Source organism: Kitasatospora sp. GAS1066B, assembly GCF_041262605.1.
In the GTDB taxonomy this organism is placed as follows: Bacteria; Actinomycetota; Actinomycetes; order Streptomycetales; family Streptomycetaceae; genus Kitasatospora.
Genome location: NZ_JBGCCO010000006.1, coordinates 1 through 115343 on the forward strand (window position 1 = coordinate 1; position 115343 = coordinate 115343).

The 115343-nt window shown below is 71.7% G+C and carries 92 protein-coding genes, 5 tRNA genes and 2 rRNA genes (1 of these 99 running past the window's edge); 76 read left to right on the forward strand and 23 right to left on the reverse strand.

Going from position 1 to position 115343, the window contains the following annotated elements:
* The 7 genes from ABH937_RS07880 to ABH937_RS07910 all read left to right on the forward strand — a co-directional run.
* Positions 1-93 (forward strand): 23S ribosomal RNA (locus ABH937_RS07880); the annotation flags it as partial.
* A gap of 83 nt (positions 94-176) precedes the next feature.
* Positions 177-293 (forward strand): 5S ribosomal RNA (gene rrf, locus ABH937_RS07885).
* Positions 294-486: 193 nt separating this feature from the next.
* Entirely contained in the window at positions 487-1152 is a 666-nt protein-coding gene (locus ABH937_RS07890; protein ID WP_280690441.1) for an ABC transporter ATP-binding protein, read from the forward strand.
* 204 nt (positions 1153-1356) lie between these two features.
* Positions 1357-3996 carry a sensor histidine kinase KdpD gene (locus tag ABH937_RS07895; RefSeq protein WP_280690427.1) on the forward strand — a complete coding sequence of 880 codons (2640 nt, stop codon included), beginning with the start codon at positions 1357-1359 and terminating at the stop codon, positions 3994-3996.
* Entirely contained in the window at positions 3993-4673 is a 681-nt protein-coding gene (locus ABH937_RS07900) for a response regulator (RefSeq protein WP_280690426.1), read from the forward strand. The genes ABH937_RS07895 and ABH937_RS07900 overlap by 4 nt, the downstream gene beginning before the upstream one ends.
* 54 nt (positions 4674-4727) lie before the next feature.
* The gene (locus tag ABH937_RS07905; RefSeq protein WP_280690425.1) at positions 4728-5135 is read left to right on the forward strand and encodes an OB-fold nucleic acid binding domain-containing protein; all 408 of its coding nucleotides are present in this window, start codon (positions 4728-4730) and stop codon (positions 5133-5135) included.
* Positions 5132-5893: a DUF3159 domain-containing protein gene (locus ABH937_RS07910; protein ID WP_370217689.1), complete on the forward strand. Its 762-nt coding sequence runs from the start codon at positions 5132-5134 to the stop codon at positions 5891-5893. Before ABH937_RS07905 ends, ABH937_RS07910 begins: the two co-directional genes overlap by 4 nt.
* Positions 5894-5967: 74 nt before the next feature.
* Here ABH937_RS07910 and ABH937_RS07915 read toward each other — a convergent pair whose 3' ends face one another.
* Both ABH937_RS07915 and ABH937_RS07920 read right to left on the reverse strand, forming a co-directional pair.
* A complete protein-coding gene (locus ABH937_RS07915; RefSeq protein ID WP_280690423.1) occupies positions 5968-6621 on the reverse strand; it encodes a TrkA family potassium uptake protein in 654 nt (217 codons plus the stop codon).
* A complete protein-coding gene (locus tag ABH937_RS07920) occupies positions 6621-7286 on the reverse strand; it encodes a TrkA family potassium uptake protein (RefSeq protein ID WP_280690422.1) in 666 nt (221 codons plus the stop codon). Before ABH937_RS07920 ends, ABH937_RS07915 begins: the two co-directional genes overlap by 1 nt.
* A 715-nt stretch (positions 7287-8001) precedes the next feature.
* Here ABH937_RS07920 and ABH937_RS07925 point away from each other — a divergent pair.
* The gene (locus ABH937_RS07925; RefSeq protein WP_280690440.1) at positions 8002-9348 is read left to right on the forward strand and encodes a class I SAM-dependent RNA methyltransferase; all 1347 of its coding nucleotides are present in this window, start codon (positions 8002-8004) and stop codon (positions 9346-9348) included.
* Between the two features lie 31 nt (positions 9349-9379).
* On the opposite strand, the gene ABH937_RS07930 is transcribed toward ABH937_RS07925, so the two are convergent.
* Entirely contained in the window at positions 9380-9964 is a 585-nt protein-coding gene (locus tag ABH937_RS07930) for an HdeD family acid-resistance protein (RefSeq protein WP_280690421.1), read from the reverse strand.
* Positions 9965-10265: 301 nt separating this feature from the next.
* Between ABH937_RS07930 and ABH937_RS07935 the strand changes: the two genes are divergently transcribed.
* The 7 genes from ABH937_RS07935 (at position 10266) to ABH937_RS07965 (ending at position 16103) form a co-directional block, all read left to right on the forward strand.
* On the forward strand, positions 10266-11012 hold the full coding sequence (locus ABH937_RS07935; RefSeq protein ID WP_370217691.1) for a (2Fe-2S)-binding protein: 747 nt from the start codon (positions 10266-10268) through the stop codon (positions 11010-11012).
* Between the two features lie 100 nt (positions 11013-11112).
* A complete protein-coding gene (locus ABH937_RS07940) occupies positions 11113-11358 on the forward strand; it encodes a toxin-antitoxin system HicB family antitoxin (protein WP_280690419.1) in 246 nt (81 codons plus the stop codon).
* The gene (locus tag ABH937_RS07945) at positions 11355-11786 is read left to right on the forward strand and encodes a fic family toxin-antitoxin system, toxin component (RefSeq protein ID WP_280690418.1); all 432 of its coding nucleotides are present in this window, start codon (positions 11355-11357) and stop codon (positions 11784-11786) included. The genes ABH937_RS07940 and ABH937_RS07945 overlap by 4 nt, the downstream gene beginning before the upstream one ends.
* A 40-nt stretch (positions 11787-11826) precedes the next feature.
* On the forward strand, positions 11827-12684 hold the full coding sequence (locus ABH937_RS07950) for a putative RNA methyltransferase (RefSeq protein WP_280690417.1): 858 nt from the start codon (positions 11827-11829) through the stop codon (positions 12682-12684).
* 147 nt (positions 12685-12831) lie between these two features.
* Positions 12832-14169, forward strand: coding sequence for an ATP-binding protein (locus tag ABH937_RS07955; RefSeq protein ID WP_280690416.1), 1338 nt, complete (start codon positions 12832-12834; stop codon positions 14167-14169).
* Between the two features lie 164 nt (positions 14170-14333).
* Entirely contained in the window at positions 14334-14663 is a 330-nt protein-coding gene (locus ABH937_RS07960) for a nucleotide pyrophosphohydrolase (RefSeq protein ID WP_280690439.1), read from the forward strand.
* Between the two features lie 159 nt (positions 14664-14822).
* A complete protein-coding gene (locus ABH937_RS07965) occupies positions 14823-16103 on the forward strand; it encodes a DUF6099 family protein (protein WP_370217693.1) in 1281 nt (426 codons plus the stop codon).
* A 191-nt stretch (positions 16104-16294) separates the two neighbouring features.
* On the opposite strand, the gene dapD is transcribed toward ABH937_RS07965, so the two are convergent.
* Complete coding sequence (gene dapD / locus ABH937_RS07970; RefSeq protein WP_370146334.1) at positions 16295-17287, reverse strand: 2,3,4,5-tetrahydropyridine-2,6-dicarboxylate N-succinyltransferase; 993 nt, start codon at positions 17285-17287, stop codon at positions 16295-16297.
* A gap of 147 nt (positions 17288-17434) precedes the next feature.
* Here dapD and ABH937_RS07975 point away from each other — a divergent pair, with 147 nt between their 5' ends.
* The 3 genes from ABH937_RS07975 to argF all read left to right on the forward strand — a co-directional run bounded on the left by ABH937_RS07975 (position 17435) and on the right by argF (position 23071).
* Positions 17435-19093: a 3' terminal RNA ribose 2'-O-methyltransferase Hen1 gene (locus tag ABH937_RS07975; protein ID WP_370217695.1), complete on the forward strand. Its 1659-nt coding sequence runs from the start codon at positions 17435-17437 to the stop codon at positions 19091-19093.
* A complete protein-coding gene (locus ABH937_RS07980; protein ID WP_370217696.1) occupies positions 19090-21843 on the forward strand; it encodes a polynucleotide kinase-phosphatase in 2754 nt (917 codons plus the stop codon). The genes ABH937_RS07975 and ABH937_RS07980 overlap by 4 nt, the downstream gene beginning before the upstream one ends.
* A 226-nt stretch (positions 21844-22069) precedes the next feature.
* A complete protein-coding gene (argF, locus tag ABH937_RS07985; RefSeq protein ID WP_280690411.1) occupies positions 22070-23071 on the forward strand; it encodes an ornithine carbamoyltransferase in 1002 nt (333 codons plus the stop codon).
* 89 nt (positions 23072-23160) lie between these two features.
* Here argF and ABH937_RS07990 read toward each other — a convergent pair whose 3' ends face one another.
* Positions 23161-23571, reverse strand: coding sequence for a type II toxin-antitoxin system VapC family toxin (locus ABH937_RS07990; RefSeq protein WP_280690410.1), 411 nt, complete (start codon positions 23569-23571; stop codon positions 23161-23163).
* Between the two features lie 318 nt (positions 23572-23889).
* On the opposite strand from ABH937_RS07990, the gene acnA reads away from it, so the two are divergent.
* From acnA to ABH937_RS08015, 5 genes are all read left to right on the forward strand, one after another.
* Positions 23890-26535 (forward strand): aconitate hydratase AcnA, encoded by a 2646-nt coding sequence (gene acnA, locus ABH937_RS07995; protein WP_370217697.1) that lies wholly within the window; start codon positions 23890-23892, stop codon positions 26533-26535.
* 101 nt (positions 26536-26636) lie between these two features.
* Positions 26637-27293: a maleylpyruvate isomerase family mycothiol-dependent enzyme gene (locus ABH937_RS08000; RefSeq protein ID WP_370217698.1), complete on the forward strand. Its 657-nt coding sequence runs from the start codon at positions 26637-26639 to the stop codon at positions 27291-27293.
* A gap of 521 nt (positions 27294-27814) precedes the next feature.
* Complete coding sequence (gene ngcE / locus ABH937_RS08005) at positions 27815-29203, forward strand: N-acetylglucosamine/diacetylchitobiose ABC transporter substrate-binding protein (RefSeq protein WP_370217699.1); 1389 nt, start codon at positions 27815-27817, stop codon at positions 29201-29203.
* A 164-nt stretch (positions 29204-29367) separates the two neighbouring features.
* On the forward strand, positions 29368-30300 hold the full coding sequence (locus ABH937_RS08010) for a carbohydrate ABC transporter permease (protein WP_370217700.1): 933 nt from the start codon (positions 29368-29370) through the stop codon (positions 30298-30300).
* Positions 30301-30311: 11 nt separating this feature from the next.
* Positions 30312-31262: a carbohydrate ABC transporter permease gene (locus tag ABH937_RS08015; RefSeq protein ID WP_280690405.1), complete on the forward strand. Its 951-nt coding sequence runs from the start codon at positions 30312-30314 to the stop codon at positions 31260-31262.
* Between the two features lie 76 nt (positions 31263-31338).
* Here ABH937_RS08015 and pepN read toward each other — a convergent pair whose 3' ends face one another.
* Positions 31339-34035 (reverse strand): aminopeptidase N, encoded by a 2697-nt coding sequence (pepN, locus tag ABH937_RS08020; RefSeq protein ID WP_280690404.1) that lies wholly within the window; start codon positions 34033-34035, stop codon positions 31339-31341.
* Between the two features lie 160 nt (positions 34036-34195).
* Positions 34196-35599: an amino acid permease gene (locus tag ABH937_RS08025; protein ID WP_370146336.1), complete on the reverse strand. Its 1404-nt coding sequence runs from the start codon at positions 35597-35599 to the stop codon at positions 34196-34198.
* Positions 35600-35800: 201 nt separating this feature from the next.
* Here ABH937_RS08025 and ABH937_RS08030 point away from each other — a divergent pair, with 201 nt between their 5' ends.
* The gene (locus ABH937_RS08030) at positions 35801-36289 is read left to right on the forward strand and encodes a ribose-5-phosphate isomerase (protein WP_280690403.1); all 489 of its coding nucleotides are present in this window, start codon (positions 35801-35803) and stop codon (positions 36287-36289) included.
* A 27-nt stretch (positions 36290-36316) separates the two neighbouring features.
* Here ABH937_RS08030 and ABH937_RS08035 read toward each other — a convergent pair whose 3' ends face one another.
* On the reverse strand, positions 36317-37615 hold the full coding sequence (locus ABH937_RS08035) for a GNAT family N-acetyltransferase (protein WP_370217701.1): 1299 nt from the start codon (positions 37613-37615) through the stop codon (positions 36317-36319).
* 255 nt (positions 37616-37870) lie between these two features.
* Between ABH937_RS08035 and ABH937_RS08040 the strand changes: the two genes are divergently transcribed.
* Both ABH937_RS08040 and ABH937_RS08045 read left to right on the forward strand, forming a co-directional pair.
* Complete coding sequence (locus ABH937_RS08040; protein ID WP_280690401.1) at positions 37871-39103, forward strand: PP2C family protein-serine/threonine phosphatase; 1233 nt, start codon at positions 37871-37873, stop codon at positions 39101-39103.
* 347 nt (positions 39104-39450) lie between these two features.
* Complete coding sequence (locus ABH937_RS08045; protein ID WP_280690400.1) at positions 39451-39645, forward strand: hypothetical protein; 195 nt, start codon at positions 39451-39453, stop codon at positions 39643-39645.
* 39 nt (positions 39646-39684) lie between these two features.
* Here ABH937_RS08045 and ABH937_RS08050 read toward each other — a convergent pair whose 3' ends face one another.
* Entirely contained in the window at positions 39685-40494 is an 810-nt protein-coding gene (locus ABH937_RS08050) for a DUF6348 family protein (protein WP_370217702.1), read from the reverse strand.
* 88 nt (positions 40495-40582) lie between these two features.
* Positions 40583-40653 (reverse strand) — tRNA-Gly (locus ABH937_RS08055).
* Positions 40654-40796: 143 nt separating this feature from the next.
* On the opposite strand from ABH937_RS08055, the gene ABH937_RS08060 reads away from it, so the two are divergent.
* From ABH937_RS08060 to clpX, 5 genes are all read left to right on the forward strand, one after another.
* Positions 40797-40873 (forward strand) — tRNA-Pro (locus tag ABH937_RS08060).
* A gap of 244 nt (positions 40874-41117) precedes the next feature.
* Positions 41118-42515: a trigger factor gene (tig, locus tag ABH937_RS08065; RefSeq protein ID WP_280690398.1), complete on the forward strand. Its 1398-nt coding sequence runs from the start codon at positions 41118-41120 to the stop codon at positions 42513-42515.
* Between the two features lie 304 nt (positions 42516-42819).
* Positions 42820-43443: an ATP-dependent Clp protease proteolytic subunit gene (locus ABH937_RS08070; protein ID WP_370146357.1), complete on the forward strand. Its 624-nt coding sequence runs from the start codon at positions 42820-42822 to the stop codon at positions 43441-43443.
* Positions 43444-43499: 56 nt separating this feature from the next.
* Entirely contained in the window at positions 43500-44159 is a 660-nt protein-coding gene (locus ABH937_RS08075) for an ATP-dependent Clp protease proteolytic subunit (protein WP_280690397.1), read from the forward strand.
* A gap of 261 nt (positions 44160-44420) precedes the next feature.
* Positions 44421-45704 carry an ATP-dependent Clp protease ATP-binding subunit ClpX gene (gene clpX, locus ABH937_RS08080; RefSeq protein WP_266297768.1) on the forward strand — a complete coding sequence of 428 codons (1284 nt, stop codon included), beginning with the start codon at positions 44421-44423 and terminating at the stop codon, positions 45702-45704.
* Between the two features lie 68 nt (positions 45705-45772).
* Here the strand turns inward: clpX and ABH937_RS08085 are convergent, their stop codons facing one another.
* Positions 45773-46594, reverse strand: coding sequence for a hypothetical protein (locus tag ABH937_RS08085; RefSeq protein ID WP_370217703.1), 822 nt, complete (start codon positions 46592-46594; stop codon positions 45773-45775).
* Between the two features lie 35 nt (positions 46595-46629).
* Positions 46630-47538 carry a hypothetical protein gene (locus tag ABH937_RS08090; RefSeq protein ID WP_370217704.1) on the reverse strand — a complete coding sequence of 303 codons (909 nt, stop codon included), beginning with the start codon at positions 47536-47538 and terminating at the stop codon, positions 46630-46632.
* 64 nt (positions 47539-47602) lie between these two features.
* On the opposite strand from ABH937_RS08090, the gene ABH937_RS08095 reads away from it, so the two are divergent.
* The 10 genes from ABH937_RS08095 (at position 47603) to rodA (ending at position 59769) form a co-directional block, all read left to right on the forward strand.
* Positions 47603-50242, forward strand: coding sequence for a valine--tRNA ligase (locus tag ABH937_RS08095; protein ID WP_370217705.1), 2640 nt, complete (start codon positions 47603-47605; stop codon positions 50240-50242).
* A 252-nt stretch (positions 50243-50494) separates the two neighbouring features.
* On the forward strand, positions 50495-51001 hold the full coding sequence (locus tag ABH937_RS08100) for a hypothetical protein (protein WP_280690393.1): 507 nt from the start codon (positions 50495-50497) through the stop codon (positions 50999-51001).
* A gap of 81 nt (positions 51002-51082) precedes the next feature.
* Entirely contained in the window at positions 51083-52486 is a 1404-nt protein-coding gene (locus tag ABH937_RS08105) for a folylpolyglutamate synthase/dihydrofolate synthase family protein (RefSeq protein WP_280690392.1), read from the forward strand.
* 2 nt (positions 52487-52488) lie between these two features.
* Positions 52489-52830 (forward strand): DUF4233 domain-containing protein, encoded by a 342-nt coding sequence (locus ABH937_RS08110; RefSeq protein ID WP_280690391.1) that lies wholly within the window; start codon positions 52489-52491, stop codon positions 52828-52830.
* A gap of 83 nt (positions 52831-52913) precedes the next feature.
* Complete coding sequence (ndk, locus tag ABH937_RS08115; RefSeq protein WP_280690390.1) at positions 52914-53327, forward strand: nucleoside-diphosphate kinase; 414 nt, start codon at positions 52914-52916, stop codon at positions 53325-53327.
* 322 nt (positions 53328-53649) lie between these two features.
* Positions 53650-54675, forward strand: a complete 1026-nt coding sequence (locus tag ABH937_RS08120; protein ID WP_280690436.1) for a rod shape-determining protein — start codon at positions 53650-53652, stop codon at positions 54673-54675.
* Positions 54676-54722: 47 nt separating this feature from the next.
* A complete protein-coding gene (gene mreC / locus ABH937_RS08125; protein WP_280690389.1) occupies positions 54723-55700 on the forward strand; it encodes a rod shape-determining protein MreC in 978 nt (325 codons plus the stop codon).
* Between the two features lie 4 nt (positions 55701-55704).
* Positions 55705-56322 (forward strand): rod shape-determining protein MreD, encoded by a 618-nt coding sequence (gene mreD / locus ABH937_RS08130; RefSeq protein ID WP_280690388.1) that lies wholly within the window; start codon positions 55705-55707, stop codon positions 56320-56322.
* Positions 56323-56356: 34 nt separating this feature from the next.
* Positions 56357-58567: a penicillin-binding protein 2 gene (gene mrdA / locus ABH937_RS08135; protein ID WP_280690387.1), complete on the forward strand. Its 2211-nt coding sequence runs from the start codon at positions 56357-56359 to the stop codon at positions 58565-58567.
* On the forward strand, positions 58564-59769 hold the full coding sequence (gene rodA / locus ABH937_RS08140) for a rod shape-determining protein RodA (protein WP_280690386.1): 1206 nt from the start codon (positions 58564-58566) through the stop codon (positions 59767-59769). The genes mrdA and rodA overlap by 4 nt, the downstream gene beginning before the upstream one ends.
* A 6-nt stretch (positions 59770-59775) precedes the next feature.
* Here the strand turns inward: rodA and ABH937_RS08145 are convergent, their stop codons facing one another.
* Positions 59776-60909: a M14 family zinc carboxypeptidase gene (locus ABH937_RS08145; RefSeq protein WP_370217706.1), complete on the reverse strand. Its 1134-nt coding sequence runs from the start codon at positions 60907-60909 to the stop codon at positions 59776-59778.
* Between the two features lie 139 nt (positions 60910-61048).
* Between ABH937_RS08145 and ABH937_RS08150 the strand changes: the two genes are divergently transcribed.
* The 13 genes from ABH937_RS08150 to ABH937_RS08210 all read left to right on the forward strand — a co-directional run bounded on the left by ABH937_RS08150 (position 61049) and on the right by ABH937_RS08210 (position 75920).
* On the forward strand, positions 61049-62974 hold the full coding sequence (locus tag ABH937_RS08150) for a TIGR03960 family B12-binding radical SAM protein (RefSeq protein ID WP_280690384.1): 1926 nt from the start codon (positions 61049-61051) through the stop codon (positions 62972-62974).
* 135 nt (positions 62975-63109) lie between these two features.
* On the forward strand, positions 63110-63358 hold the full coding sequence (locus ABH937_RS08155; RefSeq protein ID WP_370217707.1) for a type II toxin-antitoxin system VapB family antitoxin: 249 nt from the start codon (positions 63110-63112) through the stop codon (positions 63356-63358).
* A 23-nt stretch (positions 63359-63381) separates the two neighbouring features.
* A complete protein-coding gene (locus tag ABH937_RS08160) occupies positions 63382-63759 on the forward strand; it encodes a PIN domain-containing protein (protein ID WP_370146339.1) in 378 nt (125 codons plus the stop codon).
* Positions 63760-63920: 161 nt separating this feature from the next.
* Entirely contained in the window at positions 63921-64724 is an 804-nt protein-coding gene (locus ABH937_RS08165; RefSeq protein WP_280690381.1) for a TIGR03936 family radical SAM-associated protein, read from the forward strand.
* A gap of 342 nt (positions 64725-65066) precedes the next feature.
* Positions 65067-68498, forward strand: coding sequence for a ribonuclease E/G (locus ABH937_RS08170; RefSeq protein ID WP_370217708.1), 3432 nt, complete (start codon positions 65067-65069; stop codon positions 68496-68498).
* A 278-nt stretch (positions 68499-68776) separates the two neighbouring features.
* Positions 68777-69091: a 50S ribosomal protein L21 gene (gene rplU, locus ABH937_RS08175; RefSeq protein WP_280690379.1), complete on the forward strand. Its 315-nt coding sequence runs from the start codon at positions 68777-68779 to the stop codon at positions 69089-69091.
* A 16-nt stretch (positions 69092-69107) separates the two neighbouring features.
* A complete protein-coding gene (gene rpmA, locus ABH937_RS08180) occupies positions 69108-69365 on the forward strand; it encodes a 50S ribosomal protein L27 (RefSeq protein WP_030058248.1) in 258 nt (85 codons plus the stop codon).
* A 115-nt stretch (positions 69366-69480) separates the two neighbouring features.
* Positions 69481-70959: a GTPase ObgE gene (gene obgE, locus ABH937_RS08185; RefSeq protein WP_280690378.1), complete on the forward strand. Its 1479-nt coding sequence runs from the start codon at positions 69481-69483 to the stop codon at positions 70957-70959.
* An 88-nt stretch (positions 70960-71047) separates the two neighbouring features.
* Positions 71048-72202, forward strand: a complete 1155-nt coding sequence (gene proB / locus ABH937_RS08190; RefSeq protein WP_280690377.1) for a glutamate 5-kinase — start codon at positions 71048-71050, stop codon at positions 72200-72202.
* Positions 72203-72213: 11 nt separating this feature from the next.
* Positions 72214-72738 (forward strand): hypothetical protein, encoded by a 525-nt coding sequence (locus tag ABH937_RS08195; RefSeq protein ID WP_370217709.1) that lies wholly within the window; start codon positions 72214-72216, stop codon positions 72736-72738.
* A 66-nt stretch (positions 72739-72804) separates the two neighbouring features.
* Complete coding sequence (locus tag ABH937_RS08200; protein ID WP_370217710.1) at positions 72805-74097, forward strand: glutamate-5-semialdehyde dehydrogenase; 1293 nt, start codon at positions 72805-72807, stop codon at positions 74095-74097.
* 73 nt (positions 74098-74170) lie between these two features.
* Positions 74171-74758, forward strand: coding sequence for a hypothetical protein (locus ABH937_RS08205; RefSeq protein ID WP_280690375.1), 588 nt, complete (start codon positions 74171-74173; stop codon positions 74756-74758).
* An 88-nt stretch (positions 74759-74846) separates the two neighbouring features.
* The gene (locus ABH937_RS08210) at positions 74847-75920 is read left to right on the forward strand and encodes a hypothetical protein (RefSeq protein ID WP_370217711.1); all 1074 of its coding nucleotides are present in this window, start codon (positions 74847-74849) and stop codon (positions 75918-75920) included.
* Positions 75921-75991: 71 nt separating this feature from the next.
* Here ABH937_RS08210 and ABH937_RS08215 read toward each other — a convergent pair whose 3' ends face one another.
* Positions 75992-77065 (reverse strand): M48 family metallopeptidase, encoded by a 1074-nt coding sequence (locus ABH937_RS08215; RefSeq protein ID WP_280690373.1) that lies wholly within the window; start codon positions 77063-77065, stop codon positions 75992-75994.
* Between the two features lie 218 nt (positions 77066-77283).
* Between ABH937_RS08215 and ABH937_RS08220 the strand changes: the two genes are divergently transcribed.
* From ABH937_RS08220 to ABH937_RS08255, 8 genes are all read left to right on the forward strand, one after another.
* Entirely contained in the window at positions 77284-77427 is a 144-nt protein-coding gene (locus ABH937_RS08220) for a hypothetical protein (protein ID WP_280690372.1), read from the forward strand.
* 137 nt (positions 77428-77564) lie between these two features.
* On the forward strand, positions 77565-77711 hold the full coding sequence (locus tag ABH937_RS08225; RefSeq protein WP_266297835.1) for a hypothetical protein: 147 nt from the start codon (positions 77565-77567) through the stop codon (positions 77709-77711).
* Between the two features lie 180 nt (positions 77712-77891).
* Positions 77892-78515 (forward strand): nicotinate-nucleotide adenylyltransferase, encoded by a 624-nt coding sequence (nadD, locus tag ABH937_RS08230; protein ID WP_280690371.1) that lies wholly within the window; start codon positions 77892-77894, stop codon positions 78513-78515.
* Between the two features lie 26 nt (positions 78516-78541).
* Positions 78542-80296, forward strand: a complete 1755-nt coding sequence (locus ABH937_RS08235) for an LCP family protein (protein WP_370217712.1) — start codon at positions 78542-78544, stop codon at positions 80294-80296.
* A 106-nt stretch (positions 80297-80402) separates the two neighbouring features.
* Positions 80403-80846 carry a ribosome silencing factor gene (gene rsfS, locus ABH937_RS08240; protein ID WP_280690369.1) on the forward strand — a complete coding sequence of 148 codons (444 nt, stop codon included), beginning with the start codon at positions 80403-80405 and terminating at the stop codon, positions 80844-80846.
* Positions 80843-81490 (forward strand): histidine phosphatase family protein, encoded by a 648-nt coding sequence (locus ABH937_RS08245; RefSeq protein WP_280690434.1) that lies wholly within the window; start codon positions 80843-80845, stop codon positions 81488-81490. The genes rsfS and ABH937_RS08245 overlap by 4 nt, the downstream gene beginning before the upstream one ends.
* 116 nt (positions 81491-81606) lie before the next feature.
* Positions 81607-81679, forward strand: a tRNA-Ala gene (locus ABH937_RS08250).
* 37 nt (positions 81680-81716) lie between these two features.
* A tRNA-Ala gene (locus tag ABH937_RS08255) sits at positions 81717-81789 on the forward strand.
* Positions 81790-81841: 52 nt separating this feature from the next.
* On the opposite strand, the gene ABH937_RS08260 is transcribed toward ABH937_RS08255, so the two are convergent.
* Positions 81842-82756 carry a helix-turn-helix transcriptional regulator gene (locus ABH937_RS08260; protein ID WP_370217713.1) on the reverse strand — a complete coding sequence of 305 codons (915 nt, stop codon included), beginning with the start codon at positions 82754-82756 and terminating at the stop codon, positions 81842-81844.
* A 102-nt stretch (positions 82757-82858) separates the two neighbouring features.
* Between ABH937_RS08260 and ABH937_RS08265 the strand changes: the two genes are divergently transcribed.
* Together ABH937_RS08265 and ABH937_RS08270 are read left to right on the forward strand one after the other, a co-directional pair.
* Positions 82859-84337: an MFS transporter gene (locus tag ABH937_RS08265; RefSeq protein WP_370217714.1), complete on the forward strand. Its 1479-nt coding sequence runs from the start codon at positions 82859-82861 to the stop codon at positions 84335-84337.
* A 138-nt stretch (positions 84338-84475) separates the two neighbouring features.
* Positions 84476-84548 (forward strand) — tRNA-Ala (locus tag ABH937_RS08270).
* 126 nt (positions 84549-84674) lie between these two features.
* On the opposite strand, the gene ABH937_RS08275 is transcribed toward ABH937_RS08270, so the two are convergent.
* Positions 84675-85961, reverse strand: coding sequence for an MFS transporter (locus ABH937_RS08275; RefSeq protein ID WP_280690366.1), 1287 nt, complete (start codon positions 85959-85961; stop codon positions 84675-84677).
* Between the two features lie 213 nt (positions 85962-86174).
* On the opposite strand from ABH937_RS08275, the gene ABH937_RS08280 reads away from it, so the two are divergent.
* The 6 genes from ABH937_RS08280 to holA all read left to right on the forward strand — a co-directional run bounded on the left by ABH937_RS08280 (position 86175) and on the right by holA (position 98251).
* Complete coding sequence (locus ABH937_RS08280) at positions 86175-87503, forward strand: hypothetical protein (RefSeq protein ID WP_370217715.1); 1329 nt, start codon at positions 86175-86177, stop codon at positions 87501-87503.
* 256 nt (positions 87504-87759) lie between these two features.
* Positions 87760-90660 carry a leucine--tRNA ligase gene (gene leuS / locus ABH937_RS08285; protein ID WP_280690364.1) on the forward strand — a complete coding sequence of 967 codons (2901 nt, stop codon included), beginning with the start codon at positions 87760-87762 and terminating at the stop codon, positions 90658-90660.
* 252 nt (positions 90661-90912) lie between these two features.
* The gene (locus ABH937_RS08290) at positions 90913-91695 is read left to right on the forward strand and encodes a hypothetical protein (RefSeq protein ID WP_280690363.1); all 783 of its coding nucleotides are present in this window, start codon (positions 90913-90915) and stop codon (positions 91693-91695) included.
* A gap of 57 nt (positions 91696-91752) precedes the next feature.
* The gene (locus ABH937_RS08295; RefSeq protein WP_280690362.1) at positions 91753-92604 is read left to right on the forward strand and encodes a DegV family protein; all 852 of its coding nucleotides are present in this window, start codon (positions 91753-91755) and stop codon (positions 92602-92604) included.
* A gap of 468 nt (positions 92605-93072) precedes the next feature.
* A complete protein-coding gene (locus tag ABH937_RS08300; RefSeq protein ID WP_370217716.1) occupies positions 93073-94032 on the forward strand; it encodes a helix-hairpin-helix domain-containing protein in 960 nt (319 codons plus the stop codon).
* A 34-nt stretch (positions 94033-94066) separates the two neighbouring features.
* Positions 94067-98251 (forward strand): DNA polymerase III subunit delta, encoded by a 4185-nt coding sequence (holA, locus tag ABH937_RS08305; RefSeq protein ID WP_370217718.1) that lies wholly within the window; start codon positions 94067-94069, stop codon positions 98249-98251.
* 94 nt (positions 98252-98345) lie between these two features.
* Here holA and ABH937_RS08310 read toward each other — a convergent pair whose 3' ends face one another.
* A complete protein-coding gene (locus ABH937_RS08310; protein ID WP_370217719.1) occupies positions 98346-99137 on the reverse strand; it encodes a hypothetical protein in 792 nt (263 codons plus the stop codon).
* Between the two features lie 410 nt (positions 99138-99547).
* Positions 99548-99814 carry a 30S ribosomal protein S20 gene (gene rpsT, locus ABH937_RS08315; RefSeq protein ID WP_280690358.1) on the reverse strand — a complete coding sequence of 89 codons (267 nt, stop codon included), beginning with the start codon at positions 99812-99814 and terminating at the stop codon, positions 99548-99550.
* Positions 99815-100070: 256 nt separating this feature from the next.
* On the opposite strand from rpsT, the gene lepA reads away from it, so the two are divergent.
* The gene (gene lepA, locus ABH937_RS08320) at positions 100071-101942 is read left to right on the forward strand and encodes a translation elongation factor 4 (RefSeq protein WP_280690357.1); all 1872 of its coding nucleotides are present in this window, start codon (positions 100071-100073) and stop codon (positions 101940-101942) included.
* Positions 101943-102018: 76 nt separating this feature from the next.
* Here lepA and ABH937_RS08325 read toward each other — a convergent pair whose 3' ends face one another.
* Positions 102019-103902 (reverse strand): ABC transporter ATP-binding protein, encoded by a 1884-nt coding sequence (locus ABH937_RS08325; protein WP_370217859.1) that lies wholly within the window; start codon positions 103900-103902, stop codon positions 102019-102021.
* A 137-nt stretch (positions 103903-104039) separates the two neighbouring features.
* Positions 104040-105773 (reverse strand): ABC transporter ATP-binding protein, encoded by a 1734-nt coding sequence (locus tag ABH937_RS08330; protein WP_370217720.1) that lies wholly within the window; start codon positions 105771-105773, stop codon positions 104040-104042.
* Positions 105774-106154: 381 nt separating this feature from the next.
* On the opposite strand from ABH937_RS08330, the gene ABH937_RS08335 reads away from it, so the two are divergent.
* Both ABH937_RS08335 and hemW read left to right on the forward strand, forming a co-directional pair.
* A complete protein-coding gene (locus ABH937_RS08335; RefSeq protein ID WP_370217721.1) occupies positions 106155-108068 on the forward strand; it encodes a long-chain fatty acid--CoA ligase in 1914 nt (637 codons plus the stop codon).
* A 57-nt stretch (positions 108069-108125) separates the two neighbouring features.
* The gene (gene hemW, locus ABH937_RS08340; RefSeq protein ID WP_370217722.1) at positions 108126-109355 is read left to right on the forward strand and encodes a radical SAM family heme chaperone HemW; all 1230 of its coding nucleotides are present in this window, start codon (positions 108126-108128) and stop codon (positions 109353-109355) included.
* Between the two features lie 19 nt (positions 109356-109374).
* On the opposite strand, the gene ABH937_RS08345 is transcribed toward hemW, so the two are convergent.
* The 3 genes from ABH937_RS08345 to htpX all read right to left on the reverse strand — a co-directional run bounded on the left by ABH937_RS08345 (position 109375) and on the right by htpX (position 111838).
* The gene (locus ABH937_RS08345; RefSeq protein WP_370217723.1) at positions 109375-110205 is read right to left on the reverse strand and encodes a DUF3097 domain-containing protein; all 831 of its coding nucleotides are present in this window, start codon (positions 110203-110205) and stop codon (positions 109375-109377) included.
* 74 nt (positions 110206-110279) lie between these two features.
* Positions 110280-110864, reverse strand: a complete 585-nt coding sequence (locus ABH937_RS08350; protein WP_280690352.1) for a hypothetical protein — start codon at positions 110862-110864, stop codon at positions 110280-110282.
* 44 nt (positions 110865-110908) lie between these two features.
* Positions 110909-111838: a zinc metalloprotease HtpX gene (gene htpX, locus ABH937_RS08355; RefSeq protein WP_370217724.1), complete on the reverse strand. Its 930-nt coding sequence runs from the start codon at positions 111836-111838 to the stop codon at positions 110909-110911.
* A 357-nt stretch (positions 111839-112195) separates the two neighbouring features.
* On the opposite strand from htpX, the gene hrcA reads away from it, so the two are divergent.
* From hrcA to ABH937_RS08370, 3 genes are all read left to right on the forward strand, one after another.
* The gene (hrcA, locus tag ABH937_RS08360; protein ID WP_370146345.1) at positions 112196-113380 is read left to right on the forward strand and encodes a heat-inducible transcriptional repressor HrcA; all 1185 of its coding nucleotides are present in this window, start codon (positions 112196-112198) and stop codon (positions 113378-113380) included.
* A gap of 75 nt (positions 113381-113455) precedes the next feature.
* A complete protein-coding gene (gene dnaJ, locus ABH937_RS08365) occupies positions 113456-114592 on the forward strand; it encodes a molecular chaperone DnaJ (RefSeq protein ID WP_370217725.1) in 1137 nt (378 codons plus the stop codon).
* 78 nt (positions 114593-114670) lie between these two features.
* On the forward strand, positions 114671-115343 hold the 5' portion of the coding sequence (locus tag ABH937_RS08370) for a 16S rRNA (uracil(1498)-N(3))-methyltransferase (RefSeq protein ID WP_280690349.1). The gene runs 77 nt beyond the window's last position; only the first 673 of its 750 coding nucleotides appear in the window; it begins with the start codon at positions 114671-114673; its stop codon lies off the right edge, out of view.

Consider the following 115343-nt stretch of genomic DNA (forward strand, 5'->3'; position numbering starts at 1 on the left):
GGCTCCCAGTAGACGACTGGGTTGATAGGCCGGATGTGGAAGCCTCGTAAGGGGTGGAGCTGACCGGTACTAATAGGCCGAGGGCTTGTCCTCAGTTGCTCGCGTCCACTGTGTTGTTCTGAAACAACGACCCCGTTCCTGGCCAGGGACGGTGCGGTCGATGTGTTTCATAGTGTTTCGGTGGTCATAGCGTGAGGGAAACGCCCGGTTACATTCCGAACCCGGAAGCTAAGCCTCATAGCGCCGATGGTACTGCAGGGGGGACCCTGTGGGAGAGTAGGACGCCGCCGAACAATTCTTCTAGAGAAGCCCTCTTCCTTCGGGAAGGGGGCTTCTCTGCGTTCAGCACCTTCACCGAGCGCCCGGCTCGCGTTACCGTACTCCCCACTGGCCGTTAGGAATCACGCAGGGCAACCGGGGGGATCCACAGTGAGCGAGCAGCAGCAGAGCATCGGCAGCAGCACCTCGACCAGCACACTCGCGCCGATGGTCGAGGTGGCGGACGTATGGCGCAGCTTCGGCAGCGGGGCGACAGCCGTCCACGCCCTGCGCGGGGTGTCGTTCACAGCCCGGCGTGGCGAGCTGACCGCGCTCCGCGGCCGCTCCGGGTCCGGCAAGACGACGCTGCTCAACCTGGTCGGCGGTCTGGACGCGCCGACCTCGGGGCAGATCACGCTGGACGGCGCGGATCTGGCCGCGCTGGACGAGGCGGGACGCCTGGCGCTGCGGCGCGAGCGGATCGGGTTCGTCTTCCAGTCCTTCGGGTTGATCCCGATCCTCAGCGCGGCCGAGAACGTCGGGGTCCCGATGCGCCTGCGCAAGGTACCCAGCGCTCAGCGCGAGGAGCGGGTGGCGACCCTGCTCGCCCTGGTGGGTCTGACCGACCATGCCGAGCAGCGGCCCGCCGAACTGTCCGGCGGTCAGCAACAGCGGGTCGCGATCGCCCGGGCGCTGGCGAACGAGCCGGCCCTGATCATCGCGGACGAGCCGACCGGTCAGCTCGACTCGGAGACCGGGCACTCGGTGATGGAGCTGCTGCGCGCGGTGGTGCGCAGTGAGGGCGTGACCGTGCTGGTGGCCACCCACGACCCGCAGCTGATGGAGCTGGCCGACCGCGTGGTGGAGCTCAGGGACGGTCACATCGTGGAGTGACGGCGGCACCGAGGAGTGACCGCGGGCGACTGCGGCCGAGTGAGAACGCCTGGTCAGAGGCCCGGAAATTCCGTCAAGATGGCGCTAAATCTGCCTTGTGATCAGCCCGATCGAAGGTGAGAGTCCGCTCACCCCGTAGTCTCGTCTGCGCGAACAGGTGTCCGGGGGTGGTCCCCGGGACGGGCTCGATCAAGAATGGGACGCATGGCACGCGGAAGGCTGCGGATCTACCTCGGGGCGGCCCCCGGGGTGGGGAAGACGTACGCGATGCTCTGCGAGGCGCACCGGCGGCTGGGGCGCGGCACGGATGTGGTGGTCGGTTTCGTCGAGCATCACAACCGCTCGAACACCGCCGATCTGTTGCACGGCCTGGAGGCGGTGCCGCGCCGGGTGATGGAGCATCGGGGCGCGGAGTTCACCGAACTGGACCTGGACGCCCTGCTGGCCCGCCGGCCGCAGGTCGCGCTGGTCGACGAGCTGGCCCACACCAACGTGCCGGGCTGCCGCAACGCCAAGCGCTGGCAGGACGTCGAGGAGCTGCTGGCGGCCGGCATCGACGTGATCTCCACCGTCAACATCCAGCACCTGGAGTCGCTGGGCGACGTGGTCGAGGGCATCACGGGCGTGCGCCAGCGCGAGACGGTACCGGACGAGGTGGTCCGCCGAGCCGACCAGATCGAGCTGGTCGACATGTCGCCCCAGGCGCTGCGCCGCCGACTCGCGCACGGCAACGTCTACGCGCCGGAGAAGATCGACGCCGCGCTCTCCAACTACTTCCGCCCCGGCAACCTGACCGCGTTGCGCGAGCTGGCTCTGCTCTGGACCGCCGACCGGGTCGACGAGTACCTGCAGACCTACCGTGCCGAGCAGGGCATAGACAGCACCTGGCAGGCCCGCGAGCGGATCGTGGTCGGCCTGACCGGTGGTCCCGAGGGGGCCACGCTGATCCGCCGGGCAGCCCGGATCGCCGCCAAGGGCTCGGGCAGCGAGCTGCTCGCGGTGCACATCTCGCGCTCGGACGGCCTCACGAACGGCGGCTCCCCGCAGGCCCTGATCGAACAGCGGGCGCTGGTGGAGAGCCTGGGGGGCAGCTTCCACACCGTGCTCGGCGACGAGCCGGCCCAAGCGCTGCTGGACTTCGCGCGGGGTGTGAACGCGACCCAGATCGTCCTCGGCTCCAGCCGCCGCAAGGCCTGGGAGTACATCTACGGCCCGGGCGTCGGCTCCACGGTGGCCCGCGACTCGGCCGACATCGACGTGCACATCGTCACCCACGAGCACGTGGCGCACGGCCGTCGTCGTCGACTGCCGATCCGCAAGATCACCGACCTGGGGCGGCCGCGGGCGATCGCCGGCTGGCTGATCGGCGTGGGCGTACCGCCGCTGCTCGCGCTGCTGCTCACCCAGCTGAACGACACCGCGGTACCCACCGACATGCTGCTCTTCTTCTCGGTGACGATCTGCGCGGCCCTGGTCGGCGGTCTGCTCCCGGCGATCGCCTCGGCGCTGGTCGGTTCCACCGCGCTGAACTACTACTTCACGCCACCGATCCACAAGCTGACCATCTCGGATCCGCAGAACATCCTGGCGGTGGCGATCTTCACGGCGGTCGGCATCGCGGTGGCCACCTTGGTCGATGTGGCCGCCCGGCGTACCCATGAGGCGGCCCGCAGCCAGACCGAGGCGCAGACGTTGAGCGCGCTGGCCGGCACGGTGCTGCGGGCGCCCACCGGCGAGGGCCTGGCCGCGCTGCTGGAGCAGGTCAGGGAGACCTTCGGGCAGGACGCGGTGGCGCTGCTGGAGCGCGCCGACGAGCACGCGCCGTGGTCCTGCACCGCTTCCGCGGGCGACAACCCGCCGACCCGCCCGGATGACGGGGACGTCGACGTGCCGGTGGGCGAGCACCTGGCGCTGGTGCTCAGCGGCCGGGTCCTGCCCGCCGCCGACCGCAGACTGCTCGGCGCCTTCGCCGCCCAGGCCTCGGTCCTGCTGGAACGCCGTCGGCTGGCCAAGGAGGCCGCCGCGGCCCGTCGCCAGGCCGAGGGCAATCGGATCCGCACGGCGCTGCTGGCCGCCGTCTCGCATGACCTGCGCACCCCGCTGGCCGGGATCAAGGCCAATGTCACCTCGTTGCGGGCCGACGACGTCCAGTGGAGCGAGGCCGACGAGCAGGAGCTGCTCGCGGGCATCGAGGCGGGCGCCGACCGGCTCGATCATCTGATCAACAACTTGCTGGACATGAGCCGCCTGCAGACCGGCACTGTCACCCCGCTGATCCGCGCGGTGGACCTGGACGAGGTGGTGCCGTACGCGCTCGGCGGCGTCCCGCTGGAGTCGGTGCGCCTGGACATTCCGGAGTACCTGCCGATGGTCCCGGCCGACGCCGGGCTGCTGGAGCGGGCGCTGGCCAACCTGATCGAGAACGCCGTCAAGTACAGCCCGCCGGACGTGAAGGTGCTGGTCAAGGCGGATGCGCTGGAGGCTGCGGCCGGTGCGGGCCGGGTCGAACTGCGGGTGGTCGACCGCGGGCCCGGGGTCCCCGAGGAGGCCAAGGAGAAGATCTTCGCGCCGTTCCAGCGCTACGGCGACGCGCCGCGCGGCGCGGGGGTCGGGCTCGGCCTCGCGGTGGCGCGCGGCTTCGTCGAGGCGATGGGCGGCACCATCAGGGCCGAGGACACCCCGAGCGGCGGCCTGACCATGGTGGTCTCGCTGCCCGCGGTCGACCACCCGCCCGAAGCGGACACCGCCGCCGTCGAGCCGGCCACGGCCCTCGCGCCGGCGCCCACCGCCGATTCCTCCCTGCCCACGGCTTCTCAGGCCCCCCGAAAGACGGAGCTCGCATGACCCGGGTCCTCGTCGTGGACGACGAACCACAGATCGTCCGCGCCCTGGTGATCAACCTCAAGGCCCGTAAGTACGAGGTCGACGCCGCACACGACGGCGCCAGCGCCCTGGAGCTGGCCGCCGCCCGCCACCCCGACGTGGTGGTGCTCGACCTCGGCCTGCCCGACATGGACGGCGTCGAGGTGATCAAGGGTCTGCGCGGCTGGACCCGGGTTCCGATCATCGTGCTGTCGGCCCGGCACGCCTCGGACGAGAAGGTCGAGGCGCTGGACGCCGGCGCCGACGACTACGTGACCAAGCCGTTCGGCATGGACGAGCTGCTGGCCCGGATGCGCGCGGCGGTCCGCCGGGCGGAGCCGGTGGCCGGCGAGGACGACTCGCTGGTGACCACCGACGCGTTCACCGTCGACCTGGCGGCGAAGAAGGTCAACCGGGACGGCGTCGACATCCGCCTCACTCCCACCGAGTGGCACCTGCTGGAGGTGCTGGTGCGCAACGCGGGCCGACTGGTCAGCCAGACCCAGCTGCTGCAGGAGGTGTGGGGCCCGGCGTACCGCACCGAGACCAACTACCTGCGGGTCTACCTGGCCCAGCTGCGCCGCAAGCTGGAGGTGGACCCCTCGCACCCGCGCCACTTCATCACCGAGGCGGGCATGGGGTACCGCTTCGAACCGTGAAGGCGACACCGCCGTTCACCCCGCCGACGGGGTTGTAGCCGGTAGCCTTTCCGCATGAGTGGTAACAGCAGCGACCAGCCTCAGGGCCGGCTGCGCCGGATGTTCACCCGGCTCACCTCCAGCCCCGAGGAGCTCCAGGCCGAGGAGCTGCGCCAGGATGCCGCGGTCTCCGGCTGCACACCGATCGCCCAGGCGAGCGACCGCGAAGTGGTGACCGTCTCCGGCACCCTGCGCACCGTGACGCTCCGTCCCAGGGCGGGCGTGCCGGCGCTGGAGGCCGAGCTCTTCGACGGGACGGACGCGCTGGACGTGGTCTGGCTGGGCCGCCGCTCGATCGCGGGCATAGAGCCGGGCCGCCGGCTGACCGCCTGCGGCCGGGTCAGCCACGCACGCGGACGTCGCGTGCTCTTCAACCCTCGCTACGAGCTGCGTCCAGTGGGACATGGGAGCGAACACCAGTGACCAATCCGCCCGGCGGCGAGCACGCCGCCCCGCACACACTGATCACTGACAACCAGCAGTCCGAACCCGAGGAGTCCGCCGCGGCCACCGAGGAGTCCGCCGAGGAGGCCGCGGCCCGGGACGAGGCCGCCCGCAAGGAGGCGGCCGACTCGATCATCCAGGCGTTCGGCGGCGTCCGCGGCATGATCGACATGACCCTGCCGGGTCTGGTCTTCATCGTCACCTACAACCTCACGCACCAGGTGTCCACCGCCGCGTGGGGGGCGCTCGCGCTGAGCGCGGTCTTCGTGGTGGTCCGGCTGCTGCGCCGGGAGACCATCCAGCACGCGTTCAGCGGCGTCTTCGGAGTGGCGATCGGCGCGTGGATCTCGATGCACACCGGGAAGGCGCAGGACTTCTACCTGCCCGGTCTGCTCTGGAACGTCGGCTACGCGCTGGCGCTGGCCGTCTCCGCGCTGGTCCGCTGGCCGCTGATCGGCCTGACGCTGGGCCCGGTCACCGGTGAGATGTTCACCTGGCGCACCCAGAACCCCGGCCGCCTGGCCGCCTACACCAAGGCCACCTGGGCCTGGGTGGTGATCATGGGCATCAAGCCGGTGATCCTCTTCCCGCTCTACTTCACCGGCAACGTCAACCTGCTGGGCTGGCTCAAGGTCGCGCTCGGCATCCCGCCGATGCTGCTGGCGATGTACGTGACCTGGCGGATCCTGCTCACCGCTCCGGCGCCGATCAAGGCGGAGCAGCCCGAAGAGGACTGACTCCGGCACCGACAGGGCCCGCCTCCCAGCATCGGGAGGCGGGCCCTGTCGTCTGTCGCGCGGGCGGACGGGGATCAGGAGAGCAACTGCTCCAGCTCCTCCTCGCGCTCCTGCGCGGCCACGAAGAGCAGCTCGTCGCCGCCCTCCAGGGTGTCGTCCCGGCTCGGCACCAGGACCCGGCCCTCGCGGATGATCGTCACCAGCGCGGTGTCGGTGGGCCAGCTGACGTCCCCGACCCGGGTGCCGACCAGCGTGGTGTCCTCGGCCAGGGTCAGCTCGACCAGGTTGGCGTTGCCCTGGCTGAAGCGCATCAGCCGGACCAGGTCGCCGACGCTCACCGCCTCCTCGACCAGCGCCGACATCAGGCGCGGGGTGGAGACGGCCACGTCCACGCCCCAGGACTCGTTGAAGAGCCACTCGTTCTTCGGGTTGTTCACCCGGGCGACCACCCGCGGCACCCCGTACTCGGTCTTCGCCAGCAGCGAGACCACCAGGTTGACCTTGTCGTCGCCGGTCGCCGCGATCACCACGTGGCAGTGCTGCAGCGCCGCCTCGTCCAGCGAGGTGATCTCGCAGGCGTCGGCCAGCAGCCACTCCGCCATCGGGACCCGCTCCACCGAGATGGCGTTCGGGTTCTTGTCCACGAGGAGCACCTCGTGGCCGTTCTCCAGCAGCTCGCCGGCGATGGACCGCCCGACCGCGCCCGCTCCCGCAATCGCTACCCGCATCAGTGACCCTCCTCCGGGCCCTTGGCGAACGCGGCCTCGACCGTCGCCTGATCCGCCCGGCGCAGCATCACCTGCACCAGATCGCCTTCCTGCACCACCATCTGCGGGTTGGGCAGCACGCCCTCGCCGAGCCGGGTGACGAACGCCACCCGGGCGCCGGAGGCCTCCTCCAGCTCGCCGACCCGGTGACCGACCCAGGACGGGGCGAAGGCCACCTCGGCGAGCTGGACGGTGCCGCTCGGGTCCTGCCAGAGCGGCTCGGCGCCGCTCGGCAGCAGCCGGCGCAGCATCTGGTCGGCGGTCCACCGGACGGTGGCGACCGTCGGGATGCCCAGCCGCTGGTAGACCTCGGCGCGACGGGGGTCGTAGATCCGGGCCACGACGTGCTCGACGCCGAAGTTCTCCCGAGCCACCCGGGCCGCGATGATGTTCGAGTTGTCGCCGCTGCTGACGGCCGCGAAGGCACCGGCCTCCTCGATACCGGCCTCGCGCAGCGTGTCCTGGTCGAAACCGACGCCGGTCACCCGGCGGCCGTTGAACCCGGCGCCGAGGCGGCGGAAGGCGGTCGGGTCCTGGTCGACCACGGCCACCGAGTGTCCCTGCTTCTCCAGGGCTCTGGCCAGCGCGGAGCCCACGCGTCCACAACCCATGATGACGATGTGCACGGTGTTCTTACCTCACCCGGTCCGTTGGGGTCCTGACCTGTGCAAACACCGCTCATCATCCTTCCGTGCCCGTTGGCCGGGGCGACTGGGTGCCACTCCCGCAGCTCGGGGGGCGGCCTGGCAACCGGAGTGTTGCCCGCAAGTTCATCATCCGACACGCTATCCGGTTCATCGGACCGGACGCGGCGGGCGGCGGAGTGAAGCCGGTCAGGCGCGGCGATCAGGGGCGGCGCACGGTACCGTCGGGTTCCGTCGAGAAGCCTGGTCCGGTCGAGCAACTCGATGTCGTGCCGAATCCCGCCGAGCCCAGCAAGGACACCGCTTCGTGAGTCGCAACACCCCGCCCCGCTCTTCGGGCAAGTCAGGATCGTCCCGCTCGGGGGCGCAGTCCGGGAAGGCCGGCAAGTCCGGGAAGGCCGGGAAGTCCGGGCAGCCGGGCAAGCCCGGCCAGGTGGCCCGGCCGCGCTGGGGCGCCAAGCAGGCCCGCCCGGCCGCCACCGACCGCGACGGCTTCACCGCGCAGACCGCGCCGCTGGCCCCGGCCGAGCAGCGCGCCGAGCAGCCGGGACCGGCACCGGTCGGCGGCGTCCGGCCCGGCGCCGCGAAGCAGGTCAAGGGCGCGGCCAAGGCCAAGGACACCGCCAAGGCCAAGGACCCGGCGAAGCCCGCCAAGGCCCCGCGCCCGGCTCGTGCGCCGCGCCCCGCCAAGCCGCAGGTGCCCAAGGGCCCCGGTGGCGAGCCGCTGGTCGGTGAGCGCTACGAGGTCGAGATCGGCGAGGTCGCGCACGGCGGCGGGCACTGCGTGGCCCGGCACGAGGGCCGGGTGCTCTTCGTGCGGCACGCGCTGCCCGGCGAGCGGGTGATCGCCCAGGTCACCGAGGGCACCACCAAGTCGCGCTTCCTGCGCGCCGACGCCGTCGAGATCCTGACCCCCGCCAAGGACCGGATCGAGGCGCCCTGCCCGTTCGCCGGTCCCGGCAAGTGCGGCGGCTGCGACTGGCAGCACGTCAGCCCGGGCGGCCAGCGCAAGCTCAAGGGGCAGGTGCTGACCGAGCAGCTGGCCAAGCTGGCCGGCCTCACCCCGGCCGAGGCGGGTTGGGACGGCAGCGTCGAGCCGGTCGGCGGCAAGCTGCCGGCCGGTCAGGTGCCCGCCTGGCGCACCCGGGTCCAGTACACCGTGGACCAGGAGAGCGGCCAGGTCGGCCTGCGCAAGCACCGCTCGCACGAGGTCCAGCTGATCGACCGCTGCCTGATCGCGGCCGACGAGGTGACCGAACTGGGCATCGAGTCCCGGGACTGGACCGGCCTGGCCTCGGTCGAGGCGATCGCCTCCAGCGGCTCCTCGGACCGCCAGCTGATCCTTCGTCCGCTGCCGGGCGAGCAGCTGCCGCTGGTCGAGCTGGACAAGCCGGTGTCGATCTCCCGGATCGACGAGCAGGAGCTGTTCCACCGGGTGCACGGGCGGACCTTCGTCCGCGAGCGGGCGGCCGGGCGGACCTGGCGGGTCAGCAACGGCGGCTTCTGGCAGATCCACCCGGAGGCGCCCGAGACCCTGGTGAACGCGGTGCTGGAGGGCCTCGACCCGCAGTGGGGCGAGAACGCGCTGGACCTGTACTGCGGGGTGGGCCTCTTCGCCGGCGCGCTGGCCGACCGGGTCGGCGAGGACGGCGCGGTGCTGGGCATCGAGTCGGCCAAGCAGGCGGTGCTGGACGCCCGGCACAACCTGGCCGAGCTGGAGAACGTCCGGATCGAGTGCGACAAGGTCGAGACCCTGCTGCCGCGCACCGGGATCACCTCCACCGACCTGATCGTGCTGGACCCGCCGCGGGCCGGGGCCGGCCGCGAGACCGTGCGGCACCTGGCCGGCCTGGCCGCCCGCCGGATCGCCTACGTGGCCTGCGACCCCGCCGCGCTCGCCCGTGACCTGGCCTTCTTCCGTGAGGGCGGCTACCGCGTGGTCTCGCTGCGGGCCTTCGACCTGTTCCCGATGACCCACCACTTCGAGTGCGTGGCGATCCTGGAGCCGGTGGCTCAGGAGCAGCCGGCCGACCCCTGGTCGTAGCGGCCCGCCGCTCGTCGAAGCGGCTGGGCGGTCAAACGCCGCCCAGCCGCTTCGACGCGTGCCGCAGCCGCAGCGCGGCGATCGCCTCGACCAGGCCGACGGCGAGCAGCCAGCAGCCCGCGACCACCGTGAGCACCGTGACCGACTTGATCGGCCAGCTGATCAGCACGATCCCGGCCGCGACGTTGACCAGCCCGAGGAAGACCAGCCAGCCGCGTACCGGGGTCCCCGGATCATGGGCGGCCGCGACCACCTGGGTGATCCCGCGGAACAGCCACCCGATGCCGATCCACAGCCCCAGCAGCAGGATCGACTCCAGGGTGCCGCGGAAGCAGAACAGCCCGAGCACGATCGACAGCGCCCCGCTGATGAACGCCATCACCCGCAGTGCCGTGCTGCCGTGCGTACCGAACGCCGAGACCAGCTGAACCAGCCCGCTGACCAGCAGGAACAGCCCGAAGAGCACCCCGATGACGATCAGCGTCGCGTGTGGCCAGGCGAGCACCAGCACCCCGAGCACCGCCGCGGCGATCCCCGCCGCGAGCAGCGCCTGCCAGGCGGCGCGGGCCAGCGGCTGAAAGGGATCGGGGAGGGAATCGTTGGGAGAGAAAGTCATACTCCTACCCTCCGAGCGGCCCCGGCCGCCCGCGACCCGGGTCGCGCGAAGGGGGCGTCGGGCGTCCCTCGCGGGAGCCGCTCGGCGGGACGGGGAGGATTGACGGCTCCAGCATGGTCGCGCCACTGTGATCGAACCGCCCCCGGCGGTCCGTGAGTCAGGTAGGACGCCCTCACCGCTGGGACGCACGGTCCCTTGAAGGAGGCTCAACTGTGAGCAGTCTGTCCAGCCGAGGGGTCGGAGCGGTATGACCGAGCCGGAACGCCGGTCGGACCCGACGCGACCGGAACCGAGGGCCACGGTGCCGGACAGGATCACGGCCCTCGGGCCGTTCTTCGCCTTCGAGACCCACGGGCCGATCCCGGCCGCAGAGCCCTGGCGGAGCATGGCCGAACTGCTGGACGATCCTTCGGTGTTGGGCGGCCGGGTGGCCGCCGTGCGCGGCTATCTGGCGGCTGGCGGCGGACAGTCCGCCGAGGCGGTCGAGCTGCGGGTGGCAGCCTCGGTGACCCAGCTGGGTCTGGCCTCGCGCCTGCTCTCTCCGTCGTTCGCCGTGGCGGTGCTGGCCGGTGCGGTGCTCCCGTACGGTCTGCGGGAGCTCAGGTGGCAGCCGACACCCGGCGGGACATTCCCGCTGTCGCTGCCCGACCGTACGCCCGTACCGGTGGCCGACCCGGTCGAACGCGCGGTCCGGCTCGGCAAGGAACTGTTTGACGGACCGATCCGCGAGCTGGTCGAGGCCACCCGGGCATACTCGGTCTCGCCGCACATCCTCTGGGGCAACGTCGCCTCGGCCGTCAACGGCGCGGCGTCGGCCATCACCCGCACGACGCCTGCACTGGCGGGACCGGCGCGTGCGTTCGCAGGTTTGCTGCTGGACCAGCCGCCGCTGCGCGGCACCAGCACAACGGCGGGTGCCTATGGCGGGTTCCGCCGCCGCAGCTGCTGCCTCATCTACCGGGCCGCCCCGGATCGCGCGGGCGCTCTCTGCGGGGACTGCGTCCTCGCACCATCCGTCAGGGCTCACGACCGCTCCGGACGGACCTGAGTCGCCTCCACCGGTCCTTCCCGCCGTGCGACAGGGGGCGTGCGACTGGGCCCCGCACGCGCCCTTGTGGTGCTAGCAAGTGCGCGCTAGCTTCGAGTGCATGGGTAAGAAGCAGCTCAACGTGCGGGTGGACGTCACCACCGCCGAGATGGCCCGCGAGCGGGCGGAGCAGCAGGGGATCAGCATGAACCAGTACATCGAGCGGCTCGTCCAGCAGGACATGGGCGAGGCCGGGCTGCGTTTCGTCGATGCGGCGGCCCAGTTCATGAAGGAGTACGAGAGCGAGTTCCTCGCCGAGTTCGGCGAGCGGGTGCCGGCCGACGAGCGCCAGGGCGGACGTCGTTGAAACTGGAGGTCGACCTCTCCTGGCTGCTCATGACCGCCGAGCAGTACACGCCCGGAGACCCGCAGGTGACCGACTACGGCTCGCTGCTCGCGGCCGTCGCGCGCCACCACGCGGAGATCTTCGACATCGCCGTCTACCCCGAGCCGCAGGACCGGGCCGCCGCCCTGATGCACCAGCTGATCCGGGTCCCGGCCCTGGAGCGCACCAACGAACTCTTCGCCACCGCCGTCGCCTATGCCTACCTGGTGGCCAGCGGCTGCAACGTCGCCACCACCGCACGCGAGGTCCGCAGCCTGGCCCGCGCGATCCGGGAGGGCAAGCTGGGCGTGGACGGGGTGGCCGAACGGCTGAACGGCTGGGTGGTCGACGAGGCGGAGGGCGAGGGCGTCGCGGGCGACGACGGGGAGGACGACTCCGACGCGGAATGAGCCGCGCCGGGCCTGGTCGGAGCGCGGTTAGGGTGGGGCGGTGCTCCGGGACATCGAGCGGTACCTGACCTGCCCCCACTGCGCCCGCGGCCTCGCGTTCGAGGCGACCGGGCGCGCCCTGCGCTGCCCCGGCGGCCACTCCTTCGACCTCGCCAAGCAGGGCTACGTCAGCCTGCTGCCCGGTGACGCGCACACCGGTACCGGTGACACACCCGAGATGGTGGCCGCTCGCGCCGACTTCCTCGCCGCCGGGCACTACCACCCGATCGCCGCGGCGCTCGCCGAGGCGGCGGGCAACGCGAGCGGCGCCGATGGTCTGGTGGTGGACCTCGGGGCCGGCACCGGCTACTACCTGGCCCAGGTCCTCGACGCGTTGCCCGGCGCGGTGGGCGCGGCGCTGGACATCTCCAAGTTCGCGCTGCGCCGGGCGGCCAAGGCACACCCGAGGGCGGGTGCCGTGGTCTGCGACGCCTGGCGCCCGTTGCCGCTCGCCGACGGCTGCGCCGAACTGCTGCTCAACGTCTTCGCGCCCCGCAACGGCGCCGAGATCCACCGGGTGCTGCGGCCCGGCGGCAGCCTGTTGCTGGTCTCGCCCACCTCACGTCACCTGCGCGAACTGGTCGACGCGCTGGGCCTGCTCTCGGTCGACGAGGAGAAGGAGCGGCGGATCGACGAGAAGCTCAGCCCCTGGCTCAGCCCGGTCGCGGCGCGTGAGGTGGAGTTCGAGTTGCGGCTGTCCCACCAGGACGCGGCGGCCGTGGTGGGCATGGGCCCGAACGCCTGGCACACCGACCGGGCCCGGATCGCGGACGCGCTCGCGGCGTTGCCCGAGCCGGTGGCGGTCACCGGGTCGGTGCGGGTCGCGGTGTACCAGCGGGCGGCGCGGCCGGGCGGCTGATCCGCATCACGGTGTTCCGAATCCCGGTGCGAGGCGTCGGCCTGGCCGACTTCCGCATCCGATCTGACTCCCCGTTGGGATGAATCGCCGAGCGCAGGCACGTTTCTGCCGCCGAGGAACTGACCGGCCGTCAGTAGCGTCGGCTCGGTGACCAGCTCTGCGACCAGCGAAGTCGTTCCACGCCCCTCCGCAGCCGCGCCGGCCCTGCCCGGCGCCGAGACCCGCCCGGCGCACCGGCCGACCGTCGAGGAGCTGCGCCTCACGTCGTTCAAGTCCTATCGCCGCGCCAGTCTTTCGCTCTCCCCGCTCACCGTGCTGCACGGCCCCTCGGGGGTCGGCAAGTCGAACGCGCTGGACGCCCTCGCCGTGCTCTCCCGGCTTGCCATCGGCGAGGAGATCGGGCCGTCGCTGGACGGCATCGGGGGCGCGACCGGCCCGCTGGCGGCCCCGGTGCGCGGCGGGCTGGTGGGCTGCGTCCCGCACGGGCGCAACGCGATCATCCTGGGCTGCACGGTCCGTTCCGGCGCCGGTCCGATCCGGCTGGAGCTGGTGATCCGCACCGACGGGCGGGTCCGGGTGGCCCGCGAGTGGCTCGCCTGCGCCGGGCAGACGCTGGTGGAGACCGGCGAGCAGGACGTCGCGGGCGGCCGGGTCAACGTCAGCTGGCACAACGACACCCGGCAGGGCGACATCCGGGCACCGTTCCCCAGCGGCAGCCTGATCACCACGCAGATCCCGCTGCGGGTGGCCGGCTCCTCGCCGGGCGAGCGCAAGGTGCTGGACGCCACCGAGCAGCTGCTCACCGCACTGCGCGAGGTCTTCCCGGTGCATCCGGTGCCGGCGCTGATGCGCGGCTGGGTGGGGCCCGACCCGCAGGCCCGGTTGCTGCCCACCGCGGCCAACGTCTCCGCGGTGCTGGCCCGTCTGCAGGGCGAGTGCTCCCGCCGCTACGGCCGCCTGCTCAGGGCGGTGCAGGCCGCGGCGCCGCACCCGTTGCTGGGCCTGGACGTCGCGCGGCGCGGCACGCAGGCCCAGGAGCGTCTGATCGCGGTCTTCGATGAGGGGGTGCTGGGGCGCACCGGAGCGGACCAGGCCTCGGACGGGATGCTGCGGCTGCTGGCGTTCGCCGCCGTGCTGCTGACCGGGGCCGGGGTGTTGGACGTCGACCCGGCTGTCGAAGTGCCCTGGGCCCGTCGCCAGTTGACCGTGCTCGCCGAGGACCTGGGTGCGGGCCTCGGCGCCGAGCAGACCGCCTCGCTGCTTCGGCTGGCCAGGGAGATGTGCGACAAGGAGCACCTGCGGCTGCTGGCCGCGGTGCAGGAGCCTGCTGCCGCCCAACAGGTGGACGGGATCGAGCTGGTGGAGTGCCGGCGGGATCCGATGAGCGGGCACAGCGTGCTGACGCCGGCGGCCCGGGTGCCGGCCCAGCACGTGGTGGGCGCGGCGACGGGCGGGCCGGGCGATGCGGTAGACCTGGCAGAGTGACCGAGAACGCAGCTCCACGCCCCGCGGACCAGCCGCACCAGCCCAGCCGCTCCGCCCGGCCGGACCAGCCCAGCCGCTCCGCCCGGCCGGACCAGCCCAGCCGCTCCGCCCGGCCGGACCAGCCCGACCGACCTGACCGGTTCGACCAGCACGAGCGGGCTGCCGTGCCGCCCACGCTCGGCGAACTCGCGGGGCGGTTGAGCGACTTCGCCGCCGCGCGCCGTTGGCAGCCGTTCCACACCCCGAAGAACCTCGCGGCGGCGCTCACCGTCGAGGCGGGCGAGTTGCTGGAGATCTTCCAGTGGCTGACCCCGGAGCAGGCCGCCGCGGTGATGGACGATCCGAAGAGCGCGCACCGGGTGCGCGACGAGGTGGCGGACGTGCTCGCGTACCTGCTGCAGTTCTGCACGGCGGTCGGGGTCGATCCGCTGGTGGCGTTGGACGAGAAGATCGATCGGAACGAGCTGCGGTTCCCGGCGGCGCCCCGGGAGTGAGCCGTTCGAGGGAACGCGACTGTCCACAGCCCCGGGGTTGTCCACAGATTCCCGGCTGCTCGCCGCGCGGGCCGGGAACCCGGCGCACCCTCTACTTCTGACGGACCGTTCAGCGGAACGGTCCGAGGCCCCGTCAGGAGTGAAGGGCAGGACGTCGTCATGGACGCACTGCGTTTGATCAAGACCACCCGCCACGCGCTCGCCGAGGCCCGCACGGTGGCGGACGTGCTCTCCGAGGCCTGGCAGTCGGCCTCGCTCACCGCGGTGCTGGCCGAGCGCCTGAGCGGCCACCCGGCCGAGGAGGTGGCCACGGTCGCCCGGCTGCTCGCCCGGGCCGGCGGCCACGCCGTGGGGTTGCTGGAGGCGGTGGCCGACCCGCCGGACGGTGGTGACCGGGCGACGTTCGGGCGGGCCGACCGGCTGACTCGGATCGGCGAGCTCGGGCCGGTGCTGGAGCAGCTGCGGCTGCTGTTCGCCGAGGTCGCCGAGGCACTGGTCGCCATCGCCGACTCCACCGACTCGGCGGCCCAGGGCGTCTACTGGCTCGCCATCGACGGGCTCGACGCGAGCGGGGAGTGCCGTGCGCTGGTGATCGAGCTGCTCCGGACCTTGCGCCGCCGCGCCGTCGTCGAGCCGTTGGAAGAACTGGACGCCGACTCGGCCGACGGCGGCCCGCCGCGTGGTGAGAGGTGGGAGGCGAGCTGGGGCTCGGCCAGGTGGGGTGGGCCGCCCGGGCCGGCGTCGTGGTCGGCGGGTGGGCGGACCGGCGGGCCGCCGAGCCGGGTGCCGGGCCCGGCGAATTTCGACGAGCCGATGGAGGAGGCGACGGCAGCGGAGGATCCCGCAGCCGCGGAGTCGGTGGCTGCCGCGCCGGCCGAGGGAGAGTCCGCCGACAGTGATCCCGCTGACGGTGATCCCGCCGAGGGCTGTCACGCCGGCGTGGCGCGAGGGCGGGAGGCCGATCCTGCCGGGGACGAGCTGCGGTTGGTGATCACCCTCACCCCGCCGCCCGGGCAGGGCTACCAGCCGACGGCGCCGGTCCCGGTCTCGGTGGCGCCGGAGCGGTCCGCTGCCCGCCGGGCACCGGAAGCCTCCAGCTCATCGCAGAGCTCCCCGTCGGTCAGCTCCACGCCCGACGCCGAACCACGGGCTGGGCCGAGCTCGGCACCCAGCCCGGCGAGGTCGGCCAGGTCCGCGTTGACCGAGGCGAGCAGCTCCTGCAGTTGGTCCAGCAGACTCCTGGCCGGGTGCTGCGGCGGTGCGACGGGCGCCTCGTACCTGGGCTCGGACATGAAGGCGGACCCTCCAGCTCGGGACTGCGATGTGGTGCGGCGGGTGGGGGCGCGTGACCCCATCACCCCAACGACCCAACGCTCCGCCCGGTCACCGCGCACCACCCGATGCGGTCCACCTGCCTCCGTGTCTCAGCCCCCCGGGTGACCTGGGCTTGCTCCACCTCGGCCCACTGCCCTATGCGCCCGCGCCGCTCGGACCAGCCACGCTGCGCGCGCTGTCCACGCTGCTCGCGCCACCCGCACGACAGCGGGCCCCGACCGGTGCTGGGGAGCACGGCGGGGGCCCGCTGCGGCTCAGGCCATCAGGACACCGGAGCGCCTCGACCTGAGAGGAGGTCAGTTGTGCGCGTGCAGATCGGCGTTCAAGCCACCCCACGAACCGGAACGGGCGATCACCTCGACTGCGCCGGACTGCGAGTTCCGACGGAAGAGCAGGTTGTCCTGACCGGAGAGCTCGACCGCCTTGGCGACCGTGCCGTCCGGCAGGGTGACCCGGGTGCCGGCGGTCACGTAGAGGCCGGCCTCGACCACGCAGTCGCTGCCCAGCGAGATGCCGATGCCCGCGTTGGCGCCCAGCAGGCAGCGCTCGCCCACCGAGATGGTCTGCTTGCCGCCGCCGGACAGGGTTCCCATGATCGAGGAGCCGCCGCCGATGTCGCTGTGGTCGCCGACCACCACACCGGCGCTGATCCGGCCCTCCACCATGGAGGTGCCCAGCGTGCCCGCGTTGAAGTTCACGAAGCCCTCGTGCATCACCGTGGTGCCGGCGGCCAGGTGAGCGCCCAGCCGGACCCGGTCGGCATGCGCGATCCGCACGCCGCTCGGCGCGACGTAGTCGGTCATCCGCGGGAACTTGTCGATCCCGTAGACGGCCAGCTGGCCGCCCTCGGCGCGCACCGCGAGCCGGGCCTGCTCGACCAGCTCCACCGGAACGGGGCCGATGCTGGTCCAGGCCACGTTCGCCAGCAGGCCGAACATGCCGTCGAGGTTCTGCCCGTGCGGCTGGACCAGGCGGTGGCTCAGCAGGTGCAGGCGCAGGTAGATGTCGTGGGCGTCCAGCGGCTTCTCGTCGAGCGAGCCGATCACGGTTCGCACGGCGACGACCTCGACACCGCGCCGGGCGTCGGTCCGCAGCGCGGCGGCCGCACCGGCGCCGAGCTCGGCTTCGGCCTGCTCGGCGGTCAGCCGGACGGTGCCGGTGGGGCCCGGCTCGTCGGTCAGCACGGGGGCGGGGAACCAGGTGTCGAGAACGGTGCCGTCGGCGGCGATGGTCGCCAGACCGGCGGCGATGGCACCACGGGCGGGAGCGGAGGTCGTTTCAGCAGTCACATCGTGCACGGTAACCAATTCCGGCCAGGCCTGCCGAAGCGGCCCATGCAGCGGACAGGTGTGGCGACCTGCCTGCCACGCACGGACAGCCCCGGCCGCGACAAAACCACGTGCTTCGGGCACCGGACGACCGGAATACTCGAGCAGGTGTTCATTTCGATCTCCACCACCGGAACTGCCGAGCACCCGGCCACCGACCTGGGCTACCTGCTGCACAAGCACCCTGGGAAGGCACAGCGCTTCAGCACGTCACACGGCGATGCCCACGTCTTCTATCCCGAGGCGAGCGAGCAGCGGTGCACAGCCGCGCTGTTGCTCGACGTCGACCCGATCTCGCTGGTCCGGCGTGGCCGGGGCAAGGGACGGTCCGGCTCCCCGAGCGCGACCACGGGCGCCGCCGCACTCTCCCAGTACGTCAACGACCGACCGTACGCGGCCTCCTCACTGCTCGCGGTGGCGCTGCGCACGGTGTTCCGGACGGCGATGAAGGGCGTCTGCGAGCAGCGGCCGGGACTGGCCGAGCAGGCGCGGACGCTGACCGTGCGGCTGCCTGCGGTCGCCGTGGGCGGCGGCGAGAGTCACCGGCCCGACCCGGCGTCGGAGGCGCCGTCGCTGGTCAACCGGCTCTTCGAGCCGCTCGGCTGGGAGGTCACCAGCTCGGCGATCCCGCTGGACGAGACCTTTCCGGCCTGGGGCGACTCGCGATACCAGCGCCTGGAGCTCACCGGCACCCTGCTGCTGTCCGACGCGCTCCAGCAGCTCTACGTGCTGCTGCCGGTGCTGGACGGTGCCAAGCACTACTGGGTGGCGCCGGACGAGGTCGACAAGTTGCTCGACGCGGGGGAGGGATGGCTCGCGAACCACCCCGAGCGTGCCCTGATCACCCGCCGCTACCTGCACCGCCGCTGGTCGCTGGCGAACGAGGCGCTGCGCCGCCTGGAGCTGGCCCGGCTCGCCGAGGCCGATGACAGCGAGGCCGAGGAGCTGGACAACGCCGTCACTCTGGAGCCGGACAGCGGGACGCCGGGGCTGCCGGAGACCGCCGAAGCGATCCCACCGATCGCACCGACCGAGGCAACCGCAGCTGCACAGGTACCGCAGCCACCGCAGGATCCCGAGCCGCAGGACCCCGAGTCGCTGGAGGCCGATGCTGCCAAGCCAGTCCCGCTCGCGCGGCAGCGCCGTGAGGCGATCGTCGGGCTGCTGGCCGAGGTGGGCGCCGCCCGGGTGCTCGACCTCGGCTGCGGCCAGGGGGAGTTGGTCGGTGCGCTGCTCAAGGAGAAGCGGATCACCGAGGTCCTCGGCGTCGACGTCTCCTCCAGCGCGCTGGCGGCGGCCGCCCGCAAGCTGAGGCTGGAGCGGCTGTCGGAGCGTCAGGCGGCTCGGGTGCGGCTGGTGCAGGGGGCGCTGACCTACACCGACGCCCGGCTCAAGGGCTACGACGCGGCGGTGCTCTGCGAGGTGATCGAGCATCTGGACCTGCCCAGGCTCCCGGCGCTCGAGCACGCGGTCTTCGGTGCCGCGCGCCCGGCGACCGTGATCGTCACCACGCCCAACGTCGAGTACAACGTGCGGTGGGAGACCCTCCCGGCGGGTCACCACCGGCACGCCGACCACCGCTTCGAGTGGGACCGGGCCGAGTTCCGCTCCTGGGCCGAGCTGGTGGCGGCGAACTACGGGTACACCGTCGCCTTCCGCCCGGTGGGCCAGGACGACCCGCAGGTCGGCCCGCCCACCCAGCTCGCCCTGTTCCGCCGCGGTGTCGAACCCGCCGGCGCCACCCCCGAGAGGAGTGCATCCCGATGACCGACCAGACACCGCACACCCCGACGGACCCGCACACCCCGACGGACCCGCACACCCCGACGGACCCGCACACCCCGACGGACCCGCACACCCCGACGGACCCGCACACCCCGACGGAGCCGGATGCTTCCGCGCCCCGGCGGCTGCCGGTCACCGACCTCTCCCTCGTGGTGCTGGTCGGCATCAGCGGCTCGGGCAAGTCCAGCTTCGCCCGCCGGCACTTCGCGCCCACCCAGGTGATCTCGTCGGACTACTGCCGCGGCCTGATCTCGGACGACGAGAACGACCAGTCGGCCTCCGCCGACGCCTTCGAGCTGCTCCACTACATCGTCGGCAAGCGACTGGCGGCCGGGCGGCTCACCGTGGTCGACGCGACCAATGTGCAGCCCGCCGCGCGCAAGCAGCTGGTCGCGCTCGCCCGGGCGCACGACGTGCTGCCGATCGCGATCGTGCTGGACGTCCCGCCAGGGGTCTGCGCCGAGCGCAACCGCAGCCGACCCGATCGCGCGTTCGGCGCGCATGTGATCCCGCGTCAGCACCGCGAGCTGCGCCGTTCGCTGAACGGCCTGGAGCGTGAGGGTTTCCGCAAGGTCCACCACCTGCGCGGGGTGGCCGAGGTGGCGGCCGCCGAGATCGTCCTGGAGAAGCGCTGGAACGACCTGCGCGAGCGCACCGGTCCGTTCGACCTCGTCGGCGACATCCACGGCTGCCGGGCCGAGCTGGAGACCCTGCTCACCCGCCTCGGCTATCAGCTCACCCGTGACGACCAGGGCCGCCCGGTGGACGCCGCGCACCCCGCGGGCCGCACCGCGGTCTTCGTCGGTGACCTGGTCGACCGCGGCCCGGACACCCCGGGCGTGCTGCGCCTGGTGATGGGCATGGTCGCGGCCGGGCACGCGCTCTGCGTGCCCGGCAACCACGAGAACAAGCTGGGACGCGCGCTGAGCGGCCGTCAGGTCACCGTCGCGCACGGCCTGCGGGAGTCGCTGGACCAGCTGGCCGCCGAGCCGGAGGAGTTCCGCACCGAGGTCCGGGCCTTCATGCGCGACCTGGTCAGCCACTACCTGCTGGACGGCGGCGACCTGGTGGTCTGCCACGCCGGCCTGCCGGAGCGGTACCACGGCCGCAACTCCGGCCGGGTGCGCTCGCACGCCCTGTACGGGGACACCACCGGCGAGACCGACGAGTTCGGGTTGCCGGTCCGCTACCCGTGGGCCGAGGAGTACCGGGGCAAGGCGCTGGTGGTCTACGGCCACACGCCGGTGCCGGTGGCGAGCTTCCTCAACAACACCATCTGCCTGGACACCGGCTGCGTCTTCGGCGGCAGCCTGACCGCGCTGCGCTACCCGGAGCGCGAGCTGGTCAGCGTCCCGGCCGAGCGGGAGTGGTACGCGCCGGTGCGTCCGATGATCAGCGATGCCCCGGGTGCCAGGGAGGGCCGCCCGTTGGACCTCGCCGATGTGGCCGGGCGCCGGGTGGTGGAGACCTCGCTGGCCGGCCGGGTCTCGGTCCGCGAGGAGAACGCGGCCGCCGCACTGGAGGTGATGAGCCGCTTCGCGCTCGACCCGCGGCTGCTCGCCTACCTGCCGCCGACCATGGCCCCGAGCGCCACCTCCCGGCGCGAGGGCTACCTGGAGCACCCCGAGGAGGCCTTCTTCGCCTACCGCGCCGACGGCGTACGGCAGGTGATCTGCGAGGAGAAGCACATGGGCTCGCGAGCCGTGCTGCTGGTGGCGCGTGATCCGCAGGCGCTGGAGCAGCGGTTCGGCCTGGCCGGTCCCGGCGCCGTCTGGACCAGGACGGGGCGCGCCTTCCTCGGTGACCAGGAGCTGACCGAGGCACTGCTCACACGGGTGCGGGTCGCTGCCGAGCGTGCCGGGCTCTTCGCCGAGTTGGCCACCGACTGGCTGCTGCTGGACGCCGAGTTGCTGCCCTGGTCGCTCAAGGCGCTGGAGCTGCTGCGCCGTCAGTACGCGGCGGTGGGGGCGGCGGCCCGCTCCGCGCTGCCCGAGGTGCTCGCGGCGCTGGAGCAGGCGGCCGCCCGGGGGATCGACGGCCTGACCGAGCTGACCGAACGGCACCGCCGCCGAGCGGTCGACGCCGAGGCGTTCAGTGCGGCCTACCGTCGCTACTGCTGGCCCACCGAGGGGCTGAACGGGGTCCGGCTGGCGCCGTTCCAGCTGCTGGCCGCCGAGGGCGCCAACCTCGCGGTGCGTCCGCACGACGAACACCTCGCCTGGCTCGACCGCCTGGTCGCGGCCGACGAGGAGTGGGTCAAGGAGGCCGTGGCGGTGGGCGTCGAGCCGGGTGCGCAGCAGCAGCCGGAGCCACTGCTGCGGGCCACCGGGCGTCTGCTGGTCGACACCGAGGACGAGGCCTCGATCGCCGCCGGCATCGCCTGGTGGGAGGAGCTGACCGAGGCCGGCGGTGAGGGCATGGTGGTCAAGCCGCTCGCTTCGCTGGTGCGGGGCGCACCGGGGGAGGGGCGGCCCGGTGGGCTGGTGCAGCCGGGGCTGAAGGTCCGCGGCCGGGAGTACCTGCGGTTGATCTACGGCCCCGACTACACCGAGCACCTCGGTGCGCTGCGTCAGCGTTCGCTCGGCCACAAGCGCTCGCTCGCGCTGCGCGAGTACGCGCTGGGCCTGGAGGCACTGGACCGGCTGGCGGGCGGGGAGCCGCTCTGGCGGGTGCACGAGCCGGTGTTCGCCGTGCTGGCGCTGGAGTCGGAGCCGGTGGACCCGCGCCTGTAGCGGCCGGCGGCGAGCCGGCGGACTGTCCGGCGGGGGAGCCGGCGGGCTGGCAGGTGGCAGTCCGGCGCGACGGTGCGGTCACTCCAGGGTGACCGCGCCCGGCCACCCTGGAGTGACCAGGGTGGCCGGCACCGGCAGCCCGATGTATAGAAATTCATGTCCTCGTATACTATTGCCTGGCCTCTCTTCGTTGTCCCCTGTCCCCGTCCCACCCAGGAGCCCGGCCATGGCTTTGAACCTCAGGAATCGGCACTTCCTCAAGGAGCTCGACTTCACGGCTCAGGAGTTCCACTTCCTGATCGACCTCGCCGCCCAGCTCAAGGCCGCCAAGTACGCGGGTACCGAGCAGCCCCGGTTGCGCGGCAAGAACATCGCGCTGATCTTCGAGAAGACCTCGACCCGGACCCGCTGCGCTTTCGAGGTGGCCGCCGCCGACCAGGGCGCCAACGCCATCTACCTGGACCCGGCCGGTTCGCAGATCGGTCACAAGGAGTCGGTCAAGGACACCGCCCGGGTGCTCGGCCGGATGTTCGACGGCATCCAGTACCGGGGGCACGGCCAGGCGCTGATCGAGGAGTTGGCGGCGCACGCCGGGGTGCCGGTCTGGAACGGGCTGACCGATGAGTGGCACCCCACCCAGATGCTGGCCGACGTGCTCACCATCCAGGAGCACTGCCGCAAGCCGCTGACCGAGGTGACCCTCGCCTACCTCGGCGATGCCCGCTCCAACATGGGCAACTCGTTGCTGGTCACCGGTGCGCTGCTCGGCATGGACATCCGGATCGTCGCCCCTGAGCAACTGTGGCCGGCCGAGGAGGTCCGCAAGGCCGCCGAACAGCTCGCGGCCGCAAGCGGCGCCCGGATCACCCTCACCGAGGAGGTTGCCGCGGGCGTTGCCGACGCCGACTTCCTCTACACCGATGTCTGGGTGTCGATGGGGGAGCCCAAGGAGGCCTGGGCCGAGCGGATCGAGCTGCTGAAGCCCTATCAGGTCTCGATGGACACCGTGCGGGCCACCGGCAATCCGCGGGTCAAGTTCCTGCACTGCCTGCCGGCGTTCCACGACCTGGGCACCAAGCTCGGCCGGCAGCTGTTCGAGGCCACCGGCATGGCCGAGTTGGAGTGCACCGACGAGCTCTTCGAGTCGACGCACTCCATCGTCTTCGACCAGGCCGAGAACCGGTTGCACTCGATCAAGGCCGTGCTGGTCGCCACCCTCGGCAGCTGAGCCGCACCCCGCACCCCGCACCCCCGCACCCCGCACCCCGCGCCCGCAGCGGCGCTGAGGCGGGGCCGCTGCTGCCCTGCGGCCCCGCCTCAGCGGTTCGCGGCCCCGTGGATCCCGCGGATCTCGCACCGTGGCCCGCTGGCCCGGGCGAGCCGCAGGTCGGCGGTGACCAGTGGCGCATCGAGCAGCTCGGCCACCGCCACGTAGGCGGCGTCGTCGGGGGTCAGATTGTCCTTCAACTCCCAGACGCGGCCGAGCAACGGGGCCAGCTCCATCTTGCGGAACGCGATCCGGGGCAGCTCGGCCGCCACCGCCGCGACCTGCTCGGCGGTGTTCTCCTTGGCGAGGTAGCGGCCCCGGAGCGACTGCATCACCTCGATCAACAGGTGTTCGGGCGCGGCCCACTCCGGGTCGGCCGCGAGCGCGGCCCGGGCCGCCACTCCACGCTCGCCCTGGTCCGCCAGTGCGAGTACGAGTGCGGAGGCATCGACGACGATCATGCCCCCACGCTAGCGACCCGGAACCGGCCGGAATCCATCGACCCGGGCCGGTACTCGACCGCCGGCACGCGGCCGGCATGCGGCCGGACCGCGGCCGGAGCGCGGCGGCGGCCGGGCGGGCGCGCCGCAGGCTGCCTGAGGTCACTCTGCGTCTGCCCATGCACTATGGTTTATCTCGACATCGAGATAACTCCGCGCTAGGGTTTATCTTGATGTCAAGATAAATGCCGAGAGGCGATCCCGGGCTTCAGCGTGTGGTCCACTCGAGCCCCCACCCGAGCCCTAGTAGCCGCACGAAGCACCTAGAAGGAGTCAGTCGTGTCCGCGAACAGCTTCGACGCCCGCAGCTCGCTGCAGGTGGGCGACGAGTCGTACGAGATCTTCAAGCTCTCCGCCGTCGAGGGTTCCGAGCGGCTGCCGTACAGCCTCAAGGTGCTGCTGGAGAACCTGCTGCGCACCGAGGACGGCGCGAACATCACCGCCGACCACATCCGCGCCCTCGGCAACTGGGACCAGAACGCCCAGCCGAGCGAGGAGATCCAGTTCACGCCGGCCCGCGTGATCATGCAGGACTTCACCGGCGTGCCCTGCGTGGTGGACCTCGCCACCATGCGTGAGGCCGTCAAGGAGCTGGGCGGCGACCCGGCCAAGATCAACCCGCTGGCCCCGGCCGAGCTGGTCATCGACCACTCGGTGATCGCCGACAAGTTCGGCACCAAGGACGCCTTCACCCAGAACGTCGAGATCGAGTACGGCCGCAACAAGGAGCGCTACCAGTTCCTGCGCTGGGGCCAGACCGCGTTCGACGAGTTCAAGGTCGTCCCGCCGGGCACCGGCATCGTGCACCAGGTGAACATCGAGCACCTGGCCCGCACCATCATGGTCCGCGGCGGCCAGGCCTACCCCGACACCTGCGTCGGCACCGACTCGCACACCACCATGGTCAACGGCCTGGGCGTGCTGGGCTGGGGCGTCGGCGGCATCGAGGCCGAGGCGGCCATGCTCGGCCAGCCGGTCTCCATGCTGATCCCGCGCGTGGTCGGCTTCAAGCTCAACGGCCAGCTGCCGGCCGGCGCCACCGCCACCGACCTGGTGCTCACCATCACCGAGATGCTGCGCAAGCACGGTGTGGTCGGCAAGTTCGTCGAGTTCTACGGCGCCGGCGTCACCGCGATCCCGCTGGCCAACCGCGCCACCATCGGCAACATGTCGCCGGAGTTCGGCTCGACCTGCGCGATCTTCCCGATCGACGACGAGACCCTGCACTACCTGCGCCTGACCGGCCGCAGCGAGCAGCAGCTCGCCCTGGTCGAGGCGTACGCCAAGGAGCAGGGCCTGTGGCACGACCCGTCCGTCGAGCCGGTCTACTCCGAGTACCTGGAGCTGGACCTCGCCACCGTCGTGCCGTCGATCGCCGGCCCGAAGCGCCCGCAGGACCGCGTGGTCCTCGCCGAGGCCGCCGCCAAGTTCGCCGAGGCGCTGCCCTCCTACGCCGCCGAGGCCTCGAAGCCGACCGCCGTCACCGCTCCTGACGGTTCGTCGTACGAGATCGACAACGGCGCGGTCGTGATCGCCTCGATCACCTCCTGCACCAACACCTCCAACCCCTCCGTCATGCTGGGCGCCGCCCTGCTGGCGAAGAAGGCCGTGGAGAAGGGCCTGCACGTCAAGCCCTGGGTCAAGACCACCCTGGCCCCCGGGTCCAAGGTCGTCATGGACTACTACGAGAAGGCCGGCCTGCTCCCCTACATGGAGAAGCTGGGCTTCAACCTGGTCGGCTACGGCTGCGTCACCTGCATCGGCAACTCGGGCCCGCTGCCCGAGGAGGTCTCCGCCGCGGTCAACGAGGCCGACCTCGCCGTGGTGTCGGTGCTCTCCGGCAACCGCAACTTCGAGGGCCGGATCAACCCGGACGTCAAGATGAACTACCTGGCCTCCCCGCCGCTGGTGGTCGCCTACGCCCTGGCCGGCAACATGAACGTCGACATCACCCGCGCCGCCCTGGGCCAGGACGCCGACGGCAACGACGTCTTCCTCGCCGACATCTGGCCGTCGGAGCTGGAGGTGGCCGAGGTGGTCGCCAGCTCGATCGACCAGGACATGTTCACCAAGGACTACGCCGACGTCTTCGCCGGTGACCACCGCTGGCAGTCGCTGCCGATCCCGACCGGCAACACCTTCGAGTGGGACGCCGAGTCCACCTACGTCCGCAAGCCCCCGTACTTCGAGGGCATGGCCAAGACCCCGAGCCCGGTGAACGACATCGCCGGTGCCCGCGTGCTGGCCAAGCTGGGCGACTCGGTCACCACCGACCACATCTCCCCGGCCGGCAACATCAAGGCCGGTACGCCCGCCGCCCAGTACCTCACCGAGCACGGCGTGGAGAAGCGGGACTTCAACTCGTACGGCTCGCGCCGTGGCAACCACGAGGTGATGATCCGCGGCACCTTCGCCAACATCCGCCTGCGCAACCAGATCGCGCCGGGCACCGAGGGCGGCTACACCCGCGACTTCACCCAGGCCGACGCGCCAGTGGCGTTCATCTACGACGCCTCGCAGAACTACCAGGCCGCCGGCACCCCGCTGGTCGTCCTGGCGGGCAAGGAGTACGGCTCCGGCTCGTCGCGCGACTGGGCGGCCAAGGGCACCGCGCTGCTGGGCGTCAAGGCCGTCATCGCCGAGTCCTACGAGCGCATCCACCGCTCGAACCTGATCGGCATGGGCGTGCTGCCGCTGCAGTTCCCCGAGGGCCAGAACGCCGACTCGCTGGGCCTGACCGGCGAGGAGACCTTCGCCCTCACCGGCGTGACCGAGCTGAACGAGGGTCGCACCCCGAAGACCGTCAAGGTCACCGCGGGTGGCATCACGTTCGACGCGGTGGTGCGCATCGACACCCCCGGCGAGGCGGACTACTACCGCAACGGCGGCATCCTGCAGTACGTGCTGCGCAGCCTGATCGGCTGATCGAGCACAGCGGCTGACAGTAGCCGGTGACACACGGGCCGCGCTCCTCCTGTGGAGGGGTGCGGCCCGTGCTGTTCCGGAAACCGTGCTATTCCAGAAACATGGCGACGCGATCCGATCCCTCCGAGACCTGGGCGCTGATCCACGCCGAGCGGCGCGCGCTGCTCGCCGACGTGCAGCAGCTGACCCCCGAGCAGTGGGTCGTCTTCTCGCTCTGTGCGGGACGCACGGTCCGTGACACCCTGGCGCACCTGGCCGCCACCGCCCGGATGACGCCCCCGGCGTTCTTCGCCAAGCTGGCCCGCGCCCGTTTCCGGTTCGACGTGATGACCGACCGCGAGATCCATGAGCTGACCCGGGGCCGCCCGGCGACCACGGTGAACGCCTTCGCCGCGCAGATCGACTCGACCGACCACCCGCCGGGCCCGGTGGAGAGCTGGCTGGGCGAGACCGTGGTGCACGCGGAGGACATCCGGCGCCCGCTCGGCATCGCGCACGAGTACCCCCAGGAGGCGCTGATCCGCTGCGCCGACTTCTACCGCGGCACCAACCTGCTGATCGGCGGCAAGAAGCGGATCGCCGGGCTTCAGCTGACCGCGACCGACGCCGCCTGGTCGGCCGGCGAGCCGGCTGAGGGCAACGGGGTCAGCGGCCCGCTGCTTGACCTGCTGCTGGTGATCGCCGGGCGCCGGGCGGGCCTGGCCGAGCTGACCGGCCCTGGAGTGGCCACCCTGGCCGAGCGGCTGCCCGCGCACTGACCGCGGACCCGGACCCGGACGCGGACCCGGACGCGGACCCGGACCCGGACCCGCAATCACCGCATGCCCCCATGCCTTCATGCCTTCATGCCCACTTCTGCTCGAAGCTGCTCATTTCTATGGCCAAGTGATCAGGATCGCGCTAGGGTCTCGACGCAAAGGGCATCCGAGGCGGCAGCCGAGCGGAGTCCGGCAAATATGCAGGTTCCCTGAACATTGCACATGCTGCACCGCCGGCAACGCTTTGAGTGCTCCGGACCGCTTGCGACGGGGAGACTATTGCCGCCGAGTGAACAGAGGACTATACCTTTTCGCATCGACAAAACCCTGTCCTGACCAGCGCCTTGGTCTTGACGAAAAGCCAAAGTGCTTGGGGGACAGGCAAATTGACGATCCACCAGAGCTGTTCGCCTGGTCGTCCGTCGAGCCGTTGCTCAGTCACCCGCCCCGGCAACCAGCCTGCCCGGGAGCGGAGTTCACCGCATCGTGGCACCACCTGACAGCGAGGGGTCAGCACACACATGGGCTCTGCAACCGAATACAACCGCCGCGACATCTTCAAGCGCGCCGCCGCCCTGACCGTGATGGCGGCGGCCGGCGGCCCCCTGGTCGCGGCCTGTGCCGCCTCCGGCGGCAGCGGTAGCGGCGGCAGCGCGCCGACCACCGGCTCCGCCGACAACCCTTTCGGGGTGAAGTCGAGCGACCCGCTCGACGTCGTGATCTTCGACGGCGGCTACGGCGCCGACTACGCCAAGCCCATCGAGGACATCTACAAGCGGAGTTACACCGGCTCCACGATCAGCCAGCTGGCCACCCAGGACATCAGCGGCAAGCTCCAGCCGCGCTTCAACGCGGGCAACCCGCCGGACGTCATCGACGACTCGGGCGCCCAGCAGATGAAGATCGACGTGCTGCAGAAGGCCGGCCAGCTGACCGACCTGACCGTGCTGCTCGACGCGCCCTACCGCGACGACCCGTCCAAGAAGATCCGCGACGTGCTGCTGCCGGGCACCATCGACCAGGGCACCATCGCCGGCAAGATGTACTCGCTCAACTACGTCTACACCGTCTACGGCCTCTGGTACTCCAACAAGCTCTTCACGGAGAAGGGTTGGACCCCGCCCAAGACCTGGGACGACTTCGTCTCGCTCAGCGCCACGATCAAGCAGGCCGGCATCGCCCCCTTCTGCCACCAGGGCAAGTACCCGTACTACGCCAACTTCATGATCATGGGGATGATCGCCAAGCAGGGCGGCCCCGACCTGGTGGCCCGGATCGACGCGCTGGACCCGGCCGCCTGGGACGACCCGGCCGTGCTCGCGGGGATCAGCGCCTTCTACGAGATCATGCAGAAGGACTACCTGCTGCCCGGCACCAACGGCATGACCCACACCGAGTCGCAGACCGCCTGGTGCCAGGGCAAGGCCGCCTTCATCCCGTGCGGCTCCTGGCTCGAGAACGAGATGATCAAGATCACCCCGGCCGACTTCGACATGGCCTTCCTGCCGTTCCCCGTGCTGGCCGGCGCCAAGATGCCGCAGAACGCGGTGCAGGCCGGCGCCGGCGAGCCGTTCGTCGTGCCGACGAAGGCCAGGAACCAGGCGGGCGGCCTGGAGTTCCTGCGGGTCATGCTGACCAAGGAGGCTTCCGGCAAGTTCGCCTCGACCGCCAACTCGCTGACCGTGCTCAAGGACGGGGTCGATCCCAGCGTGCCGCTCAAGCCGGGCACCAAGTCCTCGGCGGCGGCGGTCACCGCGGCGGGTGCCGCCACCTTCAACTACACCTACCGCGACCTGCAGACCGCCTACGACCTGGCGCTGCAGAACGCCACCAACGAGCTGGTCAACAGCCGGATGACCCCGCAGCAGTGGGTGGCGGCAGGCAAGGCCGCCACCAGCTCGAAGGTCTGAGCGGCGGTCAGCTCAGTGGAGGGACACCGGGGCCCGCTCACGGGCCCCGGTGCTCCTGGCGTGTTCGGGCGACACCTTCAGGCGGCACCTTCGGGTGCCACCCTCGGGCGACACCGCGGTACCAAGCCTGTCGGACACAGGCTGTGGCGGACAGGAGCAGGCGCATGCGTCACCGCAAGTACCCCTTCATCGTGGGGTTCCTCATCATCCCGGTCGTGCTCTACCTGGTGCTGGTCATCTGGCCGTACCTGCAGACCTTCGGCTACTCCCTGACCGACTGGTCCGGGGCCTCGCAGACGATGCACTTCGTCGGGCTGCGGAACTACACCCAGCTCTTCGGCGACAGCGTCTTCCGTACCGCGCTGCTGCACAACCTGCTGCTGCTGGTGCTGCTGCCGATCGCCACCATCCTGCTGGCGCTGTTCTTCGCCTTCATGCTCAACGTCGGCGGCCGGGGCGGCACCGGCGGTGTGCAGGGGGTGCGCGGCGCGGGGTTCTACAAGGTGATCTTCTTCTTCCCGCAGGTGCTCTCGGTGGCCATCCTGTCGGTGCTCTTCCAGGCGGTCTACCGCACCGACCAGGGCGGGCTGCTCAACGGCGTGCTGGTCAAGCTGGGTCTGGAGAACGCGAACCACCCCTGGCAGTGGCTGGCCGATCCGAACCTCGCCCTCTGGTGCGTGATGGGCGTGCTGGTCTGGTCGGGCGTCGGCTTCTACCTGGTGCTCTTCTCGGCCGCGATGCAGTCCATCCCGAAGGACATCTACGAGGCCGCGCTGCTGGACGGGGCCAAGCGCACCCAGACCTTCTTCACGATCACCCTGCCGCTGCTCTGGGAGACGGTGCAGACCGCCTGGGTCTACCTGGCGATCGCCGCGATGGACGCCTTCGCCCTGGTCTCCACCATGACCCAGGGCGCCTACTACGGCGGCGGGCCCAACTACCACTCCGAGGTCATGTCGACCTACCTGATGCGCAACTTCATCACCTTCGGCAAGGCGGGCTACGCCTGCGCCATGGGCGTGGTGATCTTCTTCATCACGCTGATCCTGTCCGTCGTCTCGCTGCGGGTCACCCGGCGCGAGCGGATCGAGTACTGAGCGGGGCCGTGATGACCACCAACGCCGACCTGACCACCGAGGTCCCCGCGCCGCGCGACCACCCCGCGCCGGCCCGCAAGCCCGCCAGGGAGCAGCGGTTCGCCGACGGGGGAGGGGTGCTCAACGTCTTCTCGCACGGCTTCCTGGCGCTCTGGGCAGTGATGATCATCGGCCCGCTGGTCTGGATCGTGCTCGGCTCCTTCAAGACCGACGCGCAGATCGGCGGCAGCGCCTGGGCCTGGCCCGCGCACTGGGGCTTCAGCGCCTTCAGCTACGCCTGGCACCAGGGGATCGCCCACTACTTCGCCAACACCCTGATCGTGCTGGTCGGTTCGGTCACCCTGACGATGCTGCTCGGTTCGATGGCGGCCTACGTGCTGGCCCGCTACGCGTTCCCCGGCAACCGGATCATCTACTTCTTCTTCGTGGCCGGCGCGATGTTCCCGGTCTACCTGGCGCTGGTGCCGCTCTTCTTCATGGTGAAGAACCTCGGGCAGATCTCCCCGCTGCTGGGCCTGAACAGCTACCTGGGCCTGATCCTGGTGTACGTCGCCTACTCGCTGCCGTTCACCGTCTTCTTCATGTACTCCTTCTTCCGCTCGCTGCCCACCGCCGTGCACGAGGCGGCGATGATCGACGGTTGCTCGCACACCCGGGCGTTCTTCCAGGTCATGGTGCCGATGGCGAAGTCCGGGCTGATCAGCGTCGGCATCTTCAACGTGCTCGGGCAGTGGAACCAGTACCTGCTGCCGGTCACCCTGATGCAGCAGCAGCACGGCGGGGACCCGGACCACTCGGTGCTGACCCAGGGCCTGATCAACCTGGCGCAGCAGTCCGGTTACGCGAGCAACTTCCCGGCGCTGTTCGCCGGGATGACCATCGCCATGCTGCCGGTGCTGGTGGTCTACCTCTCCTTCCAGCGCCAGGTGCAGGCCGGCCTCACTTCGGCCACCCTCAAGTAGCGCCGGACACGCTGCGGCCCGCCCCGGTGCACCCGGGGCGGGCCGCGTCATGGTCGGCTGGGCACCAGGCCGGGCGTCAGGCCCGGTCGGCCGCCTGCGCCCGCAGCGCGCGGGCCAGCTCGTCGCGGCACTCCAGGACCAGCCGGCGCAGCGCCGGCGCGGCCTGCCGGTGCCCGTCCAGCCAGGCGTCGGCGGCGGCCAGCGTCGCCTGGTCGGTCTGCAGCCGCGGGAAGAAGCCGCTGACGAAGCGGATCGCGATCTCGATGCTCCGCTCGGCCCAGATACGCTCCAGCAGCTCGAAGTAGCGCGCGGTGTACGGCGCGGTCAGCTCCCGCTGTCCGGCCTGGGCGAAGCCCGCGGTCTGCGCGCCGACCATCGCGTTGGGCAGCGAGTCGTCGTCCACCACGGCCGACCAGGCAGCCGCCTTGGCCTCGGCGGTGGGCCGGGCGGCCAGTGCCTGGGTGGCCTTCTGGTTGCCGCTGGCGGTGTGGTCCCGCTTCAGCTCGGCATCCAGCTGCTCGACGGTCGCCTGCCCGGCGGCGGCCAGCGCGATCCAGAACGACCAGCGCAGGTCCTGGTCCACCTCCAGACCGTCGATCCGGGCGGTGCCGGCCAGCAGCTCCGCCAGCAACCCGAGTTCTGTGATTCGCTCGCTCGCCTCCGGGCCCTCGGACCCGGTGTCGACGTTCCTCGCTCCGGCACTCCCTCGTTCCTCGGTCGCTTGTCGCTCGTCGCTTTCGACACCGGCGGGCTCTTCGGCTCGGAGCGGGTCCTGATCCGCCGTCTGGGCCAGGAAGCGGGCCCAGGCCAGCTGGTGGTCGCTGCCCGGCGCCGCCGCGCGCAGTTCGCGCAGTGCGCAGGAGGCCAGCAGCGCGGCCCCCTCGGCCCGGTAGCCGGGGTCGACGAACAGGTCCAGCGCGGCCAAGGCCTGGCTGTGCAGGGTCTGCAGCACGCCGATGTCCGACTCCTGGCCGGCGAAGCGCAGCACCAGGTCCAGGTAGTCGCGGGCCGGCAGCAGGGCGTCCCGGGTCAGGTTCCAGCAGGCCGACCAGACCAGCGCCCGGGCCAGGGTGTCCTCGATGGAGCCGAGCGAGCCGCGCAGGGTGGCCAGCGACTCCTCGTCGAAGCGGATCTTGCAGTACGTCAGGTCGTCGTCGTTGACCAGCACCAGCGCCGGGCGCGGCCGGCCGGCCAGCTCCTGGACCACGGTGCGGGCGCCGGTGACGTCCAGCTCGACCCGCGCGGTGCGCAGCAGCGAGCCGTCCGGCTCGCGGTCGTAGAGGCCGATCGCGATCCGGTGCGGGCGCAGGGTGTCGCCGTCCTGCAGGACCGCGAGTTCGGTGATCCGGCCCTCGGCGTCCACGGTCAGCTGCGGGGTGAGCGCGTTGACGCCGGCGGTCTGCAGCCAGGCCTTGGACCAGTCGGCCATCGCCTGCTCGCCGCGCCCGGAGGTGACGGCCAGCACCTCCAGCAGGTCGCCGAGCACGGTGTTGCCGAAGGCGTGCGCCTTGAAGTAGCGGCGGGCGCCCTCGAAGAAGGCGTCCCGGCCCGCGTAGGCGACCAGCTGCTTGAGCACCGAGGCGCCCTTGGCGTAGGTGATGCCGTCGAAGTTGAGCTTGGCGTCCTCGACGTCGCGGATGTCCGCGGTGATCGGGTGGGTGGTCGGGTACTGGTCCTGCCGGTAGGCCCAGGCCTTGCGCTGGTTGGCGAAAGTCACCCAGGCGGCCTGGTACTTGGTCGCCTCGCGCTGCGCGAACGCGCCCATGAAGTCGGCGAACGACTCCTTGAGCCACAGGTCGTCCCACCACTTCATGGTGACCAGGTCGCCGAACCACATGTGCGCCATCTCGTGCAGGATGACGTTGGCCCGGGCCTCGTACGCGGCCTCGGTGACCTTCGAGCGGAAGACGTACTCCTCGCGGAAGGTGACGCAGCCCGGGTTCTCCATCGCGCCGATGTTGTACTCCGGCACGAAGCACTGGTCGTACTTGCCGAACGGGTACGGGTAGTCGAACTCGTCGTGGAAGAAGTCCAGGCCCTGCTTGGTGACCTCGAAGATCTCGTCGGCGTCGAAGTACGGGGCCAGCGACTTGCGGCAGGTGGCCGCGAGCGGGATCTCCAGCGTGCTGCCGTCGGGCAGTTCACGGCTCCAGTGGTCGCGTGCCACGTGGTACGGGCCGGCCACCACGGCGGTCAGGTAGGTGGAGATCGGCTGGGTGGCCAGGAAGCGCCAGGTCTTCGCCGCGCCGTCCTGTTCGACGCTCTCCTCGGCCTCGTTGGCGTAGACGTCCCAGGCGGCGGGCGCGGTCACGGTGAACCGGTAGGGCGCCTTGAGGTCCGGCTGTTCGAAGTTGGCGAACACCCGGCGGGCCTCGGCCGGTTCGTAGTGGGTGTAGAGGTAGGTCTCACCGTCCGCCGGGTCGGTGAACCGGTGCAGCCCCTCGCCGGTCCGGCTGTAGGCGCAGTCGGCGTCGACCACCAGGACGTTCTCGACGGCCAGTTCGGGCAGCGCGACCCTGGTCCCGTCGAAGGTGGTGGCCGGGTCCAGCTGGCGGCCGTTCAGGGTGACGGCCCGCACGCTCGGCGCCAGCAGGTCGGCGAAGCTCGCGGAGCCGGGCTCGGTGCAGCGGAAGCGGATGGTGGTGACGGAGCGGAAGGTCGCGTTCGAGGCGTCCGGAGCGCCGGTGACGTCGAGGTGGACCTCGTAGCCGTCCACGCTGAGGATGCCGGCGCGCGCCTGCGCTTCGTCCCGGCTGAGGTTTTTGCCCGGCACTGCGGTACTCCTTTGTCCGGCTCGCACGGTGCTGTGCAGGTGTCGGGGCAGGTCCTGCCCCGGGGCGCATCCTTTCACGCGCACCCCGGGACGTACCGGGCAACCTGGCTGCGCGCCGCTTACCGACCGACCGGCCTACCGCCCGCCCCGCCCGCCCCGCTCAGCCGCGCGCCGCCACCCGCCGCTGGCGCCAGTAGCCGGCGGCGCTCAGCGCGGCGACCAGCACACCGGCCGCGTAGAGCTGGTCGCGGTCGCCGGGCGTGGTGGTCATCAGGGCCAGCACGCCGACCACGGCCGCGAGCGCGACCCAGGTCAGGTACGGGAAGGCCCACATCCGCACGGTCAGCAGCTCGGGCGCCTCCCGCTCCAGCCGGCGGCGCATCCGCAGCTGGGCCACCGCGATGAAGAGCCAGACCACCAGGATCGCCACGCCCGTGGTGTTCATCAGCCAGCTGAACACGGTGTCCGGCCACCAGTAGCCGGCCAGCACGGCGGCGAAGCCGAAGCCGCAGGAGGCCAGCACCGCCAGGCGCGGCACGCCGCCGCTCACCTTCGCCAGCGCGCGCGGTCCCTGGCCCCGGGAGACCAGCGAGAAGGCCATCCGGGAGGAGCCGTAGATGTTCGCGTTCATCGCGCTCAGCAGCGCGATCAGCACCACGGCCCGCATCACCTGGGCGGCGCCGGGCACGTGCAGGAACTGAAGCACCGTCACATACGGGCCGAGCTTGACCACATCGGGATCGTTCCAGGGCACCAGGGTGACCACCAGGGCCATCGAGCCGATGTAGAAGACGGCGATCCGCCAGACCGCCGTGCGCACCGCGTTGGCCACGTTGCGGCGCGGGTCGTCGGACTCGGCGGCGGCGATGGTGACCGTCTCCAGCCCGCCGTAGGCGAAGACCGAGGCGAGCAGGCCGGTGATCAGGCCGCTGGTGCCGTGCGGCAGGAAGCCGCCGTGCCCGGTCAGGTTGGCCGTACCGGGCGCGCTGCCCAGCACGCCGGTGACGCCCAGCACGCCCAGCACCAGGAAGGCCACGATCGCGGTGATCTTGATGGCGGCGAACCAGAACTCGAACTCGCCGAAGTTCTTCACCGCGGTCAGGTTGCTGGCGCAGAAGAAGGCCATGAAGACGCCGACCCAGGCCCAGCCGGGCACCCCGGGGAGCCAGGAGTTCATGATCGAGCCGGCCGCGGTGGCCTCGGCGGCCACTCCGCAGCAGAGCATCACCCAGTACATCCAGCCCGCGGTGACCCCGGCCCACGGGCCGATCTCCCGCTCGGCGTGCACCGAGAAGGAGCCGGAGGCGGGGTGCGCGGCGGACATCTCGCCGAGCATCCGCATGATCAGCATGACCAGCAGGCCGGAGAGCGTGAAGGCGAGGATCACCCCGGGGCCGGCGGCGGCGATGCCCGCGCCGGAGCCGACGAAGAGGCCGGCCCCGATGACTCCGCCGAGCGCGATCATCGAGAGGTGACGCTGCTTCAGACCATGAGTGAGCTGCGGGCCGGCGGTGGCCGTCGCCTCGGGGTCGGCGCTGGGCGCCGACGGGGCGGTGGTGGTCATCGGGGTGATCCAGACGTTCGGTGAGCGGACGATCCGTCTCACTATCCGGGGGTGGCGACCGGGCGCCAAGCAGCCGGCCGCTGGGCTCACCATCCGGAACGGGCCATGACCGAACGTAATGGTCCGTGTGCGGTGCCGCCGATGTGACGTGGTGCCCGCCCTTCGACGATGAGCGCCGACCCGCGTGCCACACTTCTCCCCATGCGCGTGTATCTGGGTTCCGACCATGCCGGATTCGAACTGAAGAACCACCTCGTCGAGTGGCTCAAGGAGGCCGGCCACGAGCCGATCGACTGCGGCCCGCACGTCTACGACGCGGTGGACGACTACCCGCCGTTCTGCCTGCGCGCCGCCGAGCGCACCGCGGCCGACCCCGAGGCGCTGGGCGTCGTGATCGGCGGCTCGGGCAACGGCGAGCAGATCGCCGCCAACAAGGTCAAGGGCGTGCGCGCCGTGCTGGCCTGGAGCGAGCAGACCGCCGCGCTGGGCCGCGAGCACAACAACGCCAACGTGATCAGCGTCGGCGGGCGGATGCACACCCAGGAGGAGGCGACCAAGTTCGTCGAGATCTTCCTCAACACCCCGTACAGCAACGAGGAGCGGCACACCCGCCGGATCGAGATGCTGACGGCCTACGAGATCACCGGCGAGCTCCCGCCGATCCCGGCCCACCACCCGCAGCAGGGCTGACCCACACCCCGGCCGCCGCACGGGCCTTCAGAACTCGTGCGGCAGCCAGGGCGCCACATCCCAGGCGAAGGCGTGCGAGGCCGCCGCCAGCGCGCCGGGGCGCAGCTCGCCGACCAGCCCGGCCCGGGCCAGCGCGGCCAGCGTGGCGCCGCCGAGATAGGCCGAGCCCAGCTCCCGCACCGAGAGCGCCAGATCGGCCGGCGCGTCGGAGGGCTCGCAGGCCGCGGCGGTGGCCGGACCCGCGCTGTGCAGGTGCCAGCGCCCGGTGTTCCACGGGCAGAACTCGTCCGTCACCTCCAGCACCACGTCCACCGGCGCCGCGTAGCGCCGTGAGCGCAGCGCGTCGCCCACCTCCACCAGCCGCACGAAGAGCGAGTCGGCGAGCTGCGGGCAGAGCCGGCGCGGGTCCGAGACCAGGTGCAGCAGCGGATCGTCCGCCGGCAGGTTCTCCGCCACCACCGTGTCGGTCAGGTCCAGGTCCAGCAGGTACGCCCAGAGCGCCGCGTGCGCCCCGGGCTCGGCGGCCGTCACCTCGCGCACCCGCACCTCGCCCGCCGCGCCGCCCTGCAGCCACTCCACCTTGGTCGAGTAGCGCGCGTAGCCGAGCAGTTCGCCGTCCCGACGGTCCTCGGCCAGCACGCACTGCAGTCCGGTCTGCCCCTGCCGCTCGGCGGGCGGGTCGAGCAGCGCCAGCCGGTCCCAGCCGGGCCGGCGAGCCAGCATCCCCGGGCGCAGCGGCACCTGGCGGGCGTACAGCCGCTCGCAGGCCGCCGCGGCCCGCGCCGGGTCGACCAGCCGCAGCCGGATCCGCTCCTGGTCCGCCAGCAGCCGGGCCGGCCGGTCCAGCCGCACCCGGGGCCGGGCGATCCGCACCGCGAGCTTCCAGCTGCCCAGTCCGTAGCCGTACCGGCCGTAGATGGCCGGCTCGGAGGCCTCCAGCACCGCAAGCGACTCGCCGCGCTCGTGGATCTCGTCCAGCTGATGGCGCATCAGCGCGGTGAGCACCCCGCGCCGGCGGTGGGTGGGCGCCACGCCGACCATGGTCACCGCGGCGGTGGGCAGCACCGCGCCGCCCGGCACCGCCATCCGGAACGAGTGGGCGGCGGCCGAGCCGACCGGCACCGCGTCCTCCCAGACCCCGAGCGCGCGGTCCACCTCGGTCAGGGCGCGCCACAGCGCCCGGCGCTCGGGCGACTCCACCTCGCCGAAGGCCACCTCCAGCGCGTCGTACCAGGCGTCCCAGTCGGCCGCCGCGAGCGGCCGCAGGCTGAGTGCCTCCTGGGGCGCGTCGTCGGACGCGCCCTGGGGGCCGGCAGGCTGTGTCATATGCCACAGCTATCACTCGGGCCGCTCGCGGGCGAGCCGGTCGCGGGCCGACCCGCGCGGCGGAGGGCTCGGACACCGGCGCACGCTGCGATGACGCGCCCCTCGCCGCTTCCCGGCGCGGCTGAGGCGAGCCCCCGGTGAGCCCCCGGTGACCCCCGCGCGGCCCGCGCCGCCCGGCCGAAATCGAGCGTCCGCGCGGACTGCCGGTGAACGCCCGTCGACGCGGGACGTCCCCGCTGGATAAGGTCGGGCCCCATGGCTGGCAGCACGCCGGGCACACCGCCCCAGACGAGTGCGACGGGGACCACGGCGAAAGCGGCCGCGGATCCCCTCACGGCCCGGTTGCGCAAGCGCCTCTACCGGGCCCGGCGGACCCTGCGCCGGACCGGGGTGGACTACTTCCGCGGCGACGCCGCCGACTGGCTCGCCTTCGCGGTGCTGCTCCTGCTGGTCCCGCTACTGGTCGCGCTCAACGTCGCGATCCCCGCCTGGGTCCCGCCGACCGCCCTGGTGCTGCCGATCCTGGTGGGCTCGCTGCTGCTGCGCCCGGTCTCGCTGGTGCTGCTCTACGCGACCGCCGCGCTGGGCCTGTCCACCGAGTCGGTGATCCACACCGGCGAGCGGGCGGCCAGCAGCCGGCCCGAGGAGTACGTCTTCGGCGTCACCCCGGGGGCCGCCCTGGTGGTCGGCGCGGTCGGGGTGGCCGGACTGTTGCTGGCCCAGTTCCGCAGCCGGGTCGGGGTGCCCTGGCGCGGCGGCGGCTCGATGCTCTTCGACCTGCGCGAGCGGCTGAAGGTGCAGAGCCGGCTGCCGAAGCTGCCGGACGGCTGGCACGCCGACATGGCGCTGCGTCCGGCGGGCGGGCAGTCCTTCTCCGGCGACTTCGTGGTCGCGGCCCGCACCGGGCCCGGGCGCCGGATGCTGGAAGTCGTGCTGGCCGACGTCTCGGGCAAGGGGATGGACGCCGGCTCGCGGGCGCTGCTGCTCTCCGGTGCCTTCGGCGGGCTGCTCGGCTCGCTCTCGCCGCACGAGTTCCTCCCCGCCGCCAACGGCTACCTGCTGCGCCAGGACTGGGAGGAGGGCTTCGCCAGCGCGGTGCAGCTCGCCCTGGACCTGGACACCGGGGAGTACGAGCTGCTCTCGGCCGGCCATCTGCCCGGCATGCAGCGGCTGGCGGGCGCGGGGCGCTGGGAGGTCAAGGAGTCCACCGAGGGCCCGCTGCTCGGCCTGTACGACGGCGCCAAGTTCGAGGGGGTGCGCGGCCGGCTGGGCCCCGGGGACGTGCTGCTGCTCTGCACCGACGGCATGGTCGAGGCGCCCGGGCGGGACCTCTCCGAGGGCATGGACCGGCTGATGGGCGAGGCCGACCGCCTGGTGGCCGGCGCCCAACTCGGCAGCGACAGCGCGGGCGCGGCGGTGCGGCTGATCGAGACGGTGGCCAAGGACATCAACGACGACCGGGCCGTGCTGCTGCTCTGGCGAACCTAGAACAGGCCTTGATCGTCGCTGTCAACGATCAACGGTGATCTTCGGCCAAATCCGGTTGCCCTGTCCGGCGGTCGATCGGTAGACGAACGGCCCAGCTGGGCGCCCCTGCCGACGTTCCGTCAACTTCCGTGGGCTATCGTCTCGTCCGGCGGAAACTCGTCTCACATCGCAGGATGTTCGGCACGGGTCAGCGGCAAGTCCTTTACGCAGTCGGCACGGTCGACCACACTGAGTCGGGGCGGGACTGGCCGGATCTCGGGGGGCACGGGGGTGGCGGCGGGTTGCGCCTTTGGACCGTCGGACAGGCCGTGGTCCGTACCGCCACGACAATGAGGAAGTGAGTCCGGGTGGCACTCTCCGTCTCCGCGCTGGTCCTGTTCGGCATCATTCTCATCATCTTCATCCGCAACAAGCAGATCAAGATCCCGCACGCCATCCTGGCCGCACTCTTCGGCTTCATGCTGAACCAGTCGACCGCGGCGAAGCCGATCCAGGACTTCCTGAGCACGATGGCCAAGACGCTGTCCAACATCGGCCAGTAGGAACATCGGCCGGTAGGTCCGGCGCGGATCCGGCCGGGCTCACTGCCCGGCGCGTCTGGTCCGCCACCAGCGTCCGATCGCCTCGCGCCGCCGTGCCATCGTGCCGGCGGCGGCCGGGTCGTGCGCCGGTGGGTATGCCAGCGGCAACGGCGGTTCGGTCTCCGCCGCGCGCACCGCCGCCAGTCCGGGCCGGTCCGCCGCCAGCAGCACGAACAGCCGCGCCCAGCAGAACCGTTCGCCGCGCGGCCAGTCCAGGCTGCCCAGCGCCTGGGAGGCGGCCTGCGCCACCGTGCCGTTCACCCGGACCTCGGCCACCTCGTCGCCCGCCCGGCCGCCGAGGAAGAGCTTCACGCCGTTCAGCCGAGGGTCCGTCAACTCCGGTGCCAGCGCGGGGGCCAGTTCGGCCATCAGCTCGCGCCCGCCCAACCAGGTGGAGAGCCGGGCGCTCTGGAAGCCGAAGACGGTGGCCGGGCCCTGCACCGCCTGCCAGCCGGGCAGCGCTGGCAGCCGCAGGTGGTCGCCGTGCCGGCCCTCGCGTTCCAGGAACTCCACCACCGCGGCCGCCGTGGTGCCGGCCCACATCCGCACCGCGCTGTCGAGCTTCTCCTCCTCGGTGGTGCCCAGGCCCGCGGTGCAGTCCCAGAGCACCGGTGCCTCGGCGCTGCCCAGGGTCAGCACGAAGCCGAGGTCGACATGGCCACCGTCCGGCCCGGGATGGTCGCGCACGGCCACCGCGGTGCTGCCCGGGCCCCGCACCACGGCCCCGTCGACGGTGAACTCCCGTCCATAACGCGCCATTTCGCGCACCACACCGCGTTGGATGACCGCCAGCCGCTGCTCGGGGTCCACCCGCCCTCCTCCTGTGTCGTACCCGGGCATGCCACACCCGGGCATGCCAAAGGCCCCGGCTCGGAAAAGCCGGGGCCTTTGGGGACAGAGCGGGCGACGAGAATCGAACTCGCGTGACTAGTTTGGAAGACTAGGGCTCTACCATTGAGCTACGCCCGCACAGGCGTCCGCGCCCGGCTGATTCGGCCGGACTGGACGGGGATCAGCGTACCTGGTCGGGCGACCGGCGCGCACGCGCCTGCCAACTCCTGAATATCGGCGAGCCGGACGGGCCCGGCGTGTACGCTTCCTCTCGCAAAGTGCGGGGTGTGGCGCAGTTTGGTAGCGCGTCCGCTTTGGGAGCGGAAGGCCGTCGGTTCGAATCCGGTCACCCCGACCATCACCATCACAGCCAGTGGCCACGGCCATCGGCGAGGTGGCTTTGTGGTACCCGGTAGGATGGGCCGCTGGCGGAAGAGCCACCGCCCATTCCCCGGCAGTCGGGGACCGGGCCGCTCGCCGTCCACCCCACACGGGAGATGCCGCACCAGGTGGCTCATCACCCGTCTGCCCGGCCCAAGGCCCGCGAGGGACTCGGTGCGCAGGCAGACCAGCCGACCGCAAGCCCCATAGGAGACCAAACCGTGAAGAGCGCCGTCGAGACTCTGAACCCGACCCGGGTTCGACTCACCGTCGAGGTGCCCTTCGAGGAGCTCAAGCCCAGCCTCGACGCGGCGTACAAGAAGATCAACCAGCAGGTCACGGTTCCCGGTTTCCGCAAGGGCAAGATTCCGGCCCGGGTCATCGACCAGCGCTTCGGCCGTGCCGCGGTCCTCGAGGAGGCCGTGAACGACGCCCTGCCGCGCTTCTACACGCAGGCGGTCGACGAGGGCAAGATCGAGGTCCTCGGCCAGCCCGACATCACCGACATCAAGGGTGTGGAGGACCTCGCCGCCAGCGGCCTGACCTTCACCGCCGAGGTGGACGTCCGCCCGGAGATCACCCTGCCGGAGTTCTCCGAGATCTCCGTCGAGGTCGACCCGATCGAGGTCACCGACGAGGACATCGAGAAGTCGCTGGAGCAGCTGCGCGAGCGCTTCGCCTCCGTCAAGGACGTCGAGCGCGCCGCCGCCGAGGGCGACATCGTGGTCGTCGACCTGGAGGCCAAGGTCGACGGTGAGGTCCCCGAGGACGGCACCGCCACCGGCGTGAGCTACGAGATCGGCTCCGGCCGCCTGCTGGACGGCATCGACGAGGCCGTCGTCGGCCTGTCCGCCGGCGAGGCGAAGACCTTCACCACCGAGCTCAAGGGCGGCACCCAGGCCGGCCAGAGCTCCGAGGTGACCGTCACCGTCACCGCCGTCCAGGAGAAGGAGCTGCCCGAGCTGGACGACGAGTTCGCCCAGCTGGCCAGCGAGTTCGACACCCTGGAGGCGCTGCGCGAGGACTCGCGCGGCCGCCTGGGCCGGATGAAGGAGTTCGACCAGGCCACCCAGGCCCAGGAGCGCGTCCTGGACGCGCTGCTGGAGAAGGTCGAGATCGACTTCCCGGAGAAGCTCCTCAAGGACGAGATCGAGACCCGCCGGCACAACCTGGAGCACCACCAGCTCGAGCCGATCGGTCAGACCCTGGAGAGCTACCTCGCCACCCAGGGCAAGACCCGCGAGGAGTTCGACGCGGAGACCGAGGAGCAGGCCAAGAAGGGCATCAAGACCCAGTTCGTGCTGGACGAGATCGTGGCCAAGGAGGAGGTGGGCGTCAACCAGGAGGAGCTCACCGAGCACCTGATCCGCCGCGCCGCCGGCTCGGGCCTGACCCCGGACCAGTTCGCCCAGCAGGTCGTCCAGGGCAACCAGGTTCCGCTGCTGGTCGGCGAGGTCGCCCGCGGCAAGGCGCTGGCCCTGGTCGTCGAGGCCGCGCTGGTGAAGGACACCAACGGCGAGGAGATCAACTTCGACGAGGAGGACGAGACGGCCGAGACCGTCAAGGCCTCCGTCGAGGAGACCCCCGCCGTCGAGGCCGAGGCCACCGAGGAGGCCTGAGCCTCCAGCGGTACCGCTCGAGCAGGCCCGGACGCGCACTCGCGTCCGGGCCTGTCCGCATCTCCCGACCAGCGGCGTCACCCTGCGCTCACAGCGAACAGTTCAGCGTGGGGGATGGTCGGGCCCGGCCTGCGCGTTAGGGTCGACGGAAGCAAGCTTTGAACAGCGCGGGCGGGGTGGCCCGATGCGGGCGCGTGCCCGGGACGCCCGCCCCGATCCTCGTATGTGACGTAGCGACGGTCGAACCAGACGGACCGTCCGAATCGACTGAGCAGGTGGCTAAGTGACGTTCCCGCAGATGCAGATGCCTGGCCTGATGACGCCGCAGGCCGCCGGTGGTGACGTGCTCGGTGGCCTCGGCGACCAGGTCTACAACCGGCTGCTCAACGAGCGCATCATCTTCCTCGGCCAGCAGGTGGACGACGAGATCGCCAACAAGATCACCGCCCAGCTGCTCCTCCTCGCCGCCGAGCCGGACAAGGACATCTACCTCTACATCAACTCCCCCGGCGGCTCGATCACGGCCGGCATGGCGATCTACGACACCATGCGGTACATCAAGAACGACGTGGTCACCATCGCCATGGGCATGGCCGCCTCGATGGGCCAGTTCCTGCTCACCGCCGGTACCCCGGGCAAGCGGTTCTCGCTGCCGAACGCCAACATCCTGATGCACCAGCCCTCCGCGGGCCTCGGCGGTTCGGCCACCGACATCCGGATCCAGGCCGAGCAGCTGCTGCGCACCAAGAAGCGGATGTCCGAGCTCATCGCGCAGCACAGCGGTCAGACCTTCGAGCAGATCACCAAGGACTCCGACCGCGACCGCTGGTTCACCGCGGAGCAGGCCAAGGAGTACGGCCTGATCGACGACATCATGCACAGCGCCGCGGACGTCCCCGGCGGCGGCGGCACCGGCGCCGGCGCCTGAGCGCCCGGGCCCAGCACCCCAGACACGTCGGAACGTAGCCGGAGGACAGACCAGCGATGAACCTCAACCCCCTTTCCGCCCGCGCCGAGTTCACTGCCCCCAGGGCAGAAGGGCGCTACATCGTCCCGCGCTTCGTCGAGCGCACCTCGCAGGGCATCCGCGAGTACGACCCGTACGCCAAGCTCTTCGAGGAGCGGATCATCTTCCTGGGCTCCCAGGTGGACGACGTGTCGGCGAACGACATCATGGCCCAGCTGCTCTGCCTGGAGTCGATGGACCCGGACCGCGAGATCCAGATGTACATCAACTCGCCCGGTGGCTCCTTCACGGCGCTCACCGCGATCTACGACACCATGCAGTACGTCAAGCCGGACATCCAGACCGTCTGCATGGGCCAGGCCGCCTCGGCCGCCGCCGTCCTGCTGGCGGCCGGCACCCCCGGCAAGCGGATGGCGCTGCCGAACGCCCGGATCCTGATCCACCAGCCGTACACCGAGACCGGCCGCGGCCAGGTCTCCGACCTGGAGATCCAGGCCAAGGAGATCTTCCGGATGCGCGAGCAGCTGGAGGAGATGCTCTCCAAGCACTCCAAGAAGCCGGTCGAGCAGGTCCGCGACGACATCGAGCGCGACAAGATCCTGACCGCTGAAGAGGCTCTCGAGTACGGCTTGATCGACCAGATCATCTCGACCCGCAAGGCTTCGCTCACCGACTGATTCGCGCATCATGGATGGGGCGGGGTGTCGCGAACGCACCCCGCCCGCAGGGCTCAGGCCCACCAGGACCAGTCCCGCCCGATGGCGTCTGTTCGGTATCAATTCGCCCAGGGCGTAGGGCAGACCTGTCGAAGTCGGCGGATTCTGCGAGTTGGCAGAGTACCGTCGGATACCGAGACCTGACCGCCGCGCTGGCGGCCCCGGTCCACAGCACCAGGCCCCGGAACCCCCGCGGGGCCCCTGGCGAAGGGGAAGCACCTCGTGGCACGCATCGGAGACGGTGGCGACCTGCTCAAGTGCTCGTTCTGCGGCAAGTCGCAGAAGCAGGTGAAGAAGCTCATCGCCGGACCCGGCGTGTACATCTGCGACGAGTGCATCGATCTCTGCAACGAGATCATCGAGGAGGAACTCGCCGAGTCCTCCGAGGTGCGTTTCGAGGAGCTCCCGAAGCCGCGCGAGATCTACGAGTTCCTGGACCAGTACGTGGTCGGCCAGGACCTCGCCAAGAAGGCGCTCTCGGTCGCGGTCTACAACCACTACAAGCGGGTGCAGGCCGGCGAGGCCGGCCGCGGCGGTGGCCGGGACGACGCGATCGAGCTGGCCAAGTCCAACATCCTGCTTCTCGGCCCGACCGGCTCCGGCAAGACGCTGCTCGCGCAGACCCTGGCCCGGATGCTCAACGTGCCGTTCGCGATCGCCGACGCCACCGCGCTGACCGAGGCCGGTTACGTCGGTGAGGACGTCGAGAACATCCTGCTGAAGCTGATCCAGGCGGCCGACTACGACGTCAAGAAGGCCGAGACCGGGATCATCTACATCGACGAGATCGACAAGGTGGCCCGCAAGAGCGAGAACCCCTCGATCACCCGTGATGTCTCCGGCGAGGGCGTCCAGCAGGCGCTGCTGAAGATCCTCGAGGGCACCACCGCCTCGGTCCCGCCGCAGGGCGGCCGCAAGCACCCCCACCAGGAGTTCATCCAGATCGACACCACGAACGTGCTGTTCATCGTGGGCGGCGCCTTCGCGGGTCTGGAGCGGATCATCGAGGGCCGGGCCGGCGGCAAGGGCATCGGCTTCGGCGCCAACATCCGCTCCAAGCGGGAGAGCGACGCCAGCGACCACTTCCGCCAGGTGATGCCGGAGGACCTGGTCAAGTTCGGCATGATCCCCGAGTTCATCGGCCGCCTCCCGGTGATCACCAGCGTGCACAACCTGGACCGCGAGGCGCTGCTGCAGATCCTCACCGAGCCGAAGAACGCGCTGGTCAAGCAGTACCGCAAGCTCTTCGAACTGGACGGCGTGGAGCTGGAGTTCAGTCGGGACGCGCTGGAGGCGATCGCCGACCAGGCGATCCTGCGCGGCACCGGCGCGCGTGGCCTGCGAGCCATCATGGAGGAGGTGCTGATGTCCGTGATGTACGAGGTCCCCTCGCGTCAGGACGTCGCCCGCGTGGTGGTCACCGGAGACGTGGTCTCCAAGCACGCGATCCCGACCCTGGTCCCGCGCGACATGATCAAGCGCGAGCGGCGCGACAAGAGCGCCTGACCCACCGTCAGCCGACGAAGAGGCCCGCGACCGGAACCGGTCGCGGGCCTCTTCGTCGTCGGGCGTGGCTACTTCGGGACCTCGGCGGTGCTGCGCAGGTCGCGGGCGTCCTGGGCGGCCTTGTCCAGGCTGGGGGCCTTGCCGCTGGTGGTGCTCTGCAGCACGACGACCAGCGAGCTGTTGTCCACCCACAGGCAGACCGCGTCGGTCTCCTTCCCGGTCACGTCCTCGCAGCTCAGCAGCCCGCCCTGGGGGCCGGGGGAGGGGTGCTGGCGGGCACTGAAGGTGGCACCGTTCGTCCGGGCCCCCTTCTCGAAGCCGTTCCAGAACGAGGTCTCCTCGGTGCTCGGTGACACGATGCTGCCGTAGCCGCCGTAGGCCACGAGGGCCCGGTCCGAGAGGGGGCTGTGGTAGACCGTACCGACGGTGCTGGTCAGCCCATAGGTCGAGGCCCCGTCCATGGTGTCCCGCAGTGACTGGGCCACGCTGTTGGTCGGGTCGCTGTTCAGGCCCTGGAAGGTCTGCGGCAGCACGACCTTCTGGGTGCCGAGGTTGGCGGTGGCCGTCGTGACCTTGTCCGCGACCGTGAAGACCAGCACCGTGGCGGCCACCACGATCGCACCGCCGACCACACCGAGGGTGACCCACAGGCCGCGGCGCGAGCGCTTGGCCGGCGTGACCGGGTAGTAGGCGCCCGGCCAGGGCTGACCGGGCTGTCCCGGCTGCTGGTATCCGGGTGCCTGCGGCGGGATCGGCCCGTAGCCGGGGGCCTGCGGCGGAACCGGACCGTAGCCCGGTGCCTGCGGTGGGACGGGGCCGAAACCGGGTGCCTGCCCGTAGCCGCCGTCCTGCGGCGGGGTGGGCGGACCGTACGGGTTCTGCTCGGACATCGGCGTTCCTTTCCGGAACGGTCAGTTCGCGACCACTAGTTCGCGACCACCATGGCGTCGTGGAGCTGCTCGGTCGTCTTGGCGGCCTGGGCCGGGGTGATGCTCAGGGTCTGGGAACCGGCCTTGAAGTAGCTGGCGCTGCCGAAGGTCGAACTGCTGGACCAGACGCAGACGGTCTGCCCGCCGGGGTCCGGCGCGCCGGCCACCTTGAAGTCGAGGACCCCGCACTTGAGCGTGGCGCCGTCCTTGTTGCTGCCGCCGGAGTAGCTGGTCAGCGGGGTGGTCCAGGTGGCGCCGCCGGCGGTGACCTGAGTCGCGTAGTCGGACAGCGCCTTGGCGGGATTCTTGAGCTTGCCGTAGTAGCCGGCGAAGGCGATCGCGTTGTTCCGGTCGGCGTCGTTGGTGTAGTCGGCCTGCAGCGAGGTGATGTCGGTGCCGGTGTCGGTGGCCTTGGCCGGGTCCACCGGGGCGGTCTTGGAATCCTTCAGGGCCCAGCCGTTGTCGGCCCCCAGGGCCAGCATCTGCGGGGTGGTGAGCTTGTAGCTGCCGGCCTTGGCGGCCGCGCCGCCGGTCAGCTTGAAGACCGCGAAGCCGCCACCGCCCAGCACCAGCACGCCGACCAGCAGGCCGACCACGAGGCAGCCCTTGCCCTTGCGCGGTGCGGGCCCGGGCTGGCCCCAGACCGGCTGCGGCTGCATCGGCTGCATCGGGGGTTGGCCCCAACCGGCCTGCGGCTGAGGGGGATAGGGCTGCTGTCCGTACTGCGGCGGCTGCTGCGGATAGCCGTACTGCGGCGGCTGGCCGTACGGTGGTTGGCCCTGCGGCGGCGGATACTGCGGCTGACCCTGGCCGTACATTCCCCTGCGCTCCCCCGCCGCGTCCGTGCGGCCCTCGCCCGTGCTCCTCCGGCCCGGCCGGGCCCGGTCGGCCACCCGTCCGAGCATCGGGCACGCTACCGTACGCCGCGCACGCGCAAGGCACGACCTCTGGTTCCGTAAACTGTGCGTCGTGACCGACAAGACGAACCAGCGCCCCGCCGACCACGCGTCCGCGGACAATGCAGCAGCCCTCCCGACCACCTACACTCCCGGCGAGGTAGAGGGCGAGCTGTACGAGCGCTGGGTAGCGCGCGGTTACTTCACGGCGGACGCCAAGAGCGACAAGCCGCCGTACACCATCGTGATCCCGCCCCCGAACGTGACCGGCGCCCTGCACCTGGGCCACGCCTTCCAGCACACCCTGATGGACGCCCTGACCCGCCGTAAGCGGATGCAGGGTTACGAGGCGCTCTGGCTGCCCGGCATGGACCACGCCGGCATCGCCACCCAGAACCGGGTCGAGCAGCAGCTGGCCGCCTCCGGCCAGTCCCGCCACGACCTGGGCCGGGAGGCCTTCGTCGAGAAGGTCTGGGAGTGGAAGGAGAACTACGGCGGCCAGATCCTGGGTCAGATGCGGCGCCTGGGCGACGGCGTGGACTGGTCGCGCGAGCGCTTCACCATGGACGAGGGCCTCTCCCGCGCCGTCCAGACCATCTTCAAGAAGCTCTTCGACGACGGCCTGATCTACCGCGCCGAGCGCATCATCAACTGGTGCCCGCGCTGCCTGACCGCGCTCTCCGACATCGAGGTGGAGCACGAGGACAGCCCGGGTGAGCTGGTCTCGATCCGCTACGGCGACGGGGACGACTCGATCGTGGTGGCCACCACCCGCGCCGAGACGATGCTGGGCGACACCGCCGTCGCGGTGCACCCGGACGACGAGCGCTACCGGCACCTGATCGGCCGCACCATCGCGCTGCCGCTCACCGACCGCCGGATCCCGGTGGTCGCCGACGAGCACGTGGACCCGGAGTTCGGCACCGGCGCCGTCAAGGTGACCCCGGCGCACGACCCCAACGACTTCGCCATCGGCCAGCGGCACGACCTGCCCAGCCTGACCGTGATGGACGAGCACGGCGCGATCACCGTGCACGGCCCCTTCCTCGGCCTGGACCGGCTGGAGGCCCGCTCGGCCGTGGTCGGCGAACTGCGCGAGCAGGGGCGGATCGTCGCGGAGAAGCGCCCGTACATGCACGCGGTGGGCCACTGCTCGCGCTGCCACACCATCGTCGAGCCGCGCCTGTCGCTGCAGTGGTGGGTCAAGGTCGAGCCGCTGGCCAAGGCGGCCGGTGACGCCGTGCGCGACGGCCGCACCCAGATCCACCCCAAGGAGATGGAAGGCCGCTACTTCGCCTGGGTCGACAACATGCACGACTGGTGCATCTCGCGGCAGCTCTGGTGGGGCCACCGGATCCCGGTCTGGTACGGCCCCGACGGCGAGGTGGTCTGCGTCGGACCGGACGAGCAGCCGCCGACCGGCGAGGGCTGGACCCAGGACAACGACGTGCTGGACACCTGGTTCTCCAGCGGCCTGTGGCCCTTCTCCACCCTGGGCTGGCCCGAGCGGACCGCGGACCTGGAGAAGTTCTACGCCACCGACGTGCTGCTCACCGGCCACGACATCATCTTCTTCTGGGTCGCCCGGATGATGATGTTCAGCCTCTACGCGATGGACGGCCAGGCGCCGTTCCACACCGTGGCGCTGACCGGCCTGGTCCGCGACCAGTTCGGCAAGAAGATGTCCAAGTCCAACCCGAACGCGGTGGACCCGCTGGACTGGATGGACGCCTACGGTGCCGACGCCGTCCGCTTCACCCTGGCCAGCGGCGCCAACCCCGGCGCCGACGTGCCGATCGGCGAGGAGTGGGTCAAGGGCTCGCGCAACTTCTGCAACAAGATCTGGAACGCCACCCGGTTCGCGCTGATGAACGGCGCCACCGTCGAGGGCCCGCTGCCGGCGCCCGAGGCGATGACCGCGGCCGACCGCTGGATCCTGTCCCGGCTCAACGAGACCGTCGCCCAGGCGGACGCGCTCTACGACGACTACCAGTTCGCCAAGGTCTCCGACGCGCTCTTCCACTTCGCCTGGGACGAGGTCTTCGACTGGTACGTCGAGCTCTCCAAGACCACCCTGGCCAAGGGCGGCCCGCAGGCCAACGCCGCGCGCCGGGTGCTCGGCGAGGTGCTGGAAGTGACGCTGCGGTTGCTGCACCCGATCGTCCCGTTCGTCACCGAGGCGCTGTGGACCACGCTGACCGGCGGCGAGTCGGTGGTGATCGCCGAGTGGCCCGAGGACAGCGGCTTCCGCGATGCCGCGGCCGAGGCGGAGATCGCCACCCTGCGGCAGGTGGTCACCGAGGTCCGCCGGTTCCGCAACGACCAGGGCCTGAGGGATAGTCAGAAGGTCCCGGCCTCGCTGGAGCTGACCGGCACCGTGCTGGCCGTGCACGAGGACGCGATCCGCTCGCTGCTGCGCCTGACCCTGCCGGAGGAGGGCTTCACGCCCACCGCCTCCCTGCCGGTGGCGGGCGCCACGGTGGCGCTGGACCTGTCCGGCACCATCGACGTGGCCGCCGAGCGCAAGCGTCTGACCAAGGACCTCGCCGCGGCCGAGAAGGAGAAGGCGCAGACCGCCGCCAAGCTCGGCAACGAGGGCTTCCTGGCCAAGGCGCCGGACGACGTGGTGGTGAAGATCCGGGCCCGCCAGGAGGCGGCCGGGGCCGACATCGCCAGGATCACCGCGCAGTTGGCGGCACTGCCGCAGGGCTGACCAGCTCGGCACCACTGAGCCCAGGCGCCGCCGACGGCTCGAAACGCCACTGGCCGCACCCCGATCCGGGGTGCGGCCAGTGGCTTTTCGCTTCGGAATCCGGGCGAGGAATTACCGATTGCTTTAATCCATGACCGGGTTTTTTCGTTCTTTCGCCAGTTCTTGCGGCCAGGTCCGGTGACCTGCGAAGGCGTGCCGTATAGCGTGTTCCGCAGTTCCGGGTACGGGCACTCGGGAAAGGGAAGGCAGGGCATGGTGGCAGCTCACAAGTTGGCCGGCGAACTTCCTGCGCAGCGGGTCGAGGAGGCGAAGGGGCGAGCCGCGACGCTGTTGTTGGCGTTCCGGCACGGCAATCAGGTCGCCTTCGACGCGGCCCTGGACCGGCTGTTGGCGGATCAGGCGGAGCGCGAGGTGGTCACCCTGCTCGCCTGGATCGCGGCGGAGGCGGTGCGCAAGGCCTACGCCCCCGAGGTCGGTGACAAGGTGCTGCGAGCGCTGGCCCGCCGGGCGCCGCAGGACGAGATCGGGGTGCTGGTCGACGAGGAGTCGGCGGACGCCGCCCAGCTGATCGACGCGGTCCGCGGCGGTCGGGTGGCCGCCGTGCGGCAGCTGGTGGCAGCCACCCCGGACACCACCTTCCTGCTCGGCGGGCTGCTCCAGGCCGTGGCGATGATGCTGCCGCTGCTCGCCGAGGACGAGGTCGACGAGGTGCTCGCCGAACTGCGGCTGCGGCAGAGTCCGGTACCGGTCGGAGCCTGAGCGCTGCCGCCCGCTTCGCGCCGCACCCCGCTCGCGGCCCCTGCGGCGGGAAGCGGGCGGCAGCGCTCGTAGACTGGGCGGGTGAGCAGCAGCGCCGGGTCGAACCCGTACACCACCCGTCCCAGTAGTGCGGACGACGACGTCGAGCGGCTGGACGGCCTCGCCGCGGTCGAGGCCGAGCTGGCCGAGCGCTGGCCGGAGAACAAGCTGGAGCCCTCGCTCGACCGGATCACCGCGCTGATGGACATCCTGGGCGAGCCGCAGCGCGCCTACCCCTCGATCCACATCACCGGCACCAACGGCAAGACGTCCACGGCCCGGATGGTCGAGCAGTTGCTGAACTCCTTCGAACTGCGCACCGGCCGGTACACCAGCCCGCACGTGGAGTCGGTGACCGAGCGGATCAGCCTGGACGGGCAGCCGATCAGCGTCGACAAGTTCGTCGAGACCTACCAGGACATCGAGCCGTACGTGCGGATGGTCGACGCGGCGCAGCCGATCCCGCTCTCCTTCTTCGAGGTGCTCACCGGCATGGCGTACGCGGCTTTCGCGGACGCTCCGGTGGACGTCGCGGTGGTCGAGGTCGGCATGGGCGGCAGCTGGGACGCCACCAACGTGATCGACGCGGCGGTGGCCGTGATCACCCCGATCTCGCTCGACCACACCGACAAGCTGGGCAGCACCACCGGCGAGATCGCCACCGAGAAGGCCGGCATCGTCAAGCCCGGCGCGCTCGCGGTGGTCTCCCAGCAGCCGCTCGACGCGGCCCAGGTGATCCTGGCGCGCGCCGTCGAGGTCGACGCCACGGTGGCCCGCGAGGGCCTGGAGTTCGGCGTGCTGAGCCGGGAGATCGCGGTCGGCGGGCAGCTGATCACGCTGCGCGGGCTCGGCGGCGGCGAGTACTCGGACATCTTCATTCCGCTGCACGGCGAGCACCAGGCGCACAACGCCTCGATGGCGCTGGCCGCGGTGGAGGCCTTCTTCGGCATCGGCGCGGCCCGCGAGGGGCAGCTGGACGTCGACAAGGTGCGCCAGGCCTTCACCGGGGTCAGCTCGCCCGGTCGTCTGGAGGTGGTCCGGCGCAGCCCCACCATCGTGCTGGACGCCGCGCACAACCCGGCCGGCGCCCAGGTCACCGCCGCCGCGGTCGGCGAGGCCTTCGCGTTCACCAGGCTGGTCGGGGTGATCGCCACCAGCGGTGACAAGGATGTGAGCGGCCTGCTGGAGGCCTTCGAGCCGATCCTGGACGAGGTGGTGATCACCCAGAACTCCACCCATCGGGCGATGTCGGCGGACCTGCTGGCCGCCCAGGCCGTCGAGATCTTCGGCGATGACCGGGTGCAGGTCGAGCCCCGGCTGGACGACGCGATCGAGGCCGCCGTCACCCTCGCCGAGGCGGAGGGCGACCTGGCCGGCGCCGGGGTGCTGATCACCGGCTCGGTGATCACCGTGGGCGAAGCCCGTCTGCTGCTCGGAAGGAAGTGACGATGCGTACGCTCTGCTCGTCCACGCTGATCGGCGAGGTCTTCGTGGTGCTCTTCGCGGCCTGTGTCGCGATGAAGATGACGGATGTCTCGACCGCGGTGATCTGGGGTGTCAGCGGCGCGGTGATGGTGTTCTGCGTGCTGCTCTGCGGCGTGATCACCCGGCCTGGCGCGGTGGCGGTCGGCTGGGCGCTCCAGCTGGGCCTGTTCGCCGCCGGGCTGCTGCTGCCGACCATGTACGGGCTGGGCGTGATCTTCGCCGGGCTCTGGTGGTGCTCGGTGCACTACGGCCGCAAGATCGACGTCATCAGAGCGGAACGGGAACGTCAGACAGCGGCTGCCTGACCTGCTGTTCACGCAAGGTAACCTCTGCTGCGGTGGCCCGCACCGCGTTCTCACCGTCCCACCCATACCACTGGAGCCGCATCGTGACCCAGCGCACTCTCGTCCTGCTCAAGCCCGACGCCGTCCGCCGTGGCCTGGTCGGCGAGATCATCAGCCGGATCGAGCGCAAGGCCGGCTGGCAGCTGGCCGCCGTCGAACTGCGCACCTTCGAGCGGACGACGCTGGAGCAGCACTACGCCGAGCACGTCGGCCGCCCGTTCTACGAGCCGCTGCTGGAGTTCATGACCTCCGGCCCGTCGATCGCACTGATCGTCGAGGGCGAGAACGTGATCCCGGGCATCCGCGCGCTCGCCGGCGCCACCGACCCGCTGCAGGCGGGAGCCGGCACGATCCGCGGCGACTACGCCACGATCACCCGGGAGAACCTGATCCACGCCTCGGACTCGGAGTCCTCGGCCGAGCGCGAGATCAAGATCTTCTTTCCCGACCACGCCTGACCGGACGCTCCGTCAGGATCGCCACGGTTGGCCGAGCGGCATCGCGCCGGCTCAGCCAACCGTGGGAATCTGATCGTCAAATATGGAACTGAGTGCTCCGACACGGCGTCCAATGCCAGCAGAAGCGGTCCTGCCACGCAGAATGGACGCCATGCCCACCCCGCCGACCAGCTCGCCGGGCGTGGCTACGATGGAGGCACCCTGCGGGCCAGATGGGCCCGCCGCGCTCTCGGCGCGCCGCAGTGCGGGTCTCAGGCGAGGCTCAACTCCCTGCCCATGACATCCAGTTCGGGAAGGCGTTCCACACTCCATGGCCAACAATCTGTCGTTCATCGGCCGTGATCTGGCGATCGACCTTGGCACTGCCAACACGCTGGTGTACGTCAGGGGCAAGGGGATCGTCCTGAACGAGCCGTCAGTCGTGGCGGTCAACACCAACACCGGCGGCATCCTCGCGGTCGGCTCCGAGGCGAAGAAGATGATCGGGCGCACGCCCGGCAACATCATCGCCATCCGCCCGCTCAAGGACGGCGTGATCGCCGACTTCGAGATCACCCAGCGGATGCTGCGCTACTTCATCCAGAAGATCCACCGCCGCCGCTACCTGGTCCGCCCCCGGGTGGTGGTCTGCGTGCCCAGCGGCATCACCGGCGTCGAGCGCCGGGCCGTGGTGGAGGCCAGCCACCTGGCCGGGGCCCGCCAGGTGCACATCATCGAGGAGCCGATGGCCGCCGCGATCGGCGCCGGGCTCCCGGTCCACGAGCCCACCGGCAACATGGTGGTCGACATCGGCGGCGGCACCACCGAGGTCGCGGTGATCTCGCTGGGCGGCATCGTCACGGCGCAGTCCATCCGGGTGGCCGGCGACGAGCTGGACAACGCGATCGTCCAGCACATCAAGAAGGAGTACTCGCTGCTGCTCGGCGAGCGCAGCGCCGAGCAGATCAAGATGAGCATCGGCTCGGCCTACGGCTCGGAGAACGAGAAGGACGAGCACGCCGAGATCCGCGGCCGCGACCTGGTCAGCGGCCTGCCGAAGACCGTGGTGATCTCCGCCGCCGAGGTCCGCGAGGCGATCGACGAGCCGGTCAACTCGATCATCGACGCCGTCAAGACCACCCTGGACCAGTGCCCGCCGGAGCTCGCGGGCGATGTGATGGACCGTGGCGTGGTGCTCACCGGCGGCGGCGCGCTGCTGCGCGGACTGGACGAACGGCTGCGCCGGGAGACCGGCATGCCGATCCACATCGCGGAGAACCCGCTGGACTCGGTGGCGCTCGGCTCCGGCCGCTGCGTCGAGGAGTTCGAGGCACTGCAGCAGGTACTGGACGCCCAACCGCGTCGTTAGACCCACCGTCAAGGCCGAACACGTTCAGAAGGGGCAGCCGCGCCGCCGTGAGGGACACACGAGAGAGTCGACTGCTGCTCATTCTGCTGGTGGCCGTCGCCTTCGCCCTGATCACCGTGGACATCAAGGGCGGCGAGAGCTCCCCGCTGAACGGTGCCCGCAGAACCGCGGCCGACCTGTTCGGCCCCGTCGAGCGGGGCGCCGCGGGGGCCGTCGACCCGATAGCGCGTACCGTCCGGGCGATCCGCGACTCCGGCACCGAGCAGCAGCGGCTGGACCGGATCGGTGCGGAGAACACCGAGCTTCGTCAGAAGCTCGCCTCCTCCGACGCCGCCACCGGACGCACCAAGCAGCTGGACGACCTGCTGCGCACCGCCGGCACCGGCGGTTACACCATCAAGGCCGCGCAGGTGATCGCCATCGGCGCGGCCCAGGGCTTCTCCTGGACCATCACCATCGACGCCGGCAGCGACGACGGCCTGCAGCGGGACATGACCGTGATCAACGGCGCGGGCCTGGTCGGCCGGGTCACCACGGTCGCCCCGACCACCGCCACCGTGCTGCTCGCCACCGACCCCGGCTTCACCGCCGGCACCCGGATGGAGGGCAGCGGCGAGATCGGCTTCGCCACCGGGCAGGGCCAGGGGCCGCTGAAGGTGCAGTTGCTCAACGGCAAGGCGCAGGTCAAGCCGGGCGACCGGATGGTCACCTTCGGCTCGCAGAGCGGGCGTCCGTTCGTGCCCGGCGTGCCGGTCGGTACGGTCACCCAGGTGGAGGCCACCCCGGGGGAGCTGACCAAGACGGTGCTGGTCCAGCCGTTCGTCTCGTTCACCAGCCTCGACCTGATCGGGGTGGTCGTGGTGCCGCCGCGCGCCGACCCCAGGGACTCGGTGCTGCCGCCCAGCCCGAGCCCGGTCCCCACCCCCGCGCCCGCCCAGCCGCCCGCGGCCGCGGCCGTCGCGGCGCAGCCCTCGGGCGCGCCGCAGCAGCCCGCCCAGCCGTCCGCCTCGCCTACGGGGAACTGATCCGATGGTCGTCAAGCGCGTCCTGCTCTCCGCCCCGCTGATCCTGCTCGCCCTGGTGGTCCAGGTCAGCGTGCTGGGCCGGCTCCAGCTGCCCGGGGCCACCCCGGACCTGCTGCTGCTCATGGTGGTCGCGCTGGGACTGGTCTTCGGGCCCTCCGGCGGCTGCCTGACCGGGTTCGCCGCCGGGCTGCTGGCCGACCTGGCACCGCCCTCCGACCACGCGATCGGCCGGTACGCGCTGGTGCTCTGCCTGATCGGTTACGCCGCCGGGCTGCTGGGCGCCGATACCGGCCGCCAGCGCTCGGTGTTCACCCCGCTGCTGGTGGTGGCGGGTGCCGCGGTGGTCTCCACCCTGCTGTACGCGGGGGTCGGCGCGCTGGTCGGCGACACCGCCGCCCGGCATGTCGGGCTGCCCTCGCTGGCGGCGACCGCGCTCCTCTACGACCTGCTGCTGGCGCCGTTCGTGGTGCCGGCGGTGATGCTGCTGGCCCGCCGGGTCGACCCGTCCTCGACGGGCGGCGAGGTGACCGGCCCCGGCCTGGGCACCATCGCCCGCTACCGCACCACCCGTGAGCCGTCCGCCGGGCCACCCGCCCGCAAGTTCCGCGGCATGAAGTCCTGACTGTCTGAAGCCTTGCCGGAGGGGAGTCCTTGAGGTGAGCAACATCCCGGAGACCGGGCGCACCCGTCGGGTGACGATCCGTCTGGTCGTCCTGCAGATCCTGGTGCTGTCGCTGCTGGGCACGCTCGGCGGGCGCCTGTGGTACCTGCAGATCCGCAACGGCAGCCAGTACACCGCCCAGGCGTCCAACAACCACATCCGCGAGGTGGTCTCGCCGGCCATCCGCGGCGAGATCCTGGACGCCAACGGGCAGGTGCTGGCCGGCAACCAGACCAAGCTGGTGGTCTCGGTCAGCCGCACCTCGCTGCTGGAGCAGAAGGACCACGGCAAGGCCGTGCTGACCCGGCTCGCCCAGGTGCTCGGGATGAACGCCAAGGACGTCCAGGACAAGGTCAGGCTCTGCGACGCCAAGACCCCGCAGCCCTGCTGGAACGGCTCGCCCTACCAGCCGATCCCGGTGACCGACCAGGCCACCACCCAGCAGGCGATGCAGATAATGGAACGCAGCGAGGACTTCCCCGGCATCACCGCCCAGCCCACCGCGGTGCGCCAGTACCCGAGCCCGGGCGGCGCCAACATGGCCCAGGTGCTCGGCTACCTCTCGCCGGTCACCGACGACGAGGTCACCAAGACCGCGAACCAGAGCGGCAAGAACAAGTACCTGCCCAGCGACCAGATCGGCCGGGCCGGTCTGGAGTCGGTCTACGACAACCAGCTGCGCGGCACCACCGGCGTCGACCGGCTGGAGGTGGACAACCTCGGCCGGGTGATCGGCAGCGCCGGCACCACCCCCGCCCAGCCCGGCGACAACGTGGTGACCAGCATCGACGCCCGGGTGCAGAAGGTGGTCGAGGACAACCTGAACCAGGCCATGACCGACGCCCGCAACACCTTCGACACGGTGACCAACCAGAACTTCGTCGCCGACTCCGGGGCGGCCATAGTGATGGACGTGCACACCGGCCGGATCGTCGCGATGGCCAGCGCCCCCACCTACGACCCCAACCTCTGGGTCGGCGGCATCTCCGCGAAGGACTACGCCAACCTGACCAACCAGGCCTCCAACTACCCGCTGCTGAACCGGGCGATCCAGGGCCAGTCGGCCCCCGGCTCGACCTTCAAGGTGGTCTCCACCAGCGCCGCGGTCCAGGCCGGCTACTCGCTGGACGGCCACTACCCGTGCCCGTCGAGCCTGACCATCGGCGGGCGCGAGTTCAAGAACTTCGAGGGCGAGTCGGCCGGTGACATCTCGCTGGAGAAGGCGCTGGAGATCTCCTGCGACACCGTCTTCTACGGCCTGTCCTACGACCAGTGGATGAAGGACGGCGGCATCAAGCCCAAGGCCAACCCCGCCGACTGGTTCTACAAGACGGCCCACCAGTTCGGCCTCGGCGCCAAGACCGGCATCGACCTGCCGGCCGAGGTGCCGGGCCGGGTCCCCGACCGCCAGTGGAAGACCGACTTCTTCAACGCCAACAAGGACGCCTGGTGCAAGCAGGCGGCCGGCGGCGGCACCGACTACGCCACCGAGATCGCCCGCGAGAACTGCGTGGACGGCAACGTGATGCGCGCCGGTGACTCGGTCAACTACGCGATCGGCCAGGGCGACACGCTGGTCACCCCGATCCAGATGGCCACCATCTACTCCGCGCTGGCCAACGGCGGCACGCTCTACAAGCCGAGCGTCGCCAAGGCCGTGATCACCCCCAGCGGCCAGCTGGTCCAGGACATCGCGCCGCAGATCAGCGGCAAGCTGCCGGACGACCAGAAGACCCTGCAGTACATCGACCAGGCCACCGCGGGCGTGGTGACCGAGGGCACCGCGGCCTGGAAGTTCACCGGCGCCGGCTGGCCGCAGGACAAGATCCAGCTGCACGCCAAGACCGGTACCGCCGAGGTCTACGGCAAGCAGACCACCTCCTGGCTGACCACCTACAGCAAGGACTACGCGGTGGTCATGACGATCAGTCAGGCCGGTACCGGTTCTGGCGGTTCCGGTGACGCGGTGCGCCGGATCTACCAGGCGCTGTACGGCGTGGACGACAAGGGCGGCATCGACCAGAGCAAGGCGCTCCTGCCCACTCCGCAGACCGCGCTGCCCAAGTTCAACCCGGACGGCACCGCGATCCTGAAGACCGCCTCGTACTCCTACGACTACCCGTCGGCGCCGACCCGGTCCGCGGTCTACGCCGACCTGGTCGCGCTGGAGCCCGCGCTGCGGAGCACCGGAAGGGGCCGGGCATGACCTCCTCCTCGTACGGTTCCTACCGCCAGCTGCGGTTCTCGCCGCAGCGCGGCCCGGTGGCCAGGGCGCTGGCCAAGGACGCCCCGCTGCGCCGGCTCGACTGGGTGATAATCCTGGCCGCGCTGGCCCTGTCGCTGGGCAGCTCGATGCTGGTCTGGTCGGCCACCCGGGGTCGCGACTCGCTGACCCACGGGGACCCGCAGTACTTCCTGTACCGCCACCTGACCAACCTGGTGATCGGCGTGGCGCTCTGCGCGGGCGCGATCGCGATAGGGCACCACCGGATCAAGGCCGCGGTGCCGGTGCTCTACGTGCTGGCGCTGCTGATGCTCCTCGCCACCCTCAGCCCGCTGGGCTCGACCATCAACGGCGCGCACTCCTGGATCCAGTTCGGCGGCGGCTTCTCGATCCAGCCGGCCGAGTTCGCCAAGCTGGCGATCGTGCTCGGGATGGCCATGGTGCTCTCCTCCCGGGTGGACACCGGCGAGCGCGAGATGCCCACCAGCCGCACCGTGCTGCAGGCGCTGGTGCTGGGCGGCATTCCGATCGCGGTGGTGCTGCTGATGCCCGACCTCGGCTCCGTGATGGTGATGGCGGTGACCATCCTGGGCATCCTGCTGGCCTCCGGGGTGGCCAACCGGTGGCTCTTCGGCCTGCTGGCGACCGGCGGGCTCGGGGCGACGGCGGTCTGGAAGCTGGGCGTGCTCAGCAAGTACCAGATCGACCGCTTCGCCGCCTTCGCCAACCCGGCCCTGGACCCCGCGGGCGTGGGCTACAACACCGCCCAGGCCCGGATCGCGATCGGCTCCGGCGGCCTGACCGGCAAGGGCCTCTTCCACGGCACCCAGACCATAGGGCAGTTCGTCCCCGAGCAGCAGACCGACTTCGTCTTCACGGTCGCGGGGGAGGAGCTGGGCTTCGTCGGCGGTCTGGCCATCATCGTGCTGGTCGGGATCATCCTCTGGCGGGCCTGCCGGATCGCCCGCCAGGCCACCGACCTGTTCGGCACCGTGGTCGCCGGCGGGGTGATCACCTGGTTCGCCTTCCAGTCCTTCGAGAACATCGGCATGACGCTGGGCATCATGCCGGTGGCCGGCATCCCGCTGCCCTTCGTCAGTTACGGCGGTTCCTCGATGTTCGCGGGCTGGATCGCGATCGGGCTGCTCCAGGCCGTCCGGACGCAGCGGCCGATAGCGGGCTGAGCGGTCTCAGCCGAGCACGGCCCGGGCGATCGACTCGACCGCCCGGGCCTGTAGCGCGACCTGCCGGTGCACCGGCACCCAGCGCGCCGCGAACCGCCGCTCGATCCACCGGCACCGCTCGGCCACCTCTCCCGCCCGGTCTGCGCTCGCGCCCAGCCGGGCCAGTCCGGCCGCCGCCCGCAGCGGCAGCCGCTCGGCCGCAAGCTCCAGCGCGGTCACTTGGGCGACGGTGCGGGCCCACGTGCTCTGCTCCCACTCGTCGGCGAGCGCCACTCCGACCGCCGCGTTCTCCACCGCCGCACGGGCGAACGGGTCGGCCCCGCCGACCCCGGCGAGGTCCGGGAACCCGGTGCGCAGGCGCTCGGCCAGCACCCGCAGCGCCTTCTGCGGCTCGGGGTGCGGCGCGCCGTCGGCCACCGCCGGCACCGCCCACATCGGCGCCTCGACCACGGCGGTCGGCCCGCTGGGCATCAGCCAGGTGGAGCGCTCGGTGACTGCCGGTGTCGCGTCGAACGCGTCGGGGCGACCGGCCGCGGGGCGCAGGTAGACGCCCGGGTACGGCATCGGCCAGTACGGGGCGTCGAACGAGCCGACGTCCAGCGGGACGCCCGGGTCGACACCGAACGGCTCCCGCAGCCCCGCGATCGGCTCGGTGAGCTGGACGAAGGCCCCGCCGAAGTCCACCCCGTGCAGCGAACACTGCAGCGCCGGGCGCAACTCCTCGATCACGCTCAGCAGCGCCGCCGTCTCGGGCAGCGGCGCGTCCCCGAGCCACTCCGGCTGGGCGTCCGTGGGCGGCCGGTAGAAGTGCTCGAAGTGCCGGGCCATGGTGAGCGGCCCCGCCAGCCACCCCTCGTTGAGCGCGGCGCCGTCCGGGTCCAGACAGAGCAGGAAGCTCCAGCGGGCGCCGCTCGGCCCCTCCAGCGCCCGGTGGGCCAGCGCGAGGACGGTGCTCATCCCCACCGGCTCGTTGGCGTGCGCGCCGGCCACCACCAGCACATCGGGTCCAGACCGGTCGACCGAGAGCAGGTACAGCCCCCGTCCCTGGGCGGACTCGCCGACCCGGCGGAGCGTGCAGGACGCCTTCGTACGGGCCAGTTCCCTTGCGTGCGACAGGAGTTGTTCATGAGTCAGATACACAGCCGCCCAGTAGCGCACGGCCGATCGCGCACTGTCAACGCCGTCGGCCGCCCGCCGCCACTCGCCGTTCCGGGGGACCGGACAGCTCGCGCTACCCTTGAGGGTCACCCCCACCCGTACTCACAAAGGGTTTCGCCGTATGCCAGTCGAATCGGTCTTCCCACGCCTGGAGGCCCTCCTCCCGCACGTCCAGAAGCCGATCCAGTACGTCGGCGGCGAGCTCAACTCGACCGTCAAGGAGTGGGACTCCTGTGACGTGCGGTGGGCGCTGATGTATCCGGACGCGTACGAGGTCGGGCTGCCCAACCAGGGCGTCATGATCCTCTACGAGGTGCTCAACGAGCGCGAGGGCGTGCTGGCCGAGCGGACGTACAGCGTCTGGCCGGACCTGGAGGCGCTGATGCGCGAGCACCGGGTGCCCCAGTTCACGGTGGACGCGCACCGGCCGGTCAAGGCCTTCGACGTGTTCGGGCTCTCCTTCTCGACCGAGCTCGGCTACACCAACATGCTGACCGCGCTCGACCTGGCCGGCATCCCGCTGGATGCCAGGGACCGCACCGACGAGGACCCGATCGTGCTGGCCGGCGGCCACGCCGCGTTCAACCCCGAGCCGATCGCGGACTTCATCGACTGCGCGGTGGTCGGCGACGGCGAGCAGGCCGTGCTCGACATCACCGAGATCATCCGGGCCTGGAAGGCCGAGGGCCGCCCCGGCGGCCGGCACGAGCTGCTGCTGCGCCTGGCCAAGACCGGTGGGGTCTACGTGCCCCGGTTCTACGACGTCGAGTACCTGCCCGACGGCCGGATCGCCCGGGTGGTGCCGAACGCCCCCGGCGTGCCGTGGCGGGTCTCCAAGCACACCGTGATGGACCTGGACGAGTGGCCCTACCCCAAGCAGCCGCTGGTCCCGCTCGCCGAGACGGTGCACGAGCGGATGTCCGTGGAGATCTTCCGCGGCTGCACCCGCGGCTGCCGCTTCTGCCAGGCCGGCATGATCACGCGCCCCGTGCGGGAGCGAAGCATCACCGGCATCGGCGAGATGGTGGAGCGCGGACTGAAGGCCACCGGCTTCGAAGAGGTCGGCCTGCTCTCGCTCTCCAGCGCCGACCACACCGAGATCGGCGACATCGCCAAGGGCCTGGCCGACCGCTACACCGAGGACAAGATCGGCCTCTCGCTGCCCTCCACCCGGGTCGACGCCTTCAACATCGACCTCGCCAACGAGCTGAGCCGCAACGGCCGCCGCTCGGGCCTGACCTTCGCCCCCGAGGGCGGCTCGGAGCGCATCCGCAAGGTGATCAACAAGATGGTGTCCGAGGAGGACCTCATCAACACGGTCGCCACCGCCTACGGCAACGGCTGGCGCCAGGTGAAGCTGTACTTCATGTGCGGCCTGCCCACCGAGACCGACGACGACGTGCTGCAGATCGGCACCATGGCCAAGAACGTGATCCAGAAGGGTCGCGAGGTCACCGGTCAGAACGACATCCGCTGCACCGTCTCGATCGGCGGCTTCGTCCCCAAGCCGCACACCCCCTTCCAGTGGGCCCCGCAGCTCTCCGCCGAGGAGACGGACGCCCGCCTGGCCAAGCTGCGCGACTCCATCCGCGGCGACCGCAAGTACGGCAAGAACATCGGCTTCCGCTACCACGACGGCAAGCCCGGCATCGTCGAGGGCCTGCTCTCCCGCGGCGACCGCCGGATCGGCGCGGTCATCCGCGCGGTCTACGAGGACGGCGGCCGCTTCGACGGCTGGCGCGAGCACTTCTCCTACGACCGCTGGATGCAGAGCGCCGAGAAGGGCCTGGCCGGCACCGGCGTCGACGTCGCCTGGTACACCACCCGCGAGCGCACCTACGAGGAGGTGCTGCCCTGGGACCACCTGGACAGCGGCCTCGACAAGGACTGGCTCTGGGAGGACTGGCAGGACGCGCTGGAGGAGGTCGAGGTGGACGACTGCCGCTGGACGCCGTGCTTCGACTGCGGGGTGTGTCCGCAGATGGACACTTCCATTCAAATCGGACCTACGGGACAGAAGTTGCTGCCGCTGACCGTGGTGAAGTAGGCGTTCGATAGATGGGGATGCCCCGAGTGGATATATCCACTCGGGGCATCTTGGTGTTCGAATCCCTTAAATGTGCTACAGTTTTTACTGTCGGTTATGGATCAATGACTGGTGGTGTGGAATATGTCAAAGACGATGATCGACATCGACGACGAGGCTCTCGCTATTGCTGCCGAGGTCCTCGGAACTAAGACGAAGAAGGACACCGTCAATGCCGCCCTGGTCGAAATCGGGGCGCGACGCCGCAGAGAGCGGGCGCTGGCAGACCTGGTGCGGCTCGCGGAGGATGGTGCCTTCGACAAGGCGCTGGAGCCCGGCTTCAAGCATGAGGCCTGGGGCAGAGGGCGTGGTGGGGCGGAATGGGAGATCGGGAGTCCTTCCTGATCGACACCTCGGGGGTGGCGCGGATGAGGCGCCCGGAGGTTCTGGCCAACTGGGGTGGCATCGCTGCTTCAGGCCTGATCGGCATCTGTGCCCCTACTGAGGCAGAGCTCCGTTACTCCGCGCGTTCCGCGGCCGAGATGGAACAGCTGGCAGTGGGCCTGGGGCAGCTCTACACCTGGTGGGAGTTGCCGGACGACGCTTGGCGGCGGCTCGGACGGCTACAGCTGGCGATGGCTTCGGCCGGGCACCATCGCGCGCCGAGCCTGGCGGACCTCCTCGTCGCCGTCACCGCGCTCCATCACGACCTCACCGTGCTGCACTACGACCGCGACTTCGAAACCATCGCCCAGCACACCGAGTTGAAGACCCGCTGGCTGGCCGAGCCGGGGTCGTTGGACTGAGCCGGCGGGTGGCGGTCCGGGCCCGGGTAGGCTTGCACATTGACAGAGTCCGGACCGGTGGCCCCAGCAGTACCCCTGCCCCGATCGGACCCCGGCTTCTCACGAAGGACTGAGCGACCCTGGCACGCCGCACGCCCGACGGTCCGCCTCCCGCGCCGACGGTGCAGCGCATCCGTCTGCGCTACACCAAGCGGGGCCGTCTGCGCTTCACCAGTCACCGGGACTTCCAGCGCGCCTTCGAGCGGGCCCTGCGCCGTTCCGCCGTTCCGATGGCGTACTCGGCCGGCTTCACCCCGCACCCCAAGGTGTCCTACGCGAACGCCGCCCCGACCGGGGTGGCCAGTGAGGCGGAGTACCTGGAGATCGGCCTGGCCGAGGTCCGGGACCCCGAGGCGCTGCGCGCGCAGCTGGACGAGTCGCTGCCGACCGGGCTGGACATCGTGGACGCCGTCGAGGTGCGCACCGCGAACTTCGTGGAGCGACTGGAGGCCTCGCACTGGGAGCTGCGGCTGCCCCAGGTGACCGAGGCCGAGGCGGGGCGGGCGGTCGCGCTGTTCCTGGCCGCCGAGCGGGTCGAGGTCGAACGGCAGACCAAGAACGGGCTGCGGGTCTTCGACGCGCGCGAGGCGGTGAGCCGGCTGGAGCTGGTCTCGTCTCAGGTCGGCGTTGGTCCGCTCGGGGAATACTCAGCCACCTCCGATGTTCGTACCGGTCAGGCCTGTGCGATACTGCGCCTGGTAGTACGACACGCCACACCAGCCGTACGACCAGACGACGTCTTGTCCGGTCTCCGTGCGACGGCCGACCTGGCGCTGCCGGTCCCCGCTGAGGTGACCAGGCTGGCGCAGGGGCCGCTCGATGAGGAGACCGGCACGGTGACCGACCCGCTGGCGCTCGACCGCGCTGCGGCCCCGGCCGTCCCATCGGACACGGCCGTCGAGCCGCAGGCCGCAGCGTCCGCCTAGCGGGCGGAGGCCAGAGCCGGATTAACCGCCCGGCTCTGCGCGCTCCAGGCCGCCGCGGCTCCCCAGGGGAGCGAGCGTCGTCGCGCACAGGCCCTGGGAGCCACCTGGGTTGTGGGGCCGCGCAGCTTGGGAAAACCTGAGAACACTGGTTGGACCAGAAGACTTTTCGACACCCCGCACCGTGCGGGGCGCCGAGTGAGACTACGAGCCCCTGTGCGGCCTCGCGTCCGCACGGCGGCACCGTGGAGAGTCGGCTTGGGCGCCATAGCGCCCGAGGCCGGCCACCGGTGCCCGGCCGTGCCTGGGTGCGGAGCCCGGGGGCCTGACGGGAGATCCACCCGCATGCCTGAGAACGAGAACAACGAGAACAACGATTCGCAGCAGAACCCGATCGGGGATGCCGCACCGCCGCGCCGCCGTCGCCGCGCGGTGTCCCGCCCGGCCGGCACCCCGCAGGGGGCCGAGGGCGCCGAGACCGTGATCCCGGTCGAGACCACCGCCGCCGCCCCGGCGGCCCAGGCACCCGCGGCCGAGCCGGTCGCCGCCGAGCCGCCGGTCCGAGCGCGCCGGGCCCGCAAGCGTGCCGAGGCGCCGGTGACCAGCCCGGTCGTCGACGAGACCCCGGCCGCCGAGCCGGTGCCGGTCGAGGAGCCCGCCGCTGAGAAGCCGGTCCGGGCCCGCCGGGCCCGCAAGCGTGCCGAGGCCCCGGTCGTCGAGGAGACCCCGGCTGCTGTGGAGGCCCCGGCCGCCGAGCCGGTGCCGGTCGAGGAGCCCGCCGCTGAGAAGCCGGTCCGGGCCCGTCGAGCCCGCAAGCGTGCCGAGGCCCCGGTGACCACCCCGGTCGTCGAGGAGCCCGCCGCCGAAGAGCCCGCCGTCGAGGAGGAGCCCGCCGAGGAGGCCGCCGTCGAGCAGCCCGCCCCGGTCGAGGAGCAGCCCGCCGAGGCCCCCCGGGCCCGCCGCCGTGCGGTGCGCCCGGCCACCGCGGTCTTCCAGGCCCCGGTCTTCCAGGAGCCCACCGCCTACGTCGCCACCGGCCAGGCCGCGGCCGCCCCGGCGCCCGCCGAGCCGAAGAAGGCCGCCGCCCAGGCCGCGCCCGCCGAACCGAAGAAGGCCGCCGCTCAGGCCGCTCCGGCCCAGAGCGAGTCGGAGGACGAGTACGAGTACAGCGGCGTCGGCCGCCGTCGCCGCGGCGGTCGCGCCGCCGTGCGGGTCACCCCGCCGGCCCGTGCCGCCCGTTCGGCCGCTGTCGCCGCCCCCACGCCCGCCCCGGCGCCGGCTCCCGCCGCGCCGGAGCAGCCCGCCGAGCTCGCCGCGCCCGCGCAGGGCCCGGAGCAGGAGAGCGACTGGGAGGAGGACGGCCGGCCGTCCTCGCGCCGTCGCCGTCGTGGCGGCCGCCGTCGCCGTCGTGGTGAGGCCGATGAGTTCGAGACCGAGGGCCAGGAGCTGGAGCAGCCCGCCGCCGCGGCGAGCGAGACCGCCAAGGTCGAGGCCGAGTCGGCCGAGGATGACGACGAGGAGGACGACGAGCTGGCCAACGGCCTGGCCTCGTCGCGTCGCCGTCGCCGCCGTCGCCGTCGCAGCGGGGACACCGGGGGCGAGCCCGCCGCCGAGCCGGCCGCCGAGGACGGTGTCCGCACGGTCGTGAAGGTGCGCGAGCCGCGTCGCCGCTCGACCGAGCCGTCCTTCGACCCGGACGAGGTGCAGTCGATCAAGGGCTCCACCCGCCTGGAGGCCAAGAAGCAGCGCCGCCGTGAGGGCCGCGAGCTGGGCCGCCGCCGGGTGCCGATCATCACCGAGGCCGAGTTCCTGGCCCGCCGCGAGTCGGTCGAGCGCGTCATGGTGGTCCGCCAGAACGGCGAGCGCACCCAGATCGGCGTCCTGGAGGACGGCGTCCTGGTCGAGCACTACGTCAACAAGGAGCAGGCCACCTCCTACGTCGGCAACGTCTACCTGGGCAAGGTCCAGAACGTGCTGCCGTCGATGGAGGCCGCGTTCGTCGACATCGGCAAGGGCCGCAACGCGGTGCTCTACGCCGGCGAGGTGAACTTCGGCCAGCTCGGCCACAGCGGCCCGCGCCGGATCGAGTCGGTGCTGAAGTCGGGCCAGTCCGTGCTGGTCCAGGTCTCCAAGGACCCGATCGGCCACAAGGGCGCCCGCCTCACCAGCCAGATCTCGCTGCCCGGCCGCTACCTGGTCTACGTGCCCGAGGGCTCGATGACCGGCATCAGCCGCAAGCTGCCGGAGAACGAGCGGGCCCGCCTCAAGCAGATCCTCAAGAAGATCGTCCCGGACGACGCGGGCGTCATCGTGCGCACCGCCGCCGAGGGCGCCAGCGAGGAGGAGCTCACCCGCGACGTGCAGCGCCTGCAGGCGCAGTGGGAGGAGATCCAGAAGAAGGCGGCCACCGGCAACGCGCCGACGCTGCTCTACGGCGAGCCGGACATGACCGTCCGGGTCGTGCGCGACATCTTCAACGAGGACTTCAGCAAGGTCATCGTCTCCGGCAACGAGGCGTGGAACACCATCCACGAGTACGTCGGCGGCGTGGCCCCCGACCTGGCGGACCGGCTGCAGAAGTGGACGTCCAACGTCGACGTCTTCGCCACCTACCGGATCGACGAGCAGCTGATGAAGGCGCTGGACCGCAAGGTCTGGCTGCCCAGCGGCGGTTCGCTGGTGATCGACCGGACCGAGGCGATGGTCGTGGTCGACGTCAACACCGGCAAGTTCGTCGGCCAGGGCGGCAACCTGGAAGAGACCGTCACCCGCAACAACATCGAGGCGGCCGAGGAGATCGTCCGCCAGCTGCGGCTGCGCGACCTCGGCGGCATCATCGTGATCGACTTCATCGACATGGTGCTCGAGTCCAACCGTGACCTGGTGCTGCGCCGCCTGCTCGAGTGCCTGGGCCGGGACCGGACCAAGCACCAGGTGGCCGAGGTCACCTCGCTGGGCCTGGTGCAGATGACCCGCAAGCGGGTCGGCCAGGGCCTGCTGGAGTCCTTCTCCGAGTCCTGCGTGCACTGCAACGGGCGCGGCGTGATCGTCCACATGGAACAGCCGACCGCCCCCGGTGGCGGTGGCGGCCCGGTCGGCACCGCCGGCGAGGGTGCGGGTGCGGGCAAGCGCCGCCGTCGCGGCAAGGGCGGGGCCGGGCACGAGGAGCCGCAGCCGCACCTGATCGAGGACGAGTCGGGCCCGGAGCACGAGCACGAGGAGTTCGAGCTGATCGTCCGCGAGGCGCCGGCCGAGCCGGCCGCCGAGGCACCGGTCGCCGAGGCGCCCGCCGCCGAGCCGGCCACCGAGGCCCCGGTCGTCGAGCAGCCCACCCTGGTGGAGATCGCGCCGACCGCCGCGGCCCCGGCCGCCGGTCGCACCCGCCGTCGCGCGGTCCGCAAGGCGACCGCCTCGGCGGGCGCGCCGGACGAGGCCGAGATCGTGGTGCTGCAGTCGCGCGCCGAGGCCGTGGTGGAGGCCGCGCTGGCCGCCGCCGCGCAGGCGCCGGTCGAGGAGCCCGTGGCCGCGGAGTCCGTCACCGAGGAGCCGGCCGCCGAGGAGGCACCGACCGAGGAGCCGTCCGCCGAGGAGGCCCCGGCCGAGGAGCCGGCGCCGAAGAAGCGGGCCCCGCGCAAGGCCGCCGCCAAGAAGACCGCCGCCGCCGTCAAGAAGACGACGACGGCCAAGAAGACCACCGCCCGCAAGACCGCGACCAAGCGGACCAGCGCGGCGGCCAAGAAGGCAGCCGCGGCCGAGGGTGATTCGGCCGCGGAGTGACCCGGAGCGCGGGGGCGGCCACACCGGTCACCCCCGCGCCTCGTAGGGCCCGGCTGACGGGTGCTCGGTGGTCTGCCGAGCACCCGATCGCTCGGCAAACTCCTCAGTTTGCTCCAGTGGCGGCCGGTCCGTATTCTTGACCTTCGGCGTGTCTACGCCACGCTCCCGAGCACATCACCTCCCGGGCCTTCGCGAGAAGGAGCGGGGGAGGCTGCTGTGTCCATACCCAGCGGCTGGCATCGAGAGTTCCGAACCGAGTTGTGGAAAGCAGGTACCGCATGTACGCGATCGTTCGCGCCGGCGGCCGCCAGCACAAGGTCGCCGTGGGCGACGTGCTGGAGATCGACCGTATTGACGTCAAGCCGGGTGACTCGGTGGAGCTCTCGACCATCCTGATCTCCGACGGTGACGCGGTCACCGTCGACCCGTGGGTGCTGGCCGGCGTGAAGGTCCACGCCGAGGTCGTCGACCACACCAAGGGTGAGAAGATCGTCATCCTCCGTTACAAGAACAAGACCGGCTACCGTCGGCGCCAGGGTCACCGCCAGCGCCACACCGCCGTCCGCATCACCAGCATCGACTCCGCGAAGTAAGTAAGGGGATAGCGAGATGGCACACAAGAAGGGCGCAAGCTCTACCCGCAACGGCCGTGACTCGAACGCCCAGCGCCTCGGCGTGAAGCGCTTCGGCGGTCAGGTCGTCAGCGCCGGCGAGATCCTGGTCCGCCAGCGTGGCACCCACTTCCACCCGGGTGCGGGCGTCGGTCGCGGTGGCGACGACACCCTGTTCGCGCTGACCGCCGGTGCGGTTCAGTTCGGCAACCGTCGCGGCCGCAAGGTCGTCAACATCGTGGCCGTCGAGGCCTGATCCAGCTCTTCCGCTGGGTCCTGTGCAGGGTGGATCGGGTCTCTCCGGTCCACCCTGCACGCATTTCAGAGAACTCCTGTTCTCTCACCCTGTTTGTCAACTGGAGGCACCGCTCATGACCACCTTCGTGGACCGCGTCGAACTGCACGTCGCCGCGGGTAACGGAGGCCACGGCTGCGCCTCCGTGCACCGGGAGAAGTTCAAGCCGCTCGGCGGTCCTGACGGTGGCAACGGCGGTGAGGGTGGCAGCGTCACCCTGCTGGTCGATGCCAACATCACCACCCTGCTCGAGTACCACCACTCGCCCAAGCGCAAGGCCGGCAACGGCAAGCCGGGCGCGGGCGGCCACCGCACCGGCTCCAACGGCGAGGACATCGTGCTGCCGGTGCCGGACGGCACCGTGGTGCTGGACCGGCAGGGCAACGTGCTGGCCGACCTGGTCGGTCACGGCACCAGCTTCGTCGCCGCGGCCGGCGGTCGCGGCGGGCTCGGCAACTCGGCGCTCTCCTCCGCCCGGCGCAAGGCCCCCGGCTTCGCGCTGCTCGGTGAGCCGGGCGAGGCCCGCGACATCGTGATGGAGCTCAAGTCCGTCGCCGACGTCGCCCTGGTGGGCTACCCGAGCGCCGGCAAGTCCTCGCTGATCTCGGTGCTCTCGGCCGCAAAGCCGAAGATCGCGGACTACCCGTTCACCACCCTGATCCCCAACCTCGGCGTGGTCACCGCCGGCGACACCGTCTACACCGTCGCCGACGTGCCCGGGCTGATCCCCGGCGCCAGCCAGGGCAAGGGCCTGGGCCTGGAGTTCCTCCGGCACGTCGAGCGCTGCTCCGTGCTGGTGCACGTGCTGGACTGCGCCACCCTGGAGCCCGGTCGCGACCCGCTCACCGACCTGGAGACCATCGAGTCCGAACTCTCCCAGTACGGCGGCCTGGACGACCGGCCCCGGCTGGTCGCGCTGAACAAGATCGACGTGCCGGACGGACAGGACATCGCGGACCTCACCCGCGCCTCCCTGGAGGAGCGCGGCTACCGGGTCTTCGAGGTCTCCGCCGCCTCCCGCGCGGGTCTGCGCGAGCTGAACTACGCGATGGCCGGCATCGTCGCCGAGGCGCGCGCGGCCAAGCCGATCGAGGAGGCCACCCGGATCGTGTTGCGGCCCAAGGCCGTTGACGACACGGGCTTCACGGTCACCGAGGAGGACGGCGCCTACCGGGTGCGCGGCATCAAGCCGGAGCGCTGGGTGCGCCAGACCGACTTCGCCAACGACGAGGCCGTCGGCTACCTGGCCGACCGGCTGGCCCGGCTCGGCGTCGAGGACAAGCTGTGGAAGGTCGGCGCCCAGGAGGGCGACACCGTCATCATCGGTCCCGACGAGAACGCGGTCGTCTTCGACTGGGAGCCGACCATGGCCGCCGGTGCCGAGATGCTCGGCCGCCGTGGCGAGGACCACCGGTTCGAGACGCCCCGCCCGGCCGTCGACCGCCGCCGGGACAAGCAGAAGGGCCGGGACGCCGCCGAGAGCGAGTACCTCGCCTTCGAGGCGCTCTCCTCCGGCCGCGCCGCCGAGCTGGACGAGGGCGACGACGAGGACTGACCGTCCACCGGGTGAAACCCGCTACGGGCCGGTCCGGGATTTCGCGTAGATTGCGCGGGAGACCGGACCGGCGCAGCGAGGAAGACCGATGAGCGATCAGACCCCCCTGACCGATCCGACGCTCCGTCAGGACGTGCTGACCGCCCGCAGGATCGTGGTCAAGGTCGGGTCCTCCTCGCTCACCACGGCGGCCGGCGGACTGGACGCGGACCGGGTGGACGCGCTGGTCGACGCCGTCGCCAAGGCGTTGGCCAGGTCCGGCGCACCGGAGATCGTGCTGGTCTCGTCCGGCGCGATCGCGGCCGGGCTGGCGCCGCTCGGGCTGGACCGCCGCCCCAAGGACCTGGCCCGCCAGCAGGCGGCCGCCAGCGTCGGCCAGGGACTGTTGGTGGCCCGCTACGCCGCCTCCTTCGCCCGCTACGGCCTGCGGGTCGGCCAGGTGCTGCTCACCGCCGAGGACGCCAGCCGCCGCGCCCACTACCGCAACGCCTACCGCACGCTGGACCAGCTGCTCGCGATGGGCGCCGTCCCGGTGGTCAACGAGAACGACACGGTGGCCACCGCCGAGATCAAGTTCGGCGACAACGACCGGCTGGCCGCGCTGGTCGCCCACCTGGTCCGGGCCGACCTGCTGATCCTGCTCTCGGATGTGGACGGCCTCTACGACGGCGACCCCGGTAAGGCCGGCACCCGGCGGATCGCCGAGGTGAACGGCCCGCACGACCTCCAGGGCATCGAGATCGGCAGCGCCGGCAAGGCAGGGGTGGGCACCGGCGGCATGGTGACCAAGGTCGAGGCGGCCCGGATCGCCACCGGCGCCGGGATCCCGGTGGTGCTCACCGCCGCCCGGCACGCCGCCGACGCGCTGGCCGGGCGCCCCACCGGCACGCTCTTCACCCGCACCGGCGCGCGCACCGCCGACCGGCTGCTCTGGCTGGCCCACGCGAGCAGCCCGCGCGGCGCCCTGCACCTGGACGAGGGCGCGGTGCGCGCGGTGGTCGAGGGCGGCAAGTCGCTGTTGCCGGCGGGCGTCACCAAGGTGGACGGCGAGTTCGCTGCGGGCGATCCGGTCGACCTTCTTGCCGAAAACGGCCACATCGTCGCTCGTGGCCTGGTCAACTTTGATGCGAGGGAGCTGCCGCGCCTGCTCGGCCGGTCGACTCGGGACCTGGCCCAGGAGCTCGGTGCCGCGTACGAGCGCGAGGTCATCCACCGGGACGACCTGGTGGTGCTGCGCGGCTGACGGTCCGTCCGGTGGCGGCGGGGCGGGCACAGACCGAAGCCGGGCACAGACCAACGCCGAACAGGAGGCCGCCGGTGGGACGTTGGGGCGACCGAGCGCTGCCGGAGGTGGCGGAGGAGGGCGGTGCCACCGTCCATCAGCTGCGGCTCGGCTACGACGGCGGGAACGACGGGCAGGACGGGGACGGTGCCGAGCAGGGCCGGCTCTGGCACGTGGTGCTCAGCGTGGCGGGGGAGGTGACCCCGCTGGTTCCGCTGCGCGCGGGGCTGGAGCGGCTCGCCCACGACCACTCGTTCTTCCTGACCGCCCGCTACGCCGCCGACCACGCCGAGATCCGCTACTGGGAGCAGGCCCGCGACCTGCACGACGCGGCGGCCATCGCGCTGCGGCTCTGGGGCGAGCACAAGGCCAGCGCCAAACTGCCGCCCTGGGAGATCGTCGGGCTGGAGGTGGTCGACCGGGCCACCTACCACCAGCGGATCGCCGAAGGGTTCGGGCAACCGCCGTCCCAGTTGGGCGGCGTGCACCCGTACTGAGAAGCGGATGTCTCACTGGGTGACGGTGGCGAAGTCGGCGGCCGCCCGGTCGCTACCCTTCAGAGCATGACCATCGACAGCCCCGTCCTCGCCACCGCGCGCCGCGCCCGTACGGCCGCCGCCGCGCTCGCTCCGCTGCCGCGCTCGGCCAAGGACGCCGCGCTGCTGGCGATCGCCGATGCGCTCACCGGGCGGGCCGCGGAGATCACCGCCGCCAACGCCGAGGACGTCGCCCGGGCCGTGGCGGCCGGTACGCCCGACTCGGTGATCGACCGGCTCACCCTGACCGAGGAGCGGATCGCCGCGATCGCCGCCGACGTGCGCAGCGTGGTCGGCCTGCCCGACCCGGTGGGCGAGGTGGTGCGCGGCTACACGCTGCCCAACGGCCTGGACGTGCGGCAGGTCCGGGTCCCGCTCGGCGTGGTCGGCATCATCTACGAGGCCCGCCCGAACGTCACGGTGGACGCCGCCGCGCTCTGCCTGAAGTCCGGCAACGCGGTGCTGCTGCGCGGCTCGGCCTCCGCCTACCGGTCGAACACCGCGCTGGTCGCGGTGCTGCGCGACGCGGTGGCCGCCGCGGGGCTGCCCGCCGACGTGATCCAGCTGGTGCCGGGCGAGAGCCGCGAGTCGGTGACCGAGCTGATGCGGGCCCGCGGCCTGGTCGACGTGCTGATCCCGCGCGGCGGAGCCTCGCTGATCAAGACCGTGGTGGAGGGCTCCACGGTGCCGGTGATCGAGACCGGCACCGGCAACTGCCACGTCTACGTGGACGCCGACACCGACCTGGCGATGGCGGTCGGCATCCTGCTCAACTCCAAGACCCAGCGGGTCAGCGTCTGCAACACGGCCGAGACGCTGCTGGTCCACCAGGCGGTGGCCGCGGAGTTCCTGCCGCTCGCGCTGGCCGCGCTCGCCGAGGCGGGCGTGACCGTGCACGGCGACGAGGAGGTGGAGAAGCTGGCGGCCGGCTCGCCCGCCACCGTGCTGCCCGCCACCGACGAGGACTGGGGCGCGGAGTACCTCTCGCTGGACCTGGCGGCCGCCGTGGTGCCCTCGCTGGAGGCCGCGGTCGAGCACATCCGGCGCTGGTCCTCCGGCCACACCGAGGCGATCGTGACCACCTCGCAGGCCGCCGCCCGCCGCTTCACCCAGCTGGTCGACTCGACCACGGTCGCGGTCAACGCCTCCACCCGGTTCACCGACGGGGGTGAGTTCGGCTTCGGCGCCGAGATCGGCATCTCCACCCAGAAGCTGCACGCCCGCGGACCGATGGGCCTGCCGGAGCTGACCTCGACCAAGTACATCGTCACCGGTGACGGACACCTGCGCGGCGCCCCCGCCCCGAGTGTCGGCGGCTGATCGGCCCACGCCGCGCCGGCCCAAGTGCCGGGAGCCACAGACAAATCGCGCGCCCGGTAATACGCTGATTCCCGTGGCTGAGGATGTGGGGGGCTCGCCGTACTCCGACGGCGCCGACCACGGTGGAGCGGACGACGAGTTCGCCACCGTGGTCCTTGACGAGGCCTTCATCAGATCCGCCGCGGTCCACGAGCCGAGCGCCAAGGAGCGGCAGCTGGCCGCCGCCGAGGCCCGCAACGAGCCGGAGCCGGGCGCTGCCGGCCGGGCCGTCGAGTTCGGCGCCGACCGGTACGACGGGCTGCCGCTGGAGCTGCGGCCGCACCCCGCCGGCCTGGAGGACGACCGGATCTACACCGATCCCTGGGTCGGCGCCGGCCGGCGCGCCGTGCGCTGGCCCGGTTACGGGCCCCGGACGGGCGCCCGCGGGCAGGTCGCGCAGCAGCGCTGGCACCGGCCGCTGGCCTGGGTGCTGGTGATCGTGATGGGGATCAGCCTGGTGGCCGTCGCGGTCGCCTCGGTCTACCGGGGGACCGGCGGTGCCCCCGCACGGCGTCCCGAGGTCGGCACCAGCCGCTCGGCCTCGCCGGCGCCGCCCGCCGGCGTCGGGGCCGTCGCCAGCGCCCCGGCGAGCGCGGGCGCCGGTGTCCTGCCCACCGGCTGAGCGGCCCGGCGCGATGAGCGGATCCGTGCTCGGATCGGTTGCGTCCGGGCCCTCGTTCAGAGGCTGTCTCCGGCTCTACCCTTGAGTTATGGGTGACCCGGGTGAGCCTCCGGAGGGTGTGCCCGAGGGCGGTTCCGGAAGCGAGGACGAATACCGATCCGTCGTTTTCGACGAATCATTCGTCCGGGCTGCCCGGATCACCGAACTCTCGGCGGAGGAGCGCCTGGGCGGCGCCCCGCAGGCGGTCCGGCACAAGCTCGGCGGCCGGATGTTCGGCACGCTGCCGCGCCAGGCGCTGACCCTGCTGCTGCTCATCGTGCTGGCCTTCGGGGCCGCCGTGTACTTCGGCGTCACCGCCCCGCAGCGCGACGCGGGCGGGGCGGGCGGCGCCCAGCTGACCGCCGAGCTGACCGTCCTCACCCCGGCCTCCGGCGGCGTGCCGGCGGCCGACCCGAGCAGCCCGTTCGCCTCACTCGCGGCCGCGACGGGCTTCGCGGACGGCAGCGCGGGCCTCGGCCTGCCTGCCGCCCGCACCGCGACGGCGCACTTCAGCCAGGCCCAGGTCAGTGCGGCCGTCGACACCGTGAGCCGGTACCTGACGGCCTCCGAGCTGGCCCCCGCGGTCTTGGTGCAGGGCCAGACCGCCGCGGTGCGAGCGCTGCTGGCACCCGACGAGCAGGGCCAGTTCGACCAGAGCCTGACCGCCCCGGTCGACGACCAGCACCACAGCGCGACCGGCTGGATGGTCCGGTTCGACCCGATGAAGATCGGGCTGGCCACCGACACCGTCAAGGTGGCGGGCAGCGTGAAGGTGGCCGAGCTGGACCCGGGCACCCTGGAGGTCACCACCGACCACACCCTGGTCTACGCGCTGCGCCCGGCCGGCGCGGCGACCAACGGCCCGGTCAGCCTCTACACGGTCCGCCGTGAGCTCCGCTTCGACCTGGGCATCACCGACATTGCGAACGGGCAGGTGCACGTGGTCGACTCGGCGCAGCAGGCCGGACCGAGCGCCTGCGGCGCCGCGCAGGCCGAGTACCTGCAGCCGCTGCCGGTCGGCCCCGTCGGGCCGGCCGTCGGGCCGCCCCCCGCGGTGAACCCGGCCGACCACGCGCAGCCGGCCTGGCAGAGCTGCGCGGTGATGACGGCACCGAGCGGCTGACGCCCTGCTCGGCGCGAGGCGCCAATTGCGAGGCGCCGATTGCTCGGTGCCGTCAGCCGCTCGGCCGGCGGTTACTCGCGCGGCTCGTCCTGCGGGGTGCCGCCGGGGGTCTTCGCGCCGGTGAAGGTGTCGCGGAGCTTGCCGCCCACCGAGCCGGCGCCGTCCGCGATGTCCCGCAGCAGGGAGAAGAAGGGGTCCTTGCTCTCCTTGATCGACTTGCCGTACGAGTCGGCGGCGGCCCGCCACTGGTCGGCCACGCTGGCGTCCGGGTCGTCGGCGCGGCGCGGGTAGGCGCCGGCCATGATCGAGCGGTACTCCTCGCTCTCCGACCACTGCTTGAGCCTGGCGACCCGGACCACCGCGAACGGGTGGGTCTGCGGCAGCACCTGAAGCAGCTTCAGCACGCCGTCGCGCAGGTCGCCGGCCTTCTCGTACTCCTCGGCCTGCTCCAGGAAGGCGTCCACGTTCATCTCGCCGAGGTTGTGGCCGCCCGCCAGCTTCATCAGGCCGCGCATCGAGGCCTGCGGGTCCTGACCCGCCAGCAGGCCGGCCCGGTCGCAGGAGAGTTCGGCCTTGCGGAACCACTCCTTGAGCGCGGTGACCAGCGCCATGATCGCCAGGTTGCCGAGCGGTATCCAGCCGACCCGGGCGGCCAGGTTGGTCAGGATCAGCAGCATCGTCCGGTAGACCGCGTGGCCGGACATCGCGTGCCCGACCTCGTGGCCGATCACGGCCCGCAGCTCCTCCTCGTCCAGCAACTCGACCAGCCCGGTGGTCAGCACGATCACCGGGGTGTCCATGCCGATGCACATCGCGTTGACGGTCGGGTCCTGGGTCACGTACAGGTCGGGGACCTGCTCCAGGTCCAGGACGTAGGCCGCGTCCCGGACCATGTTGAAGATCTCCGGGTACTGGCGCTCCGAGGTCTTCACCGCGGTGGCCAGGAACATCAGCCGCATGCTGCGCTCGGAGACCAGGCCGGCCAGCTTCTTCAGGATGTCGTCGAACCCGGACAGCTTGCGCAGCGCGACCAGCGCCGAGCGGTCCGCCGGGTGCTCCCAGGCCCGGGTGGAGATCCCGGGGAAGCGCTCGCGGCGGCGGCTGGGCGTGCCCGGGGTGCCGCCCGGCTGGGTGGAATCGATCATGTGCTGAGTACCTCCTGCTCGACGCCGGTCCCGGCCCTTCGCCGGCCCCCGCTGGATCCGTCTGCTTCAACGTCCGCGTGCGCGTACTCGTCCCCGGATCGCGGGGATGACACCCGGATGCCGTCGACCGCGCCGGATCGGGGGCGGTGCGTCGTGCCGGGGAGTCGCCGGTTTACCCTGGCTTCCGATATGTCACACCCTCCCCGAGGAGCCCGCCGATGTCCCCCGACGCCCTGGTGAACCTGGCCGCGATCTCCGGCGGTCCCGGTCCGGGCCTCTTCCTGCGCCTGGTGGTGCTCGGTTCCATCGTGGGTGTCTGCCTGCTCGCCTGGATCCTGGTCCGAGCCGGTCGCGACAACTGACGCCTCACCTGCTGTCAGACGCGGGGAGCCGCCGCGCGGTTGCGAGTAAGGGCCTCGTAAGATGAGGGGTGCGGGCCGAAGCGGCTCGCCGGGACCCGCGTCCTGGCCCCCACCGAGTCGAGAAGGCCCTGCCGAACATGACCGCTAGCGCTCTGCCCGCACTGACCCGTCTCGCCGAGGGCGGCGGCCACGACAGCCTCAACCCGCTGCTCACCGGCGGCAGCGCGCTGTTCATCCTGCTGATGCTGCTCTTCCTGGTCACCCGCTTCAACAAGGACCGCTAGGTCGGCAGAGCGCGCGAGCGAAGAGGGAGCGCCCCGGACGGCGGGACGCTCCCTTCGACGCATCCGGTGGCGCATCCGGTGGCGCATCCGGTGGCGCATCCGGCCCCGGCGGACGCGGCAACCGGTCGCCGCTCGGGCTGGGCGGCGGGTCGCCGAGCGGGTCGCGTAAGGTGATGCGCCATGGGAGAGAGCAGGCCGACGACGGGGCCCGGGCGCAGAAAGCGTCTCGGTGTGATGGGCGGCACCTTCGACCCGATCCACCACGGGCACCTGGTCGCCGCCAGCGAGGTGGCCAGCGCCTTCCACCTGGACGAGGTGATCTTCGTCCCGACCGGGCAGCCCTGGCAGAAGAGCGGCACGAGCGTCTCGTCCGCCGAGGACCGGTACCTGATGACGGTGATCGCGACCGCCGAGAACCCGCAGTTCTCGGTCAGCCGGATCGACATCGACCGCAGCGGCGCGACCTACACCGTCGACACCCTGCGCGAGCTGCGGGCCCAGCACCCGGACGCCGACCTCTTCTTCATCACCGGTGCCGACGCGCTGGCCCAGATCCTCACCTGGCGCGACGCCGAGGAGCTCTTCTCGCTCGCCCACTTCATCGGCTGCACCCGTCCCGGGCACACCCTCACCGCCGCCGGACTGCCGGCCGGTGGGGTCTCCCTGGTCGAGGTGCCGGCGCTGGCGATCTCCTCCACGGACTGCCGGCTGCGGGTGGCCAAGGGTGAGCCGGTCTGGTACCTCGTCCCGGACGGCGTGGTGCGGTACATCGACAAGCGGGCGCTCTATCTGGACGCCGGCTGAGCCGGAGGAAGACCTTGAGGGATGGCGTGACGGCAGACCACCAAGGGCCCGAGGACGGCGACTGGTCCACCGGGCAGTACCCGCAGCAGCCGTATACGTACGACCCGTACCAGCAGCAGTACGGGTCGTACGAGCAGCCGCAGGGCTATGCCCAACAGCCGTACCAGGACCACGGCTACCAGGAGCAGGGCTACCAGCAGCAGCCCGGGTACGACCCGTACCAGCAGTCCGGGTACCAGCAGCAGGCCTACCAGCAGCCGGGGTACGACCCGTACCAGCAGCAGACCTATCAGCAACCGGTCTACGAGCAGCCGGTGTACGAGCAGCCGGTGTACGAGCAGTCCGGGTACCAGCAGCAGGTCCCGCCCGCGCCCGCCGCACCGGCGCCCGCGCCCGTCCGGCCGGCCCCACCGCGGCCGCGCCCCGCGCCGGCGCCCGCGGCTGCTGCGCCGACCGTGCCCGACGAGCCCTCCGAGCAGGTGGGCGGGCGCCGCGCGGCCGCCAAGCCGGCCCGGGCGAGTGACCAGGACGCTTACCAGACAGGCGAGTTCACCTTCGTCGACGAACCGGCGGAGGAGACCGAGGACGTCATCGACTGGCTGAAGTTCGCCGAGTCGCGCACCGAGCGGCGCGACGAGCGTCGCCGCAAGCTGCGCAATCGGCTGATCGGCGGCGCGGTCGCGCTGGCCCTGGTGGGCGGCGGCACGGTGGGCTACCTCTTCTTCACCGGCGCGCTGGGCAACTCCCAGTCGGCCGCCGCGGCGGTCGGCCAGCGCAGCGTCGTCGTGGTCCACCTGCGCGACCTGCAGGGCAAGGTGAGCAGCGTGCTGCTGGTCAACGACGCGGCCGGGCACAAGGGTTCGATGCTGCTGCTGCCCGACACCCTGCAGCTGCCGACCGCCGGCGACAGCCCCACCACCCAGCTGGGCAGTGCGATGGACTCGGTCGGCCCGGCCTCCACCCGGGAGGCGCTGGGCAACCTGCTCGGCGCCCCGGTGGCCGGCACCTGGCGGCTGGACACCCCCTACCTGCGGCTGCTGGTCGCCCAGCTGGGCGGCATCAAGGTGGACACCAACGCGGCGGTCAACGGCCCGGACGGCAAGCCGCTGGTCGAGCAGGGCCAGGGGCGGATGCTGACCGGCGACGCCGCGGTGGCCTACGCGACCTACCAGGCGCCGGGCGAGAGCCGCGACGCCCAGCTGAACCGCTTCGGCCAGGTGCTCTCCGCGGTGATCGCCACCATGCCCACCACGCTCTCGGACGCCACCGACGACGTCCACAAGATGGGCGCCGTGCTCGACCCGTCGCTGCCGGAGAAGGCGCTGGCCGGTCTGCTGGTCGAGCTCTCCCAGCAGGCGGCGGCCGGGCACTTCGGCACCACCGAGCTGCCGGTCCAGCCGGACGGCACGCTGGACCAGGCCAAGGTCGCCCCGGTGGTCAAGGAGGTGCTCGGCAGCACCGTGCACCTGGCCGTCGCGACCAGCGCCCCGGCCCGGGTGAGCATCGTGGACGCCACCGGCAGCGGCGGCACCGCCGACGCCCAGGCCGCCCAGGTGCAGGTGGTCAACGCCGGGCTGACCTTCGTCCCCGGCGGCAGCACCGCGGCCACCGCGCAGGCCACCTCGGAGATCGACTACACCGACGACGGCCGCCAGGCGACCGCCCAGTCGCTGGCCACCACCCTGGGCCTGCCGGCCGGTGCGGTGAAGAAGGTCGGCACCGCGCAGACCGCGGACATCGTGGTGGTGCTGGGCAAGGACTACCAGCCGCCCAAGCAGTAGCCGGGCGGTGCGCCCGCGAGCCCGGCCGGAAAGCTCCGGCCGGGCTCGCCGTGGTGGCGTGAGATCCTGGAGACGGAAATTCATGTCATCAAGCCGGAAGAACATCGTGACCGCAACCGAACACTCGCAGGAACTGATCAACGTCGCCGCCCAGGCCGCGGCCGACAAACTCGCGCACAACGTGATCGCCTTCGACGTCAGCGAGGTGCTGGCGATCACCGACGCGTTCCTGATCGCCTCCGCCGCCAACGACCGCCAGGTCAAGGCGATCGCCGAGGAGATCGAGGACCAGCTGCGCGAGCAGCTCGACGTCAAGCCGGTGCGCCGTGAGGGCGAGCGCGAGGGTCGCTGGATCCTGCTCGACTACCTGGACATCGTGGTGCACGTGCAGCACTCCGAGGAGCGCTCCTTCTACTCGCTGGACCGGCTCTGGAAGGACTGCCCCGAGCTGCCGCTGCCGGCCGACGCGCTGGCCACCCGCAACCGTCCCGAGGACGCCGCGACCGACGAGGCGGGCAACGCCGTCGGCTTCATCCAGGACTTCAGCTGAGCAGCCGCGCGGGGGGACCGCGGATCGTCTTCTGGCGGCACGGGCAGACCTCCTGGAACCTTGATTCGCGGTTCCAGGGCAGCACCGACATCCCGCTCACCGAGCACGGCCGCGGCCAGGCCCGGCGCGCGGCCCGGCTGCTCGCGGGTCTGCGCCCCGACCTGCTGATCTCCTCCGACCTGCAGCGGGCCGCGGACACCGCGGCCGAGCTGGCCACGCTGGTCGGCCTGGAGGCGCAGCTGCACGAGGGCCTGCGGGAGACCTACGCGGGCAGCTGGCAGGGCCTGACCCACGCCGAGATCCGCGCGCGGTACCCGGAGGAGTACGCGGCCTTCGGTCGCGGCGAGCCGGTCCGGCGCGGTGGCGGCGAGCTGTCCAGCGAGGTCGCGGACCGCTCGGTCCCGGTGGTGCTGGACGCGTTCGAGAAGCTGCCGGAGGACGGCACGCTCGTGGTGGTCAGCCACGGCGGCACCATCCGCACCATGCTCGGCCGGCTGCTCGGCCTGGACCCGAGCCTGTGGGAGTGCTTCGGCGGGCTCTCCAACTGCTGCTGGTCGGTGCTCGGCCAGGGCGCCCGCGGCTGGCGGTTGCTGGAGCACAACGCGGGAACGCTGCCGGAGCCGGTGATCGGTGACGAGAGCTGAGTGCGGTGGGCCGGGCACCGGTGGGATTTCGTCATTCCGGGTCTGACCAGCTAGAGTCTTCCTCGTTCGCAGGAGAGAACGCGGCCCGGCAGGGCGGCGCGGGATCCTGGGAGTGCGGGGCTGTAGCTCAGTTGGTAGAGCGCTTGCATGGCATGCAAGAGGTCCGGGGTTCAATTCCCCGTAGCTCCACTCCGCACCAGCGGTCCTCGCGGGCCGTGCGTGTCGCGGGGCTGTAGCTCAGTTGGTAGAGCGCTTGCATGGCATGCAAGAGGTCCGGGGTTCAATTCCCCGTAGCTCCACAGCGCATCGAAGGCCGGTACCGTCAGGTACCGGCCTTCGGCGCTTTCCGGTTCAGTGCCCGTGGTCGGTCACCGGCGCGTCCGGGTGCGCGGTGACCCAGGCCATCCGCTCCCGGTCCAGCTCCGTCTCCGGGGTGTAGACCACCATGTACAGCTCGGGCGCGCCCGGCATGGTCAGGTAGGCGGCCTGGACCCGGATCTCGCCCGCGCCGGCGTGCCGGAACACCTTGAGCGCGGTCCTGGCCGGCGCCACCTGCTGGGTCGCCCAGAGCTCGCGGAACCGGGGGCTGGCGGCGGACAGTTCGCGGACCCACTCCTCCCAGGCCGGTTCGCCGATGTGCGAGGCGTAGGCGGCGCGCATCACCCCGACCATCCGGGGCAGTTCCTCGTCCCGGTTGAGGAACGGGTTGCAGCAGTCGGGCACGGTGAAGGCGCACCACATCGAGTTGCGCCGGCCGCCCGGCGCCACGGTGCGGGTGGCGCCGGGGAAGAGCGCGTCGTAGCCGGCGTTGAAGGCGAGCACGTCGAAGCGGCGGTTGCAGATCGCGGCCGGCATCGGCGTCAGGCCGTCCAGGATCACCTGCATCGTGGGATCGACGGCCAGGCAGCTGAGGCCTGCCAGCTCGTCGCCGGGCAGGCCGGCCAGCCGGAACAGGTGCGTGCGCTCCACCGCGTCGAGCAGCAGCGCCCGGGAGACGGCGGACATCACCTGCTCGCTGGCGTTGATCGGCCGCCCCTGTTCGAGCCAGGTGTACCAGGTGACCCCGACCCCGGCGAGCTGCGCCACCTCCTCACGCCGCAGGCCCGGGGTGCGGCGACGCAGGCCTGGCGGCAGGCCGACGTCCTCGGGGGAGACCCGGGCCCGGCAGGCCTTGAGGAAGGCCGCGAGCTCGGTCCGGCGGGCTCGCGCCTGGCCTGCGCCGGCGGTGATGGCGGGTGCCTCGGCAGGGGTGTCCAGCACGGTCATGGCTCCATCCTGACGTAGTTGTCCGGGCTTTGGGAGGTAGTGCCGGTACCAGGATCAGCAGGCTCTAACCACCAGTATCACGACCCCGGCAGGCTGGTCCCCATGACGGACCTTCAGACCGCGCGGTCACCACGGACCGCCCGCACCACCACCGCGGACGCCCCCGTCCCGGCCGCCGCGTCCGGCGGCCACCGCCGCCCCGGCCTGCTGCTCGGGCTCATCCTCACCGGCCAGTTCATGGCCGTGCTGGACGTGGCGATCGTGAACGTCGCGGTGCCGACCATGCGCACCGACCTGCACGCCTCGGGCGCCGGACTGCAGTTGGTGATCGCCGGCTACACCATCGCCTACGCGGTGCTGCTGATCACCGGTGCCCGGCTGGGTGCCAGGTTCGGGCACCGGCTGCTCTTCCAGAGCGGTCTGGTCGGCTTCACCGCCGCCTCGCTGCTCTGCGGTCTGGCCCAGGACACCGGGAGTCTGATCGCCTTCCGGCTGCTGCAGGGCGCGGGTGCCGCACTGATGGTGCCTCAGGTGATGAGCCTGATCCAGAAGACCTTCAGCGGTCCGGCCCGGGCCAGGGCACTGGGCATCTACACCGCGGTGCTGGCCGGTGCCACCGTGGTCGGGCAGGTGCTGGGTGGCCTGCTGGTGAGCGCGGATCTCTTCGGTTCCGGCTGGCGCCCCGTCTTCCTGGTCAACGTGCCGATCGGGCTGGTGCTGCTGGCGGCCGGGCACCGGCTGCTGCCCGAACTGCCGGTGGACCGGGAGCGCCGCTTCGACCTGGTGGGCCTGCTGGTGCTGGCGCTGGCGATCGGGCTACTGGTGGTGCCGCTGGTGCTCGGCCACGAGCTGAACTGGCCGCTCTGGGGCTGGCTGATGCTGGCCGGCTCGGCGTCGGCCTTCGCCGCCTTCGTGGTGGTCGAGCGCCGGATCGCGGCGCGCGGCGGCCAGCCGCTGATCCACGGCCGGGTGCTGCGGGCGCCGGGCCTGCTGCCGGCCGCGGTGGCGATCTTCCTGATCATGCTCAACTTCGCGGGCTTCATGTTCGCCTTCGCCCTGCACCTGCAGGCCGGCCTCGGCTTCAGCCCGCTGCACGCCGGACTGGTCTTCGGCCCGCTGGCGGTCGGCTTCGGGGTGGCCGGCCTGCACTGGCAGCGGCTGCCCGAGCGGCTGCACCTGTCGCTGCCGGTGCTGTCGCTGCTGGTGATCGCGGGCGGCTATCTGGCGCTCGGTCAGCTGCTGCGCTCGGGCGGCCGGCTCGGCGTCGGTGCGGATCTGCTGCTGCTGGTGATCGGGATGTCCTCCGGCAGCGCCTACAGCCCGCTGTTCACCCGGGCGTTGAACCGGGTGGCGGCCGCCGACGCGGCGGATGCCAGCGGGGTGATGGTGACCATGATCCAGCTGGGGCAGGTGGTCGGGGTGGCGCTGGTCGGCACGATCTTCCTCAGTTCGGTGAACTACCCGGCGCCGGCCGCGGCCTCGGGCCACGCGCTGGCCGTGACCACCTTCGCGACGCTGGTCTGCGCCGCGCTGGCGGCCGGCTTCGCCTTCCGCACGCGCCGCGCGGCGCTACCCGGTTAGTCCGGCCCGCGGTCCGTAGGTGTCCCGTCCCCGCCCCTCTCGGGTGGGGGCGGGGAATGGATTCGTTAACCGTCCCGTCGACCGTGTAAAGTAAGACCTGTCGCCGCGGGAGACCGGGGGCGGCAAAAAAATGCACATGGGGCTGTAGCTCAGTTGGTAGAGCGCTTGCATGGCATGCAAGAGGTCCGGGGTTCAATTCCCCGTAGCTCCACAGTGAACCGCAGGGCGCTCGGGACATCTCCCGAGCGCCCTGTGGCGTGTCCGGCCGCGGCGCCGTCGGACTTAGTCGCCGTCCGCTGTCGGAGCGACCGCCGCCGGGTCGGCGGGCCGGTCGGCGTCAGGCCGCCGCCGGCCGCCTGGTCAGCCGCGGCAGCACCGCCGCCGCCACCGTCACCGTGCCGAGCACCAGGAACGCCGTCCCGTACGAGGAGCGCGCCGCCAGCTCCGAGACCAGCAGCGGTCCGGCGATCCCGGCCAGGCTCCAGCCGATCAGCATCAGCCCGTACACCCCGCCCGCGTGCGCCAGCCCGAAGAAGTCCGAGGCGACGGCCGGCATGGTGGCGAAGCCGCCGCCGAAGGAGAGGCAGACCAGCGCCGCGAGCGGGAAGAACAGCTCGGGCGAGGCCACCTGGGAGAGCGCCAGCAGGCACAGGCCCTGCGAGGCGAGCATCAGCACGAACGCGTTCAGCAGCCCGGTGCGGCCCGAGAGCCAGCCCCAGAGCGGCCGGCCCACGGTGTTGAAGACGCCGAGCGCACCGGTCAGCGCGGCGGCCGCGGTCGGGCTCAGCCCGGTCAGGCTGCCGGCCGCCGGGGCGATCACCGCGAGCATGCTGATCCCGGCCGCGGTGTTGAAGAAGAGGATCAGGGTCAGCAGGTACCACTGCCGGGTGCGCAGCGCCTGGGCCGGCCGGTAGCCCATCGTGGTGGCGCCCGGGCCGCGCTGGGCGGGCACCGGCTGCGGCTGCGGCGGGTTCCGGAAGAAGGCGGCGCCGGTCAGCGTGGTCACCAGGAACAGCCCGCCGAGCACCAGCAGTGCCCGCACCGGGTTCGCCGCGAAGTGCGCGACCAGCAGCCGGGTGAGCGGCGCGCTGAGCACCGAGCCGAGCCCGAAGCCGCCGGTGGCGATCGCGGCGGCCAGCGCCCGGTGCCGGGGGAACCAGCGCTGCAGCAGGGTGGTCGGCACGATGTAGCCGAGTCCGAGGCCCACCCCGCTGACCACGCCGTAGCCGAGCAGCACCAGCCAGAAGTCGTCCCGCCCGTGGGCGCAGCCGGCCAGCAGGAAGCCGCCCGCGTAGAGTGCCCCGGCCAGCAGCGCGATCCCGCGCGGCGGCCGTCGGCTCATCAGCGTCCCGCCCAGCACGGTGCCGAGGAAGACCAGCGCGTGTGCGGTGGCGAACGGCAGCCCGGCCTCGTCCCGGCCGAGGGCGAAGCCGTTGCCGCGGGACTGGAGGCCGGCCGACAGGATGCTCCAGGAGTACACCGACCCGTAGGCCAGCTGGTTGAGGACCACGGCGGCGGCCACCAGGCCCCGGCGGCGGCCGATCCGCCGGCCGATCCGCCGGCGGGACCTGGGTGGGGCGGGGGTGGCGAGGCCGGGGCGGGGGAGCAGGGCGGACTGGGGCAAGAGGATCACCGTTTCTCGAGGGTGGAGGATTCCGGGTGTCCTACGCTGCGTGACCGCATCCGGTTACGCCGGGCTGCGGCAGCCGACCCTGAGCTGGTGAAACCGCTGGACCGTTCGGCCCTGTCCGATACGCGCGGTGATGCCGCCCTGAAGTCTCCCGGATCTCCGCGCGATGGCCCCCGGGTGCTGCCCCGAGCCCGCTACCGTCGGGCCATGGCCGATCTCGCCCGCAAGCGCAACGAAGAGCTCGCCCGGATACTGCATCAGCTCTCCTGGAGCCCCGAGCGGCTGGCCCGCGAGGTCAACCAGGTGCTGCCCGTCGGACTGTCGATCAGCCAGACCGCCCCGTACAAGTGGCGCGACCGCGGCATGGTGCCGCGGGCGCCGCACGACCAGGCGGTCTGCGAGGTGCTCAGCCGCGCGGTGGGGATCGCGGTCACCTACGGCCAGCTGTGGGGGCGGATGGGCAGCAACCGCGGCGCCAAGGTGCTCTCCGCCCGGCTGCTCACCGACCCGTGGACGGCCGACACCGCGCAGACGGCGCTGCGCGAGGCGGGCGCGCAGGCCGCCCCGGTGCGGCTGACCGACCTGTTCCGCGGTGCGGAGCTGGCCGCGGCGGTCGAGCACTGGGCCAGCGCGCCCCCGCCGCTCACCGGCGGCGAGGGCGCGCTGCGGGTGACACCCGGACAGCTGGCCGACCTGCGCCTCGGCTACCAGGGCAAGCGGCGGCTGGCCCAGGCCTGTGGCGGCGGGCTGGTGCTCGACCCGGCCAGGGCCGAGCTGTCGATGGCCGGCAAGCTGCTCGAACTGGGGGGCTACGCCGAGGACGAGCGGCTGGGCCGCGCGCTCTACGGGGCGGCGGGACGGCTGGCCCGGCTGGTCGGCTGGGCGGCCGCCGACCTCGGGCAGGAGGCGGCCGCCCAGCGCTCCTACGTGGCGGCGCTGCGGGCCGCGCACGTGGCCGGCGAGCCGCGGCTGGCGATGAGCGTGGTAGGTGGCCTCGCGGTTCAGGTCACCTACCAGGGCACCGCGCGGGGCCTGGATCCGGCCGCGCTGCTCGGGCAGGCGCTGGCGGCGGTCGGCGACCAGCTGACGCCCCATCAGCAGGCCCGCCAGCTGGGCCGCCTGGCGCTGGCCCGGGCCCGCGCCGGACAGCGGGCGGGCGCCGAGGACGCCGCCGAGCGGGCCCTGGCGCTGCTCGCCGGGGAGGGCGGCCCGCGGCGCGCCGAGCTGCTCGGCCTGGTCGGCGGCGCGTACCTGTTCCTGGACGAGCACGAGCCGGCCCGGCCGATGCTGACCGAGGCGGCGGCCGGCGCTGCCGGCGCCCGGGCCCGGGCCCTGCTGCTGATCCGGCTGGCCGACTCCTGGCACCGCACCGGCGACCGGGACCGCGCCGTCGAGGCCGCCGGCCAGGCCCGCCGACTGGCCGCCGGCATGCAGTCCCAGGTGGTCGCCCGGGCACTGCGCGAGTTCGACGTGGCGGCAGGCCCGGCGAGGGGGTCGGCGGTCGGCGGCCGGGACGGCGAACAGCGACTCGGCTGAGCCCCGTCGACCCGTCCGGGCTCGGGGCGACCGCCACGCCCCGGGCACGGCTGCGGTACCCTGCTGCCATGCGAACCGTGCGCCTGCTCCTTAGCCGGCCGCGCTGACCAGGACCGGCCGACCCCAGCGGGCCATGCCGGAGTCAGCGTGGCGCCCCCTCCTGTCGAGGGGCTTTTTTGTTTCTCCGGGCCTTTCGCGCCGTGCCCGGCAACCCCGCTGACGATTCGCGATCTGACACGATGGAGCCTGAAGGACCATGAGCGAGACGACCCCCGCTGCCACCGAGCCGTTCCGGACGCCGACGTTCAAGTACGACGCTGGCCTGGCCGCCGACATCGAGGCCCGCTGGCAGGACACCTGGGAGAAGGACGGGACGTTCGACGCCCCCAACCCGGCCGGCCCGCTGGCGCCGCACAGCGCCGCCGGTGACGTCGCGGCCAAGCCGCACGCCTTCATCATGGACATGTTCCCGTACCCCTCCGGCGCCGGCCTGCACGTCGGTCACCCGCTGGGCTACATCGCCACCGACGTCTACGCCCGGTTCCAGCGGATGACCGGGCACAACGTGCTGCACACGCTGGGCTACGACGCCTTCGGCCTGCCCGCCGAGCAGCACGCGGTGGCCACCGGCGTGCACCCCCGGGTCTCCACCGAGGCCGCCATCGCCAACATGCGCGCCCAGCTGCGCCGGCTGGGCCTGGGCCACGACAGCCGCCGGTCGATCTCCACCATCGACCCGGAGTACTACCGCTGGACCCAGTGGATCTTCCTGCAGATCTTCAACTCCTGGTACGACCCGGCCGTGAACGCGGCCCGCCCGATCGCCGAGCTGATCGCCGCCTTCGCCGACGGCTCGCGCCCGACCCCGGACGGCCGCGCCTGGTCCGAACTGTCCGGGCTGGAGCGCGAGGAGCTGCTGGGCGAGTACCGCCTGGCGTACAGCAAGGAGGTGCCGGTCAACTGGTGCCCCGGGCTGGGCACCGTGCTGGCCAACGAGGAGGTCACCGCCGACGGCCGCTCCGAGCGCGGCAACTTCCCGGTCTTCAAGTCCAAGCTGCGCCAGTGGATGATGCGGATCACCGCGTACGGCGACCGGCTGATCAGCGACCTGGACATGCTGGACTGGCCTGAAGCGATCAAGCTGCAGCAGCGCAACTGGATCGGCCGCTCCGAGGGGGCCCGGGTCGACTTCACCGTCCCGACCCACAACGGCGGTGCGGGGCAGCAGCCGATCACCGTCTTCACCACCCGCCCCGACACCCTGTTCGGCGCCACCTACATGGTGCTGGCGCCCGAGCACGAGCTGGTCGACGCGATCGTCCCGGCTGCCTGGCCGGCCGAGACGCACGCCGACTGGAAGGGCGAGGCGCACACCCCCGCCGAGGCCGTCGCCGCCTACCGGGCCGTGGCCGCCGCCAAGTCGGACGTCGAGCGGCAGGTCGACGCCAAGGTCAAGACCGGTGTCTTCACCGGCGCCTACGCGACCAACCCGGTCACCGGCAAGCCGGTCCCGGTCTTCATCGCCGACTACGTGCTGATGGGCTACGGCACCGGCGCGATCATGGCCGTGCCCGCGCACGACCACCGCGACTTCGCCTTCGCCCGCGCCTTCTCGCTGCCGATGACCTGCGTGGTCGAGCCGACCGACGGGCGCGGCACCGACCCGGCCGAGTGGGACGACGCGTTCGACACCTACGACTCGGTGATCGTGAACTCCGCCAACCCCGACGTGTCGCTGAACGGCCTGCGGGTGGCCGAGGCCAAGGCCGCCGTCACCGCCTGGCTGACCGAGCGCGGCATCGGCGAAGGCACGGTCAACTACCGCCTGCGCGACTGGCTGTTCAGCCGGCAGCGGTACTGGGGCGAGCCGTTCCCGATCGTCTACGACGAGGACGGCGTGATGCACGCGCTGCCCGAGTCGATGCTGCCGGTCGAGGTCCCCGAGGTGGACGACTACTCGCCGCACACCTACGACTCCGACGACGCCGCCAGCACCCCGAAGACCCCGCTGTCGCGCAACGAGGACTGGGTCAGCGTGCGGCTGGACCTGGGTGACGGGGAGCGGACCTACCGCCGCGAGACCAACACCATGCCCAACTGGGCCGGTTCCTGCTGGTACGAGCTGCGCTACGTCGACCCGGTCAACGCCTCGAAGGTGGTCGATCCGGCCAACGAGGCCTACTGGATGGGCCCGACCGAGCAGAAGCCGGCCGGCGGCGTGGACCTGTACGTCGGCGGGGCGGAGCACGCGGTGCTGCACCTGCTGTACGCCCGCTTCTGGCACAAGGTGCTGCACGACCTGGGCCACGTCTCCTCGGTGGAGCCGTTCCACAAGCTGTTCAACCAGGGCATGATCACCGCCGACGTCTACCGTGACGCGCGCGGCTTCCCGGTGCCGGCCGTCGAGGTCGAGGAGGTGGACGGCGGCTACGTCTGGCAGGGGCAACCGGTCACCCGCGAGGCGGGCAAGATGGGCAAGTCGCTGAAGAACGCCGTCGCCCCGGACACCATCTGCGAGGAGTACGGCGCCGACACGCTGCGCCTGTACGAGATGTCGATGGGCCCGCTGGACGTCTCCCGCCCGTGGGACCCGCGCGCCGTGGTCGGCTCCTACCGCTTCCTGCAGCGGCTGTGGCGCAACGTGGTCTCCGAGGAGACCGGTGAGCTGGTGGTCAGCGAGGAGCCGGCCGACGAGCCGACCCTGCGCGCGCTGCACAAGGCGATCGACGGGATCCGCGGCGACCTGGCCGGGCTGCGCTTCAACACGGCCGTGGCCAAGGCGATCGAGCTGAACAACTACCTGGTCAAGCGCGGCTCCACGCCGCGCGAGGTGGCCCAGGCGCTGGTCCTGATGGTCGCCCCGCTGGCCCCGCACATCGCTGAGGAGCTGTGGCGCAAGCTGGGCCACACCGACTCGCTGGCCTTCGCCGACTTCCCGGTCGCCGACCCGGTCTACCTGGTGGACGAGGCGGTGACCTGCGTGGTCCAGATCAAGGGCAAGGTCAGGGCCCGCCTGGAGGTCCCGCCGACCATCACGGACGCCGAGCTGGAGGCGCTGGCACTGGCCGACCCGGCCGTGGTCGCCGCGATCGCCGGGGCTCCGGTGCGCAAGGTGATCGCCCGGGCGCCGAAGCTGGTGAACATCGTCACGGGCTGACCGCATCAGTGGCTCACCGGGCCGGCCGCTCCGTTCGCGGGGTGGCCGGCCCGCTGGGTTCGGTCGGCGCCGGCCGTTTCCCGGCGCGATCGACCCGGACCGCTCGCAACCGGCGGCTCAGGGAGATCCCTGACCGCACCCTGATCCATCCCCGGTTACCGCTCTGCTGCGGCTGCGCGGCGGCTACCGTGGTAAGCCGGTAACCGATACGGAGCCCGGGCGAGCCCGGCTTCCGCTGGAAGGCGGCAACTGATGGACGCGATCGGCGCGGTGCTCATCCTGCTCGGCCTCTTCTCGGCCGCCGTGGTCGTGCTCGTCGTGGTGGGCGCGATCAAGGCCACCAAGGCGGTGGTGGCGAAGGTCGAGCAGACCGAGGTGCAGGCCCGCCGCGCGGTGGAGAACGTCGCCTTGAAGGCCAAGCGGTACACCAAGCCCGGTGCGCAGGGCGAGCTGGCCGCCGTCCGCCTCGGGCTGCGCACCTCGCTGGCCGGCACCCGCGCGGTGCTGGCGGGCGGGGTCGGCACGGACGGTCAACTCGCTGAGTCGCTGCGCCTGTTGGACCGCCTGGACGTGCACGCCGCCGAGCTGGACGCCGAACTGCGGATGCTGGAGCGCGAACCCGAGCCGACCCGGATCGCCGCCAAGCTGCCCGAACTGCGCGAGCGCGCGGACCGGATCACCCACTCCGCCGAGTCGATGCGCTGGGCGGCGCAGGACCGGGCGCACCGGTTCGCGGCGGACGAGCTGGGCCGGCTGAGCGCGGAGTGCGAGAGCGAGGCGGGGGCGCTGCGGCACTGGGACCGGGTGGACTCGGGGGCTTCGGCGGAGGGTGGCGATGGTGCGGGCTCTCGTGCCGCTGCTGCCTCCACGACGTCCGCTGCCTCTGCTTCCGCCGCTTCCGCCGCTTCCTCGCGCCCCGGGATCGCGGCGCGGGCCGGGCGGTTGAGCGCGGAGGAGGCGCTCAACCTGACCGAGCCGCTGAGCCGGCTCGGTCAGCGGCTGCGCAAGCCCCACCCCGGGTCCTCTCCGAGCTGACCCGACCCGCTCGGGCCCGGCTGTCCTCTGCCCGTTTCGGGGAGTAACCTCCGGCACATGCCCGCCGACCTCGCGCTTGTCACCGATTCCACGGCCTATCTGCCCCAGCGGGTCATCGACCGGCACGAGATCACGGTGGTCCCGTTGAGCGTGGTGCTGGGCGACGAGGTACGGGCCGAGGGGCTGGAGATCACCCCCAAGGACGTCGGGGAGGCACTGCGCGCCCGGCATCGCCTGACCACCTCCCGCCCCAACCCGGCGACCTTCGCCGCCGCCTACCGCGCGGCCGCCGCGGGCGGGGCGAGCGCGATCCTGTCGATCCACCTCTCCGCCGAGCTGTCCGGCACCGCCGAGGCCGCCCGACTCGCCGCCGCCGAGGCGCCGATCCCGGTCCAGGTGCTCGACAGCCGATTGGTCGGGATGGCCTTGGGCTACGCGGTACTGGCCGCAGCCGAGGCCCGCGAGGCCGGGTTCGATCCGGCTGCCGTGGCCGCGGTCGCCGAGCGCCGGGCCGCGGCGACCCGAGGCATCTTCTACGTCGACACCCTCGAACACCTGCGCCGCGGCGGCCGGATCGGCACCGCGCGTGCGCTGCTCGGCTCGGCCCTCGCGGTGAAGCCGCTGCTGCACCTCACCGGCGGTCGGATCGAGCCGCTGGAGAAGGTCCGCACGGCGTCCAGGGCGATCGCCCGGCTGGAGGAGATCGCGGTCGAGCAGGCCGGCCTGGGGGAGGTGGACATCACGGTCCACCACCTGGCCGCCGAGGACCGGGCCGAGCCGCTGGCCGAACGGCTCCGGGAGCGCGTCCCGGGTGTCCGCGACGTACTGGTGGAAGAGGTGGGCGCGGTGATCGGTGCCCACGCGGGGCCCGGGCTGCTCGCGGTGGTGGTGGCGCCGGTGGTGAGCTGACAGGTGGTCAGCTGCCGTGAACTGGGGCGTGGTTATCCACAAGGGCGGGGTTGTCCACAGGTTCTGAACGGTCTCTGACAGGCAGCGCCGGCGCTCCGTACCGTCGGCCCCATGAAACGCCTACGCACCCCTGCCGCCACCCGTCGCCTTGAGGCCGCCGACCTCGCCCGCAGCCGCCTGGCTGCCCTCAGTGCCCCAGCACCCATCCGCCCATCGCCGCGCGTTGACACGAGTGCCCCGCGCGTGGACGCCGGGTCAGCCGCGGCGGCCCGACTCCGCGCCTCGCTCGCCCAGGGTCGGTCGGCGACGGCCGCGGGTGCGCTGAAATCCGCGGGCCCGGCCGCTGAGTCTGCGCCTGCTCCTTCCTCGCCTCGACCGCCCACTGCCTCCGGTGCTGCCACTTCCGTCGGTCCGGCTGTCGACCCTGCCGCTCCTGCCGTCCCTGCCGCTCCTGCCGTCGCCTCGCCGTTGAGGCCGCCGACCTCGCCCGCCGCTGCCCGCGAGCCCGCCCCGCCGCAGACCGACTCGGCCGGTCTGCCGGATGGTTGGCCGCAGGGTTACGGTCGCCGTGCCACGCCGGGCAGTTCGGCCGCCGAGCCACCGGGCGGGGCCGCCCCCACTCCCGCTCCTGCAACCCCCGAGCCCGCGCCCCCTGCCAGCCCGCTCGCGCCCAGCCCCGTCCTCACCCGCTCCGGCGGCCGTCGCTTCCGCCTCCCCGCCGCCCTGCACTCCCTGCTGCTCGCCGACAGCAAGGCCGTGCTCGGCCTCACCGTGCTCCTCCTGCTCGCCGTCGGCTATGCGGTGCAGCACTTCTGGTTCGGCCGCCCGCAACCCGTCGCCGTCCCGGTCGGCTCCACCAGACCGGTCAGCAAATCGGCCGCTCAAGCGGAGCTCTCGACCGCACCTGCCCTCAACGCCGGCTCCGCCGCTGCGCCGACAGCGGCTCCCGACGCTGCTCCGCTCCCGGCCTCCCCGGGCGCGCCGACAGCGGGGAGCGACAGCCCGGCGTCGTCGCCCGTCGTGATCGACGTCGCCGGCCGGGTGGCCCACCCGGGCATTCGGACGCTCCCCAGCGGCTCGCGGGTCGCCGACGCTCTCCGGGCCGCCGGCGGCGCGCTGCCGGGGGTCGACACCGACACGCTCAACATGGCCCGCATCCTGCTGGACGGTGAGCAGGTCCTGGTCGGCGCGCCGTCCCCGCCGGCTCAGGGCGGTCTCTCACCAACCGGTCCGAAGGCCCCGGTGAGCCTCAACCACGCGACGCTGGATCAACTCGACGCGCTGCCGGGGGTGGGGCCGGTCCTGGCCAAGCACATCCTCGACTTCCGCAGCGCGCACGGCCTGTTCCGCTCGCTCGACCAACTTCGCCAGATCAGCGGTATCGGAGATCGAAAGCTTGCCGAGCTCAAACCCCTGGTGACCCTGTGAGCCCGCGCCCGCCCACCCGACTCCGGGGGCACTGATGCCACCTCCACCCTCCGCCGCCGGCCAGCACACCGACCTGCGCCTGCTGCTGCCCGCCATCGTCGCCTGGTGTGTCACCGCCCTGCTGCTCGGCGCCGACGCCGGGCACGCCCCGGCCTTGCTGACCGCCGCCGGCCTCGCCGCGGGAGCCGCCGCGCTCCTCCTGCTGGCCGTCCACTACCACCACCGCCACCACGCCGACCCCGACGATGAGGACCCCGACGCTGACGACCCCGACGACCCCGACGGCAACGCCCGCCACCACCCGCACGCACCGCTCGCGATGGTCGCCGCCCTGCTGCTCACCGGCGCGGCCGCCACCACCTGCACCGTGCTGCACACCGCCGACCTGCACCGTGGCCCGCTGCCCGCGCTGGCCCGCTCAACTGCCGCCGCCCCCGACGCTCCGGTCGCCGCCCGTACCCCCGTGCCCACTCCCACGCCCGCTCCAGCGCCCAGCTCCACCCACGTCTCGGTCGACCTCACCATCACCGGCGACCCGCACACCCGTACCTCCCACGCGCGCGGCTCCAACCCGGGCGACCCCGTCCTCACCGTCGACGCGATCGCCGACCAGGTCACCGTCTCGACCGGTGCCACCACCCGCACCCGCACGCCCGTCACCGTCATCGTCCAGGAGCGCGACGCCGCCGCCTGGCAGGGCCTGCTGCCGTCCGCCCGGATCGCCGCGCAGGGCCGGGTGCTGCCAGCTTCCGGGGCGGGACGGGACACGGCGGCCGCTCTGCTCGCCCAGGGGCCACCGCGTCAACTCGCCCCGCCCAGCTGGGCCCAACGACTGGCCGGTCGGCTGCGCCAGGGCCTGCGCGAGGCCTGTGCCGGGCTGCCGTCCGACGCCCGCGCGCTGCTCCCGGGGCTCGTGGTGGGCGACACCTCGGCGATGCCGGATGACCTGGACGAGGCGTTCCGCGCCACCGACCTGGTGCACCTCACGGCCGTCAGCGGCGCCAACCTCTCCATCGTGCTCGCCGTCCTGCTCGGCGCGCCCGCGCGGGCCGGCACCGCCGAGCGCGGTGGGCTGGCCGCGCTGCTGGGCGTTCCGCTGCGTGTCACGGCGCTGCTGGGCGCGGTGTTGACGGTGGCTTTCGTGACGCTCTGCCGGCCCGACCCGAGCGTGCTGAGAGCTGCCGCCACCGGCCTGGTCGGGCTGCTCGCGCTCGCCATGGGGCGGCCTCGCCAGGCGGTTCCCGCACTGGCCGGTGGTGTCCTGGTACTGCTGCTGGTGGACCCGTTCCTGGCCCGTTCCTACGGCTTCCTGCTGTCCGCCCTCGCGACCCTGGGGGTGCTCACCGCCGGTCAGCGTTGGGCGCGGGCGCTGCACGAGCGCGGCTGGCCACACCACCTGGCCGGCGGCGTGGCCGTCGCCGCCGCCGCGCAGGCGTTCTGCGCACCGGCCACGGTGCTGCTGGCACCGCGCGTCAGCCTGGTCGGCATCCCGTGCAACCTGCTCGCCGAACTCGCGATCACCCCGGCCACCCTGACCGGCTTCGCCGCCCTCGCGCTCGCCCCGCTCTCCGCCGGGCTGGCCCGGTTCGCGGCGGGGTTGGCAGGGCTGCCGACCGAGTGGCTCGCGATGGTGGCCAGGACAGGCGCCGACCTCCCGGGCGCCGAACTCGCCTGGACCCCGGGCTGGTTGGGCACGATCAGCCTGGCCCTCGCCGTGCTCGCCGCCTGCTACGCGGTTCGGCTGCTGCTGCCCGCGAAGCACGACGCCGGTAGCGATGCCGAGGCCGATGCCGATCTGACGGGGCAGCAGCTCGATGCCCCGTTCGCGTCTGGTCCCACGCCCGTGCTCACGCCCGTGCCCGTGCCGGTGCTCCCGTCTCCGCTGCGGCGGCGCGTCCGCGTGCTGGTGGCCGCCCTGCTCGTGCTCGGATTTCTGCTGCTCCTGCTCCGCCCGGCGCCCTTGGTCCGGATCGCCACCGGCTGGCCGCCCACCGGAGCCCGGCTGGTGATGTGCTCGGTCGGTCAGGGAGACCTACTGGTCCTCCCCGTCACCGGCGGACCTGGTGACGACAGCTCGGACACCGCCGTGGTCGTCGACACCGGTCCCGACCCGGCGGCGGCCGACGCCTGCCTGCGCGATCTGGGGATCACCCGGGTGCCGATGGTGCTGTTGACCCATTTCCACGCTGATCACAGTGAGGGTCTGCCGGGTGTGCTGCGCAACCGTTCGGTCGGCGCGATCGAGACGACCACCGTGGCGACACCGCCGGGAGAGGTCGCGAAGGTGACCCGCTGGGCGGCCGAGGCGGGGGTGCCGGTGCTGCGGGCGATGCCGGGGGAGCACCGTACGGCGGGGCCCGAGCTGTCCTGGGATGTGCTGTGGCCGGTCGGCGAGTTGGGCCTGGCGACTCCGGGGGCCAACAACGCGAGCGTTGCGCTGCTGGTCACGGCCGGCGGCCTGCGCCTGGCACTGCTCGGCGACCTCGAACCGGCCGCCCAGGCCGAACTGCTCAGCCGGGCGCACCCCGGACCGGTCGACGTCCTCAAGGTGGCCCACCACGGCTCGGCCAACCAGGACTGGGACCTGGCCAGAGCCCTGCGACCGCGCCTCGCGCTGATCTCGGTCGGCGCCGGCAACCCCTACGGCCACCCGGCCGCCCGCACCGTCGACCAACTACGCGCCCTGGGCACCACCGTGCTGCGCACCGACCAGAGCGGCGACATCGCCGTCCTCGGTGACACCCCCACCGCCCTGCGCGCCCTCATCCACCCCCACCCGGACAGCGAGAACGAGGATGACAGCACCACCGAAGCCGGCCGTAAGAGAGGCCCTAGCCCTCCTCGCGCCACCCCTCGTGCTCCGCGACCAGCGCGTCCACCGCTGCCACCAGCTCCGCCTGCCAGCCGCCCACGGGCTCCTCCAACACGACCAGCCACTGCGCGTCCTCGGCGTCGTCCTCCCCGGCCAGCGCATCCCGCACCAGCTCCAACGGACCGAGCGCCGGCCACTGTTCGAGCAGCGCCTCGGCCACCGCCTCGGCCTCGTCGCGGTCGGCCAGGACCAGCAGCTGCCGGCCCGTGGTCACGCCGACGGGCACGGCCGGAGGGGTGTCGAAGTCACGGGTGTCAGGGATGTCACGAGAGCTCACGCAGACCATTGTCTCCGGTGGTCTGCCGTCGGTGGCCCCGGACCTGTCGGTCGCCCATGGGATGCTGGTACGCGATGGCCAGGAAGAGTGCACCCGACGACCTGCTCGCCCCGCTGACCCTCGCGGTCGGCCAGGAGGAGTTGCTGCTCGACCGTGCGGTTGCCCAGGTGGTGGCCGCGGCGAGGGCTGCGGATCCCGATACGGACGTGCGCGATCTCGCCCCCGGCGCCCTGCAGCCCGGGAGCCTGGCCGAGTTGACCACTCCCTCGCTCTTCGCCGAGCGCAAGGTGATCGTCGTCCGAGCCGCGCAGGATCTCGCGGCGGAGTCGGTGAAGGAGCTCAAGGCCTACCTGGATGCGCCGGCCGATGAGGTGATCATCGTCCTGGTGCATGCCGGGGGACCGAAGGGCAAGGGCCTGCTCGACGCGGCCCGCAAGGCCGGCGCCCGCGAGGTGGCCTGCGCCAAGCTGACCAAGGCCGGCGAGCGGATCGCCTTCGTCCGTGGCGAGTTCCGCACGCTCGGCCGGTCGGCCAGTCCGGAGGCCTGCCAGGCGCTGCTGGACGCGCTCGGGGGTGACCTGCGGGAGCTCGCCGCCGCCTGCAGCCAGCTCACCTCCGACGTCGAGGGCACCATCGACGAGCGCGTGGTGGCCCGCTACTACAGCGGTCGGGCCGAGGCCACCGGCTTCGAGGTCGCCGACCTGGCGGTCACCGGTCGGGCCGCCGACGCGCTGGAGCGGCTGCGCTGGGCGCTGGCGGTGGGCCAGCCGCCGACCGGCATCACCTACGCGCTGGCCTCCGGCGTGCGCAGCATCGGCCGGCTCGCCACGGCGGACCGCTCGATGCGCCCGGCCGACCTGGCACGCGAACTGGGCATGCCGCCGTGGAAGGTGGACCGGGTCCGCCAGCAGATGCGCGGCTGGACCGGCGACGGCGTCGCCGCCGCGCTGACCGCGATCGCCCAGGCCGACGCCGCCGTCAAGGGCGGTTCGGACGATCCCGCCTATGCCCTGGAGCGCGCGGTGGTCGCGGTCGCCCGGGCGGCTCGCGCCGGCGCCCGCCCGTACTGACGGACCTCAGCGGCAGCACAAAAGCAGCACAGGGGCAACGGCTGTGCGCGACAACCCTGCTCGCGCTCACCCCCGCCCGCTCACCCCCGCCCGCTCAGCCCCGCCCGCCCAGTGCCCGCAGCGCGTCGCGGGCGTCGATCACCACGGCCTGCCGAATCCCGTCCCGGTCGGGCACGGGGTCCTTGCCGGCCTCGTAGGAGCCGGTCCAGGACAGGTAGAAGACCGCCCCACCGTCCCGGACATAGATCAGCTGGGTCACGAAGTGCTGGTTGCGGTCGGGGCCGCTCTGCAGGTCCTGGTACCCGGTGAAGGCCTGGCTGCCCAACTCCGGGACGTCGCCGGTCTGGAACTGCCGCTGCGACAGGGCACTGCGCTCCGACTCGAACTCGGCCGCCGGGTTGACCGCGTGGTGCAGTGACGTGTCCAGGTACACCGAGACGTAGCCGGCGTCGGTGGCGGACCTCTTGAGGTACTCGGTGCAGCTCATGTCGTCGAGTGCCTTGGTCCGCGTGGTGAAGTGGTTCGGCGTCCCGGCCGAGACCGGGTACAGCTGGCCGAGCCGAGTCAGTGGCGCCGTGGCGCACAGGTTGTCGGTCACCCGGTACGCCCCGGTCGACAGTGCGGCGGAGGGCGGTCTGACCATCCCGGGCACGGTCCACACCGCCACCGTCCAGAAGACCGAGGCCACCAGCGCACCCGCGAACCCCCACCGGGCCCGCCGCAGCAGTCGCCGCCCACGTGGCACGGGCGTGGGCCCCTGCACGGGTTGCTCGACCGGTGGTTGCTGGGGCGGCAGTTGCTGGGGCGGCAGTTGCTGGGGCGGTTGGGCCGGCAACACCGGATAGCCGTAGCCGTAGCCGGGCTGAGCCTGCGGCGGTGTCGACATGGGCGGTCCCCCAGGAGGCGGCGGAGAGTGATGAGCCGGGATCGGAGCGTTGCTCGACGATATACCCGGCGCACCTCCCCACCCCCGACACCGACAACGGACACAACCCCGCCCGCGCCGGCCCCCACCCGCGCCGGCCCCCACCCGCGCCGGCCCCCGCAAACGCCCCGCCCCGCAAACGCCCCGCAAGCGCCGACAGGCGCCGCGACGTCCCAGTGAAGGGACTGCCACGGCGCCTGCCGGTCGAGCTGTGCACCGCACCCGCGTGGCGAACGCAGGCCGCGTGCGGTACGAGTTCGTGCGCCCTGGGGGCTCCGGGTAGAGGGCCGGACGATCACCCGAGGGATACTGCGAGGTACTGCGGAGAGCTACGGCGACGGCGTGCCGCCGCCGAGCCAGGCGAGCGGTGCTCAGGCCTGGGTGGCGACGACCTGCTTGGTGATCGCCGACTTCTTGTTGGCGGCCTGGTTCTTGTGGATGACGCCCTTGCTCACGGCCTTGTCGAGGGCCTTGGAGGCCTCGCGGGCCAGCACGGTGGCCTTCTCGGTCTCACCGGCGGCAACGGCCTCGCGGGCCTTGCGCAGCGCGGTCTTCAGCGAGGACTTGACGGCCTTGTTGCGCAGGCGCGCCTTCTCGTTGGTCTTGTTGCGCTTGATCTGGGACTTGATGTTCGCCACGAAAGAGCCTCAGTCTTATCTGATCGATCGGGTCTGCGGGTGTTGCGTCCTTCGCTCCGGACCAGCTGAGAGGGCATGCCGAAAGCGAGGTGCAGCGCCCCACGCTACCAGGGCCCGGCCGCGCCCCCCAAACCGGCGGGTGGCGGCGGGCTCATGGGAAGATGGACGGAACCCTGGTATTTGAGACACAGTCCAGGGCTCCTGGATCGGACGACAGCGTCCGGCCCCCCCCGGACCAACGGAGAATCGGACCAAGGTGCCCGCGACCCCTACGAACGTGCCAGAGCCCAGCCGTACCGACCCGGCGCTGATCCGCAACTTCTGCATCATCGCCCACATCGACCACGGCAAGTCGACCCTCGCCGACCGGATGCTGCAGATCACCGGCGTTGTCGACCCCCGGCAGATGCGTGCCCAGTACCTCGACCGGATGGACATCGAGCGCGAGCGCGGCATCACCATCAAGTCGCAGGCGGTCCGCCTGCCGTGGGCCCCGAAGACCGGTGAGCACGAGGGCGCCACGCACATCCTCAACATGATCGACACCCCCGGCCACGTGGACTTCACCTACGAGGTGTCCCGCTCCCTGGCCGCCTGCGAGGGCACCATCCTGGTGGTGGACGCGGCCCAGGGCATCGAGGCGCAGACCCTGGCCAACCTGTACCTGGCCCTGGAGAACGACCTCACGATCATCCCGGTCCTCAACAAGATCGACCTGCCGGCCGCCCAGCCCGAGAAGTACGCCGCCGAGCTCGCGCACATCATCGGCTGCGACCCGGAGGACGTGCTCAAGGTCAGCGCGAAGACCGGCCTGGGTGTCGAGGACCTGCTCGACCACGTGGTCGCGAAGATCCCCGCCCCGGTCGGCGTCAAGGACGCCCCGGCCCGCGCGATGATCTTCGACTCGGTCTACGACTCCTACCGCGGCGTGGTCACCTACGTCCGGGTGGTCGACGGCCAGCTCACCAAGCGTGAGCGGATCGCGATGATGTCCACCGGCGCCACCCACGAGCTGCTGGAGATCGGCGTCATCTCGCCCGAGCCCAAGGTCGCCGACGGCCTCGGCGTCGGCGAGGTGGGCTACATCATCACCGGTGTGAAGGACGTCCGGCAGTCCAAGGTCGGTGACACCATCACCTCGATGCACAAGGGTGCGACCGAGGCGCTGGGCGGCTACAAGGACCCGCGCCCGATGGTCTTCTCGGGCCTCTACCCGCTCGACGGCAGCGACTACCCGCTGCTCCGCGACGCGCTGGACAAGCTGCGCCTCAACGACGCCGCGCTGGTCTACGAGCCGGAGACCTCGGTCGCGCTCGGCTTCGGCTACCGCTGCGGCTTCCTCGGCCTGCTGCACCTGGAGATCATCCGGGAGCGCCTGGAGCGCGAGTTCAACCTCGACCTGATCTCCACCGCCCCGAACGTGATCTACCGGGTGGTCATGGAGGACGGCACCGAGCACACCGTCACCAACCCGAGCGAGTTCCCCACCGGCAAGATCGCCGAGGTCTACGAGCCGGTGGTGCGCGGCACCATCCTGGCGCCGAACGACTTCGTCGGCGCGATCATGGAGCTCTGCCAGGCTCGTCGCGGCAACCTCCAGGGCATGGACTACCTCTCCGAGGACCGGGTCGAGCTGCGCTACACGCTGCCGCTGGCCGAGATCGTCTTCGACTTCTTCGACCAGCTGAAGTCCAAGACCCGCGGCTACGGTTCCTTCGACTACGAGCCGATCGGTGAGCAGACCGCCGACCTGGTCAAGGTCGACATCCTGCTGCACGGCGACGCCGTGGACGCCTTCTCCGCCATCGTGCACAAGGACAAGGCCTACAACTACGGCGTCATGATGGCCGGCAAGCTGCAGAAGCTGATCCCGCGTCAGCAGTTCGAGGTGCCGATCCAGGCCGCGATCGGCTCGCGGGTGATCGCCCGTGAGACGGTCCGGGCGATCCGCAAGGACGTCCTCGCCAAGTGCTACGGCGGTGACATCTCGCGTAAGCGCAAGCTGCTGGAGAAGCAGAAGGAGGGCAAGAAGCGGATGAAGATGGTCGGCCGGGTGGAGGTCCCGCAGGAGGCCTTCATCGCCGCGCTGTCCACCGACGCGGACGCCCCGAAGGACGCCAAGAAGTAGCCGGTGCCTGGCGTGGCCGCATGACGAAGGGCCGCCGTCCGCAGCTGCGGACGGCGGCCCTTCGTCATGTGTCAGGTCAGTCCTGCTCGGCCACGGCTTGGGCGAACTGGGCTTGGTAGAGGCGGGCGTAGGCGCCTTCGGTGGCGATCAGGTCGTCGTGCGAGCCCTGTTCGACGATCGAGCCGTTCTCCATCACGAGGATGACGTCGGCGTCGCGGATGGTGGAGAGGCGGTGGGCGATGACGAAGCTGGTGCGGCCGGTGCGCAGTAGGGCCATGGCGCGTTGGATCAGTACTTCGGTGCGGGTGTCGACGGAGCTGGTGGCTTCGTCCAGGACCAGGATGCTGGGTTGGGCGAGGAAGGCGCGGGCGATGGTGATGAGTTGTTTCTCGCCGGCGCTGACGCCGGTGCCTTCGTCGTCGATGACGGTGTCGTAGCCCTCGGGCAGGGTGCGTACGAAGCGGTCGACGTGGGCGGCTTTGGCGGCTTCGATGACCTGGTCGCGGGTGGCGTGGGTGGCGCCGTAGGCGATGTTGTCGGCGATGGTGCCGCCGAAGAGCCAGGTGTCCTGGAGGACCATGCCGATGCCGGCGCGCAGTTCCTCGCGGGACATGGCGGCGATGTCGACGCCGTCCAGGGTGATCCGGCCGGCGGTGACCTCGTAGAAGCGCATGAGGAGGTTGACCATGGTGGTCTTGCCGGCGCCGGTGGGTCCGACGATGGCGACCGTCTGGCCGGGTTCGACCTTGAGGGAGAGGTCCTCGATCAGCGGTTTGTCGGGGTCGTAGCGGAAGGCGACGTCCTCGAAGGAGACCAGGCCGCGCAGTTCGGCCGGGCGCTCGGGGCGCTCGGGTTCGGCGGACTGCTCCTCGGCGTCCAGCAGTTCGAAGACCCGCTCGGCCGAGGCGACGCCGGACTGCAGCAGGTTGGCCATGCTCGCGACCTGGGTGAGCGGCTGGCTGAACTGCCGCGAGTACTGGATGAAGGCCTGCACGTCACCGATGGAGAGCGCGCCGCTGGCCACCCGCAGCCCGCCGACCACGGCGACCGCCACGTAGTTGAGGTTGCCGATGAACATCATCGCGGGCTGGATGATCCCGGAGATGAACTGCGCCCGGAAGCTGGAGGCGTAGAGCTCCTCGTTCTGCTGGCGGAAGGTTTCCGCCGCCTCCTTCTGCCGGCCGAAGACCTTCACCAGGGCGTGCCCGGTGTACATCTCCTCGATGTGCGCGTTCAGCTTGCCGGTGGTCTTCCACTGCGCGACGAACTGCGGCTGGGCGCGCTTGCCGACCCGGGCCGCGACGACCACCGAGAGCGGCACCGAGACCAGCGCGATCAGCGCGAGGATCCAGGAGATCCAGAACATCATCGCCAGCACGCCGACGATGGTGAGCAGCGAGTTCACCACCTGGCCCATGGTCTGCTGCATGGACTGGCCGACGTTGTCGATGTCGTTGGTGACCCGGCTGAGCACCTCGCCGCGCGGCTGCTTGTCGAAGTAACTCAGCGGCAGCCGGCTGATCTTGGTCTCCACCTGGCCGCGCAGCCGGTTGACCGTCTTGTTGATCGCGCGCGCGGCCAGCCGGCCCTGCACGATGCCGAACGCCGCCGACCCGACGTAGATCAGCAGCACCCAGATCAGCACGGTGCCGATGGCGCCGTAGTCCATCCCGTGGCCGGGGGTGAAGTGGGTCGCGCGGAGCACGTCGGCCTGCTTGCCGCCCTTGCTCAGGATGTACTGCAGGGCCTGCGGGGTCTGGATCTGGTGGCCGAGGAAGCCCTTGACGATCAGGTCCATCGCGTTGCCGAGCAGCTTGGGCCCGGCCACCGCGCAGCCGACGCTGAGCGCGCCCAGGACGACCATGCCGCTCAGTGCCGCACGCTCGGGGCGCAGCAGGCCGAGCATCCGGCGGCTGGAGCCCTTGAAGTCCATCGACTTCTCGGCACCCTGGCCGCCCATGAACCGGCCGGGGCCGGCCGGACCGCGGCGGGCGGCGGCCTCCTGCGAGGCGGTCAGCGCCGGGCCGCCGCCGGGCTTGGCCGCGTCCTCGGGCTCGGCCGCGCCGACGGCGGGGCCGCCGGACTTCTGCGGGGTGGTCACGCCGCCTCCTGCTCGGTGAGCTGGGAGAGCACGATCTCCCGGTATGTCGGGTTGTCGGCCATCAGCTCGTGGTGCGTTCCGCTGCCGACCACCTCACCCTCGTCGAGGACGATGATCCGGTCGGCGTCGCGGATGGTGCTCACCCGCTGGGCGACGATCACCACGGTGGCCTCCGAGGTCTCCGCCAGCAGCGCGGCCCGCAGCCGGGCGTCGGTGGCGTAGTCGAGGGCCGAGAAGGAGTCGTCGAAGAGGTAGATCTCCGGCCTGCGGACCAGGGCCCGGGCGATCGCCAGGCGCTGGCGCTGCCCGCCGGAGACGTTGCCGCCGCCCTGGGCGATCGGTGCGTCCAGACCGCCCTCCATGCGCTCGACGAAGTCCTTCGCCTGGGCGATCTCCAGAGCGTGCCAGAGCTCCTCGTCGGTGGCGTCGGGCTTGCCGTAGCGCAGGTTGCTGGCCACCGAGCCGGAGAACAGGTACGGCTTCTGCGGCACCAGGCCGACCCGTTCGGCCAGCGTCGCGGGTGCGACCTCGCGCACGTCCACGCCGTTGACCAGCACCTGGCCGCCGGTGGCGTCGGAGAGCCGGGGGATCAGGCTGAGCAGCGTGCTCTTGCCGCTGCCGGTGCTGCCGATCACGGCGGTGGTCTCGCCCGGGCGGGCGGTGATGTCGATGCCGCGCAGCACCGGGGTCTCGGCGCCGGGGTAGCGGAACTCGACGTCGCGCAGTTCCAGGTACCCGTGCGAGCGCAGCTCGGTGACCGGCGCGACCGGCGGCACGACGCTGGATTCGGTGTCGAGCACCTCGACGATGCGCTCGGCGCAGACCTCGGCGCGCGGCACCATCATGAACATGAAGGTGGCCATCATGACGCTCATCAGGATCTGCATCAGGTAGGAGAGGAACGCGGTCACCGCGCCGACCTGCATGCCGCCGCTGGCGATCCGGTGCGCGCCGAACCAGAGCACGGCGATGCTGGACACGTTCACCACCAGCATCACGGACGGGAACATGAAGGCCATCAGCCGGCCGGTGCGCAGCGAGTAGTCGGTCAGCTCGTCGTTGGCGACGCCGAACCGGTCCTGCTCGTGGCCGTCCTTGACGAAGGCGCGGATCACCCGGATACCGGTGATCTGCTCGCGCAGGATCCGGTTCACGCCGTCGATCCGGGTCTGCATGCCGCGGAAGGCGGGGCGGAGCTTGCGCACCAGCAGGATGACGATGACGGCGAGCACCGGGACCACGATGACCAGCAGGCTGGAGAGCGGGACGTCCTGGTTGAGCGCCATGATGATGCCGCCCACGCACATGATCGGTGCGGCCACCATCAGCGCGAAGGACATCATCACCAGCATCTGGACCTGCTGGACGTCGTTGGTGGAGCGGGTGATCAGCGAGGGGGCGCCGAACTGGCCGACCTCGCGGGAGGAGAAGCTCTGCACCCGGTCGAAGACGGAGGCCCGCAGGTCCCGTCCGACGGCCATCGCGGTGCGGGCGCCGTAGTAGGTGGCACCGATCGAGCAGAGCATCTGCGCGAGGGTGATCGCCAGCATCACTCCGCCGGTGCGGATGATGTAGCCGGTGTCGCCCTTGATCACGCCGGTGTCGATGATGTCGGCGTTCAGGGTCGGCAGGTAGAGGGAGGCGATGGTGGCAACCAGCTGGAGCAGCACCAGCAGGGAGATGGGTTTGGTATAGGGCCCGAGGTGGGCCCTGAGAAGTCTGATCAGCACTCGGACACTCTCGACGTTGACGGGAGGATTCGCACCCTCATTTTCTGCCTTGCCACGCTTGCCACGCGGGTATATCTCCTGATCCGACCATCGGATTGGTCACGTCTTCGGTTGAGGCGCTGTTGAGGCGCTGATGAGGGGCTTATGAGGCGCTGTTGAGACACGGTTGAAGCACTGGTGAAGCACTGATGCGGCACTACGAGTTCGGCACGATGTCAGACTGCGGTTCCCTCTTAACAGGGGCGCCCTTTGGGCCTAGGCTGTCGGCAGCTTTGTTACCGGCGAGTTAAGTAACCCGCTGATAACGAACCCGTCGGGTGGCCCACCCCCTAGCCCCCGCACGCATCCACCCCTCGGCCACCTGGTCCCCCGGAGGTCTCGTTGAGTTCAGCGCAGTCCGTCATCGGCTCCGACAAGATCGCCGGGCGCCCGGCCTCAGTGGCCCATCTGTTCTTCAGCAGGGTAGATGCCACGCCTGACACGGAGGCATACAGGTTCCCCGTTCCGGTCGACGAACACGCGGCGGACGGTGCGCCGGGCGCCGAGCAGTGGCGCTCGCTCACCTGGGCGCAGACCGCGGTGCGGGTCAAGAACGTGGCCGCCGGCCTGATGTCGCTGGGCATCGAGCGCGAGGACCGGGTGGCGATCGCTGCCTCGACCCGGATCGAGTGGATCCTCGCCGACCTCGGCAACATGTGCGCCGGGGCCGCCACCACCACGGTCTACCCGAGCACCAACGCCGAGGAGACCGGCTTCATCCTCGCCAACTCGGCCAGCAAGGCGCTCTTCGCCGAGAACGCCGCCCAGCTCGCCAAGGCGGTCGACCAGCGGGACCTGCTGCCCGAGCTGGCCACGGTGATCCTGCTCGACGCCCCGGCCGAGCGCCCGGAGGTCGAGGGTCTGACCGTGCTCACCCTGACCGAGCTCGAGGAGCGCGGCGCCGCCCTGCTCAAGGAGAACCCGGACGCCGTCCGCGACTCCGTCGACGCGCTGGACCCCGAGCAGCTCGCCACCCTGATCTACACCTCCGGCACCACCGGGCGCCCCAAGGGCGTGCGCCTGGTGCACGACTGCTGGTCGTACGAGGGCCTGGCCCAGCAGGAGAGCGGCCTGCTGCGCGCCGACGACGTGCAGTTCATGTGGCTGCCGCTCTCCCACGTCTTCGGCAAGACGCTGATCTCCGGCCAGATCGCCACCGGCCACGTGATGGCGGTGGACGGCCGGGTGGACCGGATCATCCACAACCTGCCCGCCATCAAGCCCACCCTGATGGCCTCCGCGCCGCGGATCTTCGAGAAGGTCTACAACGGCATCGCGGGCCGGGCCAGAGCCGAGGGCGGCGCCAAGTACAAGATCTTCCTGTGGGCGGCCAGGGTGGCCCGGGAGTACGCCCGGACCACCCAGGACAACCGGATCGCCACCGGCCGCGACAGTGCGCCGCTCGCCCTGTCCGTCCAGCACGCGATCGCCGACAAGCTGGTCTACGCCAAGATCCGCCAGGCCTTCGGCGGGCGGCTGCGCGGCTCGGTCTCCGGCAGCGCCGCGCTGGCCCCCGAGATCGGCTACTTCTTCATGGGCGCCGGCGTGCCGATCCTGGAGGGCTACGGGCTCAGCGAGACCAGCGCCGGCTCGGCGGTCAACCCCGCCGAGGACGTGCGGATCGGCACGGTCGGCCTGCCGCTGCCGGGCACCGAGGTCCGGATCGCCGAGGACGGCGAGATCCTGCTGCGTGGCCCCGGCGTGATGCGCGGCTACCACGACAACCCCGAGCAGACCGCCGAGGTGCTGGAGCCGGACGGCTGGTTCCACACCGGCGACATCGGCGAGCTCAGCTCGGACGGCTACCTGCGGATCACCGACCGCAAGAAGGACATGTTCAAGACCTCGGGCGGCAAGTACGTCGCGCCCAGCGAGGTCGAGGGCAAGTTCAAGGCGCTCTGCCCGTTCGTCAGCAACATCCTGGTGATCGGCAACGGCCGCAACTACTGCACCGCGCTGATCGGGCTGGACGAGCCGGTGATCATGCAGTGGGCCGCCGAGCACGGCCTGAGCGGCAAGAGCTACGCCGAGGTGGCCGGCTCGCCCGAGACGCGGGCGCTGATCGAGGGCTTCGTGAAGAAGCTCAACGGCGAGTTGCAGCGCTGGCAGACGGTCAAGAAGTTCCACCTCCTGCCGCGCGACCTGGACATCGAGCACGGCGAGCTGACCCCGAGCCTGAAGATCAAGCGTCCGGTGGTCGAGCGGGTCTACGCCGAGGCGGTCCAGGAGATGTACGCGGGCGCCAACGAGGCCTGAGTCACGGGCTGGTCCGGTACGGACGGGGTAACCCCCGTCGTACCGGACAATGGACCCATGCCCTCCGCACTTCCCGACGGCGAACCCGTGCCGTCCGACGGTTCGCTGCCCGCCCACGCCCTCACCGGACTCGGTGACCGGCCGTTCGGCTTCTATCTGCACGTGCCGTACTGCGCCACCCGCTGCGGCTACTGCGACTTCAACACCTACACCGCCACCGAGCTGCACTCCTCGGGCGCCGTCGCCTCCCAGGAGACCTACGCGCAGAACCTGGTCGGCGAGATCCGGCTGGCCCGCAAGGTGCTGGGCAGCGCCGAGCTGCCGGTGCGCACCGTCTTCCTCGGCGGCGGCACGCCCACCCTGCTGCCGGCCCGCGACCTGGTGGCGATGCTGACCGCGATCCGGGAGGAGTTCGGGCTCGCCGAGGACGCGGAGGTGACCACCGAGGCCAACCCCGAGTCGGTCGACCCGGCCTACCTGGCCGAGCTGCGCGAGGGCGGCTTCAACCGGATCTCCTTCGGGATGCAGAGCGCCCGGCCGCACGTGCTGAAGGTGCTGGACCGCCACCACACCCCGGGCCGTCCGGAGGCCTGCGTCGCCGAGGCGCGGGCGGCCGGCTTCGAGCACGTCAACCTGGACCTGATCTACGGCACGCCGGGGGAGTCCGACGAGGACTGGCGCGCGTCGCTGGCGGCCGCGATCGGCGCCGGGCCCGACCACGTCTCGGCCTACTCGCTGATCGTCGAGGAGGGCACCCGGCTGGCCGGGCGGATCAAGCGCGGCGAGCTGCCGATGGTCGACGACGACGTGCACGCCGACCGCTACCTGATCGCCGAGCAGGCGCTGGCCGCGGCCGGCTACCACTGGTACGAGGTCTCCAACTGGGCCACCGACGAGGAGGCCCGCTGCCGGCACAACGAGCTGTACTGGACGGGGGCCGACTGGTGGGGCGCCGGCCCCGGCGCCCACAGCCACGTGGGGGGCGTGCGTTGGTGGAACGCCAAGCACCCGGCCGCCTACGCGCGGGCGCTCGCCGAGGGCCGCACGCCCGCCCAGGGGCGCGAGGTGCTGCCGGCCGAGGACCGCCGGGTCGAGCGGATCCTGCTGGAGCTGCGCCTGGTCGAGGGCTGTCCGCTCGACCTGCTGACCGCCACCGGCCTGCGGGCCGCCGAGCGGGCACTGGCCGACGGGCTGCTGGCCGCCGAGCCGTTCGCGGCCGGTCGCGCCGCGCTGACCCTGCGCGGGCGGCTGCTGGCGGACGCGGTGGTCCGGGATCTGGTGGACTGAGCACGAGACTGACGGGCTGTCAGCCCCCCGGCTGGGTGACGAAATCGATCAGCTCCTCGACCCGGCCCAGCAGCTCCGGCTCGAGATCCCGGAAGGAGTTCACCGAGGCCAGGATCCGCTTCCAGGCCGCCGGGGTGTCCACCGGCCAGCCCAGGCGGCGGCAGATGCCCTCCTTCCAGACCTCCCCGCGCGGCACCTCGGGCCAGGCGGCGATCCCCACGCTGTCCGGCTTGACGGCCTGCCAGATGTCGATGAACGGGTGGCCCACCACCAGCACGGCCTCCCCGGTGACGGCCGAGGCGATCCGGTGCTCCTTGGTCCCGGGGAGCAGGTGGTCCACCAGGACGCCCAGCCGCCGCCCGTCCCCCGGGCCGAACCCGGCCACGATCGCCGGCAGGTCGTCGATGCCCTCCAGGTACTCGACCACCACGCCCTCGATCCGCAGGTCGTCGCCCCAGACCCGCTCGACCAGCTCCGCGTCGTGCCGGCCCTCGACGTAGATCCGCGATTCCCGGGCGACCCGGGCCCGGGCCCCGGGGACGGCGATCGAGCCGGAGGCGGTCCGCGCCGGGCCCCGGGCGGGCGCCGGGCCGCTCGGGCGGACCAGGGTGACCACCTTGCCCTCGAGCAGGAAGCCGCGCGGCACCAGCGGGAAGACCCGGTGCTTGCCGAACCGGTCCTCCAGGGTCACGGTCACGCCCTCGGCGGTCTTCTCGCAGCGCACCACCGCGCCGCAGAAGCCGGTGGCGGCCTCCTCGACCACCAGGTCCCGCTCGGCGGGTACCTCCGTGGCTGGCTGCTGCCGCTTCCAGGGCGGGGTGAGGTCCGGGCCGTACTGAGTGCTGCGCATGGGAGGAACTATAGGAAAAGCCGACGGCCCGTCAGGATCGGACGGGCCGTCGGCTCACCATCGCGCACTGCCGCTCACAGGCCGGGCGCGCCCCAGACCGGGAACCAGCGGCTCAGGTCGGCCTCGAGCCGCAGGTCGTTGGCGAGCATCGCCTTCGTCTGCAGCTCCAGCGGGCTGTTGCGCCGCTCGCCGCCACCGGGCATCGGGGCGAACGGGTAGAACGAGCCGCGCTTGTAGAGGTAGACCAGCGCCAGCGACTGCCCGGCCTCGTTGCGGAAGCCGACCAGCGAGCAGAGCAGCTGCGGGCCGAAACCGTTGGCCTCCAGCTCGCTGTTGACCGCGTGCAGGTCGTTCACCAGGTCGGGCAGCTCGTCGGGGGTGTGCCGGGCGAGCAGCCAGGAGTAGCCGTACTCGTCCCGGCTGGCCTCGACCGGCGTGCCGCCGCCCGCCGTGTCGGCGTCCAGCAGGGCCCGCACCTGCCGTTCGACCTCGACGAAGGCGCCGCCCTCGACCGCGGCGAAGCAGACCGAGCCCAGTCCGGTGGGCGTGAAGCCGGCAGCGGCCTCCAGGGTCAGGGCGGCGGAGGGCACACCGAAGAGCTGGTCGAGGTCGGGCTTGACCGGCTTGCTGCGGCCCAGCAGCGCGTCCAGGAATCCCACGGATCGTTCCTTTCGAGGGTGCTTCTCGAGGGGTGGTTCGCGGGTCAGTGCTGACCCAGCTCGGTGGAGATCTTGCCCAGCTGCTCGAGCCGCTGCTCCAGGCTGGGGTGGGTGGACATCAGCTGGGTGGCCGCCTCGCGGGCGTTCAGCGCCGGGGCGAAGAAGAAGGCGTTGTAGGGCTGCGCCTGGCGCAGGTCCTTGGTCGGGATCGCGGAGATCTGCCCGGTCACCTTGGTCAGCGCCGAGGCGAGCGCGCTGGGCCGGCCGGTGAGCTGGGCGGCGGCCCGGTCGGCGGCCAGCTCGCGGTAGCGGGAGAGCAGCCGGGTGAGCAGGAAGCTGATCGCGTAGACCACCACGCTGACGATCGGGATGATGATCATCAGGATCGCGGCGTTGTCATTGTTGTTGTTGTTCCGGTTGCCGCCGCTCATCATGCCGCTGTAGAGCGCGATCCGGGTGATCGCGCCGGCCAGCACGCCGAGGAAGCCGGCGATGGTCATCACCGCGACGTCCCGGTGCGCGACGTGCGAGAGCTCGTGCGCCAGCACGCCCTCCAGCTCCTCCGGCTCCAGCCGGCGCAGCAGGCCGGTGGTCACGCAGACCACCGCGTTCTCCGGGTTGCGGCCGGTGGCGAAGGCGTTGGGCATGTCGTTGTCGGCGACCGCGACACGCGGCTTGGGCATGTCGGCCAGCGCGCAGAGCCGGTCAATGGTGCCGTGCAGCTGCGGGTACTGCTCGGGGGTGACCTGGTGGGCACCCATCGCCCGCTCGGTGATCTTGTCGCTGAACCAGAACTGCGCGACGAAGAGCCCGCCCATCAGCACCACGATCAGCGGCCAGGCGCCCCTCAGCAGGACGATCAGCACACCCGTGAAGCCGACGTACAGCAGCCCGATCAGGAACATCGTGGTGACCATCCGCGTGGACAGCCCACGGTCGGGAGCAAAACGAGTGTGGGGGCCGGACGCCGACATGGCTGCTCCTCTGTCCATTCAGATCTCCATCGCCGAGGCGGTTCTGCCCGCCTCGGTCTCAGTTGCTATCGATGCTGCCACTTCGCCGGGCGGCGGGCACCACCCTTGTCGGGCGCGTTCGCGCGTCGCGCGTCACGTCCGTCCCGGCGGGATGCTACGCGGAGTGATCCGCGCGGCATCCACGGCCAGGGCGTTCCTGCCGTCGGACCCGGGCCTTACACTGGCAGGTACGGTTTTGGCACTCCACAGAGCAGAGTGCCAAGCCCGATCCGACGAAGTACCCGCCGAGCCACTCGGCACGGTGCTTGCCATGCAGGCCTGGTACCTGGACAACGCGCGAAGAGGGAGGTGCGTGCCATGTTCGACGAACCTGATTCCGACCCGCGTCAGAGCGGCCGTGACCCGGTCGGCGACCAGTCGACCGGTCGGTCCGGGCCCGCCGCCCGCCCGGCTCGCAGCAGCGCCAGGGCCAGCTCGGCGGCCCGCGCGGGCAAGGGCGGCGAGGTCGGCCGGCTGGAGATCCGCCAGCTCGACGAGCGCAAGCTCTCCGTGCTGCGCGCCATCGTCCAGGACTATGTCGGCACCGAGGAGCCGGTGGGCTCCAAGGCCCTGGTGGAGCGGCACAACCTCGGCGTCTCGCCGGCCACCGTGCGCAACGACATGGCCACCCTCGAAGAGGACGGCTACATCCAGCAGCCGCACACCAGCGCAGGCCGGATCCCGACCGACAAGGGCTACCGGCTCTTCGTCGACCGGCTGGCCGAGGTCAAGCCGATGAGCGCCCCCGAGCGCCGGGCGATCCGGCACTTCCTGGACGGCGCGGTCGACCTGGACGACGTGGTGGCCCGCACCGTGCGGCTGCTCGCCCAGCTGACCCGCCAGGTCGCCGTGGTCCAGTACCCCTCGCTCTCCCGCTCGACGGTGCGTCATGTCGAGCTGGTCTCGCTCGCCCCGGCCAAGGTGATGCTGGTGCTGATCACCGACACCGGGCGGGTCGAGCAGCGGATGGTCGACTGCCCGGGGCCGGCCCGCGAGTCCACCCTGGCCGACCTGCGCGCCCGGTTGAACGCCCGGGCCGGCGGCCAGCGCTTCCCCGACGTCCCCGCCCTGGTGGACGATCTGCCCGCCGCTTTCGAGCCGGCCGAGCGCCCGATCGTCTCCACCGTGCTCTCCACCCTCTTCGAGACCCTGGTGGAGCAGAACGAGGAGCGGATCATGCTGGCCGGCACGGCCAACCTGACCCGCTTCGGTCATGACTTCCCGCTCACCATCCAGCCGGTGCTGGAGGCCCTGGAGGAGCAGGTGGTGCTGCTGCGCCTGCTCGGCGAGAGCGCCGACGGCGGGATGACGGTGCGGATCGGTCGGGAGAACGAGTACGAGGGCCTGAATTCCACGTCTGTCGTCTCGGTCGGTTACGGTTCGGGCGATGAGAGCGTGGCCAAGCTCGGAGTGATCGGCCCGACTCGGATGGACTACCCCGGCACGATGGGGGCGGTCCGGGCGGTCGCCCGGTACGTGGGGCAGATCCTGGCCGAGTCGTAGCAGCACCCCTACTAGATTTAGTAGGCAAACCAGTCGCAGCAGGACTTTCCACAGGCAGAACAAGCGGAGCATTTGGTGGCCACGGACTACTACGCGGTACTCGGCGTCCGACGGGACGCGGGGCAGGACGAGATCAAGAAGGCGTTCCGGCGCCTTGCCCGTGAACTGCACCCGGATGTCAACCCGGACCCGAAGACGCAGGAGCGGTTCAAGGAGATCAACGCCGCTTACGAGGTGCTCTCCGACCCGCAGAAGCGGCAGGTCTACGACCTGGGTGGGGACCCGCTGTCGCCGAACGGCGGCGGGGGCGGCTTCGGCGCGGGTGCGGCGGGCTTCGGCTTCTCCGACATCATGGACGCCTTCTTCGGCGCCGCCGCCGGCCAGCGCGGCCCGCGCTCGCGCACCCGGCGCGGCCAGGACGCGATGATCCGGCTGGAGATCACCCTGGAGGAGGCCACTTTCGGCACCACCAAGGAGCTCCAGGTCGACACGGCCGTCACCTGCACCACCTGCTCCGGTGAGGGCGCGGCCCCGGGCACCTCGGCGCAGACCTGTGACATGTGTCGCGGCAAGGGTGAGGTCTCCCAGGTCACCCGTTCCTTCCTGGGCCAGGTCATGACCTCGCGCCCGTGCCCGCAGTGCCAGGGCTTCGGCACCGTGGTCCCGACCCCGTGCCCGGAGTGCGCGGGCGACGGCCGGGTCCGGGCCCGCCGGACCCTCACGGTCAAGATCCCGGCCGGTGTCGACAACGGCACCCGGATCCAGTTGGCCGGCGAGGGCGAGGTCGGCCCCGGCGGCGGCCCGGCCGGCGACCTCTACGTGGAGATCGCCGAGACCAGTCACGCCACCTTCCAGCGGCGCGGCGACGACCTGCACTGCACGGTGACCATCCCGATGACGGCCGCCTCGCTCGGCACCCAGGTGCCGCTGCAGACCCTGGACGGCCTGGAGGAGGTCGACATCCGGCCCGGCACCCAGTCCGGCCAGTCGATCCCGCTGCACGGACGGGGCGTCACCCACCTGCGCGGGGGCGGCCGAGGCGACCTGATAGTGCACGTCGAGGTGCAGACGCCCACCAAGCTCGAGCCCGAGCAGGAGGAACTGCTGCGCCGCCTCGCGGTGCTGCGCGGCGAGGAGCGGCCCTCGGGCCACTTCGCGCCGGGGCAGCAGGGGCTGTTCTCCCGGCTGAAGGACGCTTTCAACGGCCGCTGAGCGGTCACCGACTCTCTCGGGGTGGGCCTCCAGGACCTTGGCGGCCCACCCCGACCCGTTTTCTAGGAGAAGCGCGCGATGACCGCACCCGTCTTCGTCGTGGAGAGTGCGACGCTGGCCGGCGCCGTGCCGGGCGGCGTGGTCCGACTGGACGGACCCGAGGGGCGGCACGCGGCCGCCGTGAAGCGGTTGGAGGTCGGCGAGCCGGTCACCCTGACCGACGGCCGGGGCCTGGGCGGCCACGGCACCGTCAGCGCCGTGCTGGGCAAGGACGCGCTGGACATCGCGCTCGCCGAGCTGCGTGCCGAGGCCGAGCCGCAGCCGCGGATCACCGTGGTCCAGGCGCTGCCCAAGGGCGACCGGGGCGAGTTGGCGGTGGAGACCATGACCGAGGTCGGCGTCGACGTGGTGATCCCCTGGTCGGCGTCCCGCTGCATCACCCAGTGGAAGGGCGAGCGCGGCGCCAAGGCGCTGGCCAAGTGGCGGGCCACCGCCCGCGAGGCCGGCAAGCAGTCACGCCGGCTGCGCTTCCCCGAGGTGCGCGAGCCGATGACGACCCGTCAACTGGCCCCGCTGCTGGCCCAGGCGGCGTTCGCGGCGGTGCTGCACGAGGAGGGCGCCGAACCGCTGGCCACCGCCGAGCTGCCGGAGCGCGGCGAGCTGGTGCTGATCGTCGGCCCGGAGGGCGGGGTGAGCCCCGAGGAGCTGGCCGCCTTCGCCGAGGCCGGCGCCAAGCCCTACCGGCTGGGCC

Bases quoted from the DNA above. Each gene is read 5' to 3' on its own strand.
- ABH937_RS07890 (WP_280690441.1), top strand. From the start codon at position 487: ATGGTCGAGGTGGCGGACGTATGGCGCAGCTTCGGCAGCGGGGCGACA.
- ABH937_RS07895 (WP_280690427.1), top strand. From the start codon at position 1,357: ATGGCACGCGGAAGGCTGCGGATCTACCTCGGGGCGGCCCCCGGGGTG.
- ABH937_RS07900 (WP_280690426.1), top strand. From the start codon at position 3,993: ATGACCCGGGTCCTCGTCGTGGACGACGAACCACAGATCGTCCGCGCC.
- ABH937_RS07905 (WP_280690425.1), top strand. From the start codon at position 4,728: ATGAGTGGTAACAGCAGCGACCAGCCTCAGGGCCGGCTGCGCCGGATG.
- ABH937_RS07915 (WP_280690423.1), bottom strand. From the start codon at position 6,621: ATGCGGGTAGCGATTGCGGGAGCGGGCGCGGTCGGGCGGTCCATCGCC.
- ABH937_RS07930 (WP_280690421.1), bottom strand. From the start codon at position 9,964: ATGACTTTCTCTCCCAACGATTCCCTCCCCGATCCCTTTCAGCCGCTG.
- ABH937_RS07940 (WP_280690419.1), top strand. From the start codon at position 11,113: ATGGGTAAGAAGCAGCTCAACGTGCGGGTGGACGTCACCACCGCCGAG.
- ABH937_RS07965 (WP_370217693.1), top strand. From the start codon at position 14,823: ATGGACGCACTGCGTTTGATCAAGACCACCCGCCACGCGCTCGCCGAG.
- ABH937_RS07980 (WP_370217696.1), top strand. From the start codon at position 19,090: ATGACCGACCAGACACCGCACACCCCGACGGACCCGCACACCCCGACG.
- argF (WP_280690411.1), top strand. From the start codon at position 22,070: ATGGCTTTGAACCTCAGGAATCGGCACTTCCTCAAGGAGCTCGACTTC.
- ABH937_RS07990 (WP_280690410.1), bottom strand. From the start codon at position 23,571: ATGATCGTCGTCGATGCCTCCGCACTCGTACTCGCACTGGCGGACCAG.
- ABH937_RS08000 (WP_370217698.1), top strand. From the start codon at position 26,637: ATGGCGACGCGATCCGATCCCTCCGAGACCTGGGCGCTGATCCACGCC.
- ngcE (WP_370217699.1), top strand. From the start codon at position 27,815: ATGGGCTCTGCAACCGAATACAACCGCCGCGACATCTTCAAGCGCGCC.
- ABH937_RS08010 (WP_370217700.1), top strand. From the start codon at position 29,368: ATGCGTCACCGCAAGTACCCCTTCATCGTGGGGTTCCTCATCATCCCG.
- ABH937_RS08015 (WP_280690405.1), top strand. From the start codon at position 30,312: ATGACCACCAACGCCGACCTGACCACCGAGGTCCCCGCGCCGCGCGAC.
- ABH937_RS08025 (WP_370146336.1), bottom strand. From the start codon at position 35,599: ATGACCACCACCGCCCCGTCGGCGCCCAGCGCCGACCCCGAGGCGACG.
- ABH937_RS08030 (WP_280690403.1), top strand. From the start codon at position 35,801: ATGCGCGTGTATCTGGGTTCCGACCATGCCGGATTCGAACTGAAGAAC.
- ABH937_RS08035 (WP_370217701.1), bottom strand. From the start codon at position 37,615: ATGACACAGCCTGCCGGCCCCCAGGGCGCGTCCGACGACGCGCCCCAG.
- ABH937_RS08040 (WP_280690401.1), top strand. From the start codon at position 37,871: ATGGCTGGCAGCACGCCGGGCACACCGCCCCAGACGAGTGCGACGGGG.
- ABH937_RS08070 (WP_370146357.1), top strand. From the start codon at position 42,820: ATGCCTGGCCTGATGACGCCGCAGGCCGCCGGTGGTGACGTGCTCGGT.
- ABH937_RS08075 (WP_280690397.1), top strand. From the start codon at position 43,500: ATGAACCTCAACCCCCTTTCCGCCCGCGCCGAGTTCACTGCCCCCAGG.
- ABH937_RS08085 (WP_370217703.1), bottom strand. From the start codon at position 46,594: ATGTCCGAGCAGAACCCGTACGGTCCGCCCACCCCGCCGCAGGACGGC.
- ABH937_RS08090 (WP_370217704.1), bottom strand. From the start codon at position 47,538: ATGCTCGGACGGGTGGCCGACCGGGCCCGGCCGGGCCGGAGGAGCACG.
- ABH937_RS08100 (WP_280690393.1), top strand. From the start codon at position 50,495: ATGGTGGCAGCTCACAAGTTGGCCGGCGAACTTCCTGCGCAGCGGGTC.
- ABH937_RS08110 (WP_280690391.1), top strand. From the start codon at position 52,489: ATGCGTACGCTCTGCTCGTCCACGCTGATCGGCGAGGTCTTCGTGGTG.
- mreD (WP_280690388.1), top strand. From the start codon at position 55,705: ATGGTCGTCAAGCGCGTCCTGCTCTCCGCCCCGCTGATCCTGCTCGCC.
- rodA (WP_280690386.1), top strand. From the start codon at position 58,564: ATGACCTCCTCCTCGTACGGTTCCTACCGCCAGCTGCGGTTCTCGCCG.
- ABH937_RS08150 (WP_280690384.1), top strand. From the start codon at position 61,049: ATGCCAGTCGAATCGGTCTTCCCACGCCTGGAGGCCCTCCTCCCGCAC.
- ABH937_RS08155 (WP_370217707.1), top strand. From the start codon at position 63,110: ATGATCGACATCGACGACGAGGCTCTCGCTATTGCTGCCGAGGTCCTC.
- ABH937_RS08160 (WP_370146339.1), top strand. From the start codon at position 63,382: ATGAGGCGCCCGGAGGTTCTGGCCAACTGGGGTGGCATCGCTGCTTCA.
- ABH937_RS08170 (WP_370217708.1), top strand. From the start codon at position 65,067: ATGCCTGAGAACGAGAACAACGAGAACAACGATTCGCAGCAGAACCCG.
- rplU (WP_280690379.1), top strand. From the start codon at position 68,777: ATGTACGCGATCGTTCGCGCCGGCGGCCGCCAGCACAAGGTCGCCGTG.
- rpmA (WP_030058248.1), top strand. From the start codon at position 69,108: ATGGCACACAAGAAGGGCGCAAGCTCTACCCGCAACGGCCGTGACTCG.
- obgE (WP_280690378.1), top strand. From the start codon at position 69,481: ATGACCACCTTCGTGGACCGCGTCGAACTGCACGTCGCCGCGGGTAAC.
- proB (WP_280690377.1), top strand. From the start codon at position 71,048: ATGAGCGATCAGACCCCCCTGACCGATCCGACGCTCCGTCAGGACGTG.
- ABH937_RS08200 (WP_370217710.1), top strand. From the start codon at position 72,805: ATGACCATCGACAGCCCCGTCCTCGCCACCGCGCGCCGCGCCCGTACG.
- ABH937_RS08210 (WP_370217711.1), top strand. From the start codon at position 74,847: ATGGGTGACCCGGGTGAGCCTCCGGAGGGTGTGCCCGAGGGCGGTTCC.
- ABH937_RS08215 (WP_280690373.1), bottom strand. From the start codon at position 77,065: ATGATCGATTCCACCCAGCCGGGCGGCACCCCGGGCACGCCCAGCCGC.
- ABH937_RS08220 (WP_280690372.1), top strand. From the start codon at position 77,284: ATGTCCCCCGACGCCCTGGTGAACCTGGCCGCGATCTCCGGCGGTCCC.
- ABH937_RS08225 (WP_266297835.1), top strand. From the start codon at position 77,565: ATGACCGCTAGCGCTCTGCCCGCACTGACCCGTCTCGCCGAGGGCGGC.
- nadD (WP_280690371.1), top strand. From the start codon at position 77,892: ATGGGAGAGAGCAGGCCGACGACGGGGCCCGGGCGCAGAAAGCGTCTC.
- ABH937_RS08260 (WP_370217713.1), bottom strand. From the start codon at position 82,756: ATGACCGTGCTGGACACCCCTGCCGAGGCACCCGCCATCACCGCCGGC.
- ABH937_RS08265 (WP_370217714.1), top strand. From the start codon at position 82,859: ATGACGGACCTTCAGACCGCGCGGTCACCACGGACCGCCCGCACCACC.
- ABH937_RS08280 (WP_370217715.1), top strand. From the start codon at position 86,175: ATGGCCGATCTCGCCCGCAAGCGCAACGAAGAGCTCGCCCGGATACTG.
- leuS (WP_280690364.1), top strand. From the start codon at position 87,760: ATGAGCGAGACGACCCCCGCTGCCACCGAGCCGTTCCGGACGCCGACG.
- ABH937_RS08290 (WP_280690363.1), top strand. From the start codon at position 90,913: ATGGACGCGATCGGCGCGGTGCTCATCCTGCTCGGCCTCTTCTCGGCC.
- ABH937_RS08295 (WP_280690362.1), top strand. From the start codon at position 91,753: ATGCCCGCCGACCTCGCGCTTGTCACCGATTCCACGGCCTATCTGCCC.
- holA (WP_370217718.1), top strand. From the start codon at position 94,067: ATGCCACCTCCACCCTCCGCCGCCGGCCAGCACACCGACCTGCGCCTG.
- ABH937_RS08310 (WP_370217719.1), bottom strand. From the start codon at position 99,137: ATGTCGACACCGCCGCAGGCTCAGCCCGGCTACGGCTACGGCTATCCG.
- ABH937_RS08325 (WP_370217859.1), bottom strand. From the start codon at position 103,902: ATGGGCGGCCAGGGTGCCGAGAAGTCGATGGACTTCAAGGGCTCCAGC.
- hemW (WP_370217722.1), top strand. From the start codon at position 108,126: ATGCCCTCCGCACTTCCCGACGGCGAACCCGTGCCGTCCGACGGTTCG.
- ABH937_RS08345 (WP_370217723.1), bottom strand. From the start codon at position 110,205: ATGCGCAGCACTCAGTACGGCCCGGACCTCACCCCGCCCTGGAAGCGG.
- htpX (WP_370217724.1), bottom strand. From the start codon at position 111,838: ATGTCGGCGTCCGGCCCCCACACTCGTTTTGCTCCCGACCGTGGGCTG.
- hrcA (WP_370146345.1), top strand. From the start codon at position 112,196: ATGTTCGACGAACCTGATTCCGACCCGCGTCAGAGCGGCCGTGACCCG.